The 111851-nt window shown below is 71.7% G+C and carries 104 protein-coding genes, 7 tRNA genes and 2 pseudogenes (2 of these 113 running past the window's edge); 75 read left to right on the plus strand and 38 right to left on the minus strand.

Annotated features, from left to right (window positions below):
- Positions 1-789 carry the 3' portion of a cytochrome P450 gene (locus ACIRVH_RS12360; RefSeq protein WP_403951396.1) on the plus strand. 696 nt of this gene lie to the left of the window's left edge, so only the last 789 of its 1485 coding nucleotides appear in the window; the start codon falls outside the window, past its left edge; its stop codon occupies positions 787-789.
- A gap of 15 nt (positions 790-804) precedes the next feature.
- Here the strand turns inward: ACIRVH_RS12360 and ACIRVH_RS12365 are convergent, their stop codons facing one another.
- The 3 genes from ACIRVH_RS12365 to ACIRVH_RS12375 form a co-directional block, all read right to left on the minus strand.
- Positions 805-1758: an RluA family pseudouridine synthase gene (locus tag ACIRVH_RS12365; protein ID WP_403951398.1), complete on the minus strand. Its 954-nt coding sequence runs from the start codon at positions 1756-1758 to the stop codon at positions 805-807.
- Positions 1759-1836: 78 nt separating this feature from the next.
- Positions 1837-2685: a siderophore-interacting protein gene (locus ACIRVH_RS12370; protein WP_403951401.1), complete on the minus strand. Its 849-nt coding sequence runs from the start codon at positions 2683-2685 to the stop codon at positions 1837-1839.
- A gap of 112 nt (positions 2686-2797) precedes the next feature.
- The gene (locus ACIRVH_RS12375) at positions 2798-3718 is read right to left on the minus strand and encodes a 5'-3' exonuclease H3TH domain-containing protein (protein ID WP_403951403.1); all 921 of its coding nucleotides are present in this window, start codon (positions 3716-3718) and stop codon (positions 2798-2800) included.
- A gap of 158 nt (positions 3719-3876) precedes the next feature.
- Between ACIRVH_RS12375 and ACIRVH_RS12380 the strand changes: the two are divergent.
- The 4 genes and pseudogenes from ACIRVH_RS12380 (at position 3877) to ACIRVH_RS12395 (ending at position 8472) form a co-directional block, all read left to right on the plus strand.
- Positions 3877-4985 (plus strand): annotated as a pseudogene (locus ACIRVH_RS12380) (glycine betaine/L-proline ABC transporter ATP-binding protein).
- Positions 4978-6792, plus strand: a complete 1815-nt coding sequence (locus tag ACIRVH_RS12385; protein WP_403951405.1) for an ABC transporter permease/substrate binding protein — start codon at positions 4978-4980, stop codon at positions 6790-6792. Before ACIRVH_RS12380 ends, ACIRVH_RS12385 begins: the two are co-directional and overlap by 8 nt.
- Positions 6793-7180: 388 nt before the next feature.
- Entirely contained in the window at positions 7181-7753 is a 573-nt protein-coding gene (locus ACIRVH_RS12390; RefSeq protein ID WP_403951407.1) for a helix-turn-helix domain-containing protein, read from the plus strand.
- Positions 7753-8472 (plus strand): helical backbone metal receptor, encoded by a 720-nt coding sequence (locus ACIRVH_RS12395; protein ID WP_403951410.1) that lies wholly within the window; start codon positions 7753-7755, stop codon positions 8470-8472. The genes ACIRVH_RS12390 and ACIRVH_RS12395 overlap by 1 nt, the downstream gene beginning before the upstream one ends.
- Here ACIRVH_RS12395 and ACIRVH_RS12400 read toward each other — a convergent pair.
- Positions 8384-9532, minus strand: a complete 1149-nt coding sequence (locus ACIRVH_RS12400) for a TDT family transporter (RefSeq protein ID WP_403951988.1) — start codon at positions 9530-9532, stop codon at positions 8384-8386. The genes ACIRVH_RS12395 and ACIRVH_RS12400 overlap by 89 nt on opposite strands.
- Positions 9533-9602: 70 nt before the next feature.
- Here ACIRVH_RS12400 and ACIRVH_RS12405 point away from each other — a divergent pair, with 70 nt between their 5' ends.
- A complete protein-coding gene (locus ACIRVH_RS12405; protein WP_403951413.1) occupies positions 9603-10532 on the plus strand; it encodes a LysR family transcriptional regulator in 930 nt (309 codons plus the stop codon).
- 2 nt (positions 10533-10534) lie between these two features.
- Here the strand turns inward: ACIRVH_RS12405 and ACIRVH_RS12410 are convergent, their stop codons facing one another.
- Positions 10535-11221, minus strand: coding sequence for a gamma-glutamyl-gamma-aminobutyrate hydrolase family protein (locus ACIRVH_RS12410; RefSeq protein ID WP_403951416.1), 687 nt, complete (start codon positions 11219-11221; stop codon positions 10535-10537).
- 52 nt (positions 11222-11273) lie between these two features.
- Entirely contained in the window at positions 11274-12026 is a 753-nt protein-coding gene (locus ACIRVH_RS12415) for a FadR/GntR family transcriptional regulator (RefSeq protein WP_403951419.1), read from the minus strand.
- Between the two features lie 95 nt (positions 12027-12121).
- Between ACIRVH_RS12415 and ACIRVH_RS12420 the strand changes: the two genes are divergently transcribed.
- Genes ACIRVH_RS12420 through ACIRVH_RS12435 form a run of 4 tightly spaced genes read left to right on the plus strand, consistent with a single transcriptional unit; the run spans position 12122 to position 16908 of the window.
- Positions 12122-13486, plus strand: a complete 1365-nt coding sequence (locus tag ACIRVH_RS12420; RefSeq protein WP_403951421.1) for a glutamine synthetase family protein — start codon at positions 12122-12124, stop codon at positions 13484-13486.
- An 11-nt stretch (positions 13487-13497) separates the two neighbouring features.
- Positions 13498-14871, plus strand: a complete 1374-nt coding sequence (locus ACIRVH_RS12425) for an aldehyde dehydrogenase family protein (RefSeq protein ID WP_403951423.1) — start codon at positions 13498-13500, stop codon at positions 14869-14871.
- Positions 14868-15650 carry a 3-oxoacyl-ACP reductase gene (locus tag ACIRVH_RS12430; protein ID WP_403951426.1) on the plus strand — a complete coding sequence of 261 codons (783 nt, stop codon included), beginning with the start codon at positions 14868-14870 and terminating at the stop codon, positions 15648-15650. Before ACIRVH_RS12425 ends, ACIRVH_RS12430 begins: the two co-directional genes overlap by 4 nt.
- A gap of 25 nt (positions 15651-15675) precedes the next feature.
- Positions 15676-16908 carry a haloacid dehalogenase-like hydrolase gene (locus ACIRVH_RS12435; protein ID WP_403951427.1) on the plus strand — a complete coding sequence of 411 codons (1233 nt, stop codon included), beginning with the start codon at positions 15676-15678 and terminating at the stop codon, positions 16906-16908.
- Between the two features lie 7 nt (positions 16909-16915).
- Here ACIRVH_RS12435 and ACIRVH_RS12440 read toward each other — a convergent pair whose 3' ends face one another.
- Positions 16916-18118, minus strand: a complete 1203-nt coding sequence (locus tag ACIRVH_RS12440; protein ID WP_403951429.1) for an amino acid deaminase/aldolase — start codon at positions 18116-18118, stop codon at positions 16916-16918.
- A 1618-nt stretch (positions 18119-19736) separates the two neighbouring features.
- Here ACIRVH_RS12440 and ACIRVH_RS12445 point away from each other — a divergent pair.
- Complete coding sequence (locus tag ACIRVH_RS12445) at positions 19737-20618, plus strand: hypothetical protein (RefSeq protein WP_403951431.1); 882 nt, start codon at positions 19737-19739, stop codon at positions 20616-20618.
- The gene (gene mycP, locus ACIRVH_RS12450) at positions 20615-21802 is read left to right on the plus strand and encodes a type VII secretion-associated serine protease mycosin (protein ID WP_403951434.1); all 1188 of its coding nucleotides are present in this window, start codon (positions 20615-20617) and stop codon (positions 21800-21802) included. Before ACIRVH_RS12445 ends, mycP begins: the two co-directional genes overlap by 4 nt.
- Here mycP and ACIRVH_RS12455 read toward each other — a convergent pair.
- Complete coding sequence (locus ACIRVH_RS12455) at positions 21799-22755, minus strand: serine hydrolase (protein ID WP_403951437.1); 957 nt, start codon at positions 22753-22755, stop codon at positions 21799-21801. The two genes, mycP and ACIRVH_RS12455, sit on opposite strands and share 4 nt — an antisense overlap.
- Positions 22756-22905: 150 nt before the next feature.
- On the opposite strand from ACIRVH_RS12455, the gene ACIRVH_RS12460 reads away from it, so the two are divergent.
- Positions 22906-23637 (plus strand): SseB family protein, encoded by a 732-nt coding sequence (locus ACIRVH_RS12460; RefSeq protein WP_403951439.1) that lies wholly within the window; start codon positions 22906-22908, stop codon positions 23635-23637.
- Positions 23638-23688: 51 nt separating this feature from the next.
- On the opposite strand, the gene ACIRVH_RS12465 is transcribed toward ACIRVH_RS12460, so the two are convergent.
- On the minus strand, positions 23689-24045 hold the full coding sequence (locus tag ACIRVH_RS12465) for a DUF1844 domain-containing protein (RefSeq protein ID WP_145881329.1): 357 nt from the start codon (positions 24043-24045) through the stop codon (positions 23689-23691).
- A gap of 360 nt (positions 24046-24405) precedes the next feature.
- Between ACIRVH_RS12465 and infC the strand changes: the two genes are divergently transcribed.
- The 10 genes from infC to ACIRVH_RS12515 all read left to right on the plus strand — a co-directional run bounded on the left by infC (position 24406) and on the right by ACIRVH_RS12515 (position 35305).
- Complete coding sequence (gene infC, locus ACIRVH_RS12470) at positions 24406-25098, plus strand: translation initiation factor IF-3 (protein ID WP_356143832.1); 693 nt, start codon at positions 24406-24408, stop codon at positions 25096-25098.
- Between the two features lie 110 nt (positions 25099-25208).
- The gene (gene rpmI / locus ACIRVH_RS12475; RefSeq protein ID WP_003977225.1) at positions 25209-25403 is read left to right on the plus strand and encodes a 50S ribosomal protein L35; all 195 of its coding nucleotides are present in this window, start codon (positions 25209-25211) and stop codon (positions 25401-25403) included.
- A gap of 98 nt (positions 25404-25501) precedes the next feature.
- A complete protein-coding gene (rplT, locus tag ACIRVH_RS12480) occupies positions 25502-25885 on the plus strand; it encodes a 50S ribosomal protein L20 (RefSeq protein ID WP_055492778.1) in 384 nt (127 codons plus the stop codon).
- 94 nt (positions 25886-25979) lie between these two features.
- Positions 25980-26840, plus strand: a complete 861-nt coding sequence (locus ACIRVH_RS12485) for a TrmH family RNA methyltransferase (protein ID WP_403951443.1) — start codon at positions 25980-25982, stop codon at positions 26838-26840.
- Positions 26841-26890: 50 nt separating this feature from the next.
- The gene (locus ACIRVH_RS12490; protein WP_403951446.1) at positions 26891-28030 is read left to right on the plus strand and encodes an ATP-binding protein; all 1140 of its coding nucleotides are present in this window, start codon (positions 26891-26893) and stop codon (positions 28028-28030) included.
- A 128-nt stretch (positions 28031-28158) separates the two neighbouring features.
- Positions 28159-29280 (plus strand): phenylalanine--tRNA ligase subunit alpha, encoded by a 1122-nt coding sequence (gene pheS, locus ACIRVH_RS12495; RefSeq protein WP_403951449.1) that lies wholly within the window; start codon positions 28159-28161, stop codon positions 29278-29280.
- Positions 29280-31793, plus strand: a complete 2514-nt coding sequence (gene pheT, locus ACIRVH_RS12500; RefSeq protein ID WP_403951451.1) for a phenylalanine--tRNA ligase subunit beta — start codon at positions 29280-29282, stop codon at positions 31791-31793. Before pheS ends, pheT begins: the two co-directional genes overlap by 1 nt.
- 275 nt (positions 31794-32068) lie before the next feature.
- Positions 32069-33139 carry a PP2C family protein-serine/threonine phosphatase gene (locus ACIRVH_RS12505; protein WP_403951454.1) on the plus strand — a complete coding sequence of 357 codons (1071 nt, stop codon included), beginning with the start codon at positions 32069-32071 and terminating at the stop codon, positions 33137-33139.
- Positions 33140-33346: 207 nt separating this feature from the next.
- Positions 33347-34687 carry a transcriptional regulator gene (locus ACIRVH_RS12510; RefSeq protein ID WP_403951456.1) on the plus strand — a complete coding sequence of 447 codons (1341 nt, stop codon included), beginning with the start codon at positions 33347-33349 and terminating at the stop codon, positions 34685-34687.
- A gap of 81 nt (positions 34688-34768) precedes the next feature.
- On the plus strand, positions 34769-35305 hold the full coding sequence (locus tag ACIRVH_RS12515) for an NUDIX hydrolase (protein WP_403951458.1): 537 nt from the start codon (positions 34769-34771) through the stop codon (positions 35303-35305).
- On the opposite strand, the gene ACIRVH_RS12520 is transcribed toward ACIRVH_RS12515, so the two are convergent.
- On the minus strand, positions 35302-35559 hold the full coding sequence (locus ACIRVH_RS12520) for a hypothetical protein (RefSeq protein ID WP_145881316.1): 258 nt from the start codon (positions 35557-35559) through the stop codon (positions 35302-35304). The genes ACIRVH_RS12515 and ACIRVH_RS12520 overlap by 4 nt on opposite strands.
- A gap of 193 nt (positions 35560-35752) precedes the next feature.
- Complete coding sequence (locus ACIRVH_RS12525) at positions 35753-36613, minus strand: 3-hydroxybutyryl-CoA dehydrogenase (protein WP_403951460.1); 861 nt, start codon at positions 36611-36613, stop codon at positions 35753-35755.
- A gap of 167 nt (positions 36614-36780) precedes the next feature.
- Between ACIRVH_RS12525 and ACIRVH_RS12530 the strand changes: the two genes are divergently transcribed.
- Positions 36781-38025 carry a glycoside hydrolase family 10 protein gene (locus tag ACIRVH_RS12530; RefSeq protein ID WP_403951462.1) on the plus strand — a complete coding sequence of 415 codons (1245 nt, stop codon included), beginning with the start codon at positions 36781-36783 and terminating at the stop codon, positions 38023-38025.
- Between the two features lies 1 nt (position 38026).
- Here ACIRVH_RS12530 and ACIRVH_RS12535 read toward each other — a convergent pair whose 3' ends face one another.
- Positions 38027-38224, minus strand: coding sequence for a DUF1918 domain-containing protein (locus ACIRVH_RS12535; RefSeq protein ID WP_403951465.1), 198 nt, complete (start codon positions 38222-38224; stop codon positions 38027-38029).
- A 16-nt stretch (positions 38225-38240) separates the two neighbouring features.
- Entirely contained in the window at positions 38241-39152 is a 912-nt protein-coding gene (locus ACIRVH_RS12540) for a DMT family transporter (RefSeq protein WP_403951467.1), read from the minus strand.
- Between ACIRVH_RS12540 and ACIRVH_RS12545 the strand changes: the two genes are divergently transcribed.
- From ACIRVH_RS12545 to ACIRVH_RS12555, 3 genes are all read left to right on the plus strand, one after another.
- Entirely contained in the window at positions 39151-40587 is a 1437-nt protein-coding gene (locus ACIRVH_RS12545; protein ID WP_403951470.1) for a PLP-dependent aminotransferase family protein, read from the plus strand. The two genes, ACIRVH_RS12540 and ACIRVH_RS12545, sit on opposite strands and share 2 nt — an antisense overlap.
- Before the next feature lie 85 nt (positions 40588-40672).
- Positions 40673-41110, plus strand: coding sequence for a GNAT family N-acetyltransferase (locus ACIRVH_RS12550; RefSeq protein WP_403951471.1), 438 nt, complete (start codon positions 40673-40675; stop codon positions 41108-41110).
- Between the two features lie 62 nt (positions 41111-41172).
- Entirely contained in the window at positions 41173-41766 is a 594-nt protein-coding gene (locus ACIRVH_RS12555) for a histidine phosphatase family protein (protein WP_403951474.1), read from the plus strand.
- On the opposite strand, the gene ACIRVH_RS12560 is transcribed toward ACIRVH_RS12555, so the two are convergent.
- Positions 41748-42191 (minus strand): DUF6314 family protein, encoded by a 444-nt coding sequence (locus ACIRVH_RS12560; RefSeq protein WP_403951990.1) that lies wholly within the window; start codon positions 42189-42191, stop codon positions 41748-41750. The genes ACIRVH_RS12555 and ACIRVH_RS12560 overlap by 19 nt on opposite strands.
- A gap of 114 nt (positions 42192-42305) precedes the next feature.
- Here ACIRVH_RS12560 and ACIRVH_RS12565 point away from each other — a divergent pair, with 114 nt between their 5' ends.
- Positions 42306-44792: an alpha-L-arabinofuranosidase C-terminal domain-containing protein gene (locus tag ACIRVH_RS12565; RefSeq protein WP_403951477.1), complete on the plus strand. Its 2487-nt coding sequence runs from the start codon at positions 42306-42308 to the stop codon at positions 44790-44792.
- Here the strand turns inward: ACIRVH_RS12565 and ACIRVH_RS12570 are convergent.
- Entirely contained in the window at positions 44779-45219 is a 441-nt protein-coding gene (locus ACIRVH_RS12570; protein ID WP_403951479.1) for a carboxymuconolactone decarboxylase family protein, read from the minus strand. The two genes, ACIRVH_RS12565 and ACIRVH_RS12570, sit on opposite strands and share 14 nt — an antisense overlap.
- The gene (locus tag ACIRVH_RS12575; RefSeq protein WP_403951481.1) at positions 45216-45641 is read right to left on the minus strand and encodes a MerR family transcriptional regulator; all 426 of its coding nucleotides are present in this window, start codon (positions 45639-45641) and stop codon (positions 45216-45218) included. The genes ACIRVH_RS12570 and ACIRVH_RS12575 overlap by 4 nt, the downstream gene beginning before the upstream one ends.
- A gap of 270 nt (positions 45642-45911) precedes the next feature.
- Here ACIRVH_RS12575 and ACIRVH_RS12580 point away from each other — a divergent pair, with 270 nt between their 5' ends.
- The 10 genes from ACIRVH_RS12580 to ACIRVH_RS12625 all read left to right on the plus strand — a co-directional run bounded on the left by ACIRVH_RS12580 (position 45912) and on the right by ACIRVH_RS12625 (position 56191).
- The gene (locus ACIRVH_RS12580) at positions 45912-48488 is read left to right on the plus strand and encodes a YfhO family protein (RefSeq protein WP_403951483.1); all 2577 of its coding nucleotides are present in this window, start codon (positions 45912-45914) and stop codon (positions 48486-48488) included.
- 22 nt (positions 48489-48510) lie between these two features.
- Positions 48511-49461 (plus strand): glycosyltransferase family 2 protein, encoded by a 951-nt coding sequence (locus ACIRVH_RS12585; RefSeq protein WP_403951486.1) that lies wholly within the window; start codon positions 48511-48513, stop codon positions 49459-49461.
- Entirely contained in the window at positions 49458-49829 is a 372-nt protein-coding gene (locus tag ACIRVH_RS12590; RefSeq protein WP_403951489.1) for a GtrA family protein, read from the plus strand. Before ACIRVH_RS12585 ends, ACIRVH_RS12590 begins: the two co-directional genes overlap by 4 nt.
- 45 nt (positions 49830-49874) lie before the next feature.
- A complete protein-coding gene (argC, locus tag ACIRVH_RS12595) occupies positions 49875-50915 on the plus strand; it encodes an N-acetyl-gamma-glutamyl-phosphate reductase (protein ID WP_403951491.1) in 1041 nt (346 codons plus the stop codon).
- Entirely contained in the window at positions 50912-52063 is a 1152-nt protein-coding gene (argJ, locus tag ACIRVH_RS12600; protein ID WP_403951494.1) for a bifunctional glutamate N-acetyltransferase/amino-acid acetyltransferase ArgJ, read from the plus strand. Before argC ends, argJ begins: the two co-directional genes overlap by 4 nt.
- Positions 52060-52974, plus strand: a complete 915-nt coding sequence (gene argB / locus ACIRVH_RS12605) for an acetylglutamate kinase (protein ID WP_403951497.1) — start codon at positions 52060-52062, stop codon at positions 52972-52974. The genes argJ and argB overlap by 4 nt, the downstream gene beginning before the upstream one ends.
- Positions 52971-54188: an acetylornithine transaminase gene (locus tag ACIRVH_RS12610; protein WP_403951499.1), complete on the plus strand. Its 1218-nt coding sequence runs from the start codon at positions 52971-52973 to the stop codon at positions 54186-54188. Before argB ends, ACIRVH_RS12610 begins: the two co-directional genes overlap by 4 nt.
- A gap of 7 nt (positions 54189-54195) precedes the next feature.
- Positions 54196-54741, plus strand: a complete 546-nt coding sequence (locus tag ACIRVH_RS12615) for an arginine repressor (protein WP_403951502.1) — start codon at positions 54196-54198, stop codon at positions 54739-54741.
- Positions 54742-54837: 96 nt separating this feature from the next.
- Positions 54838-55425, plus strand: a complete 588-nt coding sequence (locus ACIRVH_RS12620) for an RNA polymerase sigma factor (RefSeq protein WP_094216895.1) — start codon at positions 54838-54840, stop codon at positions 55423-55425.
- Positions 55415-56191: a hypothetical protein gene (locus tag ACIRVH_RS12625; protein ID WP_403951504.1), complete on the plus strand. Its 777-nt coding sequence runs from the start codon at positions 55415-55417 to the stop codon at positions 56189-56191. Before ACIRVH_RS12620 ends, ACIRVH_RS12625 begins: the two co-directional genes overlap by 11 nt.
- A gap of 23 nt (positions 56192-56214) precedes the next feature.
- Here ACIRVH_RS12625 and ACIRVH_RS12630 read toward each other — a convergent pair whose 3' ends face one another.
- Together ACIRVH_RS12630 and ACIRVH_RS12635 are read right to left on the minus strand one after the other, a co-directional pair.
- A complete protein-coding gene (locus ACIRVH_RS12630) occupies positions 56215-57081 on the minus strand; it encodes a serine/threonine-protein kinase (protein WP_403951507.1) in 867 nt (288 codons plus the stop codon).
- Positions 57078-58898, minus strand: coding sequence for an ABC transporter ATP-binding protein (locus ACIRVH_RS12635; RefSeq protein ID WP_403951510.1), 1821 nt, complete (start codon positions 58896-58898; stop codon positions 57078-57080). The genes ACIRVH_RS12630 and ACIRVH_RS12635 overlap by 4 nt, the downstream gene beginning before the upstream one ends.
- Positions 58899-58984: 86 nt before the next feature.
- Between ACIRVH_RS12635 and ACIRVH_RS12640 the strand changes: the two genes are divergently transcribed.
- A complete protein-coding gene (locus ACIRVH_RS12640; protein ID WP_403951512.1) occupies positions 58985-59188 on the plus strand; it encodes a hypothetical protein in 204 nt (67 codons plus the stop codon).
- Positions 59189-59289: 101 nt separating this feature from the next.
- On the opposite strand, the gene ACIRVH_RS12645 is transcribed toward ACIRVH_RS12640, so the two are convergent.
- From ACIRVH_RS12645 to ACIRVH_RS12665, 5 genes are read right to left on the minus strand one after another with little or no spacing between them, the layout of a single operon-like run.
- Positions 59290-60030: an FAD:protein FMN transferase gene (locus ACIRVH_RS12645; RefSeq protein WP_403951515.1), complete on the minus strand. Its 741-nt coding sequence runs from the start codon at positions 60028-60030 to the stop codon at positions 59290-59292.
- A gap of 55 nt (positions 60031-60085) precedes the next feature.
- The gene (locus ACIRVH_RS12650; RefSeq protein ID WP_403951516.1) at positions 60086-60928 is read right to left on the minus strand and encodes an FMN-binding protein; all 843 of its coding nucleotides are present in this window, start codon (positions 60926-60928) and stop codon (positions 60086-60088) included.
- Positions 60929-60945: 17 nt separating this feature from the next.
- Entirely contained in the window at positions 60946-62328 is a 1383-nt protein-coding gene (locus ACIRVH_RS12655; RefSeq protein ID WP_403951519.1) for a ferric reductase-like transmembrane domain-containing protein, read from the minus strand.
- Between the two features lie 59 nt (positions 62329-62387).
- A complete protein-coding gene (locus tag ACIRVH_RS12660; protein ID WP_403951521.1) occupies positions 62388-62846 on the minus strand; it encodes an FMN-binding protein in 459 nt (152 codons plus the stop codon).
- 16 nt (positions 62847-62862) lie between these two features.
- On the minus strand, positions 62863-64215 hold the full coding sequence (locus ACIRVH_RS12665) for a ferric reductase-like transmembrane domain-containing protein (RefSeq protein ID WP_403951524.1): 1353 nt from the start codon (positions 64213-64215) through the stop codon (positions 62863-62865).
- Between the two features lie 154 nt (positions 64216-64369).
- Here ACIRVH_RS12665 and ACIRVH_RS12670 point away from each other — a divergent pair, with 154 nt between their 5' ends.
- Together ACIRVH_RS12670 and ACIRVH_RS12675 are read left to right on the plus strand one after the other, a co-directional pair.
- Entirely contained in the window at positions 64370-65110 is a 741-nt protein-coding gene (locus tag ACIRVH_RS12670) for a response regulator transcription factor (protein ID WP_403951527.1), read from the plus strand.
- Positions 65107-66603 (plus strand): sensor histidine kinase, encoded by a 1497-nt coding sequence (locus ACIRVH_RS12675; RefSeq protein ID WP_403951530.1) that lies wholly within the window; start codon positions 65107-65109, stop codon positions 66601-66603. Before ACIRVH_RS12670 ends, ACIRVH_RS12675 begins: the two co-directional genes overlap by 4 nt.
- Here ACIRVH_RS12675 and ACIRVH_RS12680 read toward each other — a convergent pair.
- From ACIRVH_RS12680 to ACIRVH_RS12690, 3 genes are all read right to left on the minus strand, one after another.
- On the minus strand, positions 66590-67291 hold the full coding sequence (locus ACIRVH_RS12680; protein ID WP_403951533.1) for a L,D-transpeptidase: 702 nt from the start codon (positions 67289-67291) through the stop codon (positions 66590-66592). The genes ACIRVH_RS12675 and ACIRVH_RS12680 overlap by 14 nt on opposite strands.
- 3 nt (positions 67292-67294) lie before the next feature.
- The gene (locus ACIRVH_RS12685; RefSeq protein ID WP_403951535.1) at positions 67295-67882 is read right to left on the minus strand and encodes a pyridoxamine 5'-phosphate oxidase family protein; all 588 of its coding nucleotides are present in this window, start codon (positions 67880-67882) and stop codon (positions 67295-67297) included.
- A gap of 151 nt (positions 67883-68033) precedes the next feature.
- On the minus strand, positions 68034-68894 hold the full coding sequence (locus ACIRVH_RS12690) for a hypothetical protein (RefSeq protein WP_403951537.1): 861 nt from the start codon (positions 68892-68894) through the stop codon (positions 68034-68036).
- A gap of 168 nt (positions 68895-69062) precedes the next feature.
- Between ACIRVH_RS12690 and ACIRVH_RS12695 the strand changes: the two genes are divergently transcribed.
- From ACIRVH_RS12695 to ACIRVH_RS12720, 6 genes are all read left to right on the plus strand, one after another.
- Complete coding sequence (locus ACIRVH_RS12695; RefSeq protein ID WP_403951539.1) at positions 69063-70265, plus strand: argininosuccinate synthase; 1203 nt, start codon at positions 69063-69065, stop codon at positions 70263-70265.
- Between the two features lie 57 nt (positions 70266-70322).
- A complete protein-coding gene (argH, locus tag ACIRVH_RS12700; protein WP_403951541.1) occupies positions 70323-71753 on the plus strand; it encodes an argininosuccinate lyase in 1431 nt (476 codons plus the stop codon).
- A 197-nt stretch (positions 71754-71950) separates the two neighbouring features.
- Positions 71951-72778, plus strand: a complete 828-nt coding sequence (locus ACIRVH_RS12705; RefSeq protein ID WP_403951544.1) for an alpha/beta fold hydrolase — start codon at positions 71951-71953, stop codon at positions 72776-72778.
- A 62-nt stretch (positions 72779-72840) separates the two neighbouring features.
- Complete coding sequence (locus ACIRVH_RS12710; RefSeq protein WP_403951545.1) at positions 72841-73812, plus strand: aldo/keto reductase; 972 nt, start codon at positions 72841-72843, stop codon at positions 73810-73812.
- Positions 73813-73896: 84 nt separating this feature from the next.
- Complete coding sequence (locus ACIRVH_RS12715; RefSeq protein WP_403951548.1) at positions 73897-74448, plus strand: TetR/AcrR family transcriptional regulator; 552 nt, start codon at positions 73897-73899, stop codon at positions 74446-74448.
- A complete protein-coding gene (locus ACIRVH_RS12720) occupies positions 74445-75968 on the plus strand; it encodes an MFS transporter (RefSeq protein WP_403951550.1) in 1524 nt (507 codons plus the stop codon). The genes ACIRVH_RS12715 and ACIRVH_RS12720 overlap by 4 nt, the downstream gene beginning before the upstream one ends.
- 106 nt (positions 75969-76074) lie before the next feature.
- Here ACIRVH_RS12720 and ACIRVH_RS12725 read toward each other — a convergent pair whose 3' ends face one another.
- Positions 76075-76746, minus strand: coding sequence for a lysophospholipid acyltransferase family protein (locus ACIRVH_RS12725; RefSeq protein WP_386574796.1), 672 nt, complete (start codon positions 76744-76746; stop codon positions 76075-76077).
- Positions 76747-77090: 344 nt separating this feature from the next.
- On the opposite strand from ACIRVH_RS12725, the gene ACIRVH_RS12730 reads away from it, so the two are divergent.
- From ACIRVH_RS12730 to ACIRVH_RS12740, 3 genes are all read left to right on the plus strand, one after another.
- Positions 77091-78266 (plus strand): glycerophosphodiester phosphodiesterase, encoded by a 1176-nt coding sequence (locus ACIRVH_RS12730; RefSeq protein ID WP_403951552.1) that lies wholly within the window; start codon positions 77091-77093, stop codon positions 78264-78266.
- A 102-nt stretch (positions 78267-78368) separates the two neighbouring features.
- Positions 78369-78875, plus strand: a complete 507-nt coding sequence (locus ACIRVH_RS12735; RefSeq protein ID WP_403951554.1) for an RNA polymerase sigma factor — start codon at positions 78369-78371, stop codon at positions 78873-78875.
- 45 nt (positions 78876-78920) lie between these two features.
- Complete coding sequence (locus tag ACIRVH_RS12740; protein ID WP_403951993.1) at positions 78921-79418, plus strand: GNAT family N-acetyltransferase; 498 nt, start codon at positions 78921-78923, stop codon at positions 79416-79418.
- 93 nt (positions 79419-79511) lie between these two features.
- On the opposite strand, the gene ACIRVH_RS12745 is transcribed toward ACIRVH_RS12740, so the two are convergent.
- Together ACIRVH_RS12745 and ACIRVH_RS12750 are read right to left on the minus strand one after the other, a co-directional pair.
- Positions 79512-79937, minus strand: coding sequence for a hypothetical protein (locus ACIRVH_RS12745; protein ID WP_336110842.1), 426 nt, complete (start codon positions 79935-79937; stop codon positions 79512-79514).
- A gap of 1 nt (position 79938) precedes the next feature.
- The gene (locus ACIRVH_RS12750; RefSeq protein WP_386574801.1) at positions 79939-80298 is read right to left on the minus strand and encodes a hypothetical protein; all 360 of its coding nucleotides are present in this window, start codon (positions 80296-80298) and stop codon (positions 79939-79941) included.
- 3 nt (positions 80299-80301) lie between these two features.
- Here ACIRVH_RS12750 and ACIRVH_RS12755 point away from each other — a divergent pair.
- From ACIRVH_RS12755 to ACIRVH_RS12795, 9 genes and pseudogenes are all read left to right on the plus strand, one after another.
- Positions 80302-80906: pseudogene (locus ACIRVH_RS12755) on the plus strand (HAD-IA family hydrolase).
- A gap of 414 nt (positions 80907-81320) precedes the next feature.
- A complete protein-coding gene (locus tag ACIRVH_RS12760; RefSeq protein WP_403951558.1) occupies positions 81321-82355 on the plus strand; it encodes a methionine ABC transporter ATP-binding protein in 1035 nt (344 codons plus the stop codon).
- The gene (locus ACIRVH_RS12765; protein ID WP_403951561.1) at positions 82352-83089 is read left to right on the plus strand and encodes a methionine ABC transporter permease; all 738 of its coding nucleotides are present in this window, start codon (positions 82352-82354) and stop codon (positions 83087-83089) included. Before ACIRVH_RS12760 ends, ACIRVH_RS12765 begins: the two co-directional genes overlap by 4 nt.
- Positions 83090-83155: 66 nt before the next feature.
- On the plus strand, positions 83156-83986 hold the full coding sequence (locus ACIRVH_RS12770) for a MetQ/NlpA family ABC transporter substrate-binding protein (RefSeq protein WP_403951564.1): 831 nt from the start codon (positions 83156-83158) through the stop codon (positions 83984-83986).
- Positions 83987-84167: 181 nt separating this feature from the next.
- On the plus strand, positions 84168-84806 hold the full coding sequence (locus ACIRVH_RS12775; protein ID WP_403951567.1) for a GNAT family N-acetyltransferase: 639 nt from the start codon (positions 84168-84170) through the stop codon (positions 84804-84806).
- Positions 84807-84942: 136 nt separating this feature from the next.
- A complete protein-coding gene (gene cbiE, locus ACIRVH_RS12780; RefSeq protein ID WP_403951571.1) occupies positions 84943-86178 on the plus strand; it encodes a precorrin-6y C5,15-methyltransferase (decarboxylating) subunit CbiE in 1236 nt (411 codons plus the stop codon).
- A 393-nt stretch (positions 86179-86571) separates the two neighbouring features.
- Positions 86572-90483, plus strand: coding sequence for a nicotinate-nucleotide--dimethylbenzimidazole phosphoribosyltransferase (gene cobT / locus ACIRVH_RS12785; protein WP_403951574.1), 3912 nt, complete (start codon positions 86572-86574; stop codon positions 90481-90483).
- 246 nt (positions 90484-90729) lie between these two features.
- Positions 90730-91962: a uroporphyrinogen-III C-methyltransferase gene (cobA, locus tag ACIRVH_RS12790; RefSeq protein ID WP_403951577.1), complete on the plus strand. Its 1233-nt coding sequence runs from the start codon at positions 90730-90732 to the stop codon at positions 91960-91962.
- A 74-nt stretch (positions 91963-92036) separates the two neighbouring features.
- Complete coding sequence (locus ACIRVH_RS12795) at positions 92037-92855, plus strand: TrmH family RNA methyltransferase (protein ID WP_403951580.1); 819 nt, start codon at positions 92037-92039, stop codon at positions 92853-92855.
- A 15-nt stretch (positions 92856-92870) separates the two neighbouring features.
- On the opposite strand, the gene ACIRVH_RS12800 is transcribed toward ACIRVH_RS12795, so the two are convergent.
- Entirely contained in the window at positions 92871-94274 is a 1404-nt protein-coding gene (locus ACIRVH_RS12800; RefSeq protein ID WP_403951582.1) for a protein kinase, read from the minus strand.
- Positions 94275-95364: 1090 nt separating this feature from the next.
- Here ACIRVH_RS12800 and ACIRVH_RS12805 point away from each other — a divergent pair.
- Positions 95365-96306 (plus strand): phosphotransferase family protein, encoded by a 942-nt coding sequence (locus ACIRVH_RS12805; RefSeq protein WP_403951585.1) that lies wholly within the window; start codon positions 95365-95367, stop codon positions 96304-96306.
- Positions 96307-96386: 80 nt separating this feature from the next.
- Positions 96387-96677: a zf-TFIIB domain-containing protein gene (locus ACIRVH_RS12810; protein WP_403951587.1), complete on the plus strand. Its 291-nt coding sequence runs from the start codon at positions 96387-96389 to the stop codon at positions 96675-96677.
- Between the two features lie 47 nt (positions 96678-96724).
- Here ACIRVH_RS12810 and ACIRVH_RS12815 read toward each other — a convergent pair.
- The 5 genes from ACIRVH_RS12815 to ACIRVH_RS12835 all read right to left on the minus strand — a co-directional run bounded on the left by ACIRVH_RS12815 (position 96725) and on the right by ACIRVH_RS12835 (position 97181).
- A tRNA-Val gene (locus ACIRVH_RS12815) sits at positions 96725-96796 on the minus strand.
- Between the two features lie 29 nt (positions 96797-96825).
- Positions 96826-96897 (minus strand) — tRNA-Val (locus tag ACIRVH_RS12820).
- A gap of 26 nt (positions 96898-96923) precedes the next feature.
- Positions 96924-96995, minus strand: a tRNA-Val gene (locus ACIRVH_RS12825).
- Between the two features lies 1 nt (position 96996).
- Positions 96997-97070: transfer RNA gene (locus tag ACIRVH_RS12830), tRNA-Cys, on the minus strand.
- 38 nt (positions 97071-97108) lie between these two features.
- Positions 97109-97181, minus strand: a tRNA-Gly gene (locus ACIRVH_RS12835).
- Positions 97182-97359: 178 nt separating this feature from the next.
- On the opposite strand from ACIRVH_RS12835, the gene ACIRVH_RS12840 reads away from it, so the two are divergent.
- Genes ACIRVH_RS12840 through ACIRVH_RS12850 form a run of 3 tightly spaced genes read left to right on the plus strand, consistent with a single transcriptional unit; the run spans position 97360 to position 100112 of the window.
- Positions 97360-98415, plus strand: a complete 1056-nt coding sequence (locus tag ACIRVH_RS12840; protein ID WP_403951589.1) for a chorismate-binding protein — start codon at positions 97360-97362, stop codon at positions 98413-98415.
- Positions 98412-99233, plus strand: a complete 822-nt coding sequence (locus ACIRVH_RS12845; RefSeq protein ID WP_403951592.1) for an aminotransferase class IV — start codon at positions 98412-98414, stop codon at positions 99231-99233. The genes ACIRVH_RS12840 and ACIRVH_RS12845 overlap by 4 nt, the downstream gene beginning before the upstream one ends.
- A 54-nt stretch (positions 99234-99287) precedes the next feature.
- Complete coding sequence (locus tag ACIRVH_RS12850; RefSeq protein WP_403951594.1) at positions 99288-100112, plus strand: GNAT family N-acetyltransferase; 825 nt, start codon at positions 99288-99290, stop codon at positions 100110-100112.
- A 60-nt stretch (positions 100113-100172) separates the two neighbouring features.
- Here ACIRVH_RS12850 and ACIRVH_RS12855 read toward each other — a convergent pair whose 3' ends face one another.
- Positions 100173-100697, minus strand: coding sequence for a DsbA family protein (locus tag ACIRVH_RS12855; RefSeq protein WP_403951596.1), 525 nt, complete (start codon positions 100695-100697; stop codon positions 100173-100175).
- Between the two features lie 199 nt (positions 100698-100896).
- Here ACIRVH_RS12855 and ACIRVH_RS12860 point away from each other — a divergent pair, with 199 nt between their 5' ends.
- Both ACIRVH_RS12860 and ACIRVH_RS12865 read left to right on the plus strand, forming a co-directional pair.
- A complete protein-coding gene (locus ACIRVH_RS12860) occupies positions 100897-101340 on the plus strand; it encodes a hypothetical protein (protein ID WP_403951597.1) in 444 nt (147 codons plus the stop codon).
- 120 nt (positions 101341-101460) lie between these two features.
- On the plus strand, positions 101461-101613 hold the full coding sequence (locus ACIRVH_RS12865) for a hypothetical protein (protein ID WP_165289388.1): 153 nt from the start codon (positions 101461-101463) through the stop codon (positions 101611-101613).
- A 64-nt stretch (positions 101614-101677) separates the two neighbouring features.
- On the opposite strand, the gene ACIRVH_RS12870 is transcribed toward ACIRVH_RS12865, so the two are convergent.
- The gene (locus ACIRVH_RS12870) at positions 101678-102238 is read right to left on the minus strand and encodes a CGNR zinc finger domain-containing protein (protein WP_403951600.1); all 561 of its coding nucleotides are present in this window, start codon (positions 102236-102238) and stop codon (positions 101678-101680) included.
- Positions 102239-102542: 304 nt separating this feature from the next.
- Entirely contained in the window at positions 102543-102956 is a 414-nt protein-coding gene (locus tag ACIRVH_RS12875; protein WP_004002642.1) for an SsgA family sporulation/cell division regulator, read from the minus strand.
- A gap of 191 nt (positions 102957-103147) precedes the next feature.
- On the opposite strand from ACIRVH_RS12875, the gene ACIRVH_RS12880 reads away from it, so the two are divergent.
- The 9 genes from ACIRVH_RS12880 to ACIRVH_RS12920 all read left to right on the plus strand — a co-directional run.
- Entirely contained in the window at positions 103148-103615 is a 468-nt protein-coding gene (locus tag ACIRVH_RS12880) for a TIGR02611 family protein (protein WP_403951603.1), read from the plus strand.
- A gap of 60 nt (positions 103616-103675) precedes the next feature.
- A tRNA-Val gene (locus ACIRVH_RS12885) sits at positions 103676-103747 on the plus strand.
- Positions 103748-104655: 908 nt separating this feature from the next.
- The gene (locus ACIRVH_RS12890) at positions 104656-105942 is read left to right on the plus strand and encodes an ABC transporter substrate-binding protein (protein WP_403951604.1); all 1287 of its coding nucleotides are present in this window, start codon (positions 104656-104658) and stop codon (positions 105940-105942) included.
- A gap of 11 nt (positions 105943-105953) precedes the next feature.
- A complete protein-coding gene (locus tag ACIRVH_RS12895; protein WP_403951607.1) occupies positions 105954-106913 on the plus strand; it encodes a carbohydrate ABC transporter permease in 960 nt (319 codons plus the stop codon).
- Complete coding sequence (locus ACIRVH_RS12900) at positions 106910-107785, plus strand: carbohydrate ABC transporter permease (protein ID WP_403951609.1); 876 nt, start codon at positions 106910-106912, stop codon at positions 107783-107785. Before ACIRVH_RS12895 ends, ACIRVH_RS12900 begins: the two co-directional genes overlap by 4 nt.
- Positions 107786-107795: 10 nt before the next feature.
- Positions 107796-108386 (plus strand): hypothetical protein, encoded by a 591-nt coding sequence (locus tag ACIRVH_RS12905; RefSeq protein WP_403951611.1) that lies wholly within the window; start codon positions 107796-107798, stop codon positions 108384-108386.
- Between the two features lie 102 nt (positions 108387-108488).
- Entirely contained in the window at positions 108489-111227 is a 2739-nt protein-coding gene (locus tag ACIRVH_RS12910; protein ID WP_403951614.1) for a Tat pathway signal sequence domain protein, read from the plus strand.
- 124 nt (positions 111228-111351) lie between these two features.
- On the plus strand, positions 111352-111798 hold the full coding sequence (locus ACIRVH_RS12915) for an SRPBCC family protein (RefSeq protein WP_403951617.1): 447 nt from the start codon (positions 111352-111354) through the stop codon (positions 111796-111798).
- 39 nt (positions 111799-111837) lie between these two features.
- Positions 111838-111851, plus strand: a tRNA-Val gene (locus ACIRVH_RS12920); it runs 58 nt beyond the window's last position.

Here is a 111851-nt window from a genome sequence, read left to right on the forward strand (position 1 = left end):
GACTTCACCAGTCACCTCATCACCCACCCCGCGGGACTGACCGACGACGAGGTCCGCGAACACCTGCGCCTCGTCTTCTTCGCGGCCTACGAGGCCACCGCCAACCTGCTCGCCAACGCGCTGCGCATGGTCCTCACCGAGCCGGGCTTCCGTGCCCAGCTCAACGGCGGCCAGATGACCGTGCCGGAGGCGATCGAGCAGTCCCTGTGGGACGAGCCGCCGTTCAGCACCGTCCTCGGCTACTTCGCCAAGCAGGACACCGAGCTGGGCGGCCAGCGCATCCGCAAGGGCGACGGGCTGCTCTTCGCGCCCGCCCCGGGCAACGTGGACCCGCGGGTGCGGCCCGACCTGTCCGCCAACATGCAGGGCAACCGCTCCCACCTCGCCTTCGGCGGCGGCCCTCACGAGTGCCCCGGCCAGGACATCGGCCGTGCCATCGCCGACGTCGGCGTGGACGCCCTGCTGACCCGGCTCTCGGACATCCAGCTGGACTGCGCCGAGGAGGATCTGCGCTGGCGGTCGTCGATCGCCTCCCGGCACCTGGTGGCCCTGCCGGTGCGCTTCGAACCGAAGCCCCAGCAGGACGCCGGCCTGCCGCCCAGCCCGTCGCACATCCCGAACCAGCGCGCCACCTGGCAGGTCGGCTCCCTCCGTCCGGAACCGGCCCCCATTCCGGAGCCCGCCCCGGCGATCCCGCGCCCCGCCCCGGAGCCGGCCCCCGCGGCACCGGTGCAGCCCCGCCGCCAGAACGTGTGGCAGCGGATGCTGCGCTGGTGGCGGGGGGAGTGAGTGAGGGGAGCGGGGTCAGGGCTGCTCGCCGGCCCACCGCTCGGGCGAGTGCCAGGCCTCCAGCGTCCGCCCGCTGACGAACGCGTGCTCCGCCCCCGTCACCGGATCGGTGAACTCCAGCCTCCGTGCGAGCAGTTGCAGCGGACGCCGGAAGTCGCCGGGCGGTACGGGGGCGGTCACCTCCGGGTAGAGCGGGTCGCCGAGGATGGGGATGCCCAGTGCGCTCAGGTGCACCCGCAGCTGGTGGGTCTGCCCCGTCTCCGGGACGAGCCGGTACCGGCCCAGCGTGGCCCGGTGCTCGGCCAGCTCCACCCGGGTCACGGCGTTCGGCTCGCCCTCGATCTCCCGCGCGGCCGGGATGCCGCGTTCCTTCAGGATCCGGCTGCGCACGGTCCGGGGCAGGGCGAGCGAGGCGTCGTACGGTGCGATCGCCTCGTACTCCTTGCGGACCAGCCGGTCCGCGAACAGCGTCTGGTACGCGCCGCGCTCCTCGGGCCGCACCGTGAAGAGCACGAGACCGGCGGTGAGCCGGTCCAGCCGGTGCGCGGCGGACAGCGAGGGGATGCCCAGCTCGGTCCGCAGCCGGGCCAGCACGGTCTGGGCGACATGCGAGCCGCGCGGGGTCGTCGCGAGGAAGTGCGGCTTGTCGGCCACGACGATGTGCGCGTCCCGGTGGATCACCTCCACCGGGAAGGGCACCGGCACCTCGGCGGGCAGCTCCCGGTGGAACCACACGAACATCCCCGGCTCGTACGGCGCGTCCGGCGCCACCGCCCGGCCGTCGGCGCCCACGATCAGCCCCGCGTCGAACATCTCCTCGACCACGCCGGGCCCGGCCCCCGTCAGCCGCTCGACGAGATACTCCCGCACGGTCGCCCACACCCCGCCGAACGGCAGCCGCACCCGCACCGGGTCGACACCGTCACGCTGGGGGAGCGGGGCGGGCGGGGGCGGGGTACGGCGTCTCATCGGTCAAGGGTACGAGGCCGCTCGGACGGCGGACGAAAGCGGCGGCACCCCGTCAGGGTGCCGCCGCTCGCGCAGTGTTCAGGCCGCCGCCGCGCCGCCGCTCTCCTGCTCGGCCTCGATACGGGCGTTCCAGTCCCGCTTGGAGGCCTGCCAGCCGTCCTCGTTGTGGCCGAGGCGCCAGTAGCCGGAGATGGACAGGTCCTCGCGCGGGATCTGCAGCTCGACCCGGAACAGCCGGCGCAGCTCCTTCACGAAGCTCGCCTCGCCGTGCACGAACGCGTGCATCCGGCCCTCGGGGAACTCCAGCGCGTGCACGGCCTCCACCAGGGCCTCGCCCACCGGCCGGTCCCCGCGGTGCACCCAGACGACCTCCACCTCGGAGTTGATCTTCTGCTCCTCCTCGGGGCCGGACACCTCCACGAAGGCGTGCGTCCGGGCGCCGGGGGACAGCGCCTCCAGGGCGCGGGCGATCGCGGGCAACGCGCTCTCGTCACCGACGAGCAGATGCCAGTCGGCGCTCGGGTCGGGCGCGTACGCACCCCCGGGGCCCATGAAGCGCACGGTCTCACCGGGCTGCACCCGGGTGGCCCACGGCCCGGCCAGACCCTCGTCACCGTGGATCACGAAGTCCAGGGTCAGCTCGCGGTGCTCGGGATCCCAGGCGCGCACGGTGTAGGTCCGCGTCACCGGCCACTGCTCACGGGGGAACTCCGCGCGGATCCGCTCCAGGTCGAAGGGCTCCGGGTAGGTCACGCCAGGAGGACCGAACAGCAGCTTCACATAGTGGTCGGTGCAGGTGTCCGCGGCGAAGTCGGCGAGACCCTCGCCGCCGAGCACCACACGCTGCATGTGCGGGGTGAGCCGCTCGGTGCGCACCACCTGGGCGGTATGGGGCTTGCGCGGCTTTCGTCCCGGGCGCTCTGCCATCACGGCCTCCTGCTGCATTGGTTAGGTTTACCTAAGTTAGCATCTCTCTCCGGTCAACACGGCTTCCATGAGGCCTCGATGAACGCGTTTTGCCGGAATATTCCGGTCGGACTCACTCTCCCAGTGTCGTCAGCAGGCGCTGCAGGGAGCCACCCAGTCCCCAGCGCGCCGCCAGCTCCTCCAGTCCCGCCGGATCCCGCGGGGTGTGCGGCAGTGCGGTGTCGACGTCCGGCAGCGGGACGTCGTCGGCCACCCGCACCACCTTCGGTGCGACCGCGACATACGGCCGGGCCTCGGTCAGCCGCTTGCGCTGCGACGGCGTGAGCTTCGCCTTCGGGTCGTCGACCGCGGCCATGATCCCGGCCAGGTCGCCGAACTCGGCGAGCAGCTTGGCGGCCGTCTTCTCACCGATCCCGGACACGCCCGGCAGGCCGTCGCTCGGGTCGCCGCGCAGCAGCGCCAGATCCGCGTACCCCCGCCCGTCGACCCCGTACTTCCCGCGCAGCACGGCCTCGTCGGTCAGCTGCAGCGTGCCGACGCCCTTCAGCGGGTACAGCACGCGGATGCCGCGCTCGTCGTCGACGAGCTGATACAGGTCGCGGTCGCCGGTGACGATGTCCACCGGTCCGTCGGCGCGCGCGGTGAACGTCCCGATCACGTCGTCGGCCTCGTAGTCCGCGACCCCGACCCGGGCGATGCCGACCGCGTCCAGCACGGCCTCGATGACCGGCACCTGCGGGGTGAGCGTGTCCGGCACCTCCTCCGTGTCCGGCGCGCCCTCGTGCTCCTCGGCGACCCGGTGCGCCTTGTAAGTGGGGATCAGGTCCACCCGCCACTGCGGCCGCCAGTCGGCGTCCATGCAGGCCACCAGCTGCGTCGGCCGGTGGTCCTGGACCAGTCGGTCGATGAAGTCCAGCAGTCCCCGCACGGCGTTCACCGGCGTGCCGTCGGGCGCCCGCACGGAGTCCGGCACGCCGAAGTAGGCGCGGAAGTACAGCGAGGCGGTGTCGAGAAGCATGAGTCGTCCGGTCACGGTCGCATCATGCCGTACGGCACTGACGGTCCCCTGCCGCCACGGATCCGCCCCTGTGAGCTGAGCCACTTAAAAGTTTGATCAAAGCGGTCGTGGGGAGGCGCCGCCTCTGTTGTGTCCACCGAGACGAGTTGTGTCCACCGAGACGAGAGGTACGCGTGTCATCCAGGCTTGAGGCGGAACACCTGTTCAAGGTGTTCGGCAGACGACCGGACCAGGCAGTGGAACGGCTGCGCCAGGGCGCCGAACGGGAGGAGCTGCGCGCCGACGGCACCACGGCCGCCGTCATCGACGCCTCCTTCGAGGTCGAGGCCGGCGAGATCTTCGTCGTCATGGGCCTGTCCGGCTCCGGCAAGTCCACCCTGCTGCGCATGCTCAACGGCCTGCTGGAGCCGACCGCCGGCCATGTCCGCTTCGACGGCCAGGACCTGACCGCGCTCAGCGATCGCGCCCTGCGCGAGCTGCGCTCGAAGAAGATCAGCATGGTCTTCCAGCACTTCGCGCTCTTCCCGCACCGCAGCGTCCGCGACAACGCCGCCTACGGCCTGAGCGTGCAGGGCGTGCCCCGCGCCGAGCGCGCGCGCCGCGCCGACGAGGCGCTCGCCCTGTGCGGCCTGGCCGGCTGGGAGGACTCCTGGCCCGACGAACTGTCCGGCGGCATGCAGCTGGGGGTACCCCCAGGCCCTTAAGGCACTGGGGGAGCGTGGGCCTCGCCCGCGCCCTCGCCACCGACGCGGACCTGCTCCTCATGGACGAGTCCTTCAGCGCCCTGGACCCGCTGATCCGCCGTGACATGCAGGACCAGCTCCTGGAACTGCAGAAGACCCTGAAGAAGACGATCGTCTTCATCACCCACGACCTCAACGAGGCCATGCGCCTCGGCGACCGCATCGCCGTCATGCGCGACGGCCGCATCGTGCAGACCGGCACCGCCGAGGACATCCTGCTGCGCCCCGCGAACGACTACGTCGCCTCCTTCATCCAGGACGTCGACCGCTCCCGCGTGCTGAGCGCCACCGCCGTCATGGACACCGACGTCCGCGGCGACGAGGCCGACTGCGGCTGCGAGACGGCCGCCCCGGGCACGCCGTTCGCCGAGCTGTGCGCGATCAGCGCCCGCCTGACCCACCCGGTCGCCGTCCTCGACGCGGACCGCGCGCTCGTCGGGGTCGTACCCCGGCAGCGCCTCGTCGGCCTCCTCGGCGACGAACCGGGCGAGCCCACCGCGTGCGACAACAGCGGGAAGAAGGTGATCGCCCGTGCCTAGGCTGCACCTCGGCGACTGGGTCGACTCGGGCGTCGACTGGCTGGTCGCCCACCTCTCCTGGCTGTTCGACGCGGTCCGCGCGGTCGTGGAGGGCATGTACGACGGGATCGACGCGGTCCTCACCGCGCCCGCACCCCTGCTTCTGGCCGGCATGCTCGCGGTCGTCGCCTGGTGGCTGCGCGGACTGGTCGCGGGCGTCCTCGCCTTCGCCGGGTTCGCCCTCGTCGACTCGCTCGACCTGTGGGACCGCGCCATGTCCACCCTGGCGCTGGTCCTCGTCGCCACCGTCATCGCCCTGGTGATCTCGATCCCGCTGGGCATCTGGGCCGCCCGCTCCCGCGCGGTCAGCGCGGCCGTACGGCCCGTTCTGGACCTGCTCCAGACCATGCCGTCGATGGTCCTGCTGATCCCGGCCATCCTCTTCTTCGGCCTGGGCACCGCCGCCGGTGTCATCGCCACGCTGATCTTCGCGCTCGCCCCCGGCGTCCGCATGACCGAGCTGGGCATCCGCCAGGTCGACGCCGAACTGGTCGAGGCCGCCGAGGCGTTCGGCACACCGCCGCGCGACACCCTGCTGCGCGTCCAGCTGCCACTCGCCCTGCCGACCATCATGGCCGGCGTCAACCAGGTGATCATGCTGGGCCTGTCCATGGTCGTCATCGCGGGCATGGTCGGCACGGGCGGCCTGGGCGGCGCCGTCAACGAGGCCATCGGGCAGCTCGACATCGGCTTCGGCTTCGAGGCGGGCGTCGGCATCGTCGTCCTCGCCATCTACCTGGACCGCGTGACCGGCGCCCTGGGCACCCAGCTCTCCCCGCAGGGCCGCAGGGCCGCCGCGAAGCAGCGGACGACCCTGTGGTCGTACAGCCCGCGCCCGCAGGTCGCCGTCGTCGGCGTGGTCGTCCTCGCGCTCGTCGCCGGAGGCATGGGGATCTTCGGCTCCTCCTCCGGCACCTCCAAGGCCTCCGCCACGAACGTCGGCAAGGGCAAGGAGATCCGGATCGGCTACATCCCGTGGGACGAGGGCATCGCCTCCACCTACCTCTGGAAGGAACTGCTGGAGGAGCGCGGCTTCGAGGTGACGACCACCCAGTACGCCGCCGGCCCCCTCTACACCGGCATCGCCACCGGCCAGGTCGACTTCCAGACCGACTCCTGGCTGCCCACCACGCACGCCGAGTACTGGAAGAAGTACGGCGGCAAGCTGGACGACCTCGGCAAGTGGTACGGACCCACCTCCCTGGAGCTGACCGTCCCGTCCTATGTCAAGGACGTGAACTCCCTGGCGGACCTGAAGGACCACGCCTCCGAGTTCGGCGGGAAGATCGTCGGCATCGAGCCCAGCGCGGGCATGATGGGCCTGCTCAAGACCAAGGTCCTCAAGGAGTACGGCCTGGAGGGCACGTACGACGTCGTCGACGGCTCCACGCCCGCGATGCTCGCCGAGCTGAAGCGCGCCTACGCCAAGAAGCAGCCGGTCGTCGTCACCCTGTGGTCCCCGCACTGGGCGTACAGCGACTACGGCCTGAAGAAGCTGAAGGACCCGAAGGGCGCCTGGGGCGCGGGCGACGGCGTGCACACCCTGGCCCGCAAGGGCTTCGCCGCCGACAACCCCGAGGTCGGCACCTGGCTGAAGAACTTCTCGATGACCGAGGAGCAGCTCACCGGCCTGGAGGCGCAGATCCAGAAGGCCGGCAAGGGCGGGGAGCAGGACGCCGTGCGCAGCTGGCTCGAGCAGCACCCGGACCTGGTCGACCGGTGGGCGCCGGTGGCCCGCAAGGGTGCCGGGAGCGGGGCGGCCGGGTGACCTGACCTCCCGGACCGCCACCCGAGGGGTGGGCGGCGCCGTACGCCTTCGGGCGGGCGCCGTCCACCCCTCGCGGCGTATCCGGGCGCCGGACCGCGCGGGATTCCCCTACGGGCAGGATCCGGCCAACCACGGAGCGCTATGGGCCCTGCCCCGGCGGGAACACGGAGGGCCGCTCCGGCCTTGAACCAGGGGAGACCCGTCCCGCACGGCGAGCGGCCGCACTGGCGCGAACCATGGGGGTGCGGGCCCACCGGCGTGTCAGGGATGTGACAGCCGCATGAAACGGTTTGCCGAACATGCGTAGGGTGCAGACAACTCATCAGGGGTGTGTCCGGCGGTGGACACCGTGTCGGCGGCACGACGAGTGAAGGAGGGAGCCGGAGCGATGGGCGACCACAAAGAGCAACAGCCCGTGCGGGTGGGCGCGGCCGTCCGGCGGCGTCGCCGTGCGCTGGAACTCACCCTCGCCGTCGTGGCCGAGCGCAGTGGCCTCTCGGTGCCCTTCCTCAGCCAGGTCGAGAACGACCGGGCCCGCCCGAGCCGCACCTCCCTGGAGAAGCTGGCCGACGCCCTGCGCACCACCGCCGTGGAGCTCCTCGCCGCCGCCGACCCGGCCTGCAGCGTGGACGTCGTCCGCGCCGAGCCCGTCGACGAGGGCGACTTCGACCCGCGCACCCGCTCCCTGGTGCGCGGCCACCACCAGCTGCACGCCTCCGAGTTCACCGGCGACCATGACGCCGGCCGCGAGTTCCAGCACCGCAACGACGAGCTGATGTACGTCGCCGACGGCGCGGTCGAGATCGAGGCCGAGGGCCGTGCGTACCGTCTCGGCCGCGGCGACACCCTCTACCTCACCGGCGGGGTCCGGCATCGCTGGCGGGCGACCGTCCCCGACACGCGGATCATCGTGGTCGCGGTCGCCGAACACATCGAGGCCGTGCAGGACCGGCCCCGTTAGTGCGCGTCGTCTCCCTGGTCCCGTCTCTCACCGAGGCCGTCGCCGTGACGCTGCCCGGAGTCCTCGTCGGGGCCACCGACTGGTGCAGTCGTCCCGCGGACCTCGACGTCAGCCGGATCGGCGGCACGAAGAACCCGGACCCGGAGCGGATCCTCGGCCTCGCCCCCGACCTGGTGATCGCCAACGAGGAGGAGAACCGCGGCCCCGACCTGGACGCCCTGCGCGCGGCGGGCCTGAAGGTGCTGGTCACCGAGGTGCGGACGGTGCCGCAGGCCTTCCGGGAGCTGGAGCGGGTGCTGACCGCGTGCGGCGCACCGGCCCGGCCGCCCTGGCTGGAAGAGGCGGAGGCCGCCTGGACCGGGCTTCCCGAGCCCGGGAGCCGTACGACCGCGGTCGTGCCGATCTGGCGCCGCCCCTGGATGGTCCTGGGCCGGGACACCTTCGCGGGTGAGGTACTGGCCCGTCTCGGCGTGCACCACCTGTACGCCACGCACCCCGACCGCTACCCCCGCGTGCCGCTGGAGGAGCTGCGGGCGGCGGCCCCGGACGTCGTGGTGCTGCCGGACGAGCCCTACCGCTTCACCGCCGACGACGGCCCCGAGGCCTTCCCGGGCTTGCCCTGCGCCCTGGTCAGCGGACGGCATCTGACCTGGTACGGACCGTCGCTGGCAGAGGCGCCACGGGTGCTGGCCGAGGCCCTGCGAGCAGCTCACCGCTGAGCAGCCCCCGTACCGTCCCGGACGCGGCCGCGAGCCACGCGGCGACCAGGATGCCGTACAGGCCGACGGTCAGGGCCTCGTACGCGGCGAGCCCGGTGTGCCGGGCGAGGGCGGCGGCGCCGGTGACACAGGTGCCCACGGGGAAGGTGAACGCCCACCAGGTCATGGCGAAGCCCATGCCCTGCCGCCGGGCCCGCACCACGTGCGCGGTCGCGAGCGCCAGCCACAGCAGCGCGAACCCCATGACCGGCACGCCGTAGAGCAGCGCGAACACGGCGAAACCGCGGTCGTACGGGGCCGGAACGACCCGGGGAGCCGCGTCCGCGATCAGGCCGACGGCGGTGGTGGACTGCCCGAGCGGACCGAGGACCAGGAACAGGGTCGGGGTGAGGGCGAGCGGCAGCGGGCCCGAGGTGATCAGCCGGGCGAAGACCAGCGGCAGCATCAGCAGCGTGGCCAGCAGGCTCAGCCCGAACAGCGCGAAGCACGCCAGCAGCAGCGTCTCCCGGGGCTGCCCCGGCGGCAGATGCGGCACCAGCAGCGGACCGAGCGCGGCGGAGACCATCGGGGCGACGAGCGGCAGCAGCCAGACCGGGGTGGCCTGGGTGGCCTGGACGCGGTGGTGCACGGCCAGCAGGTACGGCACGGTCACGGCGGCCGCGAGCCCGACCACCGTACCGACGCTGAACAGGACCGTGTCGAGCGCGACGGCCGGACCGGTGCCGATCCAGTCCCGGCCGACCGTCAGGGCGCCGCCGCCCACCGCCAGCAGGGCCATGGACAGGCAGCCGTAGAAGGGGGCCATGGCCGGGTCGAGGAGGTGGGCGCGGGCCTGGTCGCGGTGGTGGGCCCAGTGCCGGGCGCGGGCGGTCAGCAGGGTCAGCAGCATGAGGAGGGCCAGCGCCCAGACGGCGGTGCACACCTCGCGCAGCCAAGGAAGGTGCAGGGGCAGTGCGGCACCGGCCGTGCCGACGACGGACGTCCCCATGACGGAGGCGTACCAGTTGGGACCGAGGTGCCGGACGCGGACGGCGGGCAGGGAATGGGCTGCGGTGACCATGACCTCACCGTTTCGCCCCCGGGCGCCGCTGACCAGGGAGTTCATGTCTATGAGGGCATAAACTGGCCTTATGAGTGAGGAGTACGCGACGGACGACGGCCGGCCCGCCGGTTCACTGGCGCACCGGGTGCCGGACCTCGGCGCCCTGGAACTGCTGCTGGCCGTGGCCCGCCTGGGCAGTCTCGGGGCGGCGGCGCGGGAGGTCGGCATCACCCAGCCGGCCGCCAGCAGCCGCATCCGCTCCATGGAACGGCAACTGGGCGTCGCCCTGGTCGACCGCTCCCCGCGGGGCTCCCGGCTCACGGACGCGGGCGCCCTGGTGACGGACTGGGCCCGCCGGGTGGTGGAGGCGGCGGCCGCCTTCGACGCGGGTGCGCGGGCGCTGCGCGACCGGCGGGACTCACGGCTGCGGGTGGCGGCGAGCATGACCATCGCCGAGTACCTGCTCCCGGGCTGGCTCCTCGCCCTGCACGCCGAGCGCCCCGACACGGCGGTCTCGCTGCTCGCGGGCAACTCGGCCAAGGTCGCGGAACTCCTGCTGGCCGACGAGGCGGACCTGGGCTTCGTGGAGGGCCTCACGGTCCCGGCGGGCCTGGACTCCACCGTGATCGCCCACGACCGCCTGATCGTCGTCACGGCCCCCGGCCACCCCTGGGCCCGCCGCCGGCGCCCCCTCACCCCGGAGGAGCTGGCCGCCACGCCCCTGATCCTCCGCGAGCGCGGCTCCGGCACCCGCCAGGTCCTGGACACGGCCCTCGGCGGCCTGGCCCGTCCCCTGATGGAACTCTCCTCCACCACGGCCGTGAAGGCCTCGGCGGTCAGCGGCGCCGGCCCCTCGGTCCTCAGCGAACTGGCCCTGGGGGAGGAGCTGGCGATGCGACGGCTGGTGAGCATCCCGGTCGAGGGCGTGTCGTTGCGCCGGGATCTGCGCGCGGTGTGGCCGACGGGGCACCGGCCCACGGGGCCGGCGCGGGAGCTGCTGTCGCTGACGAGGGGGTGACCTCAGGACGCGGCCAGCACCAGAGCCCGCATCACCCGCAGGTCCTCGCCCATCTCCGGATGCCACTGCACCCCGAGCACCCATCCCTCGCCCGACGGCAGTTCGATCGCCTCCACGGTCCCGTCCGCAGCGTGGGCGGAGGGCGCCAGGCCCGTACCGAGCCGCTCCACCGCCTGATGGTGGTACGTCGGCACGGTCGTCTCCTCCGGCGCGATCTCCGCGTACAGCGTGCCCGGCACCGGCTTGACGGCATGCCCCCCGAACACCCCGACCACCTCCGCGTGCCCGTCCATGTGCTGCACCAGCGTTCCGCCGAGAGCCACGTTCAGCAGCTGCATCCCCCGGCAGATCCCCAGCACCGGCACCCGCGCCGCCAGCGCCGCCTCGATCAGCGCGAGTTCCCAGGCGTCCCGCTCCGGCGCGGGCGGTCCCGTACGCGGCGACCGCTCGGCCCCGTACCGCGAGGGATCGACGTCCGGCCCGCCCGCGATCACCAGCCCGTCCAGCCGCTCCACCGCCTCCGCGGCCCGCTCGGGCGCGTCCGGCGGCAGCAGGGCGGCCAGCCCTCCGGCCCGCTGCACCAGCCGCGGGTAACCGGCCGGCAGCAGCGCGGCGTCCAGCTCCCACACGCCCCAGCGCGCACCGGCCTCCAGGTACGTGCTCACACCGATCAGCGGTCGTACGGTCATGCCGCCCTCCCAGGCATCCAAAGGTACAGGCGCATACCTTTGCAGAGCGGGCTCACGCCAGGAAGCCCCGCAGCAGCGCCGCCGTACCCGCGCAGTGCTCCCGCATCATCTCCCGCGCCCCGTCCGCGTCCCCGTCCAGCACCGCCTCCACCAGCGCGATGTGCTGCCGCTGCGAGTGCTCCAGGTTGCGCACCAGCAGCGGGATGCAGTCCAGCAGGTCGTTGACGGTCGCCCGCGCCGCCGCGTACTGCGCGGTCAGCGACGGCGAACCGCACAGCTCGGCCAGTGTCAGGTGCAGCAGCGTGTCCAGCCGCCGGTAGTCCGCGAGCGGCGCCTCATGGGTCCGGTCCAGCGCCTCCCGCAGCCGGTCGGCCTGCTCGTCGGTCAGCCCGTGCGCCGCGCACAGCCCCGCCGCTCCCACCTCGAGCACCTCGCGGAAGCGCAGCACGTCCTCGATGTCGACCTCGGCGATCCGGCGCCGCAGCTCGTCCTCGCCGCCCGCGTCCGTACGCGGCAGCACGAACGTTCCGCCGTACCGCCCGCGCCGCGCCTCCACCAGACCCTGGTCCTGCAGCACCTTCAGCACCTCGCGCAGGGTCACCCGGCTGATCCCGAGCCGCTCCGCCAGCTCCCGCTCGGCGGGCAGCCGCTCGCCGCCCGCCACCAGGCCGAGCCGTACGACCTGCAGGATCTGCTCCAGTGCCTCCTCGAAGCCGTTGCCCGCCCGCACCGGCCGCAGCACCGGAGCGAGCCGGTCGTCGACTCCCTGGGCGTGCACGCCCTGCGCGTCCGTCTCCTGCGACATCCGGCCGTACCCCCTTCCCAAGCAATGGTTCTCCGCAATACCTTATGGCTCCCGGCCCCGCCGTAGAACGCGAAGCAGCCCAAGGAGGCTCTCCCGTGGCAGACCGCACACCCCCACTGAGTGTCGAGGAACTGCACGCCCTCGTCGCCGGTGGTGAGATCGACACTGTCGTCCTGGCCTTCCCCGACATGCAAGGGCGTCTCCAGGGCAAGCGGTTCGCCGCCCGATTCTTCCTCGACGAGGTCCTGCAGCACGGCACCGAGGGCTGCAACTACCTCCTCGCCGTCGACACCGAGATGAACACCGTCGACGGCTACGCGATGTCGTCCTGGGACCGAGGCTACGGCGACTTCGCCATGCACCCCGACCTCGGCACCCTGCGCCGCATCCCCTGGCACCCCGGCACTGCCCTGCTCGTCGCCGACCTCGCCTGGAACGACGGCGCCCCGGTCGTCGCCGCCCCGCGCCAGATCCTGCGCCGCCAGCTCGACCGGCTCGCCGAACTCGGCTACACCGCCCAGGTCGGCACCGAGCTGGAGTTCATCGTCTTCAAGGACAGCTACGAACAGGCCTGGGACGCGAACTACCGCGACCTGACCCCGGCCAACCAGTACAACATCGACTACTCCATCCTCGGCACCGGCCGTATCGAGCCCCTGCTGCGCCGGCTGCGCAACGACATGGCCGCCGCCGGCCTCACCGTCGAGTCCGCCAAGGGCGAGTGCAACCCCGGCCAGCACGAGATCGCCTTCCGCTACGACGAGGCCCTGCGCACCTGCGACCAGCACGCCCTGTACAAGACCGGCGCCAAGGAGATCGCCGCCCAGGAGGGCGTCTCGATCACCTTCATGGCCAAGTACAACGAGCGCGAGGGCAACTCCTGCCACATCCACCTCTCCCTCGCGGACGCCGACGGCGACAACGCGATGGCGCGGGACGGCGACGGCGGGATGTCCGACGTCATGCGGCACTTCCTCGCCGGACAGCTCGCCGCGCTGCGCGACTTTTCCCTCCTCTACGCCCCCAACATCAACTCCTACAAGCGGTTCCAGCCCGGCTCCTTCGCGCCCACCGCCGTCGCCTGGGGCCACGACAACCGCACCTGCGCCCTGCGCGTGGTCGGCCACGGCCGCTCCCTGCGCTTCGAGAACCGCCTCCCGGGCGGCGACGTCAACCCGTACCTCGCCGTCGCCGGACTGGTCGCCGCCGGCCTGTACGGCATCGAGCAGAAGCTCGAACTCCCCGAGCCCTGCCCCGGCAACGCCTACACCGCCGACTTCGAGCACGTTCCGACCACCCTGCGCGAGGCCGCCGAACTCTGGGAGAACAGCCCGATCGCCAAGGCCGCCTTCGGTGACGAGGTCGTCGCGCACTACCGCAACATGGCACGCGTCGAGCTGGAGGCCTTCGACGCCGCGGTCACCGACTGGGAGCTGCGCCGCTCCTTCGAACGCCTGTGAAAGGTCATCACGTGTCCGACCCGCACGAGCTGAAGGTCCTCAACCCCGCCACCGAGGAGGTCGTCGCCACCGTCCCCGCCGCCGACGCGGCCGAGGTCGACGCCGCCGTCGTACGGGCATCGCGGGCCCAGGAGAAGTGGGCCGCCCTCCCGCCCGCGGACCGCGCCCGCCAGCTGCGCCGCTTCGCCGACGTCGTCGACGCCCACATCGACGAACTGGCGCTGCTGGAGGTCCGCGAGGCCGGTCACACCCTCGGCAACGCCCGCTGGGAGGCCGGCAACGCCCGCGACCTGCTGCTCTACGCGGCCGGCGGGGCCGAACGCCTCCTCGGCCGGCAGATCCCCGCACCCGGCGGCTGGGACGTCACCTTCCACGAACCCCTGGGCGTCGTCGGTGTGATCGCCCCCTGGAACTTCCCCATGCCGATCGCCGCCTGGGGCTCCTTCCCGGCCCTCGCCGCGGGCAACGCCGTCGTCCTCAAGCCCGCCGAGACCACCCCGTTGACGGCGCTGCGGCTGGCCGGACTCGCCCTGGAGGCGGGCCTGCCCGAGGGGGTGTTCCAGGTGCTGCCCGGCTACGGCCACACCGCGGGCCGCGCCCTGGTCGACCACCCCGACGTCGCCAAGATCGTGTTCACCGGTTCGACCCGCACCGGCCGTGAGGTCATGGAGCGCTGCGCGAAGCTCGTCAAGCCGGTCACCCTGGAACTCGGCGGCAAGAGCCCCAACGTCGTCTTCGCCGACGCCGACCTCAAGGCCGCCCTCGACCCCTTCTCCTTCCTGGACAACTCCGGCCAGGACTGCTGCGCCCGCACCCGCATCCTCGTCCAGGAGTCGGTGTACGACGAGGCCCGCGACTTCCTCGCCGACGCGCTGGCCGGCGTCGTGGTGGGCGACCCGGCCGACGAGAAGACCCAGATGGGCCCGCTGATCTCCCGTCAGCAGCTGGACCGCGTACGGTCGTACGTCCCCGAGGACGCCCCGGCCCTGCGCGGCAGCGCCCCCGACGGACCCGGCTTCTGGTTCCCGCCGACCGTCCTCACGGGGGAGCGGCCGGGCAGCGCGGCGGCCCGCGAGGAGATCTTCGGCCCCGTCGCCGTCCTCCTCCCCTTCACCGACGAACAGGACGCGATCCGCCTCGCCAACGACACCCCCTACGGCCTCTCCGGCTCCATCTGGACCCGGGACGTCGGCCGCGCCCTGCGCGTCTCCCAGGCCGTCCGCGCGGGCAACCTGTCCGTCAACTCCCACTCCAGCGTCCGCTACTGGACCCCGTTCGGCGGCTTCAAGCAGTCCGGCCTCGGCCGTGAGCTGGGCCCGGACGCCCTGACCGCCTTCACCGAAACCAAGAACGTCTTCATCAGCACGGAGGGCCCCGCACTGTGACCGACAACATCGTTTGCCGCCGCCTGGTCGGCCGTACCGCCGTCGTCACCGGAGCCGGCAGCGGCATCGGCCTCGCCGCCGCCCGGCGCCTCGCCTCCGAGGGCGCGCACGTGGTCTGCGGCGACGTCGACGAGGCCCGCGGCAAGGCCGCCGCCGACGAGGTCGGCGGGATCTTCGTCAAGGTCGACGTCACCGACCCCGAGCAGGTCGAGGCGCTGTTCAAGGCCGCCTACGACACCTACGGCAGCGTCGACGTCGCCTTCAACAACGCGGGCATCTCCCCGCCCGACGACGACTCCATCCTGGAGACCGGCCTGGAGGCCTGGAAGCGGGTCCAGGAGGTCAACCTCACCTCCGTCTACCTGTGCTGCAAGGCCGCCATCCCGTACATGCGCCGCCAGGGCAGGGGCTCCATCATCAACACGGCGTCCTTCGTGGCCCGGATGGGCGCGGCGACCTCGCAGATCTCGTACACGGCCTCCAAGGGCGGCGTGCTCGCCATGTCCCGTGAACTGGGCGTGCAGTTCGCCCGCGAGGGCATCCGGGTCAACGCCCTCTGCCCGGGCCCGGTGAACACCCCGCTCCTGCAGGAGCTGTTCGCCAAGGACCCGGAGCGGGCCGCCCGCCGCCTCGTCCACATCCCCGTCGGCCGGTTCGCCGAGGCCGAGGAGATCGCCGCCGCCGTCGCCTTCCTGGCCAGCGACGACTCCTCCTTCGTCAACGCCACCGACTTCCTGGTGGACGGCGGAATCGCGGGCGCGTACGTCACGCCCCTGTAGGGACAAAGGTGTACGGTCCGCGCGTATGCGACAGCATCTCGCGTGGACCCTGGCAGCGGCCGCCGTCCTGGCGGCCGCGCCCACCGCACGGCCGGCAGCCGCTCACAACTGCCCCCGGCTGACCAGCACTTGGTACGGCGCCAACCGAGCCCACCTCCAGCAGGTCATCGACGCCTACGGCATCTGCTCCGGTCGCCGGGGCGCGGTCGCCACGTTCGACTGGGACAACACGGTCACCAAGAACGACGTCACCGACGCCACCCTCTCCTGGGCCCTGCGCCACGACCGGCTCCTGCGCCCCGCCCGCTGGAAGGACACCAGCGCCTGGCTGACCGACGCCGCCGACCGCACCCTCACGGCCGCCTGCGGCACCGGCGCGGGCACGCCCCTGCGCAGCTCGACCCGCCCCCACTGCACGGACGAGATCGTACGGATCCGCGAGACCGGCACCACGACCAGCGGCGCCCTCGCCTTCGCCGGCCGCTGGAACCACCGGCGCACGGTCCCGCAGTACGCCTGGGTCCCCCAGCTCTTCGCCGGCCGCACCCCCGCCGAACTGGCCTCCTACGCAAGGTCCGCCCGCCGCGAGGCCCTGACCGCCCCCGTCGGCGCGACCCGCACCCTGGGCACCCGCACGGTCCCCGCCTACGTCCGCTACTACGACCAGCAGCGCGACCTGATCCGCACCCTGCGGCGAGCCGGTTTCGAGGTGTACGTCGTCTCGGCGGGCGCGGAACCCGTCACCGAGGTCTGGTCCCGGGCGGTCGGCGTCGACGCGGCCCACACCGTCGCCATCCGCCCGGTCCTGGACCGCCGGGGCCGGATCACCGTGTGGAACGAGGGCTGCGGCGGCGTCCCGGCGAACCGGGGCGCGGTGATCCCGTACATCGACGGCAAGCGCTGCTGGATCAACCAGGAGATCTTCGGCGTCCGGGGCGCCGTGGCCTGGAAACAACAGCCCTGGAAACGGAGGCCCGCGCTCGCGGCCGGTGACGCCGACACCGACGTCACCTTCGTCGGGGACGCCACCGCAGCCCACCTCGTGATCAACCGCAACAAGCCGGAGCTGATGTGCCGGGCGTACGACGACGCCGACGGCCGCTGGCTGGTGAACCCCATGTTCATCGCCCCGCTGCCGCGCCGGCCGCAGCCGTACCCGTGCGCGACCACCGCCCGCACCCGCCCCGACGGCACGCTCGGACCGCTCCGGCGCGCCGACGGCTCGGTGCTGCCGGACCGGGCCGACACGGTCTACTGAACGGCGCTCAGAGGAAGGTCTGCCCCTCACCCCGATAGGTGGGCACGGCCGCCGTCACCGCGTCCCCCTCGATCAGGTGCAGCACGTCGAACCGCTCGCACAGCTCACCCGCCTTGGCGTGCCGGAACCACACCTTGTCGCCGATGAGCAGATCGTCGGCGGGCGAGCCCAGCAGCGGCGTCTGCACCTCGCCGGGGCCCTCCTGCGGGTCGTACCTGAGCCCCTCCGGCAGGTACGGCACCGGCAGCCGGTCGGGACCGGCCGCGCCGGAGGCCGGGTAGCCGCCGCCGAGCACGGTCACGACACCCACGCCCGGCCGCCGTACGACGGGCTGGGCGAACAGGGCGGCCGGACGGCCGCTGAAGGACGTGTAGTTGTCGAAGAGCCGCGGCACGTACAGGCCGGACCCCGCCGCGATCTCCGTGACCGCGTCCTCGGCGGCGGTGTGCTGCACACTGCCCGTGCCGCCACCGTTGACGAACTCCAGGCCGGGCGCCACGGCCCGCACCGCCCGCACCACGGCGGCGCGCCGCTCGACCAGCTCACGCTTCGCGGTGGCCTGCATCAGCCGGATCGCCCGCGACCGGAACGGCCGTCCCGTCACGGAGTCCCCGACCCCGGCGATGTGTCCCTCGTACGCCATGATCCCCACCAGCTCGAAGCCCGGCCGCCGGGCCACGGCCCGGGCCAGCTCGGCGAGTTGGGCGGGTGAGTGCAGCGGCGAACGCAGCGCCCCCACCCGGACCCGGCCGCCCAGCAGCTTCAGCGAGGTGTCCAACTCCAGGCAGACCCGCACCACTTCACGCCCGCCGTCGCGGGCCGCGTCGATGAGATCGAGGTGGGCGACGTCGTCGATCATCACGGTGACGGCGCCCGCGAGCTTGGGATCGGCGGCCAGTTCCGCGAAACCGGAGCGGTCCGCGGACGGATAGGCCAGCAGGATGTCGTCGAACCCGGAACGCGCGAGCCACAGCGACTCGGCGAGGGTGAACGACATGATGCCCTGGAATCCGTCCCTGGCCAGGACACGTTCCAGCAGGGCCCGGCAGCGAACCGACTTGCTCGCGACCCGGACCGGTTTTCCTGCGGCACGGCGGACCAGATCGTCCGCGTTGGCGTCGAAGGCGTCCAGGTCCACGATCGCCAGCGGGGCGTCGAGATGGGCGGTGGCCCGGTCGTAACGGGCCCGATCAGCGGCAGGCGCAGTCATGACGGAAGCCTGCCAGACAGGATTACCGCAGGGTAGGGGGACGTTCCGGGCAGATGCCCCGGCCTCGTGGGACTGGTTCTCTTTCTCTCCCGGACAACCCGTAGAGTGACGCGCACGTACGGCGGAACGTGCCCGGCCACTTCACCTGAACCGGGATGCCGGTCCAGCCGTACGGGTATGCGTGCCCGAACGGAGTCTCCGCACCGGGCGCGGCCGAGGAGCACGACGGCCCGCGTACGAGGAAACGGCCCGGGCACGAGGAAACGGGGGGTGCATGAGCACGGAAGCGCGCCGCGCCCCCGTACCGCCGCGCCCGACGAATCCGCCTCCCGGCCCCACTCCCGAACCCCCGTCACCGGCCACGCCCGCAGGCGCGCCGACGGGCGCCCGCGAACCGGCCGGGCACCGGACGTTTTCCGCCGGGCCGGCGCCGATCCCGGCCGCACCGGGCTCCGAGGACCTCGACGAAGAGCCCTCCGTCTTCGCACCCCGCGGCACGCGGAGCGCGACCACGCGGACGCCGGGTGAGGAACCGCCCGACCGCCCGGGGCAGGCGCCCGGCGCGGGCCACACCCGCTTCGCCGCCTTCCGGCCCTCCGCCGTGCCCGAGGCCCCCGACCTGGTGAGCCCGCCGCCACCCCCCGCCTCGGCCCGCTTCCCCGACGCCCCGCCGAGCGCGGGCCGCCTCCCCGACGCGGCACCGAGCACGGGCCGCAAGGCACGCGCCGAACGCGCCGCGACGACCAGGCCGCCCCGCCCGGGAGCACCCGCGGAGTCCCTGACGGAGACGACGACCCGGCTCCGCCCGATCCGCCCGTCGACCGAGCCACAGCGCCCCGGCCCCGCGCCCACGCCGACCGCGGGCCGCCCGGGGGAGCCTGCTTCCGGCCGTGCGGGTTCCGCGTCCGTGCCGTTCGCCGGTGGTCCCGGGGAGTCTGCTGCGGGCCGTGCGGGTTCCGGGGCTGCGCCGTCCGTCGGTCGTCCGGAGGGGTCTGCTTCGGGTGGTGCGGGTTCTGTGTCCGTGCCGTTCGCCGGTGGTCCGGGGGAGTTCGTTCCCGGCCGTGCGGGTTCCGCGGCCACGCCGACTGTCGGCCGTCCGGAGGAGTCCGCTGCCGGCCGTGCCGATTTTGCGGCGACGCCGTCCGCGGGCACGCCGCCCCGCCGTCCCGCAGCGCCCGCGGAGTCCTTCTCGGAGACGACGGCCCCGCTGCGGCCGATCCGGTCGGCGGCCGAGCCGCAGCGGCCTGGCCCCGCAGCCACGCCGTCCGCCGGTCGTCCGGGGGAGTCTGCTTCGGGTGGTGCGGGTTCTGTGTCCGTGCCGTTCGCCGGTGGTCCCGGGGAGTCTGCTGCGGGCCGTGCGGGTTCCGCGGCCACGCCGACTGTCGGCCGTCCGGAAGGGCCGGCTTCGGGCCGTGCGGGTTCTGCAGCCGCGCCGGCCGCCGGTCGACCCGGGGAGTCCGTTTCCGGCCGTGCGGGTTCCGCGGCCACCCCTGCCGCCGGCCGTCCCGCCTCCGCGCAGGCCCCTGTCGGCGCCGGCCCGACCTCCCCGCTGCCACCGCCCAGGCCCCCGGCGCGTGACCTCCGGAGTGCCTGGAGTCCGAACGATCCCGCGCACCCGGTGAGCCCTCCGTCGGCCTCGCCGGACCCGGCGCTCTCCTGGAGTGCCGGGGCCGCCGCTCGGCCCGTCGTGTCGTTCGGGGAGCCCGAGGGGTACGACGAGCGGATGCGGGCGTGGCCGCTGGGCGTGCGAGTAGGTCCCCGGACCGCCGCTGCCGCAGCCTGCCTGGTCCTCGGGCTCGGCCTCATCGGCGGCGCCGTGACCGGGAGTTGGCTCACCGGGGACGGTGGGGACGGCCCGGCCGGGAACGGGTTCGTCGCGGCCGCGACGCTGTGGCACAGCGTGCCCGTCGACCGGCTCTTCCCGCCCACCCTCCAGGGCACCGGTGCCGGCCCCGGCGGTGCCGACCGGACCTGGACGCGGATCGCCGTCGCCCCGGACACCAAGTGCGCCGACGCCTTCGACCCGCTGCTGCACAAGGCGCTCGCCCCCGTCGGCTGCCAGCGGCTCCTGCGCGCCACCTACACCGACGCCACCCAGACCTACGTCACCACCGTCGGCCTGCTCTTCACCAAGGGCGACTCCGCCGCCATGTCCTCGCTCGCCGCCCGCTTCCGCGACGAGCACCTGGACCGCCGCAGCGACCTGATGCCCCGGCCGTTCGCCGCCAAGGGCAGCGCCGCTGCCGGCTTCGGCGACAAGCAGCGCGCCAGCTGGACCCTCTCCGTCCTCACCGACGCCCCCGTCGTCGCCTACTCCGTCTCCGGCTGGGCCGACGGACGTACCGTCGACTCGCCCCAGCCCGCCGCGGACGCCCTCCGCTCCGGCGCCACCTCGGCACCCGCCCAGGCCGGTCTCGGCAACGAGGCCCAGGGCCTGGCCGACCGCGTCGAACGGCGGCTGCGTCAGACCGTCAGCTCGGCCACGGAGAAACCGTCATGAGGCGACCGACGCGCGGCCACCGCCGCGTGCGAGTGACCGGGTCGGCGGTGAGCCTCCTGCTCACCGGCGCGCTCGTCCTGCTGCCGTCCGCCGCGGCCCACGCCGACAGCATCCGCGCCCAGCAGTGGGGCCTGTCCGCCCTCCACCTCGACAAGGCCTGGCGTACCACCAAGGGCAAGGGCGTCACCGTCGCCGTCCTGGACACCGGGGTCGAGGCCGACCACCCGGACCTGGACGGCAACGTCCTGTCCACCAAGGACATGATCGGCTTCGGCTCCGGGCCGGGCGACCGCGCCTGGGCCCGGCACGGCACCGCCATGGCCGGCATCATCGCCGGGCACGGCCACGGGCCCGGCAACGCCGAGGGCGTCATGGGCGTCGCTCCCGAGGCGAAGATCCTGCCCGTGCGGGTCATCCTCGAGGACGGCGACCCGGCCCGCGCCAAGGCCCGCACCACCCGCGGCAACGCCCTCGCCGACGGCATCCGCTGGGCCGCCGACCACGGCGCCGACGTCATCAACCTCTCCCTGGGCGACGACTCCAACTCCGCCCACCCGGAGCCCAGCGAGGACGAGGCCGTGCAGTACGCCCTGAAGAAGGGCGTGGTCGTCGTGGCCTCCGCGGGCAACGGCGGCGACAAGGGCGACCACGTCTCCTACCCGGCCGCCTACCCGGGTGTCATCGCCGCCACCGCCGTGGACAAGTACGGCACGCGCGCCTCCTTCTCCACCCGCCGCTGGTACGCCGCGGTCAGCGCGCCCGGCGTGAACGTCGTGATCGCCGACCCCGACCACAAGTACTACGAAGGCTGGGGCACCTCGGCCGCCTCCGCCTTCGTCTCGGGCGCCGCGGCCCTGATCAAGGCGGCCCACCCGACTCTGACCCCGCCCCAGATCAAGAAGCTCCTCGAGGACACGGCCCGGGACGCCCCGGTGGGCGGCCGCGACGACTCCCGGGGCTTCGGCATGATCGACCCCGCGGCAGCCCTCGAGGCAGCGGCCGAGCTCAAGCCGAAGGGCCTGCACCCGGCGTCGTACGACAAGAAGTACTTCGGCTCCGGCCCGGACACCCCCAGGTCCGCCACGTCCACCTCCGACTGGGCGGGCCCCCTGGCAGGCAGCATCGGCGGAGTCCTGCTGGTGGCGGCCGTGGTCCTGTGGAGAAACCGCAGGACGACCTCCTAGGACGAGGCGAACGAGGACACCGTCGCCCTGGCGGCGGCCTCCACCAACGCGATCCCCTTCGCCTGACTCACCGTCCCCTTGGACAAGACGGCGACCAGGTAGTCGGAGCCGTCCACCGTCACCCGACCGATGCTGTTGACGTCCCACAGTCCGGTCGTACTGCGCGCCAGCCACCCGTTCTTCAAAGCCCACGAGGACCCCACGGCCGCAGCCGACACCCCCCACTGCTGGTCGGCCTCCACACCCTTCATCAGCCCCTGCACATAGGTCCGCGAGGCCGCGCTCAGCACCGACTCCTCCCCGAACACCTGCTGCAGCAACACCAGTTGATCGGACGCCGTGGTCTGGGTCAGCCCCCACAGCTCACCGTCACCACCCGAGGTCGCCGACAGACCGAACCGCTCGTTCGCCGCGTCCAGCCCGTCCGCCCCCCCGATCGTGTGCCACAGGGCCGTCGCGGAGGCGTTGTCACTGTTCTCGATCATCTTCGTGGCGTAGGCCTTCTCGGAAGCCGTCAGATGCCGCCCGGCCTCCTGCGCCTGCAGCAGCAGCGTCGCCAGGATGTCCACCTTGACGATGCTGGCCGTGTCGAAGGCGGCCTCGCCGTACCCGGCACTCTCCCCGGAGTCCAGTTCCAGCACCGCCGCCGACACCTCCGCGCCGGACGGCACGCTCACCGCGGTCATGGCCTTGGCCAGCAGCGCCTTCCGGTCGACGGCCGACGGCGACGACGCGGGTTCCACCGATGCCTCCTCGCCCGCCGTGACCGAGGAGGAGGCCGACGGCGACCCCGCCGACGATACGGCCCCGGCACCGGAGTGCGCCCGCGCCTTCACATAGACGGTGCCGCCCGCCGTGACCCCGCTGACGGCGACCACGGCGAGCGCGGTGAAGAGAAGAGGGCGGCGGGAGCGGCGGGCACGGCGACGGCGACTGGCTCTGGGGGACTCCATGCCGGCGATGCTCGGGGCGGGGACTGTGCGCTCCGTTAGACCGACGTTAGATCTGCGTCAGGGAATGCTGAGTTTCCTGTGAGGTCGGTGACGGCCCGGTTTCCGGCCCCGCACAAGCCCAGCAGCTTCCCCCCGATAGGGTCGGTGACCGTGGCGAACAAGAACATTCCCGACCCCGGCTTCTCCGACGACGACGGCTCCGCCGACCCCCGGCTGAGCGCCGCGCTCGCCGCCTGGGCCGAGGACCGCACCGCCGTCGGCCCCGTCCTGGAGGCGCTCGAGGGCGCCCGGCTGCTCGTGCCCGTGGTGGCCGTGCTCGGCGAGGTCGAGGAGGACGAGAACGGGCTGCGCCGCGAGAAGACCAGCGACATGGCCGTCCCCACGCTGAAGGCCGGCGACCGCACCGCCCTGCCCGCCTTCACCTCCACCGACTCCCTGGCCCGCTGGGACCCGGCGGCCCGCCCGGTCGCCGTACCCCTGCACCAGGCGCTGCAGGCCGCCGTGCACGAGAAGGCGGACACGGTCGTCCTGGACCTGGCCGGACCGGTGCCCTTCGAACTGACCGGCCCCGCACTGCTCGCCCTCGCCGAGGGCCGGACCAGCACCGACCCGCTCGCCGACCCGGCCGTCGTCGAGGCCGTCCGCGCCGCCGTGGCCGCCGAGCCCGCCGTCCTGCGCGCGCACCTCGGGTCCGGCCGGGCCGACGGCACCCTCGCCCTCGTCCTCGACCCGGCCGCCGCACCCGCCGAGGCCGCCCGCGCGGTCGCCGAGCGGCTGGCCGCCGACGAAACACTGCGGGCCCGCCTGGTGCGCGGCCTCGACCTGGCACTGCTGCCGGCCGGGACCACGCCTCCGGGCGAGCCCTTGTTCGTGCGGGGATGAGTCGTCGTACGGGGTGAGTCGGCGTAAGAAGATCTGTCAGCCGTGGCCGGTCTAGCCGTAGACCGGTCCGGTGTACTTCTCGCCCGGACCCTGGCCCGGCTCGTCCGGGACGATCGACGCCTCGCGGAACGCCAGCTGCAGCGACTTCAGGCCGTCCCGCAGCGGGGCCGCGTGGAAGGAGCTGATCTCGGTCGCGCTCGCGTCCAGCAGACCGGCGAGACCGGTGATCAGCTTGCGGGCCTCGTCCAGGTCCTTGTACTTGTCGCCCTCCTCGCTGAGCCCGAGCTTCACGGCGGCGGCGCTCATCAGGTTGACGGCGACCGTCACGATCACCTCGACGGCGGGGACCTCGGCGATGTCCCGGGTCATCGCGTCGAAGTCGGTGTTCTCAGGAGGGGTCTCACTCATGCCCCACACGATAGGCGAGGACGGGAGGGTGTCTTCATCAGCCCCACCCGGCCTCAATTAGCCCTTGTCAAGCGATCCTGCTAATCTGGTCAGCGACCGGCTGGACATGACTGTGCCCAGCCAACAAGTGGAGGCTCCGATCTCCCACCCGACCGTCCTGAGGGACGGCGGGTCATCCGGTCAGGCGGCCACCATCGTTCCGTACGGACGATGGAGCCGCCCGATGTGCGCCCCGCGGTCATCGCGGCGGTGCTCCGGTTGTTGTTGGAGCCCCGCCTGTGATCGTCCGGGGCATTTTTTGTGCTTCGGCGCGGTTAGGTCTAACGAAAAGAGACATACGCGGCTGTCCGCCAGACCGCCGTGTGGTGCTACCGAGGAGGATCCATCAGCGCCGAGCCCCGCATCAACGACCGGATTCGCGTTCCCGAGGTGCGACTTGTCGGTCCCAGTGGCGAGCAGGTGGGCATCGTCCCGCTGGCGAAGGCACTGGAGCTTGCGCAGGAGTACGACCTGGACCTGGTCGAGGTCGCGGCGAACGCCCGTCCGCCCGTCTGCAAGCTCATGGACTACGGGAAGTTCAAGTACGAGTCGGCCATGAAGGCCCGTGAGGCGCGCAAGAACCAGGCGCACACGGTCATCAAGGAGATGAAGCTCCGGCCGAAGATCGACCCGCACGACTATGACACCAAGAAGGGTCACGTCGTCCGGTTCCTCAAGCAGGGCGACAAGGTCAAGATCACGATCATGTTCCGTGGTCGCGAGCAGTCCCGGCCGGAGCTCGGCTACCGACTGCTGCAGCGGCTGGCGGAGGACGTCCAGGACCTCGGTTTCGTCGAGTCGAACCCGAAGCAGGACGGCCGCAACATGATCATGGTTCTCGGTCCGCACAAGAAGAAGACCGAGGCGATGGCCGAGGCGCGTCAGGCGCAGGAGGCTCGCAAGGCCGAGGCGAAGGCCAACCCGGGCCGTTCGCAGAACGCCGCGGACCTCGAGGACGCCGAGATCGCCGAGGCTCCGGCCGAGGCCCCTGCCGAGGCATCCGCCGAGGCGTGATCCCGGGGGGCGTGAGTCCCCAGGAAGTAATCGACACAAGAGCGACGCTCCACCGTGCCCGGTTTCACGACCGGGCATCGGAGCGCCACCGACGAGGAGATAACGGCGCTATGCCGAAGAACAAGTCGCACAGCGGTGCCAGCAAGCGCTTCAAGATCACCGGCTCCGGCAAGGTGCTCCGCGAGCGCGCCGGCAAGCGCCACCTGCTCGAGCACAAGTCGTCCCGCGTGACGCGTCGCCTCACCGGCAACGCCGAGATGGCCCCGGGCGACGCCGCGAAGATCAAGAAGCTTCTCGGCAAGTGACGTCGCGGCGCCGTCTGAGCGCCGTGCGTCTGGACCGGGACCCAATCGTTTCCGGGTCGTGTGAGTACCCCCACGACCCCGCTACAAGGAGTTAACAAGTGGCACGCGTCAAGCGGGCAGTCAACGCCCACAAGAAGCGCCGGGCGATCCTCGAGCAGGCCTCCGGCTACCGCGGTCAGCGTTCGCGCCTGTACCGCAAGGCCAAGGAGCAGGTCACCCACTCGCTGGTCTACAACTACAACGACCGCAAGAAGCGCAAGGGCGACTTCCGTCAGCTGTGGATCCAGCGCATCAACGCCGCTGCCCGCGCCAACGGCATCACGTACAACCGCTTCATCCAGGGTCTGAAGGCCGCGAACGTCGAGGTAGACCGCAAGATCCTCGCCGAGCTGGCCGTCAACGACGCGGGTGCCTTCGCCGCCCTCGTCGAGGTCGCCCAGAAGGCGCTGCCGGCGGACGTGAACGCCCCCAAGGCTGCGTGACGCCGCGTCGGCTCCGGGCCGGACGTGACTGAAGGGACCCGCAGGCTGCGGAAGCCTGCGGGTCCGCTTGTGTTTCGAAGCAGAGGTGACTTTCATGCCCCCCGTCAGCCCCGAGCTGATCTCCCCCCGGTCCGCCCGTGTGAGCGCCGCCCGGCGGCTCGCCAAGCGGAACTTCCGGGGTAAGGACCGGCTGTTCCTCGCCGAGGGGCCGCAGGCCGTGCGGGAGGCCGCCGGGCATCGGGCCGGCGGGCAGGCGACCCTCGTCGAGCTGTTCGCCACCGTGGAGGCCGCGGAGCGGTACGCCGACATCATCGGAGAGGCCCGCGGCGCCGGCGCCCGGGTGCACCTCGCCTCCGAAGAGGTCATCGCCGACATCTCCACCACCGTCACCCCACAGGGACTGGTCGGTGTCTGCCGGTTCCTGGACACCCCCTTCGAGGACGTCCTCGCCGCCCGGCCCAAGCTCGTCGCCGTGCTCGCGCACGTGCGCGACCCGGGCAACGCCGGCACCGTGCTGCGCTGCGCCGACGCCGCCGGCGCCGAGGCCGTCGTCCTCACCGACGCCTCCGTCGACCTGTACAACCCCAAGGCCGTACGCGCCTCCGTGGGCTCCCTGTTCCATCTGCCGGTCGCCGTCGGCGTACCCGTCGAGCACGCCGTGGCGGGGCTGAAGGACGCCGGTGTGCGGATCCTCGCCGCCGACGGAGCCGGTGACCGCGACCTGGACGAGGAACTGGACAAGGGCACGATGGGCGGACCCACCGCCTGGGTGTTCGGCAACGAGGCCTGGGGGCTCCCGGAGGAGACCCGCGACCTCGCCGACGCCGTCGTCCGCGTCCCCATCCACGGGAAGGCCGAGAGCCTGAACCTCGCCACGGCCGCCGCCGTATGTCTCTATGCGTCGGCCCGTGCACAGCGCGCCTCCGGAGGGTGCCGCTCCGTCACCGAGAGCTAGTAGGGTGGCCAGCTCGGGGCCCTGCGCCGGCTGAGAGGTGGGGTACGGGGATGAGTGTGGTCGGCACCAGCACTGCGCCGGACGGGCGGGACGTGCGCCGCACACCCGCGCCCCGGCACGGCGACGGGACCGACCTCGGCATCGACCCCGACCAGCTGCCCGACGGCCTGGTCGTCGCCGACGACCACGGCCGGGTGATCTGCTTCAACGCCGCCGCCGAGCGCATCACCGCCGTGCCTGCCGCCGACGCCCTCGGACAGCAGCTGGACAAGGCCCTGCCCCTGGAGGACCTGGAGGGCAGGCGCTGGTGGCAGCTCACCGACCCCTACGGCGGTCTCGCCATCCGGGTACGGCAGCCCGAGCGCAACCTGCTGCTGCCCGGCGGGCGGGAGGTGCTGGTCTCGGCCCGGTACGTGCGCGCCGAACCCCTCGGGGCCGTCCACCGCGTCGTCGTCTGCCTGCGGGACACCGAGGCCCGCCGCCGCACCGAGCGCAGCCACGCCGAGCTGATCGCCACCGTCGCCCACGAGCTGCGCTCCCCGTTGACCTCCGTGAAGGGCTTCACCGCCACGCTCCTCGCCAAGTGGGAACGCTTCACCGACGACCAGAAACGACTGATGCTGGAGACCGTCGACGCCGACGCCGACCGCGTCACCCGGCTCATCGCCGAGCTGCTGGACATCTCCCGCATCGACAGCGGGCGGCTGGAGGTCAGGCGCCAGCCCGTGGACATAGGCGCGGCCGTCGGCCGGCACATCCAGGCCTACGTCGCCGCCGGGCAGCCCGCCGACCGCTTCCTGCTGCGCATCGAGCAGCCGCTGCCCGCCCTGTGGGCCGACCCCGACAAGGTCGACCAGGTGCTCAGCAACCTGCTGGAAAATGCCGTGCGGCACGGCGAGGGAACCGTCACCATTGATGTGACGCCCTCGGCATCCCCGCGCGAAGGCGAGGAAACCGGCACGTCGGTCACGGTGAGCGACGAGGGGCCCGGCATCCCGGAGGAATCCATGAACCGCGTCTTCACCCGCTTCTGGCGGGGCAGCAAGCGCGGCGGCACCGGGCTGGGGCTGTACATCGTCAAGGGCATCGTCGAGGCCCACGGCGGCCTCATCACGGTCGGCCGCGCCACCGATGGCGGCGCCGAGTTCCGATTTACCTTGCCCGTGGCAGCCCCGGCGTATCTCGCCTAGCGGCCCACGGGCCATTCGTTCACCCCCACCCCGTTAGACTCGGCCTTTGGCACCTTTGTGTCCTTCACGCGGCCCTCGCGAGTCGGTGACGGGGACCATCCGCCAGCCAATCGGAAGCACGGGAAGAGATGTCCGCACCCAATAAGTCGTACGACCCTGTCGAGGTCGAGGCGTTGAAACCGGAAGAGATCGAGCGCATGCGGGACGAGGCGCTCGCCGCCTTCGCCGCCGCGGACTCCCTCGACGCGCTCCACGAGGCCAAGGTCGCTCACACCGGCCCCGCCTCCCCGCTGGCCCTCGCCAACCGCGAGATCGGCGCCCTGCCCCCGCACGCCAAGGCCGAGGCCGGCAAGCGCGTCGGCATGGCCCGCGGCGCCGTGAACAAGGCCCTCGCCGCCCGCCAGGGCGAGCTGGAGGCCGACCGCGACGCCCGCGTGCTGGTCGAGGAGGACGTGGATGTCACGCTCCCCTTCGACCGCGTCCCGGCCGGCGCCCGGCACCCCCTGACCACGCTCTCCGAGCGGATCGAGGACATCTTCGTGGCCATGGGCTACGAGGTCGCCGAGGGCCCGCAGGTCGAGGCGGAGTGGTTCAACTTCGACGCCCTGAACATCGGCCCGGACCACCCGGCCCGCGGCGAGGCCGACACCTTCTTCATCGAGGGCCCCGACGGCGGCTCCGAGTCCGGTGTCGTGCTGCGCACCCACACCTCGCCCGTCCAGATCCGTTCCCTGCTCGACCGCGAGCTGCCGGTCTACGTGATCTGCCCGGGCCGCGTGTACCGCACCGACGAGCTGGACGCCACCCACACGCCGGTCTTCCACCAGGTCGAGCTGCTCGCCGTCGACGAGGGCCTGACCATGGCCGACCTCAAGGGCACCCTGGACCACATGGTCCAGTCGCTGTTCGGCGAGGGCATGAAGACCCGGCTGCGGCCGAACTTCTTCCCGTTCACCGAGCCGAGCGCCGAGATGGACATGCTCTGCTACGTCTGCAAGGGCGAGTCCGTCGGCAACCCGGACCGGCCCTGCCGCACCTGCTCCAGCGAGGGCTGGATCGAGCTCGGCGGCTGCGGCATGGTCAACCCCAAGGTGCTGGCCGCCTGCGGCGTCGACCCGGAGAAGTACAGCGGCTTCGCCTTCGGGTTCGGCATCGAGCGGATGCTGATGTTCCGCCACAACGTCGAAGACATGCGAGACATGGTCGAGGGTGACGTCCGGTTCACCCGGCCGTTCGGGATGGAGATCTGATGCGGATCCCGCTTTCTTGGCTGCGGGAGTACGTCGACCTGCCGGCGACGGAGACCGGCCGTGACGTCCAGGCCAAGCTCATTTCGGCAGGTCTGGAGGTCGAGACCGTCGAGCAGCTCGGCGCCGACCTCAAGGGTCCGCTGGTCGTCGGTCAGGTGCTGACCATCGAGGAGCTGGAGGGCTTCAAGAAGCCGATCCGCTTCTGCACCGTCGACGTCGGCCAGGCCAACGGCACCGGCGAGCCGCAGGAGATCGTCTGCGGCGCCCGCAACTTCGCCGTCGGCGACAAGGTCGTCGTGGTCCTCCCCGGCGCCACGCTGCCGGGCGGCTTCTCGATCGCCGCGCGCAAGACGTACGGCAAGACGTCCCACGGCATGATCTGCTCCGGCGAAGAGCTGGGCATGGGCGACGACGGCAGCCACGGCATCATCGTGCTGCCGCCGGAGACCGAGGTCGGCAAGGACGCCGTCGAGCTGCTGGAACTGGTCGACGAGGTCCTCGACATCGCCGTCACCGCCAACCGCGGCGACTGCCTGTCCATCCGCGGCGTCGCCCGTGAGACCGCCATCGCCTACGGCCTGCCGCTGCGTGACCCGGCGCTGCTCGACGTCCCCGGCCCGAACGCGTTCGGCTACCCGGTGCAGGTCTCCGACCCGGCCGGCTGCGACCGCTTCACCGCCCGCACCGTCACCGGTCTGAGCCCCGAGGCGCGCTCCCCGATCTGGCTGCAGCGCCGGCTGCAGAAGGTCGGTATGCGCCCGATCTCGCTCGCCGTCGACGTCACGAACTACGTGATGATGGAGCTGGGCCAGCCGCTGCACGCCTACGACCGGAAGCTGGTCCAGGGCACGATCGGCGTGCGCCGGGCCGAGGAGGGCGAGAAGCTCGTCACCCTCGACGGCGTCGAGCGCAAGCTGCACGCCGAGGACCTCGTCATCATCGACGAGCGCGGCCCGATCGGCCTCGCCGGTGTCATGGGCGGCGCCAACACGGAGATCGCCGACCACGACGACCTCGAGAACGCCACGTCCGACGTGGTCATCGAGGCGGCCCACTTCGACGAGGTGGCGATCGCGCGGACGGCCCGTCGGCACAAGCTGCTGTCCGAGGCGTCCCGCCGCTTCGAGCGCGGCGTCGACCCGCAGGCCGCGGCCGCCGCCGCCCAGCGCACGGTGGACCTGCTGGTGCTGCTCGCGGGCGGGACCGCCGAGGCCGGCGTCACCGAGGTCGTCGCTCCCTCCGCTCCGCACACCATCACCGTCCCGGCCAACCACCCGGACAAGGTCGCGGGCGTCGACTACGGCCGTGAGACGGTCGTGCGCCGCCTCCAGGAGGTCGGTTGCGACGTCTACGGGCAGGACGAGCTGATCGTCACCGTCCCGTCCTGGCGGCCCGACCTCCTCGAGCCGAACGACCTGGCCGAAGAGGTCATCCGCCTGGAGGGCTACGAGGACCTGCCCTCCACGCTGCCCAAGCTCCCCTCGGGCCGTGGCCTGACCCACCGCCAGCGGCTGCACCGCCGGGTCGGCCGCGCGCTGGCCGGCGCGGGCTACGTCGAGGCGCCGAACTACCCGTTCGTCGGCGAGCAGGTCTTCGACCAGCTCGGCCTGGAGGCCGACGACCCGGCCCGCCGCGTCGTGAAGCTGGTCAACCCGCTCAACGACGAGGAGCCCGCGCTCCGTACGACCCTGCTGCCGGGCCTGCTGGGTGCCCTGCGGCGCAACGGCGGCCGGGGCTCGCACGACCTGGCGCTCTTCGAGACGGGTCTGGTCTTCCTGCCCCGCGAGGAGCGGCGCGTCGCCGGGCACCTGCCCGTGGACCGGCGTCCCACCATCGAGGAGATCGCGGAGCTGAACGCCGCGCTGCCCGACCAGCCGCGACACGTGGCCGTCGTCCTCACGGGCGCTCGCGAGCAGGCCGGCTGGTGGGGCGGTGGCCGTCCGGCCGGCTGGGCCGACGCGGTCGAGGCGGCACGCGCCGTCGCGCGTGAGGCCGGTGCGGAACTGGTCGTGCGCAAGGGGCAGTACGGTCCCTGGCATCCCGGCCGCTGCGCCGAGCTGGTCGTCGTCGCCGACGGCACGGAGCAGGTCGTGGGCCACGCGGGTGAGCTGCACCCGCGGGTCACCAAGGCGCTGAGCCTGCCCGAGCGCACCTGCGCGATGGAGCTGAACCTGGACGCGCTGGAGGCGGTGGGCGACGGTGCCCCGCAGGCGCCGTCCATCTCGTCCTTCCCGGTCGCCACGCAGGATGTCGCCCTCGTGGTCGACAAGCCGGTGCCGACCGCGGAGGTCGAGGCGGCGCTGCGTTCGGGTGCGGGTGAGCTGCTCGAGTCCATTCGGCTGTTCGATGTGTACGAGAACGCCGAGCAGCTGGGTGAGGGGAAGAAGTCCCTCGCCTATGCGCTGCGGTTCCGTGCGGGGGATCGGACGCTGACCGTGGACGAGGCGTCTGCTGCTCGGGACGCTGCTGTCGCCCTTGCCGGTGAGCGGACCGGAGCTGTGCTTCGGGGCTGATCGCCGTAAGAGGTTCCGGTGTCGGCCGGCCGCGGGTTGTCCGTGGCCGGCCGCGCCCACATTGCGGAGCCGCACAGGGAACACAGCCCCGCGCCCCTGGGTGATTGACCCCGCCGCTGGCTGCATAAATGCGGGTTGGCCTGCGGGTTCTCACTCGTTCGGGTGGGAATCGGGAGGGATCTGGTCCTTCCGGGCCGTGCATCTCGACAGAATCGGACCGGCCTTTCGGGGTCGGTCCGTCTGCTCTGTCAGGGCCCACATGGGGGACCAGAGGCATGATCCGCATCAAGGCACGGGCACCCACCACGCGGGGGGCCGTACTGCCCACGGTCTGGGGAGCCATGGCGGTCACGTACAAGTTCGGCTGCCCGCTCGCCCAGCAGCACGGGCTCGGCGCGCGCATCGTCACCAGCGCCGTGTTCTTCGCCGTCGGTACCGGACTGATATTCCATGTCCGCCATGCCCTGCTGCGCGAACTGAGGCAGGCGCGCCGGGTCGCCGGAGCCGCCCAGAGCGTGCTGCTACGGCCCCTGCCGCCCCGCCTCGACGGGCTGAACCTGGCGGCGGCCCAGCTGTCCGCCGACCGCGGCGCGGCCATCGGCGGTGATCTGTACGAGGCCGTCGCCACCGAGTACGGAGTCCGCGTGGTCATGGGCGACGTACGCGGTCATGGACTCGCCGCTCTCGGGACCGTCGCCGCCGTGCTCGGCAGCTTCCGTGAGGCCGCCCATGACGAGGCCGAACTCAGCCATGTGCTGCGGCGGTTGGAGCGGGCGCACGCCCGTCACCTGCGTGAGCGGTCCCGTGCCGACCACCCGGCGAACGGGCAGGACCCCGGCCCGCCGGTCGCCGAGGAGTTCGTCACCATCCTGCTCCTGGAGATCGCCCGGGACGGTGAGGTCCGCGCCCTCAACTGCGGTCACCCGTGGCCGTACCTGCTCAGCGGCACCCGGGTGGAGCCCCTCACGAGCGCCGAACCGCTCCCGCCCCTGGGCACGTTCCCGCTCCCGGCAGAGCTGGAGCCGCAACCGTGCGGGTACTTGCTTCCCGGAGAGTCGCTGGTGCTGTTCACCGACGGAGCGGAGGACGCCAGAGATGCCCACGGCCGCTTCTTCTCTCTCCGCACAGTGCTGGGCGAGGCCGTATGCGACCATCCGGTGACGCCGCAGACGGTTCTCCGTACGATCTTCACGGCCCTCATGGACCACACGGCCGGCAGACCCACGGACGACGTGGCGGTACTGGTCCTGCGGAACGACCGGGACAGAGCGAGGTCTCACCCCCCAGGGGCGCGGGGAACTGCGCGATCGGCCCCCACGCACCCGCAGCCGACAACACACCGCTAGCAGCCGAGCCGCACCGCCAGAGGCCAAGCCGCCGCTTTCTGAGGGGGAGCCGGCGGCTTGGCCAGCCTCTTGCGAGGACTCTCAGTCAACCGGCAGAACACGCTCCGCAACAGCGTGCACACACTGCGGATGCGCGCACTCCGTTCACACCCCGTGTGAAAGCGGACGCACTACGCTGACGGCACCAGGCCACTCGGGGGGCACTCCATGCAGCCCAACACTCTGCTCGACGCGATCCTGGACGAGGCGGGGATCTCGCACGCCGGTCTCGCCGCCCACGTCAACCAGGCGGGCCGACGACGGGGCCTCGCGCTCCGCTACGAACACACCGCTGTGGCGCGGTGGTTGAAGGGGCAGCGGCCGCGCGGCCAGGTGCCCGACCTGATCTGTGAGGTGCTCGCCGGACGACTGCGCCGGCCGGTCACCCTGGACGACATCGGACTCGGGGTCCCCGGCGAGCCCAGCACCCCGCACACCGGTTCGCTCTCCGGGTTCGTGGAGCGCGCCACCGCCCTGTGGCGCTCCGACGAACAGCAGCGCCCGCATGTGCTCGGCGCTCCCGCGGTCACCGGCACCCCGGCGGTCATGCCGGTGTGGGAGTGGGAGAACCCGCCCGAGGACGTGGACGTCTCCCGGGGTGGCCGGCACCGGGTCACCGCGGGAGACATCGAGATGCTGCGGGCCGCCCGCGCCCACTACGAGCAGATGTACCGCAAGGCCGGCGGCATGGCGACCCGTACCCGCATCGTCGGGTTCCTCAACGCCGAGGCTGCTCCGCTGCTGCGCGGCAGCTACACGGACGCCACCGGCCGACAACTGCATCGGGCCACCGGAGGGTTGGTGGCGATCGCGGGCATCTGCGCGTACGACTCCGACGCGCACGGTCTCGCCCAGCGCTACTTCCACCAGGCGCTCAGGCTGGCAAAGGCCAGCGGGGACCGCGGACTTGGTGCGTACGTGATCGCGCTGCTGGTCAACCAGGCCCTGTTCATGAAGGAGTACCGGCAGGCCGTCGCCTTCGCCGAGGCCGCGCTGCGCGCCGCCGGCAAGCACATCACCCCGGCGCTCGCCTCCGACCTGTACGCGATGCAGGCCAAGGCGTACGCCCATCTCGGCGACAGCAGCAGTGCCCTGTCCTGCATCCGCCGGGCCGAGACGGCCGCCGACCGCATCCGGCGCGGGTACGAGCCCGACGAGACCGGCTATGTCCAGCCCGGTCTGGTCAACGTCCAGGTGGCCGAGGCGCTGCTCAGCCTCGGTGAACTCGCCGCCGCGCAGGAGCACGCTGCGGCCGCGGTCGACAACCCGGCCCACGACCGGGGCCGGGTGCACCGGCTCGCCATGCTCAGCACGATCGAGCTGCGTCAGGGCAACGCCGACAAGGCGGTGGTCACCGCCGCGCAGATGGCCGAGCAGGCCCGCGGGATGGAGTCCCAGCGGCTGCGCGACAGACTCCGCGCGGTACGCGAGCACCTGGTGAACTGCGGCTCGGCCGGAACCGCCGAGGCCGCCGAACTCATCGACGGCGCACTGCGCGTACCGCTGTAGCCCCGGGCCGGGGTCTGCGCTGTAGGCCTGGAGAGTCCCTGCTGCGATATTGCCACTTACTCGTCGGAAGGTGGCAGAACCGTGCAGTGGACGAAACAGAACGAACAAACTGTGTATGAAAACCGCTGGTTCAGCGTCAACCTCGCAGATGTCGAGCTGCCGGACGGCCGGCACCTCGACCACTTCCTGATCCGGCTGCGGCCGGTCGCCGTCGCCACGGTGGTCAACGAGGCCAACGAAGTCCTGCTCCTGTGGCGCCACCGGTTCATCACCGACAGCTGGGGCTGGGAACTGGCCGCGGGTGTGGTGGAGGACGGCGAGGACATCGCGAGCGCGGCCGCCAGGGAACTGGAGGAGGAGACCGGCTGGCGGCCGGGGCCCCTGTCCCACCTGATGAGCGTGGAGCCGTCCAACGGCCTCACCGACGCCCGGCACCACATCTACTGGTCCGACCGGGGCCAGTACGTCGGACACCCCGTGGACGACTTCGAGTCGGACCGCCGGGAATGGGTCCCTCTCAAAGTCGTCCCCGACCTGATCGCCCGAGGGGAGGTCCCGGCCGCCAACATGGCGGCCGCGTTACTCCTGCTGCATCACATGAGGCTCGCGGATGGCTAGTGGGCCAGCGTCTGCCAGACCGTCACGACCAGTGCTCCCAGAGCCGTGAGTGCGGCGACCGAGGGCAGCGGCCAGCGTGCGTGTTCCAGCGAACTCATGCGTGTGTGCAGCTCGTCCAGTTCCTTGGCGGTCTCCTCGGTGCGATGACTGAGCAGGGCGAGTCCTCCCTCGACTCGGGCGTACGCCACGTCGAGGCGGCGCCGTAACTCTGCGAGTTCTCCATGGACCACGGGATGCTCCGGATCGGCGGTCACGGGTCCACTCCTTTCCGTAGTCGAATCTGGTTGTTCCGCATCCCTTGCATGCGCATGAGGAGTCAACTCGCCTGGTGGGCGCGTGGGGAGCGTGTGCGAAGGGCATATGCGTGCCCGGCGTACACACGGTGTGTGAAACAGATGGGCCCGGCACCGAAATTGGTGCCGGGCCCACAGGTGTAGCGGACGGTAATCAGCCGTAGGTGTAGAAGCCCGAGCCGGTCTTCCGGCCGAGCCGGCCCGCCTCGACCATGCGCTGGAGCAGCGGGGGAGCGGCGTACAGCGGCTCCTTGTACTCGGCGTACATCGAGTTGGCGATGGAGACGATGGTGTCCAGACCGATCAGGTCGGACAGCTTCAGCGGGCCCATCGGGTGGGCGCAGCCCATCTCCATGCCGTTGTCGATGTCCTCGCGGCTCGCGATGCCGGACTCGAACATCCGGATCGCGGACAGCAGATAGGGCACCAGCAGCGCGTTGACGACGAACCCGGAGCGGTCCTGGGCGCGGATGGCGTGCTTGCCGAGCACCTTCTCGGCGAAGAGCTGGGCGCGGCCGAGCGTGCCCTCGGAGGTGGTGAGCGCCGGGATCAGCTCGACCAGCTGCTGCACCGGGGCCGGGTTGAAGAAGTGGATGCCGACCACGTGGTCGGGACGGGAGGTGGCGACCGCCAGCTTCACCAGTGGGATGGAGGAGGTGTTGGAGGCCAGGATCGCGTCCGCGCGGGTCAGCACCTGGTCGAGCACCTGGAAGATCTCCGTCTTCACCTGCTCGTTCTCGACGACCGCCTCGATCACCAGATCGCGGTCGGCGAACTCGCCGAGGTCGGTGGTGAAGCTGAGGCGCGCCAGCGTGGCGTCCCGCTCCTCCTCGGTGATCTTGCCGCGCTCGGCGGCCTTGGCCAGGGAGTTGTACAGCCGGGTACGGCCGATCTCCAGTGCCTCGCCGGTGGTCTCGGCGACCTTCACGTCCAGTCCCGCGCGGGCGCACACCTCGGCGATGCCCGCACCCATCTGGCCGCAGCCCACGACTCCGATGCGCTCGATGTCGGTCACATCGTCCCCTTCGCTGGTTTCCGGCTCTGGCAGACCTCCGGGTTCGGCGCCTGCTCCGATCGTGCACGTTACCGCCAAGTATCGATGATCGATCGTCCGGGTGGGGGCATCCTGGGGCGCGAAACGATCCGTGACGGCGCGGATCCGGAGCGTATGGGGGTGTGCAGATGGGGCGACTGACACGGCGCGCGTTCGCGTTGGCGGCGCTGTCGACGCTGGCGACGGCCCAGGGCGCGGCGGCGGCGCCGGGGCGGCCGGACCCGCACTGGCCGTGGCCGCGCGCGGCCGCCGAGATGCGGGGCGTGTGGCTGGCGACCGTGTCCAACCGCGACTGGCCCTCGAAGTCCGGCCTCACGGCCGACGCGCAGCGCGCGGAGCTGATCGCCCACCTGGACCGTGCGGTCCGCGACCGGCTCAACACGGTGATCCTCCAGATCCGGCCCACGGCGGACGCCCTGTGGCCCTCGCCGTACGAACCCTGGTCCGAGTACCTCACCGGCACCCAGGGCCGGGACCCGGGCTGGGACCCGCTGGGCACGGCCGTGCGGGAGGCGCACGCCCGCGGCCTGGAACTGCACGCCTGGTTCAACCCGTACCGTGTCGCCACTCACACCGACCCGACCAGGCTGGCCGCCTCGCACCCCGCTCGCAGGCACCCGGACTGGGTGGTGCCCTACGGCGGAAAGCTCTACTACAACCCGGGCCTGCCCGAGGTCCGTGCCTTCGTGGAGCAGGCCATGCTCGACGCGGTCGTCAGGTACCCGGTGGACGCCGTCCACTTCGACGACTACTTCTACCCGTACCCGGTCGCCGGGCAGACCTTCGACGACGACGCCGCGTACGACGAGTACGGCGGCGACTTCGACACCCGGGCCGCCTGGCGCCGCGACAACATCGACAGGCTGGTGCGGGAGACGGCCGCGGCCGTCAAGCAGGTACGGCCCGGCACCCGGTTCGGGATCAGCCCCTTCGGGGTGTGGCGCAACGCCGCGACCGACTCGCGCGGCTCGGACACCCGGGCGGGCGTGCAGACGTACGACGACCTGCACGCGGACACCCGCAAGTGGGTGCGCAACCACTGGATCGACTACATCGTCCCGCAGCTCTACTGGCACATCGGCTTCGCCGCCGCCGACTACGCGACGCTGGTCGACTGGTGGGCGAAGGCGGCCGAGGGCACCAGGACGCAGTTGTACATCGGCGAGGCGCTGTACAAGGCGGGGGCCGCCGGGCAGCCCTCCGAGTGGCAGGACCCGGTCGAGCTGTCCCGGCACCTCACGCTCGCCGGTGGGTACCCGCAGGTGCGCGGGCACGTGTTCTTCGCCGCCAAGGACGTGGCGGCGGATCCGGTCGGAGCGATGGCGCGGGTGGTCGCCGACCACTACGGGCAGCCGGCGAAGCCACCACGCTGAGCTACGCCGGTCGGATCTCCTTGTGCCGGATCTCGGTGTCGGGGCCGGGGGAGCAGATTCCCACGTGCCCGTCCTCGAAGCGGACGCGGTACGGCGGCTCGCCCTTCTGGCCCATCACTTCGACGATCTCACCGATCTTGTCGTGTTCGCCGACCACTCTGCCGTGCTGGACAAGCTGGTCGCCGACGGTTGCGTGCATCAGGCCCTCCTCACGGTCACGACCGTTGGGTGACGGCGATGCAGACGAGCACGGCGACGGCGGTCAGGGGAGCGGCCGCCGTAAGGTGCTCGCCCAGCAGCAGCGCCGACCACACCAGTGTGAGCAGCGGCTGGGCCAACTGCAACTGGCTGGCCTTCGGGATCCCGATGGCCGCCATTCCCCGGTACCAGACGACCAGCCCGAGGAACTGCGACACCACCGAGACCCACAGCAGACCCGTCACCCCGTGCCAGGTGACATGCACCGGCTCGTACGACAGCGCCAGCAGGGCGGCCGGCAGGCTCAGCGGCAGGCACAGCACCAGCGCCCAGCCGATGACCTGCCAGCCCGGCATGACCCGGGCCAGCCGGCCGCCCTCGGTGTAGCCGGCCGCGCACACCAGCAGCGCGGCGAACAGACAGCCGTCGGCGGCGGTGAGCGCGCCGCCGCTCTGGCCGACGGTGAAGGCGAGCACGGCCGCCGCTCCCGCGAGCGCCGCCAGCCAGAACCGTCGCGAGGGCCGGTGGCCCATGCGCAGCGCCGAGCAGGCGGCGGTGGTCAGCGGCAGCAGCCCCACCACGACGGCGGCGTGCGAGGTGGTCGAGGTCTGCAGCGCGAGTGTGGTCAGCAGCGGGAAGCCGAACACCACCCCGGCGGCGACGACCGCGAGGCCCGCCAGATGCCGGCGGTCGGGCAGCCGTACCCGCAGCACCAGCAGACACCCACCCGCGACCAGTGCAGCGAGGACGCTGCGCACCGCCACCAGGGACCAGGGGCCGAAGCTCTCCAGACCCCAGGCGGTGGACGGGAAGGTGAGGGAGAAGGCGATCACGCCGAGGGCGGCCATCCCGATGCCGAAGGACCGGTGCTCGCGGGGAGCGGGGACCGCTATCGCCGTCGTAGAAGTAGCGCTACTCTGTGCTCTCATGAGTGAGCGTAGCAGTGTCGGCGAACTGGCAGAACAGCTGCGACGGGAGCTGGACCGCTACTCACCAGGTGGAAAGCTCCCGTCGAGTAGGTCTCTGGTCGAGCGGTTCCGGGTGAGCCCGGTGACCGTCTCCCGGGCCCTGGCCCAGCTGGCCGCCGAGGGACTGGTGATCACCCGGCCCGGCGCCGGCGCCTTCCGTGCGCGGCCGCACGCTGTCGCCGAGCCCGCCGGGGACACCTCCTGGCAGGAGGTCGCGCTGAGCGCCGACGGCGTCGCCGAGCTCGTACCGCGCACGGTGGACGCCTCCGGGGTCACCGTCTCGCTCACCACCCCGCCCCCGGGCGTACTGGAGTTCAACGGCGGCTATCCGCACCCCTCGCTGCAGCCCGAGCGGGCCATGGCCGCGGCCCTCGCCCGGGCCGGGCGGCGGCCCGGCGCCTGGGGGAGACCGCCGCTGGAGGGGCTGCCCGAGCTGCGCGAGTGGTTCGCGCGCGGCATCGGCGGGGCGGTCACCGCGGCCGAGGTGCTGATCGCCGCGGGCGGCCAGGCCGCGCTGGCCACGGCCCTCAGGGCGCTGGCCCCGCCCGGCGCCCCGGTCCTCGTGGAGTCGCCCACCTACCCGGGCATGCTGGCCCTCGCCCGCGCGGCCGGACTGCGCCCGGTCCCGGTGCCGGTCGATCCCGACGGCGTACGCCCCGACCTCCTCGCCGACGCCTTCCGGGCCACCGGCGCCCGGGTCTTCGTCTGCCAGCCCCTGTTCCAGAACCCGACCGGCGCGGTCCTGGCCCCCGACCGCCGCGCCGAGGTGCTGCGCATCGCCCGCGCCGCGGGCGCGTTCGTCATCGAGGACGACTTCGTACGACGCCTCGTGCACGCGGACTCCGGCCCGCTGCCCCGCACCCTGGCCGCCGACGACCCCGACGGCGTGGTCGTCCACGTCGGCTCGCTGACCAAGGCGACCTCGCCCAGCTTCCGGGTGGCCGCGCTGGCCGCGCGCGGGCCCGTGCTGGAACGCCTGCGCGCGATCCAGGTCGTGGACAGCTTCTTCGTCCCCCGGCCGCTCCAGGAAGCCGCCCTGGAACTCGTCGGATCCCCGGCCTGGCCCCGCCATCTGCGGGCCCTGTCGGCCGAGCTGAAGACCCGCCGCGACACCATGACCACCGAGCTGGCCCGCCACCTTCCCGAACTCGCCCTGCCCCACATCCCCTCCGGCGGCTACCACCTCTGGCTCCGACTCCCCGACGGTGCCGGGGGAGAGTCCGCCCTGACCGCGGCCGCGCTCCGCACGGGCGTCGCCCTCACCCCCGGCCGCCCCTACTTCAGCGCCGAACCCCCCGCGGCCCACCTCCGCCTGAGCTTCGCGGCGGTGGCGGGGGTGGGGGAGATCACGGAGGGGATCCGGCGGCTGCGGGTGGCGTGCGACGAGGTGCTCTGAGGCACGGTGTTCTCGGGCCGGAAGGCACGCGCTCCACCGGGTAAATCGAGTCGACGCCGCCGGCCCGGCCTGTGAGGATCCCCGCATGAGCGACTCACCCGATCTTCCCGACGGCTACGAGTTCTCCGCCGACACCGCCCGTGTGGACGTCGACCGTGTCCACGGCTGGCTGTCGACCGACGCGTACTGGGCGATCGACCGCCCGCGGGAGAAGCACGAGCGCGCGATGGCGTCCTCGATCAACTTCGGGGTGTACGCGACGGCGTCGGGCGCGCAGGTGGCGTACGCGCGCGTGGTGACCGACCAGGCCCTGTTCGCCTGGCTCGCCGACGTGTACGTCGACCCTTCGGTGCGCGGCAAGGGAGTCGGCACGGCGTTCGTCGGCCGGATCCGGGACCATCTGCAGCCCTTCGGTCTGCGGCGCATACTGCTCGCCACGGAGGACGCCCAGGGGGTGTACGAGAAGGTGGGCTTCCGGCCGCTCGACCGCCCCGGCCAGTGGATGATCCACTCCTTCGAGTAAGCGGGCGCACACCCCGGGTAACGGCCCTTGACCTGCGTACACCCGAGGCTCACCATCACCGCATGCCACTTCGGGTCACGTTTGTCGCCGCCGCGCGCAGTTCCCCGCTGCTCGCGGAGCGCTTCGAGGACGACCGGCCACTGGACCAGGCCGGCTGGGAAGAGGTGCAGCGCATGGCCTGGGACCTGCTGCCGCTGCGGGCCGCCGACCTGCGTTACTGCTCCCCGACCCCGCGCAGCCGTGCCACCGGCGACGCCCTGGGCTACGCCCCGCTGGTCCAGCTCGCGCTGCGCGACTGCGACATGGGTCGCTGGCGTGGACTGACGCTGGGCGAGGCGATGGCCCGCGAACCGGACGCCGTGGATGCCTGGCTCGCCGACCCGCGCTCCACCCCGCACGGCGGGGAGTCGCTGCTGGGCTTCATCTCCCGGGTCGCCGGCTGGCTCGACACGCGCCCGGTGGGCGACGGCGGCCGGATCGTCGCCGTCGCCGAGCCCTCGGTGATCCGCGCCGCCCTGGTGTACGCCCTGAAGGCGCCGCCCGCGACGTACTGGAACATCGACGTGCGCCCGCTGTCCACGTCCACGGTGACGGGTCGCTCGGGCCGCTGGAACCTCCGCCTGGACGGCGGGTCCCCTCAGCCCTCGCGCACGTAGTCGGTGGTCAGCACCAGGTCCTTCGCGGGTCCGCCGACCCGCCACACCGAGCGCCAGTGGTCGGCGTCCGTGACCGTGAACTCGCCCCGGTAGAGGTCGGCCGCGCAGGGGTGGCCGACGACGTACCGTCCCGAGGTCAGGTCCAGGTCGTGGAAGGGCCGGCCGTCCGCGAAACGGACATCGGCCGTGCCGGGCGAGGCCCCGGGCAGGAAGCGCAGGGTGCGCGTCGCGGGACGTGCCACGCCCTGCCAGGTGAAGGTCCCCGACTCCTCGTGCAGCAGCCCGCCGCCGTCGAGCCGGCTGAAGACGGTGACTCCCTCGAACCGCCCTTCGTCCCCGCTCGCCAGATCGCACACCGTCCGCTCCACCCGCCAGCGTCCGGCCAGGTGGGCCAGGACGTCGGCCACGGGCCAGAACCCGCCCATCATCACCCCTGTCTGTCCGCCCCATTGACGTGCTCATACCCCTTCCCTATCTTGCCGTTCGAAGCGCTGACCACTGTCTGATATTTCGAACGAACCCAGAGCCGCGGAGTATCCATGTCACGCACCACCCGCACCGGGCTGAGGCTCGGCCTCACGGCAAGCGCTTTCCTGCTGGCCGTCACAGCCGTCCCGGCCCCCGCCCACGCCGCCGACGTCACCGACTACTCGATCACCGTCGACCCCACTGCCCGGGGCGCCAGGATCGACAAGTCGATGTATGGCGTCTTCTTCGAGGACATCAACCGCGCCGCCGACGGCGGCCTGTACGCCGAACTCGTGCAGAACCGGTCCTTCGAGTACTCCACCGACGACAACAGGTCGTACACGCCTCTGACCGCCTGGACGGTCTCCGGCGCCGCGCAGGTCGTGAACGACACCGGCCGCCTCAACGACAGCAACCGCAACTACCTCTCCCTGGCCGCCGGTTCGTCCGTCACCAACGCCGGCTACAACACCGGCATCGCGCTGGAGGACGGCAAGAAGTACGACTTCTCGGTGTGGGCGCGCGCGGAGGCCGGAAGCACGCTCACCGTGACCCTGCAGGACGCCGGCGGCACCCTCGCGACCGCGCGGCAGATCGCCGTCCGCAAGGGCGGCTGGGCCCGGTACCGGGCCACCTTCACCGCGGCCCGCACCAGCACCACCGGCCGCCTCACCGCCGCCTCCTCGGCCGCCGCCGCGCTCGACATGGTCTCGCTCTTCCCGCGCGACACCTACCGGCACGAGCCGAACGGCCTGCGCAAGGACCTCGCCGAGAAGGTCGCCGCCCTGCACCCGGGCTTCGTCCGCTTCCCCGGCGGCTGCCTGGTCAACACCGGCTCCATGCAGGACTACAGCGAGGCCTCCGGCTGGCAGCGCAAGCGGTCCTACCAGTGGAAGGACACCGTCGGCCCGGTCGAGCAGCGGGCGACCAACGCGAACTTCTGGGGCTACAACCAGTCCTACGGCCTCGGCTACTACGAGTACTTCCGCTTCGCCGAGGACATCGGAGCGATGCCCCTGCCCGTCGTCCCGGCACTGGTGACCGGCTGCGGCCAGAACAAGGCCGTCGACGACGAGGCGCTGCTCGAGCGGCACATCCAGGACACCCTCGACCTCATCGAGTTCGCCAACGGCCCGGCGACGTCGAAGTGGGGCAGGGTGCGCGCCGGGATGGGCCACCCGAAGCCCTTCCACCTCACCCGCATCGAGGTCGGCAACGAGGAGAACCTGCCGAACGAGTTCTTCGCCCGCTTCCAGCGGTTCCGCGCGGCCATCCAGGCCGAGTACCCGTACATGCAGGTGATCTCCAACGCGGGCCCGGACGACTCCGGCGCGACCTTCGACACGGCCTGGAAGCTCAACCGGGACGCGAAGGTCGACATGGTCGACGAGCACTACTACAACAGCCCGCAGTGGTTCCTGCAGAACAACGACCGCTACGACTCCTACGACCGCAGCGGCCCGAAGGTCTTCCTCGGCGAGTACGCCTCCCAGGGCAACGCCTTCAAGAACGGCCTGGCCGAAGCGGCCTACATGACCGGCCTGGAGCGCAACGCGGACGTGGTCGAGCTCGCCTCCTACGCCCCGCTGTTCGCCAACGAGGACTACGTCCAGTGGCGGCCGGACCTGGTGTGGTTCAACAACCACTCCTCCTGGGGCTCGGCCAACTACGAGGTCCAGAAGCTGTTCATGAACAACGTGGGCAGCCGGGTGGTGCCGTCCACCGCCACCACCACCCCGGCCGTCAGCGGCCCCCTCACCGGCGCCGTCGGTCTGTCCACCTGGAACACCAGCGCCGCGTACGACGACGTGTTGGTCACCGCCGCCGACGGAAGCACCCTGCTCGGCGACGACTTCTCCGGCGACGCCTCGCAGTGGACCCACACCGGCACCGGCAGCTGGAGCGTCCAGGACGGCGCCTACGTCCAGACCGACGACGCGGCCGAGAACACCATGGTCCAGGCGGGCGACCCGTCCTGGCACGACTACGACCTGCATGTGAAGGCCACCAAGAAGTCCGGCAAGGAGGGCTTCCTCGTCGCCTTCGGCGTCAAGGACACCGGCACCTACTACTGGTGGAACCTGGGGGGCTGGAACAACACCCGGAGCGCGGTCGAGCAGGCCGTGGACGGCGGCAAGTCCACGCTGATCTCCAAGGCGGGCTCGGTGGAGACCGGCCGGGCCTACGACATCGACATCAAGGTGCGCGGCCGCCAGGTCACCCTGTACCTCGACGGGCAGCAGTGGGGCAGCTTCACCGACGACCGGCCGGCCGAGCCGTTCCGCCAGGTCGTCACCCGGGACGCGAGGACCGGTGAGCTGATCGTCAAGGTCGTCAACGCCCAGGCCTCCGCGGCCCGTACGGCGATCGACCTGGGCGGCGCGAAGGTCGCCTCGACGGCCGCAGTGACGACGCTAGCCGCCGCCCCCGACGCGGTGAACACCGAGACGTCCACGACGGTCGCCCCGAAGACCTCGACCCTCAACGGAGTGGCGGGGAAGTTCACCTACACCTTCCCGGCGAACTCCGTCACCTTCCTGCGGATCAGGCAGAGGTAGCCACGGTGTCGTCCGCGGGCTGCTGTCCGAGCGGCAGCAGCCCGCGCTCGGCGAAGACCTTCTTCGCGGCGAAGGTCGCGTTCAGCGCCTTCGGCATGCCGCAGTAGACGGCGGAGTGCAGCAGCGCCTCGGTGATCTGCTCGGCCGTGAGGCCCACGTTGAGCGCCGCGTTCACATGCACGTCCAGCTGGGCCTCGCAGCCGCCGAGCGCGGTGAGCATGCCCAGGGTGACCAGCTGGCGGTCGCGCGGGGCGAGCCCGGGCCGGTCGTACACCTCCCCGAAGGCCCACGCGACGACCTGGTGCCCCAGCTCCGGGCTGATGTCGGCGAGCGAGTCGACGACCCGCTGCCCGGCCTCGCCGTCGACCTTCTTCAGAACCTCCAGGCCGTGCGCGAAACGCTCGTCACGGGTGGTGCTCTCGCTCATGTGAGGTCGTCCGTTCCCGGCTGCCGCTCGTGCAGCAGCCGTCGGTAGTGATCGATCTTGTCGTCCAGCGCGACCGCGTTGCGCCGCAGCGTCCGGATGCGGTCGGCCAGCTCGGCGCGGTGCTCGCGCAGCATCTCCAGCCGGTCCGCGACCGTCGCGTCCCCTTCCGCCCGCAGCCGGGCGAAGCGCTCCATGTCGGCGATCGACATGCCTGTCTCGCGCAGCCGCAGCAGGAACTCCAGCCAGGCAAGGTCGGCCGCCTGATAGCGCCGCTGGTTGCCGGTGGTGCGGCCGACCCGCTCGATCAGGCCGGCCCGCTCGTAGTAGCGCAGTGTGTCGTGCGAGAGGCCGGTGCGTTCGACCACCTGGGCGATGGTCAACGTGGGCTCCCGGTCCTGCGGGAGAGGCTGTCCGCTGGTCATGACCACAACCGTAGAACCTGGAGTGCGCTCCAGGTCAAGCGCGCCCGGTTCACCTTGAAAACACCGCCCGGAAAGCATTTGTTTTCCTTGGCATCATGAAATTCACACGGTGTTTCCCGTATTCGGAAGAAGTCGCCTCACTTTTCGGTGAGCGCACAACCAACAGGAAACGTGTCCCGTCTAAGACGGCGAATCGACGAGGCACACATTCCGTGGGGGAGTACCGAAAATGCATTGCAGCGCGCGGCGGCACCCGGACGGGAACAGGGTGTGAAAGAGATATCCCGGCCGAGGCGGGCCGCCGCACTGCTCGCCGCGGCCGTCACGATCACGGCGTTCTGCGCCGCCGACGTCCTTGCCCGCAGCTACCCGTTCGGCCCCCGCACCCGCAGCGTCAACGACCTGGGCAACCAGTACGTGCCCTTCCACGCCCACCTGTGGGACCTGCTGCACGGCAGGGCCGACGGCGGCCTCCTCGTCAACTGGCAGTCCGGCTACGGCTCCAGCTTCCTGCCCGACGTCGGCACCTACCTGGGCAGCCCGTTCGCGCTGCTCGTGGCCCTCTTCCCGCGGGACGAGATCGACCTCGCGGTGTATGTCGTCACCGGACTGAAGACCGCGGCCGCCGCGGCCGCCATGGCCTGCCTGCTGCTCACCCTGCGCTCCGGCCGCTGGTGGGCGGCGGGCCTGCTCGGCGCCTCCTACGCCCTGTGCGGCTGGAGCGTCGCCGACGCCTCCTACAACCCCATGTGGCTGGACGGCCTCGTCGCGCTGCCGCTGCTGTGCCTGGTCGGCGAGTGGGCCATCGCCGGGCGCCGCCGCCACCTGGGCGTCCTCGTCGTGGCGCTCGCCTGGACCGCCAACTTCTACACCGCCTACATGGCCACCCTCGGCGCCGCCCTGGTCCTGCTGCTCCGGCTGCTGCTGGCGGACCTGCCCCGGCGGCGGGCGCTCGCGGCGGCCGGCCGCGCCGTACTCACCGTCGTCCTCGGCGTGGGCCTCGCCGCCCCGTTGGTGACGGTCATCTACTTCGGCACCAAGCACGCCTATCCGGGCCGCGTCCGCCAGTTCGCCCCGGTGGCCGGCGAGGACGTGCTGGCCCGGCTGCTGCCGGCGACGTACGGCTTCGGCTCGCCGGCCGTCTACGTGGGCATCACAGCCCTGCTGCTCGCCCTCGCGCTGCCGTTCCACCGCGCGGTCCCCGTCCGGGTGCGTGCGGGCTGGACGCTCCTCGTGCTCGCGGTGACCCTGTCGCTGCAGTGGGCGCCGACCCACCTGGTCTGGCACGCCTTCGCCACCCCGCAGGGCAGCCCCTACCGCCAGGCCTTCGTGCTCTGCGGCCTGCTGGTGATCGCCGCCTGGCACGCGCTGTCGTACGGCCCACCCGACCGGCGCGCGCTCACGGCGGCGGCCGGGCTGCTCGCCCTGATCGTCCTCGGGGCCGGCGGCAGCGACCTGGTGCGGGCCTTCGCCTGGCCCGTGCTGATGCTCGCCACCGCCGGCGCCCTCGGCGGACTGGCCCTGCTCGCCCGCGCCGACGCGGGTCGGCGCACCCGGCTGGCCGGCCTGGCCGTCGTCCTCCTGCTCGGTACGCAGCTCGGCGAGACGGCCGCCACCTCCGCCGTGGCCACCCGGCTGCGCCTCGGGCACCTGGACGACTACGCGCCCTGGGGGCAGCGGCAGCAGCGGCAGGCGGACGCCGTCGCGGGGGCCGACGACTGGCCCCGGTACCGGACCGACCCCGGACGCGAACAGACCGTCGGCAACGATCCGATGCTGGTGGGCGGCCAGGGCGCCCAGTACTACAGCAGCCTCACCTCCGACGTGCTCAGCCGTACGCTCACCGCGCTCGGTGGCGGCTGGACCTCGCGCGGCCGCAGCGTGCAGAGCCTGGACAACGCCGTCACCGACGTGATCTTCTCGGTCGGCGCCCGGGTCCACTCGCCGCCGGACCCGCACCAGAAGCACGTGCCGCAGGACGGCGACCGGGTGACCGTGACCCGGCGCGACGTGCCGCCGCTGGTGACCGTGCGGACCGCTCCCGACCGGGCCGTCTTCGGGCCGTCGCCGTACCGCAACCAGGAACTGCTGCTCGGCAGCCGCGTCTACACCGTGCCCCGCCTCGCCGTGCACGGCGACACCGGAAAGCCGGCCAGGGGAGGCCGGGTCGGGTCCGGGAACGCCGTCACGAGCCCGGCGATCACGGCCCGCTGCCCGGCCGGGACCCAGGTCTACCTGTGGGCCCCGCACTACTCGGGCACGGCGCGGCAGCACGGCGCCGGGGCCACCGCCCGCTTCCACTTCGAGTTCCCCCGCAACCGTGCCGCCATGGCACCGCTCGGCCCGGCCCCGGCGTCAGGGCGACTGCGCATCGAGCTGACCCCGGAACGGCCCGGCCGCATCCCGGGCGGTGCGATCGGCTGCCTGGACACCGCACGCCTGCGCACCGCGGCCGCCCGCCTGAAGGCCACCGGCGCCACCGAGGTCGCCGTCTCCGACGGCACCGTCCGGGCCCAACTGCCCGCGGGCAGCAAGGGGATCGCGGTCGTCGCCGCGCCCCGGATCGCCGGCTGGCGGTGCGCCACCGGCGGCGGCCCGGCCCGGCCGGCGGGGGAGTACCACGGGCTGATCGCCGTGCCCCTGGACGGCACCGCCGGCACCGCCGGCACCTCGACCTCGCTGACCTGCACCTTCCACCCGCCCGGCCTGTGGCTGGGCACGGCCGTCGGGGGCGCCTCGCTGCTCGCGCTCGCGCTGCTCGTCACCTTCACCGCCGTGCGCCGCAGACGCGCCCCGGGACCGTCCACGACCACACCACCACGCGAGCGCGTGACCACCGCCCTCTGACCGCGCCCCTGGGGGGAACGCCATGCTGATATCGATCGTCGCGCCCTGCTACAACGAGGAAGACGTCCTCGAACGCTTCCACGAGGAGGTCCAGAAGATCGCGGACGAGCTGCTGCCGCTCGGCCACGACATGGAGTTCGTGTACGTCGACGACGGCAGCCGCGACCGCACGCTCGCCGTGCTGGGGCACCTCGCCGACTGCGACGCGCGGGTGCGGTACGTCTCCTTCAGCCGCAACTTCGGCAAGGAGGCGGCCCTGCTCGCGGGCCTCCGGCACGCCTCGGGCGACTCGGTCGTCGTCATGGACGCCGACCTCCAGCACCCGCCGGAGCTGATCAAGCGGATGGTGGAGCTGCGCGGCCAGGGCTACGACCAGGTCATCGCCAGGCGCAGCCGCACCGGCGACCGCCTCACCCGCACCGTCACCGCCCGCCTGTACTACCGGCTCATCAACCGCCTGGTCGACGTCGAACTCGTCGACGGCGTGGGCGACTTCCGTCTGCTGTCGCGCCGTGTGGTGGACGCGGTCCTGAACCTCACCGAGTACAACCGCTTCTCCAAGGGCCTGTTCGCCTGGGTCGGCTTCCCGAGCACCACCTTCGAGTACGAGAACGCGACACGCGAGGCCGGCAGCAGCTCCTGGTCCTTCCGCAGTCTGCTCAACTACGGCCTCGACGGCCTGCTCTCCTTCAACAACCGGCCGCTGCGCGCCGCCCTCTGGCTCGGCATGGGCCTGCTGCTGTGCGCCGGGCTGTACACCGCCTGGATCGTGGGCGCCGCGCTCGTCAACGGAGTCCAGACGCCCGGCTATGTGACCATCATCACCGCCGTCACGGCCCTCGCCGGCGTGCAGATGGTCATGCTGGGAGTGATCGGGGAGTACACCGGCCGCATCTACTACGAGGTGAAGGGGCGCCCGCACTTCCTGGTGAAGGCGACCAATGTGGAACGAACGAAAGACCTCATTCCTTGAAACGACAGATCGTCACCTTTGCTGCGGTCGGTGTGATCAACACCGCCACTTATTACTGTCTCTACCTGTTGTTCCTCACATGGCTGCCCTACCTGGCCGCGCATATTCTCGCCTTTCTGCTCAGCATGATCGGATCCTTTTTCCTCAACGCGCGCTTCACCTACCGGACGCCGCCCACCTGGCGGAAATTCCTGCTGTTCCCGCTGACCAACGCCACCAATTTCCTGATCACGACCGCCGGGGTGTACGTGATCGTCGACGTCCTGCACGCCGGCAGCCGCTTCGCCCCGCTGCTCGCCTCTGCGGCGGCCATCCCGGTCACGTTCGTCGTGTCCCGCTGGGTGATGCTCCCCAGGTCGATTGCATAAACGTGCAGCGAAACGTATAGTCATGCCATCCAGAGGAGGGTGGACATGGCGGTACGTGCGGCGGTGGCCGGAGCGAGCGGATACGCGGGCGGAGAGGTCCTGCGCCTGCTCCTCGCGCACCCCGAGGTCGAGATCGGTGCCCTGACCGGCAACTCCAACGCCGGGCAGCGGCTCGGCGCGCTCCAGCCGCATCTGCTGCCGCTGGCCGACCGGGTGCTGACCGAGACCACGGCCGAGGCGCTCGCCGGGCAGGGCCGTCGGCATGATGTGGTCTTCCTGGCGCTGCCGCACGGGCAGTCCGCCGCCGTCGCCGAGCAGCTCGGCCCGGACGTCCTCGTCGTCGACATGGGCGCCGACTTCCGCCTCTCGGACGCGGCCGACTGGGAGACGTTCTACGGCTCCCCGCACGCCGGTACCTGGCCCTACGGCCTCCCCGAACTTCCGGGCGCCCGCGCCGCGCTGGAGGGGTCCAAGCGCATCGCGGTGCCCGGTTGCTACCCGACCGCCGTCACCCTCGCCCTGTTCCCGGCCTACGCGGCCGGACTCGCCGAGCCCGAGGCGGTGATCGTCGCCGCGTCCGGCACCTCCGGCGCCGGCAAGGCGCCCAAGCCCCACCTGCTCGGCAGCGAGGTCATGGGCTCGATGTCGCCGTACGGCGTCGGCGGTGGCCACCGGCACACCCCCGAGATGATCCAGAATCTCAGCGGGGTGGCCGGCGAGCGGATCTCCGTCTCCTTCACGCCGACCCTCGCGCCGATGCCCCGCGGCATCCTCGCCACGTGCAGCGCGTCCGCCCGGGACGGGGTGACCGGCGAGGCCGTGCGCGCCGCCTACGAGAAGGCCTACGCCGACGAGCCGTTCGTCCACCTGCTCCCCGAGGGACAGTGGCCCGCCACGGCGTCCGTCTACGGTTCCAACGCCGTTCAGGTGCAGGTCGCGTACGACGCGGCGGTGGGCCGCATCATCGCGATCAGCGCCATCGACAACCTGACCAAGGGCACCGCGGGCGGTGCCGTACAGAGCATGAACATCGCCCTGGGTCTCGACGAGACCACCGGGCTTTCCACGATCGGAGTCGCACCGTGAGTGTCACGGCAGCCAAGGGATTCCAGGCGGCGGGCATCGCCGCCGGGATCAAGGAGAACGGCAACCCCGACCTGGCCCTCGTGGTCAACAACGGGCCGCGCCGTGCCGCCGCGGGCGTCTTCACCTCCAACCGTGTGAAGGCCGCGCCGGTGCTCTGGTCCGAGCAGGTCCTCAGGAGCGGCCAGGTGACGGCCGTGGTCCTCAACTCCGGCGGCGCCAACGCCTGCACCGGCCCCAAGGGCTTCCAGGACACGCACACGACCGCCGAGAAGGCGGCCGAGGTGCTCGGCCGGGGTGCCATCGAGATCGCCGTCTGCTCCACCGGCCTCATCGGCGTCCTGCTGCCCATGGACAAGCTGCTCCCGGGCGTCGAGACGGCCGCGGCTCAGCTCTCCGAGCACGGCGGCGAGAAGGCCGCCATCGCCATCAAGACCACCGACACCGTCCACAAGACGTCGGTGGCGACCAGGGACGGCTGGACCGTCGGCGGCATGGCCAAGGGCGCGGGCATGCTCGCGCCGGGTCTGGCCACCATGCTGGTCGTCCTCACCACCGACGCCGATCTCGACGACGAGGTGCTGGACCGGGCGCTTCGCGCGGCCACGAAGGTCACCTTCGACCGCGTCGACTCCGACGGCTGCATGTCCACCAACGACACGGTGCTGCTGCTCGCCTCCGGCTCCTCCGGCATCACCCCGGAGTACGCCGAGTTCGCCGAGGCCGTGCGCCAGGTCTGCGACGACCTCGGCCAGCAGCTGATCCGGGACGCCGAGGGCGCCAGCAAGGACATCAGGGTCGAGGTGATCAACGCCGCGTCCGAGGACGACGCCGTCGAGGTGGGCCGCTCCATCGCCCGGAACAACCTCCTCAAGTGCGCGATCCACGGCGAGGACCCCAACTGGGGCCGCGTCCTGTCCGCGATCGGCACGACGAAGGCCGCCTTCGAGCCGGACCAGCTGAACGTCGCCATCAACGGCGTCTGGGTGTGCAAGAACGGCGGTGTCGGGGAGGACCGTGAGCTGGTCGACATGCGCTACCGCGAGGTGCACATCGTCGCCGACCTCGCGGCCGGTTCCGGGACCGCCACCATCTGGACCAACGACCTCACCGCCGACTACGTCCACGAGAACAGCGCCTACTCCTCATGAGCACTGGACCGACGCGTAAGCACACCGCCCTGCCCAAGGCCCAGATCCTCATCGAGGCGCTGCCCTGGCTGACCCGGCACCACGGCAAGATCGTCGTCATCAAGTTCGGCGGCAACGCCATGGTGAACGAGGAGCTGAAGGGCGCCTTCGCCCAGGACGTCGTCTTCCTGCGGCACGCCGGCCTCAGGCCGGTCGTGGTGCACGGCGGCGGCCCCCAGATCAGCGCCGCCCTCGACCGGCACGGCATCGTCAGCGAGTTCAAGGCGGGCCTCAGGGTCACCACCGAGGACGCCATGGACGTCGTACGGATGGTGCTGGCCGGGCAGGTGCAGCGCGAGCTGGTCGGGCTGCTCAACCAGCACGGCCCGCTCGCCGTGGGCCTGACGGGCGAGGACGCCCACACCATCACCGCCACCAAGCACCGGCCCGAGATCGACGGGGAACCGGTCGACATCGGGCGGGTCGGCGAGATCACCGCGATCGACACCGGCGCGATCGAGGCGCTGCTGGCCGACGGCCGCATCCCGGTCGTGTCGTCGATCGCCCGATCCCAGGACGACGGACATGTCTACAACGTCAATGCTGATACGGCGGCTGCGGCACTCGCTGCGGCACTGGGGGCCGAGACCCTCATGGTCCTCACCGACGTCGAGGGCCTCTACGAGGACTGGCCGAACTCCGACGAGGTGATCAGCCGCCTCACCGCGTCCGAGCTGGAGAAACTGCTGCCGGATCTGTCCTTGGGCATGGTGCCGAAGATGGAGGGCTGCCTGCACGCCGTACGCAACGGCGTCACGACGGCCCGTGTCATCGACGGCCGGGTCCAGCACTCGATCCTGCTGGAGATCTTCACCGACGAGGGCATCGGCACCATGGTCGTGCCCGACGAAGCCGAGGGGGAGCAGTCATGACGGATACCGTGACCAACGCAGAGCTGACCGCGCGCTGGCAGGGCGCGCTCATGAACAACTACGGCACCCCCCGACTGCCCCTCGTGCGCGGCGAGGGCGCCAAGCTGTGGGACGCCGACGGCAAGCAGTACCTGGACCTCGTCGGCGGTATCGCGGTCAACGCGCTCGGCCACGCCCACCCGGCCGTCGTCGAGGCGGTCAGCCGGCAGATCGCCTCCCTCGGACACGTCTCCAATCTGTTCATCGCCGAGCCGCCCGTCGCCCTCGCCGAACGCCTCCTGCAGGTCTTCGGCCGGGACGGCAAGGTCTTCTTCTGCAACTCGGGCGCCGAGGCCAACGAAGGCGCCTTCAAGATCGGTCGGCTGACCGGGCGCACCCACATGGTGGCGACCACCGGCGGTTTCCACGGCCGCACCATGGGCGCCCTCGCGCTCACCGGCCAGCCCGGCAAGCAGGCGCCGTTCCTGCCGCTGCCCGGCGACGTCACCCATGTGCCCTACGGCGACGCCCAGGCGCTCGCCGCGGCGGTCACGGAGGAGACGGCGCTCGTCGTCATCGAGCCGATCCAGGGCGAGAACGGGGTCGTGGTGCCCCCCTCCGGGTACCTGAAGGCAGCTCGGGCGATCACCGCGGCCACCGGGGCGCTGCTCGTCCTGGACGAGGTGCAGACCGGCATCGGCCGTACCGGCAACTGGTTCGAGTACCAGGCCCACGAGGGCGTCCTGCCCGACGTCGTCACGCTCGCCAAGGGTCTCGGCGGCGGGCTGCCGCTCGGCGCCACCGTGGCCTTCGGGCGCGCCGCCGACCTGCTCCAGCCCGGCCAGCACGGTACGACCTTCGGCGGCAACCCGGTCGCGTGCGCCGCGGGGCTCGCCGTCCTCGACACCATCGCGGACGAGGGCCTGCTGGAGAACGTCAAGCGGCAGGGCGGCGCGCTGCGCGAGGGAATCGAGGCGCTCGACCACCCATTGATCGATTATGTCCGGGGCGCGGGCCTCCTCCTGGGTATCGTGCTCACCGGGCCGCTCGCACCGCAGGTGCAGCAGGCGGCCCAGGAGGCCGGGTTCCTGGTGAACGCGCCCGCTCCCGACGTCGTGCGGCTCATGCCGCCGCTGAACCTGAGCGACGACGAGACAGGCGCCTTCCTCCGGGCGCTGCCCGGCATCCTCGGTGCAGCGAGCCCGGCGAACGGGGACGGACGATCCGGAGAATGAGACGACGATGAGCCAGGCGCAGGACCACGAGCACGCGGCGGGCGCCGGGCCCGCCGTGCCGCAGACCCGCACCGCACGGCACCGCCGGATCGTGGACATCCTCAACCGGCAGCCGGTGCGGTCGCAGAGCCAGCTGGCGAAGCTCCTCGCCGACGACGGGCTGAGCGTGACCCAGGCGACGCTGTCGCGGGATCTCGACGAGCTGAACGCGGTCAAGATCCGCAACAACGAAGGCGACCTGATCTATGCGGTGCCGAGCGAGGGCGGCTTCCGCACGCCCCGGGCGCCGCTCGGGGAGTCGGCGAAGGAGGAGCGGATGCGGCGCCTGTCCCAGGAGCTGCTGATCTCCGCCGAGGCCTCCGCCAACCTCGTGGTCCTGCGGACCCCTCCGGGGGCCGCCCAGTTCCTCGCCTCCGCCATCGACCAGGCCGAGCTGCACGACATCCTCGGCACCATCGCGGGCGACGACACGCTGCTGCTGATCAGCCGGGATCCCAGCGGCGGGCAGGCCCTGGCGGACCACCTCCTGCGGCTGGCCCAGAACGGTCACTGACGGGCGCCGTCGGGGGGACAGGCGGAGAATGGGGATGTGATCTTCCGCCGCGAAGGCCGTGCAATCTCCTGGCGGGGGCGGACCGTATATGGAGGTATGCAAGGGATTCGGTTCCCGGTGGGCCGGCTCCCGGACGAGGCTCTGCTGTCCGGGCTGGCCACCGGTGATCCGGAGCTTGCGGCCACCTTTGTACGGAGGTTCCAGCACACGGTCTTCGGCGTCGCCATCGCCGTCACCGGGGACCCGCAGCTCGCCGAGGACATCGCCCAGCAGACATTCGAGCGCGCGTGGCGTCACGCCCAGATCTACGACCCGCGCCGTGGCTCGGTGGCGACCTGGCTGACGACCATCGCGCACAACCTCGCCGTGGACGCACTCCGTTCGCGGCGGAGCGAGCCGATGGCGCCGGAGGACCTCGACGTGCTCCTCGACGTCGTCAGCGAGACGCCCGAGCAGTGGGCGCTCGCCGACGAGGCCTCGGCCCGGCTGCGGGCCGCCGTGGCGGAACTGCCACGGGAACAGGGTCGTGCCCTGGTGATGGCGGGCATCTACGGAATGACGGCCCAGCAGATCGCCGACTGGGAGAAGATCCCGCTGGGAACCGCCAAGACGCGGATCAGAACCGCGATGGCAAAGCTGCGGAACACGCTCACGTCTCCGAAGCGAGGCGACCATGGCCAGTGACGTGACCTGCGAGAAGCTCCGGGAGAGCGGCGCCGAACTGGCACTCGGCGTGCTGTTCGGGCGTGAGCGGGCCGAAGCGGTCGAGCACCTGGAGCGGTGCGCGGACTGCCGGGAGTACGTCGGGCATCTGACGCTCGTCGGCGACCGGCTGCTCGGCCTGCTGCCGCCGGCCGAGCCGTCGAACGGGTTCGAGACCCGGGTGGCGCGCGGACTGACCCGCGCCGCCGGCGCGCCCGAGGGCCGCACGCACACGTCCCCGTGGGCAGCCGAGCACAAGGGCTTCCGCGGCCGCGCCCGGCGGGCCCGGCTGCGGCTGGCCTCCGCCGTGGCCGCGCTCGCCATCGCCTGCGGCTTCGCCGGCTGGGGGATCGGCACCGCCGTCGAGGCGATCACGGCCTCGTCGGCCCCCGCCGTCGAGACCGAGCCCGTGCTGGTCGGGGATCTGACCTCGGCGCACGGGACCGGGGAGCCGGCCGGCGAGGTCTACGCCAACCCCGGGCCCCCCGGCTGGCTCTTCATGACCGTCGACCTCAACGGCACCCACGCCTCGTACACCGGCAAGGCCACGTGTCTCCTGGAGCATGCGGACGGCACCACCACCCGCGTCGGTGACTTCACCCTGCGCGACGGTCAGGGCCACTGGGGCGCGGCGACGCCCATCGAGCTCACGAAGGTCAAGGGCGCCCGCCTGACGGCGCCCGACGGCACCGTCCTGGCCACGGCCGACCTGCGCGTCGGCCAGGTTCAGGCCCCCGAGGGGGAGTGAACCCGGCCCACTCCGGGACGGCCTCAGGCGCGCGCGGTGTGGCGCCGATGGCCGGGCACCGCCGCGTCGAGGGCGGCGGCCAGCTCGCCGACGGTGGGCCGGGACGTCGGGTCGGCGCGCAGACACCCGTCGACGACGGCGGCGAGAGCGGCCGGCAGCCGCCGCCGGGACGTGATGGGCGGGGCGCTGCGCTCCAGCTGCGGACAGTGGTCCGCCCGCTGCCCCTCGCAGGACTCGTCCACGGCCCCGCCGGCGAACGGCCTGTCACCGCAGGCGAGTTCGTACAGCGTGATGCCGATGCCCCACACGTCGGCCGCGGCCGTCAGCGGCCCGCCGCGGGCCTGCTCCGGAGCCAGGTAGCCGAACGTGCCCAGGCCCGCGGGCGCGCCGCCGGGCGGCCGTGCGACGCTCAGGTCCAGCACCTTCGCATGGCCGCAGTCCACCACCACGTTGGACGGCTTGAGGTCCAGGTGCAGCAGGCCCTGTCCGTGCAGGTAGTGGACCGCGGAACACAGCTGCACCCCGAGGAGCGCCACGTCGGCGGCGGCCGGCCGCCGCGGCAGCCGGCCGATCAGGTGGGACAGCGTCTCACCGGTCAGTGTCTCCAGGACGACGAGCGGCTCGGGCGACTCGAACGTCTCGTAGGCGCGCACCAGGTGGGGGTGGCTGAACGCACACAGCCACCGGCCCTCCCGCAGCAGCCGCGCCCGCAGCCGATCCTCGCCCAGCCGGTCGGGACGTACCGTCTTGATCACACAACGGCAGGCCCGCGCCTCGCTCCAGGCGTCGTAGACGTCGAGCCAGCCGGTGCGCGTCAGGTGTTCCAGGACCTCGTAGCCCGGGGCCGGTCTCGCGCCCGGTGCGAGGGGCGGCGGGGCGGAGTCGCTCATGACAGGACGCTCCCCTCCGGCGCGTGCAGCCGGTGGAGCCGGGCGTACCTGCCGCCGCGCCGCAGCAGGTCGTCGTGGGTGCCCTGCTCGACGACCCGGCCGCCGTCCAGCACCACGATGTGCGTGGCGTCGCGGACGGTCAGCAGGTTGTGGGAGATGACGACGGTCGTCCGCCCGGCCATGAGCCGGCGCAGCGGGTCCATGATCCGCCGGCCGGACCGGACGTCCAGCCCCGTGGTCGGCTCGTCCAGCAGCAGCACGGGTGCGTCCCTGATCATCGCGCGGGCGATCGCCAGGCGCTGGCGCTGTCCGCCGGAGAGCGTCCGGCCGCGCTGGCCGACCAGCGTGTCGTAGCCGTCCGGGAGCGCCTCGATGAACTCGTGGGCGTCCGCGGCGCGCGCCGCCGCCACGATGTCCGCCTCCGTCGCCTCCGGACGGCCGTAGGCGATGTTCTCCCGCACGGTGCCGTGGAAGACGAGTGTCTCCTGCAGCACCACCGCGACGCTCTCCCGTACGTCGGCCAGGCGCAGCGAGCGCAGATCGGTCCCGTCGAGGCGGACCGCTCCCCGGTCGGGGTCGTAGAAGCGCAACTGCAGTTTCGCGACCGTGGACTTGCCGGCCCCGCTGGCTCCGACCAGCGCCAGTGTCTCGCCGGGTGCCACATGGAAGGACACGTCGGACAGTGCCCAGGACGGGATGCCCGGATACCGGAACCAGACGCCGTCGAACTCCAGGTCACCGTGGGCCCGGCCGATCGGCCGGGCGCCCGCGGCATCGGTCACCTGCGGCCGCTGGTCCAGCAGCTCGATGATCCGTTCCGCCGAGGCGGACGCCGCGTAGAAGGTGGTGCCGAGGCGGGACAGGCTGCGGACCGGGCCGTAGAGCTTGCCGATCAGCGCCAGGAAGACCAGCAGCCCGCCCAGGGTGAGCTGGCCCTGGGCCAGCTTCCAGGTGCCCAGGCCCATGACCGCGAGCCCGCCGGCCACCTCGATGACGTCGACGAGGGGTCCGTACGCGCCACGGATCCGTGCCGAGACCATCGCCGCCCGGAACCTGCCGATGTTCTCCCGCTCGAACCGCTGCTCCTCCCAGTCCTGACGGTTGTACGCCTGCACCAGCGCGACGTTGCCCAGCGTCTCCTCGGCGATCGCGCTGATCGAGCCGCTACGGCGCCTGCGCTCCCGCGACGCCGCCTTGATCAGCTTGGAGAAGTGCCGGGCCGTCCCCCAGAACAGCGGCACGATGACGAGGGCGAGGAGGGTGAGATCCCACTGCAGGTAGAGCAGCAGGCCGAGGAACACGCCCAGGCTGATCACGTAGTAGAGGGCGTCCGCGACGCCGGAGAGCAGGAACGTCTCGACCGCGTCGACGTCGCCCGTGACGCGCGAGAGCACGTCCCCGAGCCGCCGGCGCTCGAAGAATCCGAGCGACAGCCCTTGGACGTGCCGGAACACATCGGAGCGAAGGGTGAGCAGGAAGCGTTCGCCGACCCAGGTGGACGTCACGTCGTCGGCGTAGGCGAGCACGCCGGAACCGACGATGAGTCCCAGATAGGTCGGCGCGATCCACAGGAGCGGCCGGAGATCACGGGGGACGAGGACGTCGTCCACGACGATCTTGAACAGCCAGATCTCCGCGGCGTCGACGGCGGGGCCGATCAGGCTGAAGAACACGATGGGCACGAGCCAGCGCCGGCCACCGCGGGTGTACGGCCAGAACCGCCGGAACACCTCACGCGGGGGCACCGGAGGTGCGGCCGGCACCACGGCGTCGGACGTCTCGCCCACCGACAGTAGCCGCCGCAGGACATGCGCCATGGCATCCGTTCCTCGGGCATCGGCGAAGCGGACCGGGTCCTCACGAATCCGGTCCGCCAAGCCTCCGTGTCCGATCAGTAGCCGCCGTGACCGCCGTGACCGCCGTGGCCGCCGTGGCCGCCGTGGCCGCCGTGGTCACCGTGGCCGCCGTGGTCGTGACGGCCGCCGTGGTCGCCATGGCCGTGACGGTCGCCGTGCCCCGAATTACCGTGGCCCGACGAGTCGCCACCGTGGTCGTGGCGCTTTGCCGGCATGAGACTGCTGAAGATGGCCATATGCGTTCCTCCTGAAACTTGTCCCACAGGGGATACGTCCCAACGCGGAAGTTGGATGGCGTAATAGGGACAACTTGGTAGAAACGTCAAAAATTCCTTCTTCCCGGGAGCGATGTTCAGCCGAGTCGCGCCGCCAGCCCCCCGGTGCACCGCACCTCGTCACCCGCCGTGATCAGCAGTGCCTCCACGTCCGGCAGCGACTCGAGCCACGCCAGCCCCGCCCGCGACCCCATCGCGAACGCAGCCGTGGCCCAGCAGTCCACCCACGTCAGCCGGGGCCCCACCACGGTCACCGCGACCAGGTCCGTCACCGCGGACCTGCCGGTACGCGGATCCACGATGTGGTCGCCCCGCTCCGCCGTGCCGGACGTCGCCACCGACAGCTCGTCCACTCCGGCCGCCGAGATCACCGCCGCCAGCCCACCAGGGCGGAGCGGATCCGACACCCCGACCCGCCACGGCCGCTGCGGCTCCGGCGCGCCCAGCATCTGGACGTCACCGCCCCCGTTCACGCTGACCCCGCACACCCCGTCCACCGCCGCCAGCAGCCGCGCCGCCCGCTCCGCCGACCAGCCCTTGACGATCCCGGTCGGATCCAGCGACCCGCGGTACCGGGTGCTGAACCACCCGTCACTCACCCGCTCCGCCTCGGCCGCCAGCTCCAGCACCTCGGCCACCTCGGGAGCGCACTGCGCCACGGTCAGCTCACCCCGGACCAGGCGCGACACCTCGCTGTCCTCGCGGTAGGTGGAGAAGAGCGCGTCGACCCGGTGCAGGCTCGCGACCGCCTCGTCCAAGGCCTGCCGTACCGCACCGGATTCCCCGCCGCGGACGTCGAAGGAGAAGACGGTCCCCATGACCTCCTCCGCATGACGCACCGCTGCGGGAGCTTCGGCCGACTCGGCCACCGCGTCAGCCACCGGCCTGGTCGAGCGCCGACTGCAGCGACTGCTTGTAGCCGGTGCTGGTGTAGGTGGCTCCGGAGACGGAGTCGATGTTCGCGGTCCCGGCCGCCACGGCCTCCTGGTTGAGCTTGGGCACGGAGAGCTGGGTCTTCTGGTCGCTGAGTCCGCCCTTGGGCGCCTGGACCGCGTCCGCCTTGGTGATCTTCCCGTTGCTGACCGTGATCCGGACCTGGACCGTGCCGTACTGGGTCTGGACGGCCTTGCCGGTGACGGTACGGGCCTGTGCCGCGCCCGATCCGGCGGAGGAGCCGGAGGACGACCCGGAGGACGAGCCGGACGAAGACCCGGACGAAGACCCGGACGACCCCGAGGACGATCCGGACGACGACCCCGAGGACGCCTTCATCTTGTCCAGCGCCGACTGCAGCGACTTCTTGTACCCCGTGCTCGTGTACGTCGCCCCGGACACCGCGTCGATCTGCGCACTCTGCGCCGCCACGGCCTCCTGGTTGAGCTTGGGCACGGAGAGCTCGGTCTTCTGGTCGCTGAGCCCGCCCTTGGGCGCCTGCACCGCCTCCGCCTTGGTGATCTTGCCGCCCGCGACGGTCAGCCGTACCTGCACGGCCCCGTACTGGGTCTGCGCCGCGTCTCCGGTCACCGTGCCGGTCCCGGCGGCCTGCGCCCCGCCCTGCGGGGACTCCTGCGCCGCCGCCGTCTGCTGGGGCGCCGCGCCCGCCGCCGAAGCGGCCGCCGGATCCGAGGCGGGCTTCAGCGACAGCAGCAGCACGACACCGGACACGGTGGCGGCGGTGGCCAGCACGACGCGCCGAATGGGGTGGCTCTTCCTCATCGCTTTGCAGCTCCCGCTCACATCTCGAACGACTCGTGGTGGATACGGCGCGCGGGGACTCCCGCGCCGCGCAGTGCCTCGTACACAGACTGCGCGAACCCGGGCGGGCCGCACATGAAGACATCGTGGTGATCGATGTCCGGGATCTTCCGCTGGAGGTTCTCCGCCGAGATGTCCGGCCGCTCGCCCTCGGGGCTGTTGACCGCGTACATCAGCCGGGCACCGCGCTCCTCGGCGATCGCGGCCAGCTCGTCCCACAGGGCCAGGTCCTGGGTGGTGTTGGCCCGGTAGAGCAGGGTGATGTCACCGGCCGCGCCGGGCAGGGTCTCGAACAGCGCCCGCATCGGCGTGATGCCGACCCCGCCCGCGACCAGCAGCACCTTGCCCTTGCTGCGCCGCTGGGCGGTGAGCGCGCCGTACGGGCCCTCCGCCCACACCCGGGTGCCGGGCGTCAGTTCGCGCAGCCCGGAGCTGTGGTCCCCGATCGCCTTCACCGTGATCCGCAGCATGTCGGGGCGTGGCGCCGCCGACAGCGAGTACGGGTGCGAGCTGAACCGCATCCCGGGAGCGAGGAACCGCCAGCGGAAGAACTGGCCGGCCTCCGCGCCCATCCGGTGCAGCTTCCGGCCGCCGATCAGCACGGACACGATGCCCGGGGTCTCCTCGATGACCGCCTCCACCCGCATGCGGTGACGGAGGTTCAGCCGGATCGGGGTGAGGATCCGGTACCAGAGCACCAGCGCGGTGACGGTGCCGTAGAGCACGTACCAGAAGGTCTTGGCGGTCGGCTCGACCGCGAAGTCGTTGCCGGTGGTGATCTGGTGCCAGAACGTCAGGAACACGGCCGCGTACGTCAGCAGGTGGACGTGGTACCAGGTGTCGTACGGCAGCCGGCGCCGGACCGGGCCGATCGACGTCAGGCCGATGACCACGAACAGGCCCGTGCCGATGGCGGCCTTGCCCATGTCCGGCAGTTGGTTGATGGAGTCGATGGTCTGCTGGACGATGTCGCCGAGCGACTTGCCGGCCTGGAGCGCGTACCCCCACATGGTGAGGAAGACGTGCGCGACGATCAGGCAGAGCGTGTACCGGCCGCTCATCGCGTGCCAGCGGGCCACCCGGTCGGAGCCGACGCGCCGTTCCAGCGCCGGTACGCGCGCCATCTGCAGCACGACCAGCGCCATCAGGTAGCCGGCCAGCAGGCCGGTGATGCGGCCCGCGTTCAGGATCCTGCCGTTGTCGTCGGCGATGGACGGTGTGTTGTGCCACCAGAGCCACAGCACGGCCGCCGCACCGGCCCACACCGCGAGAAGCAGCGGTACGGCCGGTGAGCGGCGCGGGCGGATGCGGCGCATCGTCTGGCGGCGGGCGGCACGTCCGCCTGCGAGCGTGGTGGTCACGGTTCCTCCGTGGGGACTTGACCCTTGGCCCACAGATACGTGCCGCATGCGCTGAGTGTTCAGAGGCCCGCGGAGTCGAGGGCCGACTGGAGTGACTGGCGGTAACCCTCGCTGGTGTACGTGGCTCCCGAGACCGTGTCGATCTGCGCGCTCTGGGCGGCCAGCGCCTCGCGCCGCAGCTGCGGCAGGGCGTAGTTGTTGATCTCCTGGTCGCGCGGGTTGTCCTGCGGATAGCTGACCGCCGTCACGTCCGTGAGCTTGCCGCTCTCGATCGCCACCCGCACCCGGACCGGGCCCCACCGGGTCTGGACGGTGTCGCCGGTGACGCTCTTGGTCCCCGAGCTGGAACCGGCCCCCGGGCCGGAACTGCTCGACATCGTGGGTGACTTGGTGCCCGCCGTCGCCAGGGTGGGGCTCGTGTGCGGCTTCAGCGACAGCAGCAGCACCATCCCGGAGACGGTGGCGGCACTCGCCAGCACGATGCGGCGGAGGGGACGGTTCTTGTTCAACGCGTGCACGCGGGCCTCACAGCTCTCACAGTTCGAACGACTCGTGGTGGATACGACGGTCCGGGACCCCGGCCGCCCGCAGCGCGCCGTACACGTCCTGGGCGAAGCCGTGCGGGCCGCAGATGTACACGTCGTGGCCCGCCAGCCCGGGGAAGGTCGCGCGCAGCGACTCCGCCGTGATGCCCGGCCGCTCCCCGCGCGGCCCGTTGAGCGCGTACAGCACCTGCGCGCCCCGCCGGCGGGCGATCGCCTCCAGCTCGCCGCCCAGCGCCAGATCCTCGGCACCGCGCGCCCGGTAGAGCAGGGTGACCTCGCCGGGCAGCGTCTCGAACAACGCCCGCAGCGGGGTGATGCCGACCCCGGCCGCGATCAGCAGGGACCGCTGCCCGGTGGCCCGGTCGGCGGTCAGGGAGCCGTACGGGCCCTCCGCCCACACCCGGGTGCCCGGCCGCAGCAGCGCGACGGCCGCGCTGTGGTCGCCGAGCGCCTTCACCGTGATCCGCAGCCGGTCCGGACGCGGCGGCGCCGACAGGGAGTACGGAGTCGACGTCCAGCCCATGCCCTCGGCGAGGAACCGCCAGCGGAGGAACTGACCCGGCCGCGCACCCAGCTCGTCCAGGTGCCGCCCGTGCACGACGACCGAGTACACCCCCGGCGCCTCCTTGTGCACCGACTCCACCCGCAGCCGGTGCCGCCGGTTGAGGCGGACCGGGGCGAGGACGCGGAACCACAGCACCAGGGCCGCCACCCCGAGGTACAGCGCGTACCAGAAGACGGTGGCCACCGGCTTGCCGTTGAACTGCTCGCCCAGCGCCAGCTGGTGCCCGAAGGCGAGGAAGACGGCCGCGTAGGTGAGGAGGTGGACGTAGTACCAGAACTCGTAGCTGGTGCGGCGGCGCGCGGCGCGCACCGAGGTGACGCCGACCGCGAGGAGGATCACCGTGCCTGCGGTGGCCTTGAGCATCTCCGGGTAGTCCAGCACGACGGTGACCGCCTCGTGCCACAGCGAGGCCCGGTCCTGGGCGGCGTACCCGGCCAGGATCAGCGCGATGTGCGCGACGAGCAGGCAGACGGTGTACCGGCCGGCCATCGCGTGCCAGCGCGCCACCCGGTCGGAGCCGATCCGCACCTCCAGCAGCGGCACCCGCGCCATCAGGCCGACCAGCACCGCGCAGGCGTACCCGCACAGCAGCCCGGCGATCCGCCCGGCCCCGGTCAGCCAGCCCGCCGTACCGACCACGGCGCCCGTGTCCGCCCACCAGAGCGCGACCACGGCCGCCGCACCCGCCCACAGCAGGGCAAGGACGGGCCCCACGGGGGAGCGCCGTGCGGTCAGGGGCAGGGGCGGGGCCGCCCGCCCCGCGTCCACGGTGGTCATGAATGGTCGTCCCTTCGTCCGTCGTGCCAGGCCACTGTGCGGTCCGAAGCTCTGAGGGACCTCTGAGCGGGCGCCGTACCCAGCCGACTCAGAGGAAACTCAGAGCCGCCCGGGCGGCCGGCCGCCCCGCGCACGAGCGATGCTGGTAGACGCGATGAACACCACCCGCTCCGGCCGCCCCGCCCTCACCCGACCCGACGGCACCCCGCTGCGCGTCCTCGTCGTCGACGACGACCCCGACCTCGCGGAGGTGCTGACCGGCGCCCTGCGCTACGAGGGCTGGGAGGTGCGTGCGGCCGGCGACGGCGCCTCGGCGGTCACCGCCGCGCGCGATCTGCTGCCCGACGCCGTCGTCCTGGACGTGATGCTCCCGGACACCGACGGCTTCGCCGTGCTGCGCCGCCTGCACGAGGTGAAGCCGGACGTCTGTGTGCTCTTCCTCACCGCCCGGGACGCGGTCGAGGACCGCATCGCCGGCATCACGGCGGGCGGTGACGACTACGTCACCAAGCCCTTCAGCCTGGAGGAGGTCGTCGCCCGGCTGCGCGGACTGCTGCGCCGCGCCGGCATGGCCCGCCAGTTGGACGAGGGGCCGCGGCTGACCGTGGGCGACCTGGTCATGGACGAGGAGGCCCGCGAGGTGACCCGGAACGGCGAGCTGATCGAACTGTCGCCGACCGAGTTCGAGCTCCTCCGCTTCCTGATGCGCAACCCGCGCCGGGTGCTGAGCAAGGCGCAGATCCTCGACCGGGTGTGGTCGTACGACTTCGGCGGCCGGGCCCATGTGGTCGAGCTGTACATCTCCTACCTGCGCAAGAAGGTGGACGCGGGCCGCGAACCCATGATCCACACGGTCCGCGGCGCGGGCTACGTCCTGAAGCCGGTGTCCCGGTGAGGCCCGTACGACGCCTGCCCCGGCCCCGCACCCTGCGCGCCCGGCTCACCTTCGCCCTGGTCATCCTGCTCGCGGTGAGCTGCGCGGCCGTGGGACTCGCCGCCGTCTTCGAGCTGAACGGCTTCCTCACCCAGCGTCTCGACGAGCAGCTCACCCAGGTCGGCACCCGGTTCCCGGAGAGCCTGGAGCACAACCGCCTGGGGCCGAACGGCCGGGTGCCCGACGATCACGACGGCGACGAGCAGGGCGACACCCGCCGCCTGGCCACCGGCACCTTCGGTGCCCGTCTGCTGAACGGTGAGGTCACCAACAAGGGCCTCATCCGCTCCGGCGACCCGTCCGCGGACCTGGGCGTGAACCTCACCGCCAGGGACCGGAAGGCCCTGGCCGCCGTGCCGGCCGACGGCAGACCGCACACCGTCGAACTCTCCGCCCTGGACGACTACCGGGTCGTCGCCGTCCCGGGCCGGGACGGCGACATCCTGGTCGTCGGCCTGCCGCTGGAGCCCGTCCAGTCCGCCGTCCACCGTCTGGAACTGGTGGCCGGCATCGTCTTCGGCCTCGCCCTGGTGGCGACCGGCGTGGCCGGGGCCTTCTGGGTCCGCTGGTCGCTGCGCCCGCTCAGCAGGGTCGCGGCGACCGCCACCCGGGTCAGCGAACTGCCGCTCGCCAGCGGCGAGGTGGCCCTGCCGCCCCGGGCCCCGGCCGCCGACTCCGGCAGCGAGGTCGGCCGGGTCGGGGCCGCCTTCAACCGCATGCTGGGCCATGTCGAGGACGCCCTGACCAAACGCCACGCCAGCGAGGAGCGACTGCGCCGCTTCGCCGCCGACGCCAGCCACGAGCTGCGCACCCCGGTCGCCTCGGTCCGCGGCCACGCCGAGCTGGCCCTGCTGCACCCGGGGCCGGTCCCACCGGAGGTGACCCGCGCCCTGGAGCGCATCGCCGCCGAGTCCTCCCGCATGGGCGAGATGGTCGACGACCTGCTCCTGCTGGCCCGCCTCGACGCGGGCCGCCCGCTGGAGCGCCGCCCCGTCGACCTGACCCACCTGGTCCTGGACGCGGTGACGGACGCCCGGGCCGTCGGCCCCGACCACCGCTGGACCCTGGACCTCCCGGAGGAACCGGTCACGGTCACGGGCGACACCCACCGCCTCCAACAGGTGTTGGCCAACCTGTTGGCCAACGCGCGTGTGCACACACCCGTTGGCACCAAGGTGACGGTGACCCTCGAAACCGAGGAGGGCTCGGCCCGCCTCTCGGTCCACGACGACGGCCCCGGCGTCCCCGGGGAAGTTCAGCCAGGCGTCTTCGAACGCTTCACCCGCGCGGAACACCGCCGCCGCCAGGACGCCCCCGGCGGCGGCGCGGGCCTCGGTCTGTCGATCGTGGCGGCGGTGGTGGAGGCGCACGGGGGGAGCGTCGGGCTGGAGAGCAGGCCGGGGACGACGACGTTCACCGTACGGCTGCCCCTGGGCGAGGTCAGTAACGGGTGATGGCCGTGGCACCGTCCGTGGTGCCGATCGCGACATGCGGCTTCCTGTCGGGGTCCGCCCACTTCAGGATCCGCTGCATCGCATCCTCGGGTACGGACACGCAACCCGCGGTGGCCGCCTTCCCGTTGACGTGCAGGAAGATGCCGGCCCCCCGCCCCCGCACCGGCCCGTCGTAGTTGAACCCGATGACGAGCCCGTACGCGTACTGCGTCCCGTAGGAGCTGAGCTGCTCGGACTCCGAGGCCCGGCAGTCGGCCGGGAGCGGATCCACCCAGCGGTTGTACTCGGTGGAGTCGACGTCCTCGCACCACCAGGAACTCTCCTTCACCGCCCGGTACTCGACCCGGGTCCCGCTCGGTGCCTCCTTGATGCCGAAGGCGAACGGAAGGCGGTACAGCCCCGTCGGGGTGGTGTTCGTCCCCTGCGTCCGGGACTGCCCCTCCACCAGGCCCTTCGCCCCGAACCGCGCAGGCGCGGACCCGGCCTGCACCCACTGGCCGTCCCGCAGGTCCCACCAGGTGACCGTGCCGGACGTCGCGTCGGTGTCCGGTGCCTGAGCGGTGATCAGCTGGGTGCCGCCCCCGGTGTCCGCCATCTGTGAGGGCAACGGCACCGGCTCCGGCCCGGGCATGAAGCCGAGCACGCAGACGGACGCGGACACGAGGGCGACGACGACACGGGGGCGCATGGCTCAGACGGTAGACGGCGGGAGCGGCAACGGCAGTCCGGGTAGTCCGTCCAGGCTTGTCGCGATGTGCTCCTTCTTGGTGAAGTAGGCGCTCAGCGAGTCGTCGTCCTCGCGGGCGAACCGCTTGGCGTGCAGATCGCGGTCCTCCTCGTAGGCCATGTGGGGGACGGCGTATCCGCAGCTGTCCCGCACCAGTTCGGCGTGGACGACGATGACCGCGCGCAGGCCGTGCAGGCTCGGGTCGATGTCCGGGAAGCGGGCGACCAGTTCCCTGAACCGCGGGTCGTCCCGCAAGACCGCCTCGCCCCGGCCGTGCACCCGCACGATGTTCGGCGGGCCCTGGAAGGCGCACCACATGAGGGTGATGCGCCCGTTCTCCCGCAGGTGCGCGACGGTCTCGGCGTTGGACCCGGCGAAGTCGAGGTACGCCAGCGTGAGTTCGTCCAGCACCACGAACGAGCCCTTGAGGCCCTTGGGGGAGAGGTTGACCGTGCCGTCGCCGGAGAGCGGCGCGGTCGCCGTGAAGAAGATCGGCTGCTCCTCGATGAACGTCCGGAGCCTTCCGTCTATGCGCTCATAGATCTTTCCCATGTCTAACGATTATCGACGGAAGTCGTTCGGCCGTCTAAGGAATTGCCGGATCCGCCCGGTTGGATCCGCTCGACCGGATCCGCCCGGCCGGATCCACCGCGGCCGCCCCGGCCGGCGCTGTCCAACGGGGCGGCCACTGCTGCCTGTCACCTCACTTGGTGAGCGTGCAGGCGGCCAGCGCGTCCAGGCCGGTCGGCTTGGCCGAGGTGCGGCCGATGGAGATGGCGATGCGGTCGATGGTCGAGACCCGCTTGTCCTTCAGTGGGCCGAGGATCGCGTTGTTGACGAAGTTCGGCCCGCCCTGGCCCACCGTGTTCTTCAGCCGCGTGTCGGCCTCCTGGACCTGCGTCTGCAGCAGGGCCAGGTTGCGGTCGACCTCGGCCTTCGCGGAAGCCGGGACGGCCGGCAGTCTGGAGGCCACGTCCGGGCAGGTGATCGTGCCCGCCGCGGTGCTTCCGCCCGCCGCGGCCCCGCCGCCCGACTCCTGGCCGGCCGCGGTGCCCGGGGCCGCGGAGGCGGACGCCCGGCCGCCGCCCGCGTTCGCGCCACCACCTCCGACCCCGCCCGCGGTCAGGGTGCAGGGCGCCAGCGCGTCCAGCCCCGTCGGCTTGGTGCCCTTGCGGCCGATGGAGATGGCGATGCGGTCGATGCTGGAGACGCGCTTGTCCTTGAGGGGGCCGAGGATCGCGTTGTTGACGAAATTGGGCCCGCCCTGGCCCACGGTGTTCTTCAGCCGCGTGTCGGCCTCCTGGATCTGGGTCTGGAGGAGGGCGAGGTTGCGGTCGACCTCGGCCTGGGCGGAGGCCGGAATCGCGGGCAGCTTCGACTTCACGTCGGGGCAGGTGATGGTGCCGGGGTCCGCCAGCGTGCGCGCGCTCTGGGCGGTGCCGCTCTTGGACGGCTGCCCGGCGAGGGCGGAACCGGCGATCACCGCGCCGGAGAGCACAACGGCGGCAGCGCCGCCGATGATCGCCACGCGACGCTTGTTGTACTTCGGGAGTGCCCTGGACATGCGACTGCCTCACTTGGGTCAGGAGTGGGTTGTGATCAACGTGGCGCCGGCGTTCGGTGGGAAGTACGAGAAAGCGGTTGCCATTGTTCAGGTGGTCCGGGAATTGACGAATCATGCAGAGCTCTGCATACTCATGCATGTCAGCAAGTGCAGTGTGAGGAGAAACCCGTGACCGAGCGCGTCGTACTCGCCTATTCGGGCGGTCTGGACACCTCCGTCGCCATCGGCTGGATCGCCGAGGAGACGGGCGCCGAGGTCATCGCCGTCGCGGTGGACGTCGGCCAGGGCGGCGAGGACCTGGACGTCATCCGCAAGCGCGCCCTCGCCTGCGGTGCTGTCGAGGCCGAGGTCGCGGACGCCAGGGACGAGTTCGCCGAGGAGTACTGCCTCCCGGCGATCAAGGCCAACGCCCTCTACATGGACCGCTACCCGCTGGTCTCCGCACTGTCCAGGCCGACGATCGTCAAGCACCTCGTCGCCGCCGCCGAGAAGCACGGCGCCACCACGGTCGCCCACGGCTGCACCGGCAAGGGCAACGACCAGGTCCGCTTCGAGGCCGGCATCGTCGCCCTCGCCCCCGACCTGAAGTGCATCGCCCCGGTCCGCGACTACGCGATGACCCGGGACAAGGCGATCGCTTTCTGCGAGGAGAAGCAGCTCCCGATCGCCACCACCAAGAAGTCCCCGTACTCCATCGACCAGAACGTCTTCGGGCGCGCGGTCGAGACGGGCTTCCTGGAGGACATCTGGAACGCGCCGATCGAGGACATCTACGAGTACACGCAGAACCCGGCCGTGGTCCGCGACGCCGACGAGGTGATCATCACCTTCAAGGAGGGCGTCCCCGTGGCCGTCGACGGCAAGCCGGTCACCGTCCTGCAAGCCATCCAGCAGCTCAACGAGCGTGCCGGCGCCCAGGGCATCGGCCGGATCGACATGGTCGAGGACCGCCTCGTCGGCATCAAGTCCCGCGAGGTGTACGAGGCACCCGGCGCGATCGCCCTGATCACCGCCCACCAGGAGCTGGAGAACATCACCGTCGAGCGCGAGCTGGCCCGCTACAAGCGGCAGGTCGAGCAGCGCTGGGGCGAGCTGGTCTACGACGGCCAGTGGTTCTCCCCGCTCAAGCGCGCCCTGGAAGGCTTCATCAACGAGGCCAACCAGCACGTCTCCGGCGACATCCGGATGACCCTGCACGGCGGCCGCGCGGTCGTCACCGGCCGGCGCTCGGACTCGTCGCTGTACGACTTCAACCTCGCCACCTACGACACCGGCGACACCTTCGACCAGTCGGCGGCCAAGGGCTTCATCGACATCTACAGCCTGTCGTCGAAGATCGCGGCACGGCGTGATCTCGCAGGCGGAGCCTGACGCCGACCTGGCCTGAGTACGGTTCGGACATCCACACCTTCTCGAGGAGCAGCGCAAGTGAGCAGCAACAGCGGTGACGTACGCCTCTGGGGCGGCCGTTTCGCCGACGGTCCCGCCGAGGCCCTGGCGAAGCTGTCCGCGTCCGTCCACTTCGACTGGCGGCTCGCGCCCTACGACATCGCCGGTTCACGCGCCCACGCACGTGTGCTGCACAAGGCGGGGCTGCTCTCCGAGGACGAGCTGACCCGCATGATCGCCGGGCTCGACCAGCTGGAGGCGGACGTCGCGAACGGCTCCTTCGTGGGCACCATCGCCGACGAGGACGTCCACACCGCCCTGGAGCGTGGCCTGCTGGAGCGCCTCGGCCCCGACCTCGGCGGCAAGCTGCGCGCCGGCCGGTCCAGGAACGACCAGGTCGCCACCCTCTTCCGGATGTACCTGCGGGACCACGCCCGGATCATCGGCGGCCTGATCGCCGACCTCCAGGACGCGCTGATCGGCCTCGCCGAGGCCCACCCGGACGTAGCCATGCCCGGCCGCACCCACCTTCAGCACGCCCAGCCGGTGCTCTTCGCCCACCATGTCCTGGCCCACGTCCAGTCCCTCTCCCGGGACGCCGAGCGGCTGCGCCAGTGGGACGAGCGGACGGCCGTGTCGCCGTACGGCTCCGGCGCCCTCGCGGGCTCCTCCCTCGGCCTGGACCCGGAGGCGGTCGCCGAGGACCTCGGCTTCGAGCACGGCAGCGTCGGCAACTCCATCGACGGAACGGCCTCCCGTGACTTCGTCGCCGAGTTCGCCTTCATCACCGCGATGATCGGCGTGAACCTCTCCCGGATCTCCGAGGAGATCATCATCTGGAACACGAAGGAGTTCTCCTTCGTGACCCTGCACGACGCGTTCTCCACGGGCTCGTCGATCATGCCGCAGAAGAAGAACCCGGACATCGCCGAGCTGGCGCGCGGCAAGTCGGGCCGCCTGATCGGCAACCTGACCGGTCTCATGGCCACGCTCAAGGCCCTGCCGCTCGCCTACAACCGCGACCTCCAGGAGGACAAGGAGCCGGTCTTCGACTCCTGCGACCAGCTGGAGGTCCTGCTCCCCGCCTTCACCGGCATGATCGCCACCCTCACGGTCAACCGCGAGCGCATGGAGGAGCTGGCCCCGGCCGGCTTCTCGCTCGCCACCGACATCGCCGAGTGGCTGGTCAAGCAGGGCGTGCCGTTCCGCGTGGCCCACGAGGTCGCGGGGGAGTGCGTGAAGGTCGCGGAGGCCGACGGCAAGGAGCTGGACGAGCTGACCGACGAGCAGTTCGCGAAGATCTCCGCCCATCTGACCCCCGAGGTCCGCACGGTGCTCAACGTCCCCGGCGCCCTCGCCTCCCGCAACGGCCGCGGCGGTACGGCACCCAGCGCGGTCGCCGTCCAGCTCGCCGAGGTCAAGGCGGACGTGGCGGTACAGCACGTGTGGGCTACGGCCAAGCAGGCCTAGGACACGCGCACCGCAGCAGGCCGAAGGGCCCGGACGCTCGTCCGGGCCCTTCTCGCTGTCCGGACCGTGCGGTAACAGATGAGATTCGGCCAGTGGCCGAAACCTTGACCCGGCACTACTCGGAGGTAAGTATTCCGCTTATCGCGGTCGGCATTGCCGAACGCCGGTCGATCACAGCCAAGCATGAAAGGGACGTCATGCGCGCGAGACGTACTCGACGAACAGCCCGACTCCTCGCCGTCGCCGCGGTGGCCGCGCTGTGCACCCTCGGCCTCACGGCCCCAGCAGGCGCCGCCGACACTCCGCCACCCGGCGCCAACGACTGGTCCTGCAAACCGGACTCCGCCCACCCGCAGCCCGTGGTCCTGGTGAACGGCACGTTCAAGACCTCGTACGAGAACTGGCTGACCCTCTCGCCCGCGCTCGCGAACGCCGGTTACTGCGTCTTCTCCTTCGAGTACGGCGACCTGGAGACCGCCCCCATCCCCGACTCGGCGGCAGAACTGCGCGACTTCGTGAACGCCGTGCTCGGCGCGACCGGCGCCAAGAAGGTCGACATCGTCGGCCACAGCCAGGGCGGAATGATGCCCCGTTACTACGTGAAGTTCCTCGGCGGCGCCACCAAGGTCGACGACCTCGTGGGCATCGTTCCCTCCAATCACGGCACCTCCAACCCGCTCGCCCTCGTGGCAGGCGCCACCGTCTGCCCCTCCTGTGTCGACCAGACCGCCGGCTCCGACTTCCTGAAGAAGCTCAACTCCGACCCGGAGACCCCGGTCGGCCCCGACTACACGGCGATCGCCACCCGCTACGACGAGGTCGTGCTGCCGTACACCAGCGCCTTCCTCGACGGTCCGGCCTCCTACGTGACGAACGTGCTGCTCCAGGACCGCTGCCCGCTCGACACCACCGAGCACGACCAGGCGCCCAAGTCGCCGCTGGTCGAACAGTGGGTGCTCAACGCCCTGAACCGGAAGGGGCCGGCCGACCCGGCCTTCGTGCCACGCTGCGTCGGCGCGGGCTGAATCGAGGGGGCGCCGGTAGATTGGTGCGGGTTCCCGGTCCGTCGATCGTGCAGGGAGTCCGCATGCCGTTCAGTCGCCTGGCCACCGCGACCACGCCCACCGCGCACATCGGATTCGGCCTGGCAGCAGTCGGCCGTCCGGGCTACATCAACCTCGGCCGGGAGGCGGACCTCCCGGCCGGGCGCAGCGTCGACGCCCTGCGCGACCGCACCCATGACCTGCTCGACGCCGCCTACGCCCAGGGCGTGCGCTACTTCGACGTCGCCCGCTCCTACGGCCGCTCCGAGGAGTTCCTCGCCGACTGGCTGAACGCCCGCCCGGACATCGACGACGTGGTCGTCGGCAGCAAGTGGGGCTACACCTACACCGCCGGCTGGTCCACCGACGCCGCGCAGCACGAGGTGAAGGACCACAGCCTGGCGACGTACGAGCGCCAGCGCGCCGAGACCGACGCGCTGCTCGGCGACCGGCTCGACCTCTACCAGATCCACTCGGTGACCCCGGACAGCCCGGCCCTCACCGACAAGGAACTCCACGCCGAACTCGCCGAGGCCGCGGCCGGGGGCCTGACCATCGGCTTCTCCACCAGCGGCCCCGCGCAGGCGGACGCGATCCGCGCCGCCCTCGCCGTGCGGGTCGAAGGCGAGCCGCTCTTCCGTACCGTCCAGTCGACGTTCAACGCCCTCGAGACCTCGGCCGGACCCGCGCTCGCCGAGGCGCACGACGCCGGACTGACCGTGATCGTCAAGGAGGGCATGGCCAACGGCCGCCTCGCCGCACAGAACGCCCCGGACGCGCTGAAGGCCGTGGCCGAGGAGACCGACCTCGGCTGCGACGCCGTCGCCCTCGCCCTGATCCTGCGCCGGCCCTGGGCGGGTGTCGTCCTCTCCGGCGCCGCGACCGTCACCCAGCTCGCCTCCAACCTCCACGCGCCCGTCGTGGACCTGGACGCCGACCAGCTGACCCGCCTCGCCACGCTGGCGGAGGACCCGGGCGCCTACTGGGAGCGGCGCGGACAGCTGCCCTGGCACTGACCGATCACCTCTGCTGACCAGCAGCTATGAGTCACGCATGCCTACGGTGAGACAAAGACGTCTCATATGGGCTATGGTTGTCTCATGGCCCTGGACCGTGACCACGTGCTGCGCAGCGCAGCCGCCCTGCTGACCCGTAAGTCCACGGCGACCATGGACGAGGTCGCCAAGGCCGCCGGGATCAGCCGGGCCACACTGCACCGCCACTTCGCCGGGCGCGACGCGCTCGTACGGGCGCTGGAGGCGCTCGGCATCGCGGAGTGCGAGGCGGCGCTGGACACGGCCCGCCTGGACGAGGATTCCGCGGGCGAGGCCGTGCACCGCCTGGTCCGGGCGTTCGAACCCTCGGCCGGCCTGCTCGCCTTCCTCTACACCGAGAACCAGCTGTTCGAGGGTGAGGAACAGAACCAGGGCTGGGCCCGCATCGACGAGCGCGTCACGGCCCTGTTCCGGCGCGGCCAGGAGAGCGGCGAGTTCCGTATCGACCTCACTCCGGTCTGGCTCACCGAGGCGCTGTACGGCCTGCTGGCCTCCGGTGCCTGGGCGGTCTCGGAAGGCCGCGTCGCCCCCAAGGACTACACCCACATGATCGTCGAGCTGCTGCTCGGCGGCGCACTACGAAGAGAGGAACCATGACCAGCACCCTGCAGCCGGCACCTGCGGCGGAGGTGGAGAAGCGCCCGGGCCGCTGGCTCGCGCTCTCCGTCCTCGTCCTGGCCGTGCTGCTGGTGGCCGTCGACGCCACCGTCCTCGGCCTCGCGACCCCGTACATCAGCGAAGACCTCAACCCCTCCGGCACCCAGCTCCTGTGGATCGGTGACGTCTACTCCTTCGTCATCGCCGGTCTGCTGGTCTCCATGGGCAGCCTCGGCGACCGCATCGGCCGCAAGCGCATCCTGCTGGTCGGCGCCACGGCGTTCGGTGCGATATCCGTCCTGAACGCGTACGCGACCACCCCTGAACTCATGATCCTGGCGCGGGCCCTGCTCGGCGTCGCCGGCGCGACCCTGATGCCCGCCACCCTCGCCCTGATCCGCAACCTCTTCCACGACCCGCGCGAGCGCAGCCTCGCGGTGGGCATCTGGGGCGCCACCGCCTCCGCCGGCACGGCCGTGGGCCCCATCGTCGGTGGCTTCCTCCTCGAACACTTCTGGTGGGGCTCGGTCTTCCTGATCAACCTGCCGGTGATGGCGGTCCTGGTACTCGTCGGCATCCGCACGCTGCCCGAGTCCCGCAACCCGAACCCCGGCCCCTGGGACCTGATCAGCGTCGTCCTGTCGCTGGTCGGGATGATCGGCCTGGTGTACGCGGTCAAGGAGGCCGCCACCCGCGGCTTCACCTGGGCCACGCTCGCCGCGGCCCTGCTGGGCGCGTCGGCCCTCTACGGCTTCGTGCACCGGCAGCTCACCATGCCGGCCCCGCTGCTGGACATGCGGCTGTTCAGGCGCCGTGGCTTCAGCGGAGCGGTCCTCGCCGACCTGCTGACCGTGCTGGGCATGTCCGGCCTGGTGTTCTTCCTCTCCCAGTTCCTGCAACTGGTCCAGGGCAGGAGCCCCTTCGAGGCGGGCCTGGCCGAACTGCCCGCCGCCGTCGGCGCGGTGGCGGCCGGCCTGATCGCGGGCCGCGCGGCCCGCCGCTTCTCGGTGCGGGCCGTGGTCTCGGGCGGTCTGGCCGCCGTGGGCATCGCCCTCGCCGTCCTCACGACCGTGGGCCGGTCGACGGGCTACCCGGTCCTCGGCGCAGCGCTCCTGGTCGTGGGCATCGGCGCCGGCTTCTCCTTCACGGTGACGGCCGACGTGATCCTCTCCAGCGTGCCCAAGGACCAGGCGGGCGCCGCCTCCGCGGTCTCCGAGACGGCGTACGAACTGGGCGCGGCCCTCGGTATCGCCCTGCTCGGCTCGATCGTGACCGGCGTCTACCGCGACTTCACGGGCCCGGCCGGAACCCCGGCAGCGGCCCACGAGTCACTGGGAGCGGCCGTGGAGGCCTCGACGAGGATGCCCCCGCACACGGCGGAGTCCCTCCTGGACGCGGCAGGCAGCTCTTTCGTCCAGGGCCTGCAGATGGCCTCCGGTGCAGGAGCAGCAGTCCTGCTGGCAACGGCGGCGGCAGCGTGGTTCTTGCTGAGGGGCCAGAAACTGGAAAGCGCCGGGTAGGCGGAACCCCTCAGGGGCGCGGGGCTGTGTCGACATGCGGTTCCGCCGCGTGGGCGCGACCAGCCCCCACACCCGCAGCTGAAAACCGGCCGAACCGCCAGCGGCGCTACGCGGCCTTGGCCTTCGTGGCGTACATGTCCACGTACTCCTGCCCGGAGAGCCGCATGACCTCGGCCATCACGGAATCGGTCACGGCCCGCAGCACATACCGGTCCCGGTCCATCCCCTCGTACCGCGAGAACTCCATCGCCTCGCCGAAGCGAACGGTGACCTTCCCGGGCCGCGGCATCCCCGCCCCACCCGGCTGCAGCTTGTCCGTGCCGATCATCGCGAACGGAACCACCGGCGCACCGGTCATCAGCGTCAGTCGCGCGATACCGGTGCGCCCCCGGTACAGCCGGCCGTCGGGCGACCGCGTCCCCTCGGGGTAGATCCCGAAGACCTTCCCCTCCTCCAGGATCCGCCGCCCGGTCATCAGTGCGGCGACGCCACCGTTGGCCCCGTCCCGGTCGACCGGGATCATGCCGACGCCGGTGAAGAACCACGCCATCAGCCGGCCCTTGAGGCTCTTGCCGGTGACGTACTCGTCCTTGCCGATGAAGTACACCTGCCGCTTGGTGACCAGCGGCAGCACCAGCGAGTCGATGAAGGTCAGGTGGTTGCCGGCCAGGATGACCGGCCCGTCCCCGGGAATGTGCTCCGCGCCCTCCACCTGTGGGCGGAACATCAGGCGCATGATCGGTCCGAGCACTGCCTTGATGAGCGCGAAGCGGGACAACGGGTCCTCCGATGTCGAGGGAAGCGATATGTGTCTGTGCAGGTGAGGACATTACTCGCGGCTCCGGGGGATGCGCACATCGGGTGCGGCCGGTTCACCGAGGTCTTACGCACTGTTGACACTGGTTTACCTGCGGTGACGTCCCGGTGCCCGTCAGTGACGTACGGCGACAGTGTGACGGAGGTCGCGCGGAACGCCCGCGGCGAAGCAGACGGGCCGTCATGTTGCGCCGCACACACGACAGACGGCGTCACCCGTGTGTTCGAGCCGAGGTCTCCCGTCGGTCATGTGTACGCCCCTACGATCGGCGCGCATCGAAGAGGCAGGACAGCGGGAGGGCGCTCATGGACAGCGACCAGACGAACGGGCAGACGCAGGGCACGGGACGGCGGGCGCTGCTCGGCGCAGCGGTGCTCGGCGCGGGCGGAGCGGTCTTCGGGCTGCCCGGAACCGCCCGAGCGGCCGACACCCGGACGGCCGGGTACGGCGGGCGCGGGCTGAAGAGCCTGCCGGTGCCGACGATCATCGGCCACCGGGGTGCCAGCGGCTACCGCCCCGAGCACACCTTCGGTTCGTACAACCTGGCCCTCGACCTCGGCGCCGACGTCGTCGAGGCGGGCGACCTGGTGCCCACCAAGGACGGACACCTCGTCTGCCGCCACGAGCCGGAGATCGGCGGCACCACGGACGTCGCCTCGCACCCCGAGTTCGCCGACCGCAAGACCACCAAGGTCCTGGACGGCGTCCCCACCACCGGCTGGTTCACCGAGGACTTCACGCTCGCCGAGCTGAAGACGCTGCGCGCGGTCGAGCGCATCCCGGCCAACCGTCCGCACAACACCCTCTACAACGGGCGCTGGGAGATACCCACGTTCGAAGAGGTCCTGAAGTGGCAGGACGAGCAGACCCGCAAGCGCGGCAAGCAGGTCTGGATCTACCCCGAGACCAAGCACCCCACCTACTTCCGCAGGCTGGGCCTGGGCCTGGAGGAGCGGGTGGCGAAGCTGCTGCACAAGTACGGCAAGGACAGCCGGAACTCACCGGTCATCCTGCAGTCCTTCGAGCCGAGCAGCATCCAGAAGCTGAACCAGTTGGTGGACAACCCGCTCGTCGTGCTGCTCTCCTCGGCCACCAGCCGCCCGTACGACTTCGTCGAGGCGGGCGACCCGCGCACGGTCGCCGACCTGATCACGCCCAAGGGTCTGCGGGAGATCGCCGGCTACGCGCAGGGCATCGGCCCGACGCTGGACCTGGTCATACCGAAGAACGCCGACGGCACCCTGACCCAGCCGACCACGCTGGTCTCCGACGCGCACAAGGTGGGTCTCGTCCTGCACCCCTACACCATGCGCAACGAGAACCCCTTCCTCCCGGCCGAGTACCGCAAGGGCAGTGCCGCGGACGCGTACGGCGATGTCTTCGGTGCCTTCAAGACGTACTTCGCCACCGGCATCGACGGCGTCTTCACCGACAACGCCGACACCGGCGTGCTGGCCCGCGCCGACTTCCTGGCCGGCTGAGCCGCGCCGCTCTCGTCAACACCGAGGCCGTACCGCACCCCTATAGGGGTGACTCCGCGCCGTCCCGGAAACCTGCCGCCGGGGCGGCGCGTCGTTCCGCATATGACACACGACTTGGTGGTCGCCCTGCGCCCGCTCCTCGCCGCCGAGGCCTCCGCCGAGGCATCTGCCTCCGGGGGTGAACCGGGTGATCTGGAGCAGGCCGTCTGGCTCCGTCTCCTGGAGCGTCTGGAGACCACCGGGCCACCGACCGACCCGCAGGGCTGGCTGCGCAAGGCCGTCCGCGCCGAGGCCCGCCGCAGCCGTCGTACCACCCGCCTCGAACGGCCGTATGACACCGAGCCGGCGGACGACACCCGCCCCGACCCCGAACAGCTGGCGCTCACGGCCGCCCGGTACCGCGCCCTGCGCGACGCGGTCCGCCGGCTGCCCGGCCGCTGCCCCCGGCTCATCGATGCGCTGCTCTCCCCGAAGGACCTGACATACCGGGAGATCGCGGGGGAGTTGGGTATCTCACAGGGCAGTCTCGGACCGGAACGTTCCAGATGTCTGGGATGTCTGCGCCGATTGCTCACGCCGGAGGTTGCGGCCCGCGAAGTGCGGGGATAGGAGTGGGGGACGACAGGTGATCAGGTGAGCGGGAGGCATGCGCACATGGGCATGAGCGTGACCATCTCGGTGGCGACCGAGCAGGACTCGGAGCAGATCTTCAAGCTCCAGTACCTGTGCTTCCAGAGCGAGGCGGCGCTGTACGGCAACTACCGCATCGACCCGCTCGTCCAGAGTCTCGACTCGGTCCGTCAGGAGGTCGTCGGCGACTGCGTCTTCGTGGCCCGCCTCGGCGACGAGGTGGTCGGCGCGGTGCGCGGCAAGGTGACCGAGGACGGCGCCGCAGCCATCGGGAAGCTCTGTGTCCACCCGCGTCTCCAGGGCCACGGCATCGGCGCACGTCTGCTGCGCGCGGCGGAGACGGCCCTGTCCGAGCAGCGCGGCGCCACGATGTTCCGCCTCCACACCGGCCACCGCAGCGAGGGCAACCTCCGCCTCTACCGCCGGGTCGGCTATCAGACGGTGGGCAGATCGAAGGGCGCGGACGGCGTGGAGATGATCGTCCTGGAGAAGCAGGCGGGTACTTACGCGACTACGGCGTGAGGAGCGCCCCAAGGGGGCGCGGGGCTGTAGTGATATGCGGCTCCGCCGCGTGGGCGCGACCGGCCGCAACCGGCCCGGAGGCGCCCGCACTCCTCAGGCCGCAGCCCTCTGCTGCGCCTGCACCTTCCGCAGCCAGTACAGCGCGGACAACGGCAACAGCACGGGGATGAAGATGTAGCCCATGCCATAGTCCGACCACACGGTCGCGTCGGGAAAAGCCGAGGGCTCCACGAGCGTCCACGTGCCGACGACCAGCACGCCCACCAGCTCGGCCGCGCAGCAGACTCGCGCCGCCCTGCGGGCCGTCTCACCGCCACGGACCAGCGTGTACGTGATGAACCCGTACACGACACCGGCCACCGCCGACAACGAGTAGGCGAGCGGCGCCCGCTGAAAGTCCGTCGCGATCTGGTACGCCGAGCGCGACACCGCGCCGACCACCATCACGCCGTAGAACCAGACGAGCAGCATCCCCGGCCCGCTGATCAACCGGGTCGGCTTCTCCTCGAGCGCCGTCATCTCAGCCTCCCCAGATGTCGTAGAGCCGTACTTCCAGCACGGCGAGCACCACGCCGCCGGCCGCCACCGTCACCGAGCCCCAGCGTGTCCGCTCGGCCAGGGACATGAAGCCCGCCGCCGGCACGCACGCGAACGCGCCCAGCAGATACGCCACGAAGATGGTCGTGCCCTGCTCCGGCTTCTCGCCCCGGGCCAGCAGCACGATCCCCGCCACCAGCTGGATCACGGCCAGCAGCGACACCACGGCCATGCCGATGAAGTGCCAGTCCTTGGTCGGCTGGTCCCGGTAGGCGGCCCAGCCGCACCAGGCGGCGAGCAGCAGCGCGGCGACTCCGGTCACCAGCGTCAGGGCGTTGAGCATGCGGTGACCTTATTACGGCCGAAATGGCCCGACGCCGCCGCCCCCCGCACCCTCGTCTCCTCCCTCGCCTCCGTCGAGCGCTGCTGGACGAGCTGGGCCCGCGAGTACGGCATCACCGCCGAGGAGTTCCGGCGCGTCGCGCTGCACGGGCGGCCCGCCGCCGAGATGGTCGCCGACCTGCTGCCCGCCCACCTCGTGCCGGAGGCGTACAGCTCCCGCCGGGTACCCGGGACCTCCTCGACTCGCTCTCCGCCGACCGCTGGGCCGTCGTCACCTCCGCCACCCGGCGGCTCGCCGAGGCCCGCCTCGACGCCGTCGGCATCCTGCCCAAGACGCTCGTCGCCGCCGACGACATCACCCGCGGCAAGCCCGACCCCGAGCCCTACCTGCTCGCGGCCCGGCAGCTCGGCGTGGATCCGGCCCGGTGTGTCGTCTTCGAGGACGCCCCCGCCGGACTCCAGGCAGGCCGCGCGGCCGGCATGACCACCGTGGCGTTGGCCACAACCCACCGGGCCGAGGAGCTGGACGCCGACCTGGTGGTGAGGGACCTGTCGGCCTTGTCCGCACTGGTCACCGATGCCGGAGTCGAGATCTCCGTTCGCGACTGAGAACTGTCCGCCGCTGTCCAGCATGCGGACGACGGCGGCCGGTCAGCACCGTAGGTCTGGTTTACTGATCGCATGACCACGACGAGCTGCCGCACCCTTGCGACCGAGGCGACCCTGACGCCCGGTGCTCGTTGTATGTGTTCGCGCCGAATGTGTGCTTTCTAGAGGGCCCCTGCACCACCTGAGCCTCGCGCCCCGAAGCGAGAGCCGTGGCCTGTCCCACGCCGGATCCCCGGTCTGAGTGACTGACGCCTCCCCCACTGCCTGAACGGCGTGGGGGACCCCCATCGCGCACACGACGTTCTCCCCGGTTCACCGCCTCGGCGAGAGCCGTGCCGCGTCCCTGAACGAATGCAACTGCACCCGTGCCCGGGCACACCCACGCCCGCGCACTCGACAGTGACGGAAACCCCTGTGATCACCACATCGGGCCTGACCAAGGTCTACCGCTCCCGCGGCCGCGAGGTCACCGCCCTCGACGGCGTCGATCTCCACGTCCGCGAGGGCGAGGTCTACGGCGTCATCGGCCAGTCCGGCGCCGGAAAGTCCTCGCTCATCCGCTGCGTCAACCTGCTCGAGCGTCCGACATCCGGGACGGTGAGCGTCGCCGGACAGGACCTCACCGCGCTCGCCGGCCGCGGTCCCCGCGCCGGCAAGGAGCTGCGCCGGGCGCGCAGCCGCATCGGCATGGTCTTCCAGCACTTCAACCTGCTGTCCTCCCGGACCGTCCAGGACAACGTCGAACTGCCGCTGGAGATCCTCGGCACGTCGGGCAGGGAACGCTCCCGCAAGGCGCTCGAACTCCTCGACCTGGTCGGCCTCGCCGACAAGGCCAAGGCCTACCCCGCCCAGCTGTCCGGCGGTCAGAAGCAGCGTGTCGGCATCGCCCGCGCCCTAGCCGGCGACCCCAAGGTGCTGCTCTCCGACGAGGCCACCAGCGCCCTCGACCCGGAGACCACCCGCTCCATCCTCCAGCTGCTGCGCGACCTGAACCGGCAGCTGGGCCTGACCGTCCTGCTCATCACGCACGAGATGGACGTCGTGAAGTCCATCTGCGACTCCGCCGCCCTCATGGAGAAGGGCAGGATCGTGGAGTCCGGCACGGTCAGCGAGCTGCTGGCCACCCCCGGCTCCGAGCTGGCCTCCGCGCTGTTCCCGGTGGGCGGCGAGGCCACGGGCGCCGACCGGACCGTCCTCGACGTCACCTTCCACGGCGAGGCCGCCACCCAGCCGGTCATCTCCCAGCTCTCGCGCACCTACAACATCGACATCTCGATCCTCGGCGCCGCCATCGACACCGTCGGCGGTCTTCAGATCGGCCGCATGCGCATCGAACTGCCCGGCCGTTACGAGGACAACGTGGTGCCCATCGGTTTCCTGCGCGAGCAGGGCCTGCAGATCGACGTCGTGGGCCAGGAGCCCGTGCTGGTGAAGGAAGGTGCCAAGTGACCTGGTCCGAGATGCAGCCGCTGCTGTCCCAGGCGTGTAGCGAGACGTTCACCATGGTGGCCTGGTCCACCCTGATCGCCGTCGCCGCCGGCCTTCCGCTCGGCATCCTCCTCGTCCTCACCGACCGGGGCGGCCTGCTGCAGAACGTCGTCGCCAACAAGGTGATCGGACAGGTCGTGAACGTCGGCCGGTCGATGCCGTTCATCATCCTGATGGTCGCCCTGATGAGCTTCACCCGCTGGGTCACCGGGACGACGATCGGCACCACCGCCGCCGTCGTGCCGCTCGCCATCGGCGGCATCCCGTTCTTCGCCCGCCTGGTCGAGACGGCTGTCCGCGAAGTGGACAACGGTCTCGTCGAGGCCGTGCAGGCCATGGGCGGCAACTCCTGGACGATCGTCCGCAAGGCCCTCGTCCCGGAGGCCCTGCCCTCGCTGATCGCCAGCACGACCACCACGATCATCGCCCTGATCGGCTACTCCGCCATGGCCGGCACGGTCGGCGGCGGCGGCCTCGGCGACCTCGCCGTCCGCTACGGCTACCAGCGCTTCGAGACCCAGCTGATGTGGATCACCGTCGCGATCCTCGCCGTGGTCATCTCGCTCATCCAGTTCGCCGGCGACTACGCGGCCCGCTCGCTGCACCACCGCGGCGCCCGCTCCGGCCCCGCTCCGAAGCTGCGCCTGCTGAAGGCCGAGGAGCCCGAGGCCGCCGACATCGCCAAGGTCGCCTGAGCACCCCCAAAGACTCCCCGTACACCCATCACGGGGTCGCACCACCCATAAGGAAAGGCACTTTTCGTGCGTAACACCGCCAAGCTCACCACCGCCGTCCTCGCCGCCGGAGCCCTCACCTTCGGGCTCACCGCCTGCGGTTCGGAGAAGGCCTCCTCCGCCGCCGACTACAGCGGCCCGCTGGTCGTCGCCGCGAGCCCGACCCCGCACGCCGAGATCCTGAACTTCGTCAAGGAGAACCTGGCGAAGAAGGCGGGCCTCGACCTCGAGGTCAAGGAGTTCACCGACTACATCACGCCGAACACGGCGACCGAGGACGGTTCGGTCGGGGCCAACTACTTCCAGAACCAGCCGTACCTGGACGACTTCAACAAGAAGCGCGGCACCCACATCGTGCCCGTCGTCACGGTGCACCTGGAGCCGCTCGGCCTCTACTCCCACAAGGTGAAGAGCACCGACGCCCTCAAGAGCGGTGCGACCGTCGCCGTCCCGAACGACTCGGTCAACGAGGCCCGCGCGCTGAAGCTGCTCGCCACCAACGGCCTCATCACGCTCAAGGACGGCGCCGGCACCGAGGCCACCCCGCAGGACATCGCCAAGAACCCCAAGAACCTCAAGTTCAAGGAGGTCGAGGCGGCCCAGACCCCGCGCTCCCTGGACGACGTGGACGCCGCCGTGGTCAACGGCAACTACGCGATCTCCTCGGGCCTCAAGCCGGCGAAGGACGCCCTCGTCCTGGAGTCCGCGAAGAACAACCCGTACGGCAACTTCCTCGCGGTCGAGAAGGGCAACGAGAAGGACCCGCGGGTGAAGAAGCTCGCGAAGCTCCTCACCTCGCCCGAGGTCAAGAAGTTCATCGAGGACAAGTACCAGGGCTCGGTCATCCCGTCCTTCTGAATCTGACGGCTCGTCCGACGGCACGTATACGGCGTATCGCCACGCACGGGGTCCACTCCCTCACCCGGGGTGGGCCCCCTCGTGTCGTTCAGTGGTTTCATGCTGCATGCTGGGCAGTTCAGCGGGGCCCCGAGGGTCCTGATGCTCTCTCAAGGATTTTCCGAAGGTTACGGAGCGGCGCATGACTAGCACCTTCCCCAACATCTCCATCAGCACGGAGCGGTTGGTGCTGCGTCCCCTCGACGAGGACGACGTGCCCGCCCTGGCCGAGATGATGAACGACGAGCACATCGGCGCCTGGACCGACGTCCCCCAGCCGTTCACCGAGGGCGACGCCCGGCACTGGATCACCGAGTACGCGCCCACCGAGCGCACCGCCGGCCGCGGCCTGGACCTCGCCGTCACCGAGTTCCTCACCCAGCGCCTGGTCGGCATCGTCCAACTGGGCAGGACCAACTGGCACATCCGCTCCACCGAGCTGTCGTACATCGTCGCCCCCTGGGCCCGCGGCGAGGGCTACGCCTCCGAGGCCGCCCTCGCCACCGCCCAGTGGCTCTTCGGCGACCAGAAGTTCGAGCGCATCGAGATCCGCACCGCCGCCGACAACACGGCCTCCCAGCAGGTCGCCCAGAAGATCGGCTGCATCAGTGAGGGCGTGCTGCGCAACGCCTGCATAGTCCACGTCCGCGCCGAGGACGGCACCTGGACCGACCTGCGCACGGACTTCATCGTGTGGAGCCTCCTCCCGGAGGACCTCGAAGGCGCCGACGGGCAGCTCGCCGACACCGGCGGCTTCACCTCGTACGCCGACTGGAACTGACCCCGGCGAAGCACACCCGGATCCGCGCACGGCCCCGCCGCAGCGCGCGTCCGCAACCTTCAGCAGGTACGCTCACGGAGCCCGCCCAACGGGCCCGTACCCCTGACGAGCTGCGAAAACCTGGAGACTGACGACGATGGCCGACCGGGTCACGGTGATCGGCTGGGACGGCTCGCCGCTGACCGCCACGGCACGCGCCGCCCTCGGCGCCGCCACGCTCGTGGCCGGCGCGGCCCACCACCTGGCGCTTCCCGAGGTCCCGCCCACCGCCGAGCGCATCCGCCTCGGCAGCCTCGCGCTGGCCGCCCGCCGCATCGCCGCCCACCGCGGCACCGCGGTCGTGCTCGCCGACGGCGACCCCGGCTTCTTCGGAGTCGTACGGGCCCTGCGCGCCCCGGAGTTCGGCCTGGAGGTCGAGGTCGTCCCCGCCGTCTCCTCGGTGGCCGCCGCCTTCGCCCGCGCCGGCATGCCCTGGGACGACGCCCAGGTCGTCGTCGCCCACCGGCGCACCCTGCGCCGCGCCGTGAACGTGTGCCGCGCCCACACCAAGGTCGCCGTCCTCACCTCACCGGGCGCCGGCCCCGCCGAGCTGGGTCTGCTCATGGAAGGGATCCACCGGACCTTCGTCATCTGCGAGGAACTGGGCACCGAACGCGAGCAGGTGTCCGTCGTCACCTCCGACAACGCCCCCGATCACACCTGGCGCGACCCGAACGTCGTCATCGTCATCGGCGGCCCGGCCGGGGCCGTCGAGGGCGGCGGCTGGATCGCCGGGCGGGACCCGGGCACCGGCCCGCGCGGTTGGGTGCAGCCGGACGAGGAGTACGGGGCGCACGGGGCGTACGGCGGTGGCCTCGGCGAGGGGGAGACCCAGCTGCTCCGGGCCGCCCAACTCGCCCGACTCGGCCCCCGGGTCGGCGACCTCGTCTGGGACATCGGCTGCGGCAGCGGCGCCTTCGCCACCGAGGCCGCGCGCGCCGGCGCCGCCGTCATCGCCGTCGACCGGCTGTCCGACGCCTGCGCCCGGACCGAGGCGGCCGCCCGCCGCTTCGGCGTCCAGCTCCAGGTGGTGCAGGGCACCGCACCCCACGTCCTCGAAAACCTGCCCGAACCGGACGTCGTACGGGTCGGCGGCGGGGGAGCGGCCGTGGTCTCCGCGGTCGCCGACCGCCGCCCGCAGCGCATCGTGACCCACGCCGCGACCCGTGACGAGGCCGAACTCGTCGGCCGTGGCCTGACCGAGCACGGATACCGGGTCGAGTGCGCCCTGCTGCAGTCCGTCGAACTCGACACCAGGGCCTGGACGGAGACTGAGCGGAACGTTGCGTTCCTGCTCACAGGGGAATTGCTGCGGCGCGAAGCGCCTCGTTGAGGGGCGGTGGTCGGGCGACGGGTGGGCCTGCCGGATCGCGCCCCGTGATCCTGTTGTCGTACTGCGCGCGGTAGGCTGGCCGATCGTTGTACCGCATCGGTGGCCCGGAACTTCGTTCGCCAATGTCCGGAAAACGTGCCCGTTTTGGGGTGGGTGTGGTACGGCAGAACCCGAGGACGCGCAACGTGGCGCAGTCCACAGCGGGCTGTCGCGGATCATGCTGTCGCGACGGCTGAACGGCCGGGACAATGCCACTGAATGGCTTTGTCGCCTTTTTTGGGCGGGTCGTTCGTGCCGCTGGGCACGCACGCTCGTTCTTCACTACGGGGCGGTCGGTGCGCCGTTCCGGGTGAGCTGGTCGTAGAAGCACTAACCGATGGGCGAGGGGTACGCATGACCGACACCGGCCAGGTCCCGGGCGAGGGGCAGCCGGAGAGCGCAGGCATGGTGGAACAGCCGGGCGCCCTCGCGCACGGCGCGTACACCTACCTCTCCGAGGCACCCGCCGAGGACGAAGAGCTGCTGCTGCCGGGAGCCCAGGGCGCATGGGGCAACGAAGTGCAGCCCCCTGCCCCGGAACCGGTCGTCGAGGCCGTCCGCCAGCCGGGCCCGCACGAGACGGCCGGCCGGGACAGCGGTTCCGTCGACCTCAGCGGCGTCCGGCTGCCGAATCCGGCGCCGGCATCCGTGCCGCCGTCGCCCATCCTCTCGGCCCCGCACGATGCGGCGGCAGCGCAGCAGCAGGCGCGCCGGCCGCTGCATCTCGGTCCGCCGATCCCCAACACCACCGTCGGCCCGGTCCGCTCCCTCGCCGACCGCGGGCCCGCCGGAGCGCCGGTACGGCAGCCGGGACCGGCCACGACCGGGCCCGAGTACCTCGACGCCCAGCCGCTGGGCGACCTGGCCCCGCAGACCGCGGCCCCCTGGGGTGCGCCACCGGCCGCTGCGCCGGTCGCCGTGGCCCAGGTCGGCACGGAGGCCCCGGCCGCCGAAGCGGTTGGACCGGCCGCGGCCCCGGAGGCCGTCGCCGACGTGCCCGACGCCGCCCAGGCCACGATGACCCGCCTTGCCACGCAGGCCGCCGTGCAGGTGCCCGGCGAGGCGGTTCAGGCGCAGGCCGTGCACGGTCATGACGGGGTGCAGCCGGTGCACGGTCACGACGGTGTGTACGTCCCCCAGGGGGATCTCGACCTGGGTCAGGGCCCCGAGGGTGCCGCCGGTTTTGACGTCGCTGCCGGAGAAGCCGCTGACGGCGGGGTCGTCCCCGCGCCCGAGGCCGAGGTCGCCGAGGCGGTTCCGGCCCCGGAGACCGGCCAGATGCCTCCTGCCGCTGACGTGGCGGAGCCGGGTGCTCCGGTTCAGCCGACGCAGAGCGAGGCCGTACCGGTCCAGGTGCCGGAGGCCGCACCCGTCGCGGAGGCCACGCCACTCGCCGAGGTCGCGGAGCCCGTCCAGGTGTCCGAGCCCGTCCAGCAGCCGGAGCGCCTCCAACAGCCGGAGCTCCTCCAGCAGCAGGAGCCCGTCCAGCAGGCCGAAGCCGTTCAGCCGGTCGAGGTCGCACCCGTCGCCGACGCCGTGCAGGCAGAGGTCCCCTCGGCTGCGGATGCGCCGGCCGAGGCAATGGTCGCCGCTCCGGCGCCGGTGGTGGCCGAGGAGGCCGACGCCGCCGCCGCTCAGGGCGTCACCGAAGCCGCCCCGGTCGCTCCGGCCCAGCCCGGCCCGCACGCCGTCGGCCCCGTCGAGGTCCCGCCCGCCGCGGTCCCCGCGCCCGCCGCCCCCGCTGCCGCCCAGGTCCCGCCCGCCGCCGAGCCGGCGCAGGCGCCCGAGCCCGTGGCCGCCGCCGAACCCGTGCCGACGCCGGAGCCGGCGCACGCAGCCGAACCGGCAGAGTTCCCGGAGCCCCTCGCCCCGGCGCTGGACGTCGTGCAGGTACTGCTTCCGGAGCCCACCCCCGAGGCGCCCGAGCCCGCCCTCCTGCAGGCCCAGGGCCCGCAGCTCGCGGGTCCCGTCCCGTACGACGGCGACGCCGCGACCGCCCCGCAGCAGCCGCAGCCCCAGACATCGGACGCCGCCGAGCAGGCCGTGGTGGCGCCGACCCCGGACAACGGCCTCGCCGCACCCGCCGGCCCGCAGCTCCAGCCCGCCGAGGTCGCTCCGGTGGCGCCCGAGGCCGAGGCCGTGACGCCGCCGGCGCCGGCCGCTGAGCCGGACCCGGCCGCAGCGGCCGCGCAGTCCGCACCCGCCGGTACCACCGAGCCGCTGCCCTCCGGCGTCCCACTGCAGCCCCACCCCGAGCAGCCGCTCGGGCAGTTCGTTCCCGTCGAGGGCCAGGTGCCGACCACCCCGCACCTGGCGCCGACCCCGCCGCAGCCCCTCGTCCTGCCCGTCCAGGAGCAGCAGGAGCCCGTCGCCACGGTCCCCGCGCCGCGCGAGGCCGAGCCCGCTGCCGGACCGGACGCGCCGGAGGACGAGCACGCCCCCGACGTCGTACAGCACGCGGAGGACCTGGAGACCAGGGCCGCCGACCAGGAAGAGAGCACGGCCGCAGTGGAAGAGGCAGGACAGTCCACCGGGCCGGCCGCTCCGGCCTACGACGACGCCGAGCGCGAAGCCGTCCTGAAGGTGATGCGCGAGCGGCGCGACATCCGCAACGGCTTCCGCAGCGACCCGATCCCGCACGAGGTGCTGCTGCGCGTCCTGGAGGCCGCCCACACGGCGCCCTCCGTGGGCCACTCGCAGCCCTGGGACTTCGTCGTCATCCGGTCCGCCGACACCCGCCGCACCATGCACGAACTGGCCATGCGCCAGCGCGACGCGTATGCCAAGTCGCTGCCCAAGGGCCGGGCCAAGCAGTTCAAGGAACTGAAGATCGAGGCCATCCTCGACACCCCGGTGAACATCGTCGTCACCGCGGACCCGACCCGCGGCGGCCGCCACACCCTCGGCCGGCACACCCAGCCGCAGATGGCGCCGTACTCCGCCGCCCTCGCCGTCGAGAACCTCTGGCTCGCCGCCCGCGCCGAAGGCCTCGGCGTCGGCTGGGTCAGCTTCTTCGACGAGCGCGAGATGGTCCGTGCCCTCGGCCTGCCCGAGCACTTGGAGGTCATCGCCTACCTGTGCGTCGGGTATGTCGACGAGTTCCCGGACGAGCCCGAACTGATGCAGGCCGGCTGGTCCAAGCGGCGCCCGCTGTCCTGGGTGGTGCACGAGGAGACGTACGGCCGCCGCGCCCTGCCCGGAGAGGAACCCCACGACCTGCTTGCCGAGACCGTCGCACAGATCCGCCCGCTGGACGCCAAGGCGCTCGGCGAGGCCTGGGAGCGCCAGAAGCGCATGACCAAGCCGGCCGGCGCGCTCGGCATGCTGGAGATCATCTCCGCGCAGCTGTCGGGCCTGTCCCGGCAGTGCCCGCCGCCGATCCCGGAGCCCGCAGCCGTCGCCATCTTCGCCGGCGACCACGGGGTCCACGCCCAGGGCGTCACCCCCTGGCCGCAGGAGGTCACCGCCCAGATGGTGGCCAACTTCCTGGGCGGGGGCGCGGTCTGCAACGCCTTCGCCAACCAGGTCGGCGCCGAGGTCTGCGTCGTGGACGTCGGTGTCGCCGCCGACCTGCCGGCCACGCCCGGTCTGCTGCCCCGCAAGATCCGCGGCGGTACGTCCGACATGACCACCGGCCCCGCGATGACCCGCGAAGAGGCCAAGGCGGCCATCGAGGTGGGCATCGAGACCGCCCGCGACCTGGTGGCGGCGGGCAACAAGGCGCTGCTCACCGGTGAGATGGGCATCGCCAACACGACGGCGTCCGCCGCGCTCATCTCCGTCTTCACGGGCGCCGACCCGGCGGAGGTCACCGGCCGGGGCACGGGCATCAACGACGAGACCCTGGCCCGCAAGACCGAGGTCGTCCGCCGTGCGCTCGAAGTCCACCAGCCGGACCCGGCCGACCCGATCGGTGTCCTCGCGGCGATCGGCGGCTTCGAACACGCGGCGCTGGTCGGCCTACTCCTGGGCGGATCCTCCCTCCGTACCCCGGTGATCCTGGACGGCGTCAGCGCCGGCGCCGCGGCTCTGGTCGCCCGCGCGATCGCCCCCGAGGTGCTCGCGGCCTGCATCGCCGGCCACCGCAGCGCCGAGCCGGGCCACGTCGCGGCCCTCAACAAGCTGGGACTGCGCCCCCTGGTCGACCTCGACCTCCGCCTCGGCGAGGGCACGGGCGCCCTCCTGGCCCTGCCGCTGGTACAGAGCACGGCCAGGGCGATGCACGAGGTGGCGACCTTCGATTCGGCGGGTGTTACCGAGAAGTAGGGTGGGGCGCTCCGGTACGGCCGTACCGGGCGCCTCTTCCAACGGCCGGGTGGGTGTGGGCAGTCGTTCCGCAGGGGCGACGGGGGCGGGCGGGCACAACCACCCACAGCCGTGCACACGGCCACCCTGCTCAGCCACCGGACACCTGAGCCGCCGTTCCCGCAGTCAACGTAAAATCCGCACGTCAGGGCCACCGCAACGCCGCAGAGGCCTCGCAGTGCACAGCCGTAGGAGGAGCCGCCCCTCATGGTCGAACACCCCGCCTACCCCGTAGGTCTCCGCCTCTCCGGCCGCCGAGTGGTCGTCCTCGGCGGCGGCCAGGTCGCCCAGCGCCGCCTCCCCGCACTGATCGCGGCAGGCGCGGACATCCTCCTGGTGTCCCCCGAGGCGACCCCCTCCGTGGAGGCGATGGCGGACGCGGGCGAGATCACCTGGGAGCGGCGCCCCTACGCGGACGGCGACCTCGCGGCCGCCTGGTACGCCCTCATCGCCACCAGTGACCCCGAGGCCAACGCCCGGGCCTCCGCCGAAGCGGAGCGCCACCGCGTCTGGTGCGTCCGCTCCGACGACGCCGACCGGGCGACGGCCTGGACCCCGGCGACCGGCCACAGCGAGGGCGTCACCGTCGCCGTCCTCACCACGGACGCCAAGGGCCGCGACCCCCGCCACACCGCCGCCATCCGTGACGCGGTCGTCGAGGGCCTGCGCGACGGCACGCTCGTCGCCCCGCACCACCGCACCCGTACGCCCGGTGTGGCCCTGGTCGGCGGCGGCCCCGGCGACCCGGACCTCATCACCGTCCGCGGCCGCCGCCTGCTCGCCGAGGCCGACGTCGTCATCGCGGACCGGCTCGGCCCGCGCGACCTGCTCGCAGAACTCCCGCCGCACGTCGAGGTCATCGACGCCGCGAAGATCCCGTACGGCCGGTACATGGCCCAGGAGGCCATCAACAACGCGCTGATCGAGCACGCCAAGCAGGGCAAGTCCGTGGTACGGCTCAAGGGCGGCGACCCGTTCGTCTTCGGCCGGGGCATGGAGGAGGTCCAGGCGCTCGCCGAGGTCGGCATCCCGTGCACGGTCGTGCCGGGCATCTCCAGCTCGATCTCCGTCCCCGGCGCGGCCGGCATCCCGGTCACCCACCGCGGTGTCGCCCATGAGTTCACCGTGGTCAGTGGCCATGTCGCCCCCGACGACGAGCGCTCCCTGGTCGACTGGCCGTCGCTGGCCAAGCTGACCGGCACGCTCGTGATCCTCATGGGCGTCGACAAGATCGGGAAGATCGCCGAGACGCTCGTCGCGCACGGCAGGTCGCCCGAGACCCCCGTGGCCCTCGTCCAGGAGGGCACGACGGCCGCCCAGCGCCGTGTGGACGCGACCCTCGCCACGGTCGCCGAGACCGTACGCGCCGAGGATGTGAAGCCCCCGGCGGTCATCGTCATCGGCGAGGTCGTGAACGTCGGCCCGGAGCCCGTGGCTTGATCCCGCGTAACCCGGGGTAACACAACCCGTTCCCAGCCGTTGGCAGCACACCCAGGACAAGGCAGTATCACCCTGTGGCCGATCTCATCACCGTTGAGGATCCCGACGACCCGCGCCTGCGCGACTACACGGGCCTGACCGACGTCGAACTGCGCCGCAAGCGCGAGCCGGCCGAGGGCCTGTTCATCGCCGAGGGCGAGAAGGTCATCCGAAGGGCCAAGGAAGCCGGCTACGAGATGCGCTCCATGCTGCTCTCGGCCAAGTGGATCGACGTCATGCGCGACGTCATCGACGAACTCCCGGCTCCCGTGTACGCGGTCAGCCCGGAACTCGCCGAGCAGGTCACCGGCTACCACGTGCACCGCGGCGCCCTCGCCTCCATGCAGCGCAAGCCGCTGCCGACGGCGGCGGAACTGCTCCGCTCCGCCCGCCGGGTGGTGGTCATGGAGTCGGTCAACGACCACACCAACATCGGCGCGATCTTCCGCTCGGCGGCCGCCCTCGGCATGGACGCGGTGCTGCTGTCGCCCGACTGTGCCGACCCGCTGTACCGCCGCAGCGTCAAGGTCTCCATGGGCGCGGTGTTCTCCGTGCCGTACGCCCGCCTGGAGACCTGGCCCAAGGGTCTGGACTCGGTGCGCGAGGCGGGCTTCACGCTCCTCGCGCTCACTCCGGACGAGAAGGCCAGGAGCCTGGACGAGGCCGCCCCGCACCGGATGGACCGGGTCGCGCTGATGCTCGGTGCCGAGGGCGACGGCCTGTCCACGCAGGCCCTGGTCGCCGCCGACGAGTGGGTGCGCATCCCCATGTCCCACGGGGTCGACTCCCTCAACGTGGGCGCGGCGGCCGCGGTGGCCTTCTACGCCGTGGCCTCGGGACGGCCCGCGTCCTGAGCCGGTCCGGGCGGCTCAGTTCCCCGAGCCGGACCCGGACTCGAAGGTCGACTCGTACCGCTGGGACATCAGCTTCCCGTCGGCCGACGGCGTGAAGCTCGGCTGCACGCGCTGCTGCCGCCGGCCGTCGCCACCGTCGTCGCCGAGCCCGCGGGCCGGGCCCTGACAGCCCTGCGCCACCGCGATACCGAGCGCCACGAGCAACGTCACGACCACGAACACGAACAGCCGCTGGCGCAGCAGCCGCGGATTGGCCGGGCGGCGGCCGGTCCCCGTCGCGCGCGGCACCGGACGCCCGGTACCGCTGCGCGGAGCGGGCCGGCTCCCGCTGCCCGAGCGCGTGCCGCCGGCGCGGGGCGCCGGGGTGGGGCGGGCCGCGCCCGGCCGGGAGGCGACGCCCCCGCCGCGCGAGGCGCTGCCGCCCCGCGAGGGGGTACCGCCCCGGGCGGGCGTGCCGCCGCGCGGCGCCGGGGTGCCGGGGGCGGTGCGCCGCGGGGCACGCTGCGACTCGGGGTAGGTGTCCACGAGCCGTCCGGTGGGCCGGTCCGCCTCCGCACCGCGCGGCGCGGGCGGCCGTACGTCGGCCAGGCCATGCGCCTCACGGGCGGCGATCTCCTTGAGCCGCAGCGACAGTTGGAGGGTGCTGGGCCGGTCGTCGGGATCCTTGGCCAGACAGGCCCGCACCAGCGGGGCAAGGGCGTCCGGAACGCCGTACAGCTGCGGCTCCTCGTGCACCACGCGGTACAGCATCACCTCGGAACTGCCTTGCCCGAAGGGCGAGTCGCCGGTCGAGGCGTAGGCCAGGGTCGCGCCGAGGGAGAAGACGTCCGTGGCCGGGGTGACGGCCGCACCGCGCACCTGCTCGGGAGCGAGGAAGCCGGGGGAGCCGACGGCGGTGCCGACGTGGGTGAGCGTGGAGGCGCCGGTGGCCCAGGCGATGCCGAAGTCGATGATCCGCGGCCCCTTGGGGGACAGCAGGATGTTGGAGGGCTTCAGGTCCCGGTGGACGACACCGGCTTCGTGCACGGCGACGAGTCCCTCGGACAGGGCCGCGCCGACCGCCGCCGTCTCGGCCGCGCCGAGCGGGCCCTCGTCGGCGACCTTGTCGTGCAGGGAGGGTCCGGGCACGTACTGCGTCGCGAACCACGGCCGTTCGGCCTCCAGGTCCGCCGCCACCAGCCGTGCGGTGCAGCCGCCCCTGATGCGCCGGGCCGCCGAGACCTCTCGGGCGAACCGTGACCGGAACTCCTGATCCTCCGCCAGATCGGGCCGGATCACCTTCAGTGCGACCCGCTGCCCCTTCTTGTCGGAGCCGAGGTAGACCACGCCCATTCCGCCCGCGCCGAGCCGTCGGTGAAGCCGGAACGAGCCGACGACGCGCGGGTCCTCGCGCCTCAGGCGCATCATCGCCATGTTCATCCCCGCTGCCCGGTCCCTGTGACGTGGCACAGCTTACGTTTCCACAGCCGCCTGCGCGCAGAGGCCGCGCCCTCTGGGACGGATGGATTGTGCGTGGCGGGAGCACGAGGTGAAACACGGTCAGGAAGCCGCTGTCTGCGGTGCCTTTGGGCCGGTTGTGACGTCAACGTGCTGACGTGGCAGGGAGGTTGGCCCCGGCCGGAGTGACCATGAACAGGGAGAGGCGCCCACGGAAGGAACACCGTGCCCGCCCTCCCGTCCGCCACCCGGAACCGGCCACCGCGCGGACGCATCGCACCCCCTCACCCCACTCGAAGTGATCGAAGTCACTCGCGCCGCCCGCCGGATCGTCCGGAAATGACCGGACACTGCGGGCGACCCCTCCGGGAAGACCCCGAGACCTAGGACCCCGTCTCCACCCAGGGGAGTACTCAGCAGTACATGGCTCATCCTCCGGGAGGCCCGCGATTCGGTACGAAGGCATGACGCCCGTCGGGGGCCGCGCGCCTAGATTTGAGGTCAAGCGGCGGGTGCAGCACTCGTCCCCCGAGGTCAGGCACCCGCCGCTGCCAACAACAACTGAGACGGTCAGGAGAGGGACCATGGCCCACCCGGCACCGCGACGCACGTTCGCCCCTCGCCGGACGGGTCGTCGCCACCCCTTGGTGGCGACGCTCATGGCCCTTCCCCTGGCGGCCCTGCTCCTCCTCGTCTTCGACGGCTGGGAGACAGTGGCCACACAGGCGTCGTCCGTGGGTGCGATGCTGGGGCGCTGAGCGGCGACCCCAGGCCCGGAAGAGCGGTCCGGGCGGGGACATCGATCCATGAAACCCCGTGGGGACGGGGGTGCGACGGACGGCACAAATGCCGGCGCAGCTGGGGAGCTGCGCCGGCATTACGCCGTTCTGGACCTCCGTCCGTTCCGTCTGCGGGCCGGTGGGGGCAGATCGTGCAGTTCCCCGCGCCCCTGGGGAGTTGCTGTCGCCGTACCCGGGCGAAGCCCACCCCGCCCAGCCGCAGCGCCGAGCACCACCGCAGCTCCCGCGCTCCGCGTACGCTCACCCCGGACACCCCACCCACCGAGGCCTCCGTGAACCTTCTCGCCGCTCTCACCGCACAACTCACAGCAACCGCCCACCCCCGAACCGGCGGAGCCACCTGCGCCTGCGGCACCACCCCCCTCGCCGACCGCCCCGACGCCACCGTCGTCCGCCACGCCGACACCGTCGCGAAGGCCCACGCCCCGGACACCGACCCCGCCGAGCTGGCCCTCCGCCTCGCCGCGGCGGCCCGGCTCCCGGACGTCCTCCTCGCCCCGCTCACCACCACCCCGGTCACCCTCCACAACCGTCTGGTGACCTTCTGGCCGTACGGCGCCCCCGTGGATCCGGACGACCCGGCCGCCGCCCCCTGGGAAGCCGCCGGCACACTCCTCGCCAGGCTGCACCGGACGGCCCCTCCCGCCCCCCTGCCCCCGATGCGCGGCCCCGCCAAGGCCACCCATGCCATCCACCGCCTGCGTACGGCCGTGAGCACCGTGCCCCATCCCGCCGCACCCCCTGTCCTGCGGGCCTGGCGCGCACTCCCCGCCTGGGCCCGCGCCGAGGCCCCCATGCCCGGCACCCCGGCCCTCTGCCACGGTGATCTCCACCTCGGCCAGCTGGTCCGCCGGCCGGCACCCGACGGCCCCTGGCTGCTGATAGACGTGGACGACCTCGGCGTCGGCGTCCCCGCGTGGGACCTCGCCCGTCCCGCCTCCTGGTACGCCTGCGGACTCCTCCCGCCCGTCGAGTGGACCCGCTTCCTGACCGCCTACCGCGGGGCCGGCGGCCCCGCCGTGCCCGCCGACGGCGACCCCTGGCCCGCCCTGGACGTCCCGGCCCGCGCCCTGACCGTGCAGACCGCGGCCCGCGCGCTCACCAAGGCGCTGGCGGCGGACCGCCCGCTGGACGAGGTGGAACAGGCCCTGGTGGACGCCTGTGCCCGAATGAGTTCCGTCCCCCACCAGTTGACGCACGGATTCCGGGCGTAGGGTGCAACCGACCGGGGCCGGACGGAGTCTGTCCTGGGGAAACACGAAGCAGGACCAACCGGCGAGGAGTTGAGCCGACCATGCAGTGTCCGAAGTGCCATGCGCCGATGCACACCTACAACCGCAACGGCGTCCAGATCGAGCAGTGCAGCGGCTGTCGCGGCATCTTCCTCGACTACGGCGAGCTGGAGGCCCTGACCCAGCTGGAGGCCCAGTGGGCCAAGCCCGTCCCGCCGGCCGCCCCGCAGGCGTACCCGGCCCCGCCCGCGCCGGCCTGGGGCGCCCCGCACGGCGGCCACCACGGACACCACGGCGGCCACGGTCACCACGGCCACCAGAAGAGCTGGGCGCACATGCTGTTCTCCAGCTGAGCGCACGAAGAAGCCCCCGGTCGCGAGACCGGGGGCTTTCTGGTGTGTGGACGATACTGGGATTGAACCAGTGACCTCTTCCGTGTCAGGGAAGCGCTCTCCCGCTGAGCTAATCGTCCGCAGGCTGTGACGTGAGAGTCACAGTCAGTGCGCGATACTGGGATTGAACCAGTGACCTCTTCCGTGTCAGGGAAGCGCTCTCCCGCTGAGCTAATCGCGCGGGTTCGGATCTTCGAGAAGATCCAGTGGACGATACTGGGATTGAACCAGTGACCTCTTCCGTGTCAGGGAAGCGCTCTCCCGCTGAGCTAATCGTCCTTGGAGGTGGAGACGGGATTTGAACCCGTGTAGACGGCTTTGCAGGCCGTTGCCTCGCCTCTCGGCCACTCCACCAGGAGTGTAGGGGATCGGGAAGACCCCTTCTTCCTTCGAGCGGACGACGAGGCTCGAACTCGCGACCTCAACCTTGGCAAGGTTGCGCTCTACCAACTGAGCTACGTCCGCTTGTCGTTTCGGTCCGCTCTCGCGTCCCGGCGACGTGTTGAACTCTAGCGGATTCCCGGGCCAGCACAAAAACGCGTTTGCGCAGCGTGCTGCGCTGCACTCCACGGAGCGCGTGGTCAGTGGCCCCGAGGGGACATGCCCGGGCCACCTTTCGGCCACCCGCCCTAGACTCGACCACGTGCTCGACCTCCCTTCCGGCCTCCCTCCTCTCGCCCGCTTCGGCGCCCGCCTCGCCACCGGCCTCCTCGACGTCACCGACGATCCCGCCGCCCTGGACTCCAGCGGCTTCTGGGCCGTCTGCGCCGACTTCGAGGGCCGGCTGACCTGCGCCCGCTTCGCGCACGTACGGGAGGAGCCGGTGCCCGCCCCGGTGCCCGGCGCCTGGCACGGCCCGGCGGTGGGGGACTGGACCACCTCCCTGGACCGGGCCGCCTACACCGCGGCGGTCGGCCGGATCCGCGCGTACATCGCGGCTGGCGAGGTCTACCAGGCCAACCTCTGCCGGGTGCTCAGCGCACCCGTCGCCCCCGACGCCGACGTGGACGCCCTGACCGCCCTGCTGGCCCGCGGCAACCCGGCGCCGTACGCGGGCACGATCCGGCTGCCGGAGCACGGCGTGGAGATCGCCACCGCCTCGCCCGAGCTGTTCCTGCGCCGGGACGGCCGTACCGTCGAGTCGGGACCCATCAAGGGCACCGGGCGGACCGAGGCGGACCTGCTGGAGAAGGACTACGCCGAGAACGTGATGATCGTGGACCTGGTCCGCAACGACATCGGGCGCATCTGCGCCACCGGCAGTGTGACCGTCCCCGACCTGTGCGCCGTGGAGAAGCACCCCGGCCTGGTCCACCTGGTCTCCACCGTCCGCGGCGAGCTGCGCGACGGCGCCGGCTGGCCCGACCTGCTCGGCGCGGCCTTCCCGCCCGGCTCGGTCACCGGCGCGCCCAAGTCGAGCGCGCTGAGGATCATCGAGGCGCTGGAGACGGCACCCCGTGGCCCGTACTGCGGCGGCATCGGCTGGGTCGACGCCGACCGGGGTGTCGCCGAGCTGGCCGTGGGCATCCGGACGTTCTGGATCGACCGCGACGCCGGGCTGCTCCGCTTCGGCACCGGCGCCGGCATCACCTGGGGATCCGATCCCGAGGGGGAGTGGCGCGAGACCGAGCTGAAGGCGTCCCGGCTGCTCGCGGTAGCGTCGGGGACGTACGAGGTGAGTGGAGGGGCTCTGTCATGAGGATCTGGCTGGACGGCGCGCTGCAGGACCTGGAGTCGGCCCGGGTCTCCGTCTTCGACCACGGGCTGACCGTCGGCGACGGCATCTTCGAGACGGTGAAGGCGGTGGACGGACAGCCCTTCGCACTCACCCGCCACCTCGACCGGCTGACCCGCTCGGCCCGCGGCCTGGGCCTGCCCGACCCCGACCACACCGAGGTCCGCCGCGCCTGCGCGGCCGTCCTGGAGGCCAACCCGATGCCGCTGGGCCGGCTGCGCATCACCTACACCGGCGGCCACGGCCCCCTCGGGTCCGACCGTGGCGAGCACGGCCCGACCCTGGTGGTCGCGCTCGGCGAGACCACGCGCCGCCCCGACTCCACCGCCGTGATCACCGTCCCCTGGACCCGCAACGAGCGCAGCGCCCTCACCGGCCTGAAGACCACCTCGTACGCCGAGAACGTCGTCGCCCTCGCCCGCGCCCACCAACACGGCGCCTCCGAGGCGCTGTTCGGCAACACGGTCGGACAGCTCTGCGAGGGCACCGGGTCGAACGTCTTCGTGGTCCTGGACGGCGAGATCCACACCCCGCCGGTCGCCTCCGGCTGCCTGCCCGGCATCACCCGCGCCCTCGCCGTCGAGTGGACCGGTGCCAAGGAGACCGACCTGCCGCTGGACGTGCTGGAACGGGCCGAGGAGGTCTTCCTCACGTCCACCCTCAGGGACGTCCAGGCCGTGCACCGCGTCGACGACCGGGAACTGCCCGGTGCGCCGGGCCCGGTCACGGCCAAGGCGATGCGGATCTTCTGGGACCGGGCCGGGGAGGACCTGGACCCCTGACAGAAGCCGGAAATTCGGCTGCCCCGGGGCTTCGGAGCGGGTAGAACACCCGTGATGACGACGACTCTGCGGCCGACCGAGCCGCTCCAGCGCAACGCCGACGGGACGCGTTCCCGCCGCTACCAGGTGTGCGTGAACAGCCGCCCGGTCGGCTCGATGCATCTCGGGACCTCAGTCGCCTTCGGCGACCGGACGGCCCGGATCCTGGACGTGCGCATAGACGAACCGGACCGCCGTCGCGGCCGGGGCACGGTGGCCGTGCTCGCCGCCGAGGAGGTGGCGCGGAGCTGGGGCTGCCGGCAGATCGAGACAGGCGTCGCGGGGGACGCCGGGGACGCACTGCGGTTCTTCGAGGCGCTCGGCTACGTCCACCGCAACCGCGGTATGGAGAAGCCGCTCGGCGAGGTTCCGCCCGAACTGCCCGTCGGAAGCCTGGAGCGCCCCATGGGCGCGGCCGAGTTCGAGGCGTGGCTCGCGTACGAGTCGGAGGCCTACGCACGCGTCTGGATCGAGCGGGGCGTGCCCGAGGCCGAGGCGTACGCCAGGTCGCGCCACGACCACGAGAGGCTGCTGCCGCACGGGCTCGCCACCGAGGACATGCTGTTCAGCGTGCTCGAGCACGAGGGCGTGCGGGTGGGCACGCTCTGGGTGTCCCTGCAGGGCGGCAAGGCCTTCGTCTTCGACGTGGAGGCCGACGGTGCCCACCGCGGCCGGGGCCATGGCCGTACGCTCATGCTGCTGGCGGAGCGGCAGGCGATCGCCGCCGGCCGCCGCGTCCTCGGCCTCAACGTCTTCGCGGGCAACACCCCGGCCGAGCGGCTGTACGAGTCGCTCGGCTACGAGACGACGCGGTACTCCCTCTACAAGGACCTTCTGTAGCGACGTCTGCAAGGACCTTCTGCAGCGACGTCCTCCTGTGGCGGCCGAACAGGCCTGTGGTCAGGCCCGAGGCCCGGCCAGCAGCCGGTCCGCGATCTCCTCGATGCGCTCGCGCAGCCCTTCCTGGCTCTTGCCACCGTCGAGGCGCTCGCCGCCGATGACATAGGTCGGCGTGCCGGTGACGCCGATCGCCTTGCCCTCGGCCTGGTCGGCGTCGACGATCAGGATGTGCCGCCCGTCGATCAGCGCGGTGTCGAACTCCTCGGCGTCCAGCCCCAGTTCACGGGCGACCTCGACCAGGAAGGGCTCTCCCTTGCGGTCCAGCTCCTCGACCCGGCCGAGCACCGCCTCGACGTAGGCCCAGCCCTCCCCCTGCTCCTGCGCCTCCTCGGCGGCCTGGGCGGCGGCGAAGGCGTGCTTGTGCTTCTCCAGCGGGAAGTGCCGCAGCCGCAGCTCCAGCCGGTCGCCGTAACGGGCGCGCAGGTCGCGGAGGTCGTCCAGGGCGCTGCGGCAGTCGGGACACTGGAGTTCGCACCAGACGTCGAGGACGGGGGCTTCGGTGCGTGCGGGGGAGGAGTCGCTCATGCGCACCAGTCTTCCAGGCCGGACCCCGGGTACCGAATCGGACGGCGGGCGTCCACCGGCACCTCGGGAGGAGGCGACCCGGAGATCTCCCTGATGTCGGGCCGGAGCATGGCATCGCGAGGACCGGGCGGTGCAGGATGGAAGGGACGAAGCGCACCTCGCGCCCCGCTGTGCCCATCGAGCCCGCCAGGAGGACCGGATGATTGCCGAGACCGTGTGTTCCGCCGTCTCCGCGGCCGGCCTCGGCGTCGCCGCGGTCACCGCCTACCGCAAGCGTTTCCTGGCCGCCGCCCGCATCACAGCCTATGCGCTCGTCCCGATCGGCCTGGTGATGACGGGCGTCGTCGGCTGGCTGGCCGACACGGCGTTCAGCCCGACGGCCTGGGCCGGTTTCGGTGTGCTGGGCGCCGCCTGGGCACTGTTCGCGACGACTCGGGCCGTGGAGCGCAGGCGCGGAGGCACCCGCGCGGAGCGCAAGGCGGCGCGAGCCGCCGGACGCGACGCGGTGGCCCCGGCCGCCTCGGCCCCCTCGCTGGGCCCGTCGACCCGGCCTGCCGCCCGGCCCGCGGGCGCCCCGCCCGCGACCACCTCCGCCGACGACTTCAGCGACATCGAGGCCATCCTCAAGAAGCACGGCATATGACCTGAAACCGTTCACAACCGGAAGCAAGTCGAACGGGCCGGTACGGAAATCGGTGAAGTAGCGCACTCGAAGCCGTGGTGATCGCCAAGGGGGCATCCCCTGGGTCATCATCACCGCGAGATGCTGGACACGAGACAGAGCGAGGCCGCGCCGCCGAAGGACGAGCCGCGCGGATGCCTCTTCGCCCTATCCCAGCCACCGCTGATGATCTTCCTTGCGGTGATCGGGTGTCTGCTCCTCATGGCTGCGCTGCACGACCTGCTGTTGCTGTGAGCCGTACACGTCCGTCCCGGCGTCACCCGCCGGGACCGGCGTCGACCGGGTGTGTCCCCGGGGATCAGCCCGCCGCTTCCTTGCGCCGGGCCCGGTAGGCGGCCACATGCAGCCGGTTCCCGCAGGTGCGGCTGTCGCAGTAGCGGCGCGAGCGGTTGCGGGAGAGATCCACGAAGGCACGCCGGCAGTCCGGCGCCTCGCAGCGCCGCAGCCGCTCCTGCTCCCCGGCCACCACGAAGAAGGCGAGCGCCATCCCGCAGTCGGCCGCCAGGTGGTCGGCCACCGAGGCGCCCGGGGCGAAGTAGTGCACATGCCAGTCGTAGTCGTCGTGGTCCGTCAGCCGCGGGGTGGTGCCGGCCGCGGCGACCAGCTCGTTGATCATCCCCGCAGCGGACCGGGCGTCCGGGGCCGCGAAGATCCCCGCGAACCTGCCCCGGACCTTGCGCACCGCCGACAGGTCGAACTCCGACAGCACTCCGACGTCGCTGATCGCGTGACCGCGCACGAAATCAGCGAGAGCCGCGACGTCCGCCAGCCCGTCCGCCGCCGAGTCGTCCTCCGGCGCGGTGTTCACCAGATCCACCACGGTGTCGAGGGCACACCGGGTGTCGTGGGTGATCAGCACGTTTTGCTCCCTGGCCTGAGGGTCGGGCGGGCGCCCGCCGATGCTGGCCGATGGTAGCGACAACCGCGCCCATCGCACCGGGGGCCGCCCACCGGCGATTGCCCGGTAGAACGCCTCCGTGCCCTCGGCGGTTCCCGAGTCCGTCCTGTGCCTGCACGATATGCCTCGATGTGGCCGGAAAACAGGCGGACGCCGCCCCGTGAGCACTCACGGTGACGGCGTCTGTCTGTGCCGTATGCGGTTGTCTTGGCCCGAGCCGTCTCCCCGAGTGGACGGCGCCGGGCGGCTTTGAGGTGGCCGCGGCCTAGCTCTCCGCCAGGATGTGCGAGAGCTCCTGATCCAGATCGAAGTGCCGGTGTTCCGTGCCGGGCGGCACGGCGGCGTCGGTTCGCTTCAGGAAGGACTCCAGGGCCCGTGCCGGGGCTTCCAGCAGGGCTTCCCCTTCCGGAGAGCTCAGGGCGATGCAGACGACGCCCTGACCGTGACTGCGGGACGGCCAGACGCGGACGTCGCCGGTGCCGGTGGGCCGGTGAAGCCCCTCGGCGAGGAGGTCGCGGGCGAACACCCACTCGACGGTCTCCTCGGCTCCGGTGTGGAAGGTGGCGTGCACGGCGTAGGGGTCGGCCGTGTCGTACCGCAGGCCTGCGGGGACAGGCAGGGAGGACTCGCTCGACACAACGAGGCGCAGGTGCAGCTCGCAGCTGACCGTGGTGTTCATAAGCGCCAGGGCCTTTCGCTCAGTGTGCGCTCGGGGATTCGCACGTCGGCGAAATCGACATGCCACCTACGGTGCCGTTGTAAACCCCTCTGAGTGTTTTGCGTGCCTTTACGTAACTCTTCCGGCCGAGAACTCGTACGAGACCTACGACCATTCCGGTGACTGGATTCACTCGGGTAGGGTTTGTCTGTATGAATACGGGGAGTGACGAGCTGGGCGAGGTCGCCGTGGCGGCGGACAAGGCCGACAAGGCAGGCGCAGCGGCGAGCGCGGAGCAGTCCGAGCAGGGGCTCGGCTCCCGGGCGCCGGCCTTCATCAAGGCCCGCCGAGCCCTGCACCTGAGCTGGCAGGTCGGCATCTTCGTGGTCGGCCTCGCGGTCGTCGTGGTGGGCATCATCATGCTGCCGCTCCCCGGCCCGGGCTGGGTGGTGATCTTCGCGGGCATGGCGATCTGGGCGACCGAGTTCGTCTGGGCCCAGCTCGTGCTGCGCTGGACGAAACGCAAGGTCACCGAGGCGGCCCAGAAGGCCCTCGACCCCAGGGTGCGGCGCCGGAACATCACGCTGACGGTGATCGGCCTGGTGATCGTGGGCGCGCTGGTCGGGGTCTACCTGTGGAAGTTCGGCATCGTGATGCCGTGGCAGCTCAAGAACCAGTGATCGCGGACCCGGGCGTGGTCGGAGGCACCCCTGACATGGGGTAATGTTCTCCCTGCGCCCGGGCGATTAGCTCAGTGGGAGAGCGCTTCGTTCACACCGAAGAGGTCACTGGTTCGAACCCAGTATCGCCCACCCGGAACCGACGGCCCACCTGCGAACAGCAGGTGGGCCGTCGTCGTGTGTGTGCTCCCCGAACATCATCTTGGGCGTTACGCCGTCCGGTGGATCATCGTTCCGACTTCGCTCTGTAACCGGGCCGGTCCGTAGGGTCGGATCCCGGACGATTCCGAACCTCTGAGGCGGGTTGCGGGGCGAGCTGCCGAGCCGGCTGGGCGCCCTCCTCGGTCACGCGGCCGAGAACGCCGAGGCCGCCGGGGGATCCGGGTGGCCGCCCACCCCGGACGAGGAGGCCCTGCTTGCGTCCGGCCCGGCGTTCTGCCAAGCCGTGGCCCTGCCCCGTTCCTGCCCGACGGCGACCCCGAGGTGTCCACCGCCGCGTTCGTGGTGGGGCTCGGCACCGGTGGCGAGAGGTCGCCGGGCGCAACATGCGCGCACGCGACGGCCTCGTGGCCTGGCGGAACGACATCGAGGGCCTCCAGACCCTCGAAGGCCGCCGAATGCGGGCTCGGCTCAGCTCGATCGGTACCGAACCTCCGTTCCGGGCCCGCCGTCGCCGCCCCTGGCCCGGCCGACGCTAGCGACGCCACCCACACGTTTCCGGCCACCTGCCGGGGGCCCCGCCGCCCCGCACGCCCTGGGCGGCTGTGGCCACTTCGTCCAGGGGGAGCGCTCCGCGCGGGCCGTGCCGTCTGACCGGCCGCCCCGCTTCCCTGCCCCCTGGCGGAGCCCCCTGACCTGCGCAATCACCCAGCACTTGCGCCCCCGCGCCCCGGCCGGACGCCCCGGACTCCGCCCCCGCCCCGAAGAAAATCCTGTCCGAATCATTGACGCACCTCCGGCCCCTCCGTAACTTGTGCCAGCAAGCGCTTACTTGAAACGATTCATGACGGCGGCGACGACGCTGCGGGAGGGGCCCGACTGTGGGAACCAGCAGGAATCTTGAGAGGCGTACGATCCTGAAGGCGGCCGGCGCCTCGGCTGCCGTGCTCGGGCTCGCCACGACGACCGGGTGCGGCGGCGAAAGCGGTTCCGGGAACGGGACGGTGACGATCCGTTACTCGTGGTGGGGTGCCGAGGAGCGGGCCAAGAAGATCAACCGGACGATCGCGCTCTTCGAGAAGAAGTACCCGAAGATCAAGGTCAAGACCGACTTTCAGACGTATCAGTCGTTCTGGGAGAAGTTCCAGACGCAGGCGGCCGGCGGAAATCCCCCGGACGTTTTCCAGAACGCCGTCACATTTCTTCGGAAGTACGACAAGCGCGGAATTCTGCTGGACCTCAAGTCACAGGTGCAGGCGGGCAATCTGAGCCTGGATCACTTCCGCGCGGGCGTCACGAAGGTCGGCGAGGTCGACGGCAAGCAGCTCGGCGTTCCCGTCGGCTCCAACACCATGGCGCTCGTCATCGACAAGAAGGTCTTCCGGAAGGCGGGTGTCGAGCCGCAGCCGGGCTGGACCTGGGACGAGTACTTCAAGGCCCTGAAGACCATCCACGACAGGACGAAGGTCGCCGGGGACACCGGCTACTTCGCCATCATGTACCTCTACGACCTCTACCTCCGCCAGAACGGGAAGGCCTTCTTCACCGAGGACGGACTCGGTTTCGACAAGTCCGACCTGACCGAGTGGTGGACGGACGGCTACAACCGCGTCAGGGCCGGCATCGTCACCGACCCGAAGGTCGTCCAGCAGGACATGCCCAAGTCCTCCCTCTCCGCCGGCCACGGCGCCTCGGAGTTCACCTGGGACAACTTCACCGTCCGCTACTCCGCGGAAGGCGACAGCTCCTACGGCCTCGCTCCGATTCCCACCACCGACGGCAAGGACACCGGCCAGTACCTCGCCTCCCTGATGCTGAGCGCCTCCGCCCGCACCTCCCACCCCAAGGAGGTCGCCCAGTTCATCGACTTCATGGTCCACGACCCCGAGGTCGGCAAGATCATGGGCTACGACCGGGGCATCCTCGCGAGCACCGAGCAGTACGAGGCGTTCAGGCCGACCGACGCGGTGAACAAGGAGATCGCGCAGTACGAGGAGGACACCGCCAAGTCCGGCGTCCTCGGCACGATCACCCCGCACCCCTCCGGCGCCGACACCATCGAGGCCGCCTTCCTGCGCCTCGGCGGCGACCTCGGACAGGGCAAGACCAAGGTCGGGGACGCGGTGAAGCAGTTCTTCACCGAGTCCGAGGCCGCCTTCCAGGCCTGATGGGACGTGCCGTGACGCTCGTCAAGGACTCCGCGTCCGCCACCCGCAGGGCCCGCCCGGCCGCCCGCGCCGCCGCGCGGCGGCCGGGCCGCCGCCGGGAGAACCTGGCCGGCTATCTCTTCATGTCCCCGTGGATCGCCGGCTTCCTGCTGCTGACGGCGGGCCCGATGGTGGCCTCGCTGTACTTCGCGTTCACCGACTACAACCTCTTCAACACCCCGAAGTGGGTCGGGTTCGACAACTTCACCAAGATGTTCGACGACCCGCGCTGGCAGAAGTCGGTGGAGGTGACGGCCAAGTACGTCGTCATCGGCACCCCGCTGAAGCTGCTGCTCGCCCTCGGCGTCGCCCTGCTCCTCGCACAGAGCCGCCGCGGCCAGTCCTTCTACCGGGCCGCCTTCTACGCGCCCTCGCTCATCGGTGCGAGCGTCTCGGTCGGCTTCGTCTGGCGCTCGCTCTTCTCCGACGGCGCCGTCGTGGACCGCACCCAGACCTTCCTCGGCTTCCACGTCGGCGGCTGGGTCGGCAACGCGGACTGGGTGCTGTACTGCCTGGTCGCGCTGACCGTCTGGCAGTTCGGGGCGCCCATGGTCATCTTCCTGGCCGGGCTCAAGCAGGTGCCCAGGGAGCTGTACGAGGCCGCCGAGATGGACGGCGCGGGACCGTTCCGGAAGTTCTGGAACATCACCCTGCCGATGATCTCCCCGGTGCTGTTCTTCAACGTGCTTCTGGAGACCATCCACTCCTTCCAGATCTTCGGCTCGGCCTACGTCGTCTCCAACACCTACTGCGGTCCGGCCGACGCCACGCTCGTCTACATCTGCTACCTGTACCAGCAGGGCTTCAAGAACGCCCAGATGGGCTTCGCCGCCGCGATGGCCTGGATGCTGCTGCTCGCCGTCGCTCTGGTGACGGCCGTCCTCTTCTGGTCCCAGAAGAAGTGGGTGCACTACGAGGAGGGCGCCCGATGAGTGCGGTCACCACCAAGGTCACGGACACGGCCGGCCGCTGGCGCGCCGGTTCCCTCGTCTGGCACCTCGGCGCCCTGCTGATCCTCGCGGTCATCCTCTACCCGGTGGTCTGGGTGATCGGCGCCTCCTTCAAGCCCAGCAAGGACATCATCAACAGCCTCACGCTGTTCCCGTCCCACCCGATCCTGGCCAACTTCAAGGGCCTCGCCGACGGCATAGCGGACATCGAGATCTGGACCTTCTTCCGGAACTCCCTCTTCTACGCCCTCGGTGCCGTCGTCGGCGTGCTCGTCTCCTGCTCGCTCACCGCCTACGCCTTCGCCCGCATCCGGTTCGCCGGCCGCAACCTGCTCTTCTCGCTGATGATCGGCACGCTGCTGCTGCCGTACCACGTGCTGCTGATCCCGCAGTACGTGATGTTCCAGAAGCTGGGCTGGATCAACACCTACGCCCCGCTGCTGATCGGCAAGTACCTCGCGACCGAGGCCTTCTTCGTCTTCCTGATGGTGCAGTTCATGCGCAACCTGCCCCGCGAGCTGGACGAGGCCGCCCGGCTCGACGGCTGCGGCCATCTGCGCATCTACTGGTCGATCGTGCTGCCGCTGTGCCGGCCCGCGCTGATCACCAGCGCGATCTTCACCTTCATCAACGCCTGGAACGACTTCATGGGCCCGCTGATCTACCTCAACGAGCCCGGCAAGTACACCGTCTCCCTCGGCCTGATGATGTTCCGCGACTCCGACGGCGTGGCCGCCAACTACGGCGGCATGATCGCCATGTCCCTGGTCGCGCTGCTGCCGGTGCTGCTGTTCTTCCTCGCCTTCCAGCGGTACCTGATCGACGGCATGGCGACCTCCGGACTGAAGGGCTGAGGCAGCCACCATGGCGGAAGCACGTGTGAAGCCGCGCAGGGAGTCCGTGGTCGCGGAGAGGTTCGGGGTCTTCGCCGAGTGTCTGCTCACCGGTGTCTGGATCGCGGTGGCCTCCCTCGGAGTCGTCACCCACCCGGCCGCCTTCGCCGCCGGCGCCCGGCATCTGCGCCGTCGTACGGCGCATGAGGGCGGCGGCCTGCGGGAGTTCGTCGCGGACTTCCGGAGCGCGCTGCGCGGCGGCTGGGCCGTCGGGGCCGTCGGGTGGGCCGCGGTGGCGCTGGGCCGGGTGGACGTCCAGGCCGTGCGCGCGGGGCTGCCCGGCGGGCCGCTTGCCGGTGCCGTGGGTCTGTTCGCGCTGCTCGGCCTCGCCGTGGCAGGGCTGCGCGCGGCGGCCGTGTGGACCCCGGGGAGCCGCTGGCGCGCCCTGCTCGCCGACGCGGGCCGCCGTACGGTCCTCGACCCCGCCGGGTCCTTCCTGCTGGTCGGCGGAGCGGTCCTGACCTGCTGTTCCGCTCTGCTCATCGCACCGCTGGCGGTCCCTGTGCTCGGGGCCGTCGCGGCGGCGGCCGTCGCCGTGGAGGAGCGGTACCGGCACCGCTGAGCCCGCGGTGCTCTCGATCAAGGTCGGTGCCCCATGGGCGCCGCGCCCATCTCTGTCATGCCCCTGAGCAGCTCGCCACATGCCCGCACGGAAGGAAAGACGATGTCTCCCATTCCCCGCAGGTCCCTCCTGAAGGCGGCCGCCGTCGCCGGAGCCGCCGCCCAGTTCAGCTGGGCACTGGGGGCGAGCGACGCGCAGGCCGCGCCGGCGGCCGCGGCCGACGGCGCCGACCCGGTGCCCCTGGACTGGCTGGAGGACGGCGGCCTCGGCGCCGCGCCCGGCTCCACCGTCGGCGTGCCCTGGCCGATGGGCGCCTACCAGGAGGACCAGACCTTCGCGCTCACGGACGCCGACGGCACGGACGTCCCCGTACAGACCTGGCCCCTCGCCCACTGGCCCGACGGCTCCCTCAAGTGGACGGCGCACGCGGTAAGTTCGGGCTCCGGCAAGCTCACCCTCACGGCCGGCACCCCCAAAGCACCCGACCGGAAGGTCACCGTCGACAGGAGCGGCGGCACCATCGACGTCTCCACCGGCGTCATCACCGCGAAGATCGGCAAGAACGGCTCGACGCTCATCAAGTCGGTCACCCGCGGCTCGACCGAGATCGCCAGGAACGGGCGGCTCGTGCTCGTCCGGCAGCCCGAGGCCGAGGACGAGGACCAGGGCACGGTCAGGACGGAGCGCTTCGACGGCGCGATCGACGAGGTCACCGTCGAACAGGACGGCCCGGTCCGCGCCGTGGTCCGGATCGACGGCAAGCACCGCAAGGGCGACCGCAGTTGGCTTCCCTTCTCGCTCCGGCTGTACTTCTACGCCGGTTCCGATTCCTTCCGCATGGTGCACACCATCACCTACGACGGCACGCTGGAGCCCGGCAAGGCGAGCGGCGACTTCATCCGCGGGCTCGGCGTACGGTTTGCCGTGCCGATGCGGGACGCGGCCTACGACCGGCACGTCCGCATCGGCGGCGAGGGCACCGGCCTGCTGCGGGAGGCCGTCCAGGGCATCACCGGGCTGCGCCGCGACCCGGGCGCCGCCGTGCAGGCCGCCCAGTACGCGGGCCGGAAACTGCCCGACCCCGCCACCTGGGACCAGCGCGTCACCACCCGCCTGCAGTACATCCCGCACTGGGGCGACCACACCCTCTCCCAGCTCTCCGCCGACGGCTTCACCCTGCGCAAGCGCACCAGGAAGGGCTACGGCTGGATCACCGCCGGCGGAGGCGGGCGGGCCTCCGGTTTCGGCTACGTCGGCGGCGCGAGCGGCGGACTCTCCTTCGGCCTCAGGGACTTCTGGGAGAAGTTCCCCGCCCAGCTCGACATCCGCGACGCCCACACCGACGAGGCCACCGTCACCCTCTGGCTCTGGTCGCCCGAGGCGCAGCCCATGGACCTGCGCTTCTACCACGACGGGATGGGCCAGGACACCTACGCCGAGCAGCTCGAGGGCCTCAACATCACCTACGAGGACTACGAGCCGGAGTTCGGCACCCCCTACGGCATCGCCCGCACCTCCGAACTCCTCTTCTGGGCCAACGAGTCGACGCCCGCCGCCGAGACCCTCGCCGACCAGGTGACGGCCGTACGGACCCTGCCGCAGCTCGCCGCCCCGCCCAGGCAGCTCATCAAGGCCAAGGTCTTCGGCCCCGGCCTCTACTCCGAGCCGGACCGCTCCACCGCCGCCAGGGCGAAGATCGAGGACCACCTCGACTTCCTCTTCACCTACTACAAGGACCAGGTGGAGATGCGCCGTTGGTACGGCTTCTGGGACTACGGCGACATCATGCACACCTACGACTCGGCCCGGCACGTGTGGCGGTACGACATCGGCGGCTACGCCTGGGACAACTCCGAGCTCTCGCCCGACCTGTGGCTCTGGTACGCGTACCTCAGAAGCGGCCGCTCCGACATCTTCCGCTTCGCCGAGGCGATGACCCGGCACACCGGCGAGGTCGACGTCTACCACCTCGGCAAGTGGGCCGGCCTCGGCACCCGGCACGGCGTCCAGCACTTCGCCGACAGCGCCAAGCAGCAGCGCATCGCCAACACCACCTACCGGCGCTTCTACTACTTCCTCACCGCCGACGAACGCGTCGGCGACCTCATGCGCGCCAACGTCGACTCCGACGAGACGTTCCTCGTCCTCGACCCGCAGCGCAAGGTCCGCACCGACCCGTACACCCCCGACCCGCACGCCCTGTCGATCGGCTTCGGCACCGACTGGAGCGGACTGGTGTCGGCGTGGCTGACGGAGTGGGAGCGCAAGGGCCCCCGGTGGGAGAAGGCCAGGGCGCGGGTCCTGTCCACCATGGAGACCATCGCCGCCCAGCCCAACGGCTTCGTCCAGGGCAGCGGCCTGTACGACATCGACACCGGCAGGTTCGCCGTCGCCGACAAGCCGGTGGTGGCGGTCTCCCACCTCTCCGCCGTCTTCGGCCTGAACGAGCTGTGCGCCGAGCTGATCCACCTGGTCGACCTGCCGAAGTTCAAGGAGGCCTACCTCGACTACTGCCGTTACTTCAACGCCACCAAGGCCGAACAGGCGGCCCGCTACGGCAGCAACTTCGGCACCCTGCTGCTCTTCCAGGGCCACTCGCGCCTGGACGCCTACGCCGCCGTACAGACCGGTGACCCGACGCTCGCCACGCGCGCCTGGACCAAGTTCTACAGCTCCGACGGCTACACCGAGTCCTCGCCCTGGAAGACCGAGAAGCTGACCGGACCGGCCACCCTGGTCGCAGGGAGCGAGGCGAGCTGGGTGTCGACCAACGACACCGCGCTGTACGGCCTCGCGGCCATCGAGAACCTGGCCCTGCTCGGCGACAAGATGCCCGGCTGAGGACAATTGGGGGAGCGCCGTCGCACGGGCGGCGGCGCTCGTCCCCCGAGTGTGGTTCGCGGCACTGCGCGTTGCATGAGTACGCGTACTCAGATCAACGCGTCCACCAGGGCAGACTCCGGTCATGGACTGGTCCCGCTACCGCTTTCTCAGCCTGTGGTCCCTGCCCGCCCCGCCGGCCGCCGTGTTCGCGGTGCTGGAGCGGCCCGAGGACTATCCCGACTGGTGGCCGCAGGTGAGGGCGGTGACCCGGCTCGACGACAGCACCGGCGTCATCACCATCCGCTCTCTGCTGCCGTACGCCATGACCTTCACCGCCCGCCAGACACGCCGCGACCCGGCCGCCGGTGTCCTGGAGATCGCCGTGTCGGGAGACATCGAGGGCTGGGCCCGCTGGACGGTCACGGCCGACGGCGCGGGCACGCTGGCTCGCTACGACCAGGTCGTCGACGTCACCAAGCCCCTGCTCAGACGGCTGGCCGTGCCGGGACGACCCGTCTTCCGCCTCAACCACCGGCTGATGATGGCGGCCGGGCGGCGCGGACTGCTGCGTCACCTGGAAGCGGTTTGAAGTAACACCACAGGGACCTGTATTGTTCAGTGCGTTCCCGGGCGATTAGCTCA

Origin of the sequence: Streptomyces sp. NPDC101165, assembly GCF_044768135.1 — a bacterium.
In the GTDB taxonomy this organism is placed as follows: domain Bacteria; phylum Actinomycetota; class Actinomycetes; order Streptomycetales; family Streptomycetaceae; genus Streptomyces.

What these genes read in the sequence shown, in the direction of transcription:
- ACIRVH_RS12365 (WP_403951398.1), bottom strand. Translation starts at nt 1,758, where the DNA reads ATGAGACGCCGTACCCCGCCCCCGCCCGCCCCGCTCCCCCAGCGTGAC.
- ACIRVH_RS12370 (WP_403951401.1), bottom strand. Translation starts at nt 2,685, where the DNA reads ATGGCAGAGCGCCCGGGACGAAAGCCGCGCAAGCCCCATACCGCCCAG.
- ACIRVH_RS12390 (WP_403951407.1), top strand. Translation starts at nt 7,181, where the DNA reads ATGGGCGACCACAAAGAGCAACAGCCCGTGCGGGTGGGCGCGGCCGTC.
- ACIRVH_RS12400 (WP_403951988.1), bottom strand. Translation starts at nt 9,532, where the DNA reads ATGGTCACCGCAGCCCATTCCCTGCCCGCCGTCCGCGTCCGGCACCTC.
- ACIRVH_RS12405 (WP_403951413.1), top strand. Translation starts at nt 9,603, where the DNA reads ATGAGTGAGGAGTACGCGACGGACGACGGCCGGCCCGCCGGTTCACTG.
- ACIRVH_RS12410 (WP_403951416.1), bottom strand. Translation starts at nt 11,221, where the DNA reads ATGACCGTACGACCGCTGATCGGTGTGAGCACGTACCTGGAGGCCGGT.
- ACIRVH_RS12415 (WP_403951419.1), bottom strand. Translation starts at nt 12,026, where the DNA reads ATGTCGCAGGAGACGGACGCGCAGGGCGTGCACGCCCAGGGAGTCGAC.
- ACIRVH_RS12435 (WP_403951427.1), top strand. Translation starts at nt 15,676, where the DNA reads ATGCGACAGCATCTCGCGTGGACCCTGGCAGCGGCCGCCGTCCTGGCG.
- ACIRVH_RS12440 (WP_403951429.1), bottom strand. Translation starts at nt 18,118, where the DNA reads ATGACTGCGCCTGCCGCTGATCGGGCCCGTTACGACCGGGCCACCGCC.
- mycP (WP_403951434.1), top strand. Translation starts at nt 20,615, where the DNA reads ATGAGGCGACCGACGCGCGGCCACCGCCGCGTGCGAGTGACCGGGTCG.
- ACIRVH_RS12455 (WP_403951437.1), bottom strand. Translation starts at nt 22,755, where the DNA reads ATGGAGTCCCCCAGAGCCAGTCGCCGTCGCCGTGCCCGCCGCTCCCGC.
- ACIRVH_RS12465 (WP_145881329.1), bottom strand. Translation starts at nt 24,045, where the DNA reads ATGAGTGAGACCCCTCCTGAGAACACCGACTTCGACGCGATGACCCGG.
- rpmI (WP_003977225.1), top strand. Translation starts at nt 25,209, where the DNA reads ATGCCGAAGAACAAGTCGCACAGCGGTGCCAGCAAGCGCTTCAAGATC.
- ACIRVH_RS12485 (WP_403951443.1), top strand. Translation starts at nt 25,980, where the DNA reads ATGCCCCCCGTCAGCCCCGAGCTGATCTCCCCCCGGTCCGCCCGTGTG.
- ACIRVH_RS12490 (WP_403951446.1), top strand. Translation starts at nt 26,891, where the DNA reads ATGAGTGTGGTCGGCACCAGCACTGCGCCGGACGGGCGGGACGTGCGC.
- pheS (WP_403951449.1), top strand. Translation starts at nt 28,159, where the DNA reads ATGTCCGCACCCAATAAGTCGTACGACCCTGTCGAGGTCGAGGCGTTG.
- pheT (WP_403951451.1), top strand. Translation starts at nt 29,280, where the DNA reads ATGCGGATCCCGCTTTCTTGGCTGCGGGAGTACGTCGACCTGCCGGCG.
- ACIRVH_RS12505 (WP_403951454.1), top strand. Translation starts at nt 32,069, where the DNA reads ATGATCCGCATCAAGGCACGGGCACCCACCACGCGGGGGGCCGTACTG.
- ACIRVH_RS12510 (WP_403951456.1), top strand. Translation starts at nt 33,347, where the DNA reads ATGCAGCCCAACACTCTGCTCGACGCGATCCTGGACGAGGCGGGGATC.
- ACIRVH_RS12530 (WP_403951462.1), top strand. Translation starts at nt 36,781, where the DNA reads ATGGGGCGACTGACACGGCGCGCGTTCGCGTTGGCGGCGCTGTCGACG.
- ACIRVH_RS12535 (WP_403951465.1), bottom strand. Translation starts at nt 38,224, where the DNA reads ATGCACGCAACCGTCGGCGACCAGCTTGTCCAGCACGGCAGAGTGGTC.
- ACIRVH_RS12545 (WP_403951470.1), top strand. Translation starts at nt 39,151, where the DNA reads ATGAGTGAGCGTAGCAGTGTCGGCGAACTGGCAGAACAGCTGCGACGG.
- ACIRVH_RS12540 (WP_403951467.1), bottom strand. Translation starts at nt 39,152, where the DNA reads ATGAGAGCACAGAGTAGCGCTACTTCTACGACGGCGATAGCGGTCCCC.
- ACIRVH_RS12550 (WP_403951471.1), top strand. Translation starts at nt 40,673, where the DNA reads ATGAGCGACTCACCCGATCTTCCCGACGGCTACGAGTTCTCCGCCGAC.
- ACIRVH_RS12555 (WP_403951474.1), top strand. Translation starts at nt 41,173, where the DNA reads ATGCCACTTCGGGTCACGTTTGTCGCCGCCGCGCGCAGTTCCCCGCTG.
- ACIRVH_RS12560 (WP_403951990.1), bottom strand. Translation starts at nt 42,191, where the DNA reads ATGGGCGGGTTCTGGCCCGTGGCCGACGTCCTGGCCCACCTGGCCGGA.
- ACIRVH_RS12565 (WP_403951477.1), top strand. Translation starts at nt 42,306, where the DNA reads ATGTCACGCACCACCCGCACCGGGCTGAGGCTCGGCCTCACGGCAAGC.
- ACIRVH_RS12570 (WP_403951479.1), bottom strand. Translation starts at nt 45,219, where the DNA reads ATGAGCGAGAGCACCACCCGTGACGAGCGTTTCGCGCACGGCCTGGAG.
- ACIRVH_RS12575 (WP_403951481.1), bottom strand. Translation starts at nt 45,641, where the DNA reads ATGACCAGCGGACAGCCTCTCCCGCAGGACCGGGAGCCCACGTTGACC.
- ACIRVH_RS12585 (WP_403951486.1), top strand. Translation starts at nt 48,511, where the DNA reads ATGCTGATATCGATCGTCGCGCCCTGCTACAACGAGGAAGACGTCCTC.
- argC (WP_403951491.1), top strand. Translation starts at nt 49,875, where the DNA reads ATGGCGGTACGTGCGGCGGTGGCCGGAGCGAGCGGATACGCGGGCGGA.
- argB (WP_403951497.1), top strand. Translation starts at nt 52,060, where the DNA reads ATGAGCACTGGACCGACGCGTAAGCACACCGCCCTGCCCAAGGCCCAG.
- ACIRVH_RS12610 (WP_403951499.1), top strand. Translation starts at nt 52,971, where the DNA reads ATGACGGATACCGTGACCAACGCAGAGCTGACCGCGCGCTGGCAGGGC.
- ACIRVH_RS12615 (WP_403951502.1), top strand. Translation starts at nt 54,196, where the DNA reads ATGAGCCAGGCGCAGGACCACGAGCACGCGGCGGGCGCCGGGCCCGCC.
- ACIRVH_RS12620 (WP_094216895.1), top strand. Translation starts at nt 54,838, where the DNA reads ATGCAAGGGATTCGGTTCCCGGTGGGCCGGCTCCCGGACGAGGCTCTG.
- ACIRVH_RS12625 (WP_403951504.1), top strand. Translation starts at nt 55,415, where the DNA reads ATGGCCAGTGACGTGACCTGCGAGAAGCTCCGGGAGAGCGGCGCCGAA.
- ACIRVH_RS12630 (WP_403951507.1), bottom strand. Translation starts at nt 57,081, where the DNA reads ATGAGCGACTCCGCCCCGCCGCCCCTCGCACCGGGCGCGAGACCGGCC.
- ACIRVH_RS12635 (WP_403951510.1), bottom strand. Translation starts at nt 58,898, where the DNA reads ATGGCGCATGTCCTGCGGCGGCTACTGTCGGTGGGCGAGACGTCCGAC.
- ACIRVH_RS12645 (WP_403951515.1), bottom strand. Translation starts at nt 60,030, where the DNA reads ATGGGGACCGTCTTCTCCTTCGACGTCCGCGGCGGGGAATCCGGTGCG.
- ACIRVH_RS12650 (WP_403951516.1), bottom strand. Translation starts at nt 60,928, where the DNA reads ATGAGGAAGAGCCACCCCATTCGGCGCGTCGTGCTGGCCACCGCCGCC.
- ACIRVH_RS12665 (WP_403951524.1), bottom strand. Translation starts at nt 64,215, where the DNA reads ATGACCACCGTGGACGCGGGGCGGGCGGCCCCGCCCCTGCCCCTGACC.
- ACIRVH_RS12670 (WP_403951527.1), top strand. Translation starts at nt 64,370, where the DNA reads ATGAACACCACCCGCTCCGGCCGCCCCGCCCTCACCCGACCCGACGGC.
- ACIRVH_RS12680 (WP_403951533.1), bottom strand. Translation starts at nt 67,291, where the DNA reads ATGCGCCCCCGTGTCGTCGTCGCCCTCGTGTCCGCGTCCGTCTGCGTG.
- ACIRVH_RS12685 (WP_403951535.1), bottom strand. Translation starts at nt 67,882, where the DNA reads ATGGGAAAGATCTATGAGCGCATAGACGGAAGGCTCCGGACGTTCATC.
- ACIRVH_RS12690 (WP_403951537.1), bottom strand. Translation starts at nt 68,894, where the DNA reads ATGTCCAGGGCACTCCCGAAGTACAACAAGCGTCGCGTGGCGATCATC.
- ACIRVH_RS12705 (WP_403951544.1), top strand. Translation starts at nt 71,951, where the DNA reads ATGCGCGCGAGACGTACTCGACGAACAGCCCGACTCCTCGCCGTCGCC.
- ACIRVH_RS12710 (WP_403951545.1), top strand. Translation starts at nt 72,841, where the DNA reads ATGCCGTTCAGTCGCCTGGCCACCGCGACCACGCCCACCGCGCACATC.
- ACIRVH_RS12715 (WP_403951548.1), top strand. Translation starts at nt 73,897, where the DNA reads ATGGCCCTGGACCGTGACCACGTGCTGCGCAGCGCAGCCGCCCTGCTG.
- ACIRVH_RS12720 (WP_403951550.1), top strand. Translation starts at nt 74,445, where the DNA reads ATGACCAGCACCCTGCAGCCGGCACCTGCGGCGGAGGTGGAGAAGCGC.
- ACIRVH_RS12730 (WP_403951552.1), top strand. Translation starts at nt 77,091, where the DNA reads ATGGACAGCGACCAGACGAACGGGCAGACGCAGGGCACGGGACGGCGG.
- ACIRVH_RS12735 (WP_403951554.1), top strand. Translation starts at nt 78,369, where the DNA reads ATGACACACGACTTGGTGGTCGCCCTGCGCCCGCTCCTCGCCGCCGAG.
- ACIRVH_RS12740 (WP_403951993.1), top strand. Translation starts at nt 78,921, where the DNA reads ATGGGCATGAGCGTGACCATCTCGGTGGCGACCGAGCAGGACTCGGAG.
- ACIRVH_RS12745 (WP_336110842.1), bottom strand. Translation starts at nt 79,937, where the DNA reads ATGACGGCGCTCGAGGAGAAGCCGACCCGGTTGATCAGCGGGCCGGGG.
- ACIRVH_RS12750 (WP_386574801.1), bottom strand. Translation starts at nt 80,298, where the DNA reads ATGCTCAACGCCCTGACGCTGGTGACCGGAGTCGCCGCGCTGCTGCTC.
- ACIRVH_RS12775 (WP_403951567.1), top strand. Translation starts at nt 84,168, where the DNA reads ATGACTAGCACCTTCCCCAACATCTCCATCAGCACGGAGCGGTTGGTG.
- cbiE (WP_403951571.1), top strand. Translation starts at nt 84,943, where the DNA reads ATGGCCGACCGGGTCACGGTGATCGGCTGGGACGGCTCGCCGCTGACC.
- cobT (WP_403951574.1), top strand. Translation starts at nt 86,572, where the DNA reads ATGACCGACACCGGCCAGGTCCCGGGCGAGGGGCAGCCGGAGAGCGCA.
- cobA (WP_403951577.1), top strand. Translation starts at nt 90,730, where the DNA reads ATGGTCGAACACCCCGCCTACCCCGTAGGTCTCCGCCTCTCCGGCCGC.
- ACIRVH_RS12800 (WP_403951582.1), bottom strand. Translation starts at nt 94,274, where the DNA reads ATGAACATGGCGATGATGCGCCTGAGGCGCGAGGACCCGCGCGTCGTC.
- ACIRVH_RS12810 (WP_403951587.1), top strand. Translation starts at nt 96,387, where the DNA reads ATGCAGTGTCCGAAGTGCCATGCGCCGATGCACACCTACAACCGCAAC.
- ACIRVH_RS12845 (WP_403951592.1), top strand. Translation starts at nt 98,412, where the DNA reads ATGAGGATCTGGCTGGACGGCGCGCTGCAGGACCTGGAGTCGGCCCGG.
- ACIRVH_RS12850 (WP_403951594.1), top strand. Translation starts at nt 99,288, where the DNA reads ATGACGACGACTCTGCGGCCGACCGAGCCGCTCCAGCGCAACGCCGAC.
- ACIRVH_RS12855 (WP_403951596.1), bottom strand. Translation starts at nt 100,697, where the DNA reads ATGAGCGACTCCTCCCCCGCACGCACCGAAGCCCCCGTCCTCGACGTC.
- ACIRVH_RS12860 (WP_403951597.1), top strand. Translation starts at nt 100,897, where the DNA reads ATGATTGCCGAGACCGTGTGTTCCGCCGTCTCCGCGGCCGGCCTCGGC.
- ACIRVH_RS12865 (WP_165289388.1), top strand. Translation starts at nt 101,461, where the DNA reads ATGCTGGACACGAGACAGAGCGAGGCCGCGCCGCCGAAGGACGAGCCG.
- ACIRVH_RS12875 (WP_004002642.1), bottom strand. Translation starts at nt 102,956, where the DNA reads ATGAACACCACGGTCAGCTGCGAGCTGCACCTGCGCCTCGTTGTGTCG.
- ACIRVH_RS12880 (WP_403951603.1), top strand. Translation starts at nt 103,148, where the DNA reads ATGAATACGGGGAGTGACGAGCTGGGCGAGGTCGCCGTGGCGGCGGAC.
- ACIRVH_RS12900 (WP_403951609.1), top strand. Translation starts at nt 106,910, where the DNA reads ATGAGTGCGGTCACCACCAAGGTCACGGACACGGCCGGCCGCTGGCGC.
- ACIRVH_RS12905 (WP_403951611.1), top strand. Translation starts at nt 107,796, where the DNA reads ATGGCGGAAGCACGTGTGAAGCCGCGCAGGGAGTCCGTGGTCGCGGAG.
- ACIRVH_RS12910 (WP_403951614.1), top strand. Translation starts at nt 108,489, where the DNA reads ATGTCTCCCATTCCCCGCAGGTCCCTCCTGAAGGCGGCCGCCGTCGCC.
- ACIRVH_RS12915 (WP_403951617.1), top strand. Translation starts at nt 111,352, where the DNA reads ATGGACTGGTCCCGCTACCGCTTTCTCAGCCTGTGGTCCCTGCCCGCC.